This window comes from Sphingomonas faeni (genome assembly GCF_030817315.1).
Lineage (GTDB): Bacteria > Pseudomonadota > Alphaproteobacteria > Sphingomonadales > Sphingomonadaceae > Sphingomonas > Sphingomonas faeni_C.
The window spans coordinates 3,246,410-3,361,752 of the sequence record NZ_JAUSZF010000001.1 but is presented as its reverse complement, the minus strand read 5'-3'; the positions used below and the strand labels follow the sequence as shown (position 1 = coordinate 3,361,752).

Sequence of the window (115,343 nt, the reverse complement as noted above, 5' to 3'; positions counted from 1 at the left end):
CTTGCCCTCCCCGCGTACGCTTTCTGGCAACGAGTTCGTCAATAGAGCTTGTTGCGACCGATCACACGTGATCGGCGGCGCCGGATAGCCCCTCCCCTGAACCGCTATCCGGCGCCTTCTTTTTACCTTCGCGGTTGCAGCTCCGGCCCCACGAAGCGTCAAGCCTGCGTTGCGCGAGGGCTCCGGCGGGATTGATGGATCAGATCCACCATGTGATCCAATGCGACCCCGGCCGCAGACCGAGCCAAAGTACGCGAGTCTGGTCCGATCGACGAAGGTGTCGGCCCGCGCCAGCGTCCAGGTGCCAAGGAAACTAACACTTCGGTCTCGTCCGCACAGGCCGGCAGTGCTGTTCGCATCGGCTTCCACCGGCCAAGTTCACGTGTCACGGTCGCGTCAGCCACGTCCGGTCAACCGCCCCTGGTAATTAACCGCCCCTGGTAGTTAAGGTGCCGTTTCGCGATGCCATACCAGGTTGCGCGCGGGTAGCCTCCCATCCGGTTTCAGCCGAAGAGCATTTGGTTCCAGAATCCGATGAGGATTTTTGGTCGTAGTGCGTCGATCCTATTGCACCCGCCTCGGCGCAAAGGATTAGGAGACCGTCATGGACGAAGCCCCTCACCCGATCGAGAGGCAGCAAGCATTCGGTCAAACACCGACTGCAAGCGCGTCATTCGATCAAATACGCCTTCGAGAGAAGTTGGCAGGCCTGGCTATGGCCGGAGAGGCCTGTCGTAGCTGGCTCGACCGCGACGAGCCCGACCTGGAAGAAGTCAGGCAGCTCGTGAACATGATGTGCGATGTCTCCCGGCAGGAATTCTCGCTGATCGCGCGCTGAACCGTCAGATCGGGCGGCCCGAACCTGAGCTGTCTTGCCAGGCCTGGACCGTCACGCCGGCTGATGCTGCACCCGTCTGAACCTCAAGCATTCTCAGCGACCGTGCGCCTCGTACATGCCCCGTTGGCGGGGAGAGCGTTCGCACGGCGAGTGCAGCCCCGCCCTTTATCGGCCGCCGTATGGCAGGATCAAGCGAACAGTCCTGAGCCGGAATCCTCTCGGCCGTGTCCGTTCAGCGAGCAGGTCTTAGCTCAACCCGCGTAGCGGAACGACGGACGACGCGGAGCGGCAGGACTTTCGAGACCATGCGGCTGAAGCTCAGCCAGTCGCCGGCCCGGAACCGGCCGGATACCCGCATGCGTCCCAGCGCCTCATCCGTAACTGAGAGCTGCACGGCACTGTAACGGTTCATTTCGGCGACCGCGTCGCTCAACATGGCGTCGTCGAACTCGACCTGCCCTTCTTGCCATGCCGTGACTTTGGCGACGTCGAGGTTGGAAACTGACCCGAAAGCCCCGGCTGCCACGAATTTCTCGCCGGGGGCGAGGGTGACCGTCCGCGCAGACGTCCGGCTAGCGACCCGGACGCGCCCTTGCAGCAACGCCACCTGATAGCGCCCGGGATCGTTTCGCACTGTGAACCGGGTACCGAGCGCCGTGACTGTTCGACCATCCGCAAGTACGGTGAAGGGCCGGCTCGCGTCGTGAGCGACGTCGAAGAACACCTGCCCCCTATCGAGCATCACGCGACGCGCTCCTTGGGCATAGGCCACTCTCATCGTCGTCTCGGCGTCGAGTTGAACGTTTGTGCCGTCGCTCAAAACCGCTGACGCGCGCTGCCCTTTGCCCGTGGACAGGACGCGGTCGCTCGATGGCTGGTTCGAGGCTATCTGTGTTCGCGTCGCGGGCGCGTTTGGAAAGACGCGCAACAACATGCCGAACGACAAGGCGATCACTACGGCGGCGGCGACTGCCATCAGCGCGAAGACCCGCCTCCGTCCCCGGGACTCGGCCGTGACCGCCAGTGCATCGCTACGGAGCGAAGCGAGGACGTCGTCGGGCACGTCGTCGAACCGGTCCCACATCCGGCATGCGCGATCCCAGGCGTCACGATTTTCGCTGCTAGCGGCGAGCCACGCGTCGAAAACCGAGACGTCGCCGATGGGTGCGTCGCCCGACCTCCTGACCAGCCATAACGCAGCCGCCTCGTCGGAGGTCAGCCCGTACAGTTCGCGTCGCGTCATGGGCCCGCTCACGTCCGGCGCTCCTCGAATTTGAGAAGATGCAGGGACGCTCGCACCATGTGCTTCTCGACTGCACTGATCGACAGCCCCAGACGGTCCGCGATGTCCCGGTAGCGCATGCCTTCGAGGCGGCGCAGAACGAAGATCGTCCTTGTACGTTCGGGCAAGGCGCTCAATGCCGCCACCACCACGGCCAGCTCCTGACGACTGGCGACGATCCGGTCCGGTCCGATGGCCTGGTCAGCATCGCGCTCCGCGTCGAACTCGACGTGATCATGATGGTGGCGGACGGACCGACGTCTGCTGCGATCGACCAGGACGCTTTCCGCCGTTCGGATGGCATACCCGGCGAGGTTTTCCATTTCGTGCGGCGACCTGCGGCTGGAGAGGCGCAAGAGAACTTCTTGGACGAGGTCGTCGACTTCCTGCGGTGGCTCGCCACGTCTTCGGAAGAAGACCACGAGCATGGTGCGGAGCTCCGCATCACCATGCCCGCGGCCGGCATCGCCGGAATCTGGACGGTCGGACTCTGACATGTATCGCATCTGCGCCATTGCGGGGGAGTTTTCCAGACCCACGCCGCACAGGCTAGGCTCGGAGAACGGTTGCCTAGACGATACAGCTCCATTTCAGGTAAGACGCAGGCGAGCCAATTATCCACATCATCGGCGTTCGAATCCCTCATTGAGATCCGAAACGCAGAGCGGTTGGATCATTCCTGTCATAGGAATGTCGCTTTTAACCAAGATGCGCTTGGCTACCTCGGTTAGGGGTATGAGGCTATCAGAATGGAGCGGTCCGATGAAAAACGCTCCTTGGGCATCAATAGAAGGTTCGAAGCGCCTCGGACTCCTCGAATGAGGAGGTTCCGATCACCGGGGGGTGTCGGGATCGACGTTGCTTCGACCCGTCCTCGAGGGCGGTATCGCGCGTATTCGATGGCTCTCGCGTCGACCATGACCCTTGCGCCCGTCCCGCTTCACGCCCAACCATCTGCTCGGCAGCGCATCTCCCTTCCAGGGCAATTGCTTGCGAGCGCGCTGCAGGCCGTGGCACGACGGTACAAGGTCTACCTGCTGTTCTCGATGGACGTCGTCGGGCAGCGTCAGGCACCGACGATCTCCGGTACGATGAGCGTGGAGCAGGCGCTCAGGACTCTGCTCGAAGGATCGGGTCTTAGCCTGCTGCACCTCGGAGGCCGCAACTTCGTGGTCACCAAGAGCGTCGATCAGGCCACTGCCGCGCCGCCCGCCATTCCCGACATTCTCGTCGTGGGCAAACGCACGCAGAACGCGGACATCCGGCGTGCCGCCAACGATGTGCAGCCTTATCAGGTCGTGACGCGACGCGAGGTGCAGGCCACCCACGCTTCGACGGTCGAGGAGCTGCTCGTCAAACGCATCACACCGAACGCGTTGGGCCGCACGCTTGCGCAAAGCCCTATCTCGGGCGGTGGCGCCGTGCGATCGGCGATCGACCTGCGCGGACTGGGAACCGAGGAGACGCTGGTCCTGATCGATGGCCGACGGATGCCGCGATTGCCGGCCAACGGATTCATGCTGTTGCAGCCCGACGTGAATGGCCTGTCGCCGGAATCGATCGAGCGCGCCGAAATCCTGACGTCGACGGCGGGCGGCATCTTCGGACCGGGCGCGACCGCGGGCGTCGTCAATCTGGTACTTCGCCGCGACTATCGCGGCGGCGAAATAACCGCAACGCGCGGCATCACGGCGCGAGGCGATGCCGGTCAAGGCCGTATCGACGCCCGGGTCGGCTTCACTCCCGATCATGGCACCACCGAAGTCATGCTCGCCTATAGTCGTTCGGTCGTGGACGGACTGCGCAACGGCGACCGCGACTACATCGAGCGCGGTCGAGAGCTGCGCTTCGCCAATGTGAAGACGTACGATTACACCGAACTGCCCGAATCCAGTTCCGTCAACGTCACGAGCAGCAACAATAGTCCGCTGGTCTTGAAGCCGGCGTTCGGCGGAGGCGCTCTGGGAAATGCGCTGACGTCGCTGCCGGCGGCAGGATATGGTTCGCCTGCGGCAGTCGGCGCCGCTTTGCGGGCAAACGCCGGCAAGCTGGATCTTTCGCTCCCGGAGGGACTGATGGGCAGGCAAGAAAGCCTGACCTCGACCCGACGAACCAGCGCGGTGCTGGCCAATGTCAGGCGTCGATTCAGCGACGGCGTCGAGGCCTATGTCGACTATATCCGCCTGAACGATCAGGGCCGCTACGCCTACGCGCTTTCCGGCAGCGTCATGGAACTTGCAGCTACGGACCCGAGGAATCCGTTTCAACAGGCGATCGGGCTGAGCTTCCCGACGCCAGATTTCGGTACCGTCGGCAGAACGCGGACCTTGACCACGCGGTTGAGCGCCGGGACGGTCGTCTCGCTTCCAGCGCACTGGAAGGCCAATTTCGATTATAGCATCGGCATCGGCCGTCAAACACGGGTGCTGACGGGTACGACCTATGACCTCGACGGGTATTTTGCGCTGTACGGCCTGCCAGTGGCAGGAAGACCCGCGCTCGACCCGTTTGGCGACAGCGAAGTCTTTCGCAGCTCGATGGCCAGCTACGCCAAGCCGACGCACTGGCGCTCCGATCAGACGAACCGCTTTCATGACGCCAGCCTTCGGATGGCAGGCTCGGTCCTGCGGCTGCCGGGCGGTCCGCTGTCCGCCACTCTGCTGCTGGAGCAAAGGCGCGAAGCCGTTCGGACCAGCGATGCTGGCGGTATCAGTGATGCCTACGCCACCCCCTACGTCGAGCGTGTGCTGGGCCACAAGGAGCGCGTACGCTCGGCTTATATCGAGATGCGCGCGCCGCTCGTTGCTTCGGACGCGCCCTTCTTTCCCCTACGCAGTCTCGAGTTGCAGGCAGCGGTGCGGGGCGACAGAACTCGGATCGACGTACCGTTCGATCCGGACGAAGGCGCGTTCTACGACCGTTTCACCGTTGCGTCGCGCGCTGCGGTCATGTTCACGCTTGGTGCACGGGCAAGGCCGGTTTCCGGTCTGCTGGTGCGCGCCAGCATCGCGACCGGCGAACTGACGGCGCCACTTTCGACGATCGGCAACGCTCGTGTCATCGGCGAGCACGGTCCCGACCCTAAGCGCGGCAACAGTCGCATCCTTCCGTACGAGTTCATCGTGTTCGGAAACGGCAAGATCACCCCCGAACATACGCAAAGCATCTCCGCGGGCCTCATCGCCACGCCGTTCGGACCAAGAGGTGCGACGTTGACGATCGACTATACGCACATCCGCCGCAGCAAGGTAATCGAATCGCGTTACGTCGGCAGCGCCTACTACTTCCTGCGCAACGAGGCGCTGTACCCCGATAGGATCACGCGCCTGCCGCTTACGCCGGAGGACGCGGCGCGTGGCTATACCGGGGGAGTGATCACGCGCATCGATGCCACCTATCTCAATCTTGGTTCGACCGTCATCGATGCGATCGACGGTCGGTTGGAGATTCCGGTCCGCACCGATCGCGCTGGTGATTTCATGCTGCGCGGTGCCGCGACATGGCAGCCGCGCTATAGGCGGTTCACTCTGCCCGAGAACCCTGTCGACGACCTGGTAAATTATGCAGACGGCGCACTGCGCTGGCGCGGCAATGGTGGACTTAGCTGGGCGAGGAATTCGCTCAGTCTGTCCATCGACGGTCAATATTTCGGAGGGTACCATATTACGAGCGGTGCGTATCCGCAGGTGTCCAATCCAAGGCTCATCCGAAATCAAGGCCGGGACGACACGAGTGCGCAAGTGACGCTGGATCTGGCCGCCTCGTATCGGTTCAAGCTCGATGGGGACGGACCTCGGTCCCGCACGCTGGATCTGAGGTTCGGGATACAGGATCTTCTGGATCGGCATCCGGCGACTGTCCTGTCCGCCGATGGAGCCTATAGCTTCTATGACGAGCCACGGCGGCGGCGCTTCGAGTTTACCGCTGCAACCGGCTTCTAGAGTGATCGGGCTTCCCGACGGACGGAATGCGAAGGGGAAAGCCGAGAGCGGGATCAACGACGGCCAATACCGCTCGGGAAGAACACATCACTCCCGTCCAAGACAGCGCATCGACGCGTCTCTAACATGAGTAGGCATGCATCGTTGGTCGATGCCGGAGCCGTCAACTGACAATGTTCGTCAAACTCGCCTCTCTCGGACGCCGTTTCTGGTTGTCAACGGCCGCCATTGCAGTCGCAGGAGCCCTGTTCCTCTTGGCGCTGACCTATCGACCAGCGATACCGCCAATATCCCCGCCACCCCGCGACAGCTTTTCGCTGGCGACGGTCGAGCGTGGCGCGGCGCTGGCGCGGATCGGCGATTGTACCACCTGCCATACCGCCAACGGCGGGGCTCCGTTCGCTGGCGGAAAGCCCTTGGCGACGCCGTTCGGTACGCTGTTCGTGACGAACATCACGCCCGACGCGAAAACCGGCATCGGCAACTGGTCGAAGGAAGCCTTCCGCCGCGCCATGCGCGACGGCGTAGCTCGGGACGGGAAGCATCTCTATCCCGCCCTTCCCTACGAACATTTCACCCACACGACCGATGCCGATCTGGACGCGCTGTACGCGTTCTTCATGACACGCCGGCCGGTCTCGACCGTGCAGCCGGCGAACCGCCTCTATCCGCCGCTCGGCTTCCGTCCCCTGCTGGCCGGTTGGAAGATGCTGTTCCTGCACAAGGGCATCTGGCAGCCGACGCAGGGCGAATCCGCAGAATGGAACCGCGGCGCCTATCTGGTGGAAAGCCTCGGCCATTGCGGCGGATGCCACACGCCAAGGAACCTGCTGGGTGGCGAGAAGCGATCCAGGGCGTATGACGGAGGCGTTGCCGACGGGTGGGTCGCCCCTGCCATCAATGGCAACAGTCCCGCAGTCCGTGCCTGGACCGCCGACCGGCTCTACACATATCTCCGGACCGGAATCGACATGAACCATGCGGCCGCCGCCGGTCCGATGGGTCCGGTTACGCATAATCTCGCGCGGGCCCCGGAGGCGGACGTACGTGCCATCGCGGTATACGTGGCGTCGATGATGACCCGCGCCCCTGGTGCCAAGGTGCTCAGCGCACCTCCCATCGATCGGGCGGCACAGGCGGCCGCCGCAGAACCGGCGGGCGCCGCGCTGTTCGCAGGCGCGTGCGCGGGGTGCCACGGACCCGGAGCGCCGATGATGCAGCAGGGACGTCCCGACCTGTCGCTCGGCAGCCCGCTGCACGAGGACAATGCGAGAGACGCCATCCAGATCATCATTCAAGGCCTGACGCCGCCGGTCGGCGCGCCGGGCCCGTACATGCCGGCGCTGGCCGACAACTTCTCGGATGCTCAGATCGCTCAGATCGCCGCATACGCCCGAGCTCGTTTTACGGACAAGCCGGCTTGGCCCAATCTGGAGGAGGCGGTCAGGAAGGCACGCAAGGAAGGGCAGCAGCCATGACGATCACGCTCAACGTGAACGGCCGCGACCGTACAGTCGCCTCCAGTCCGGATACGCCGCTGCTGTACGTCCTTCGCGGCGAGTTGCGGATGAACGGAGCGAAATACGGCTGCGGTCTCGGACAGTGCGGTGCCTGCACCGTGCAGGTCGACGGAAAGGCCGTATTCTCCTGCCTGACTCCGATCGCCGCGCTTCCTGGTCGAGCCATCAGAACCGTTGAGGGACTGGGCACGATCGACAAGCCGGGACCACTTCAAAAGGCCTTCGAAACCGAACAGGCGGCGCAATGCGGCTATTGCATTGCCGGCATGATCATGCGCGCCCAGGCGCTGCTCGACGCCAACCCGAACCCGACGGATGCGGAGATCCTCGCTCACATGGACGGCAACTTGTGCAGGTGCGGGACGCAAATGCGTATCCTGCGCGCCATCCGCCGTGCCGCGGGACGCCCGGCATGAGCACGCCTCTCTCCCGCCGACAGCTGCTCGGGGCCGGAAGCCTGGTGGTGGCGTTTTCGATGATGCCGCAGTCGCTGGCGCAGCTGGCGGGGGGCGGAGAAGGCGGCGCGGGTCCGAAGGTCGTAGCACCCGATCTGCCCGGCAGCCTCAAGAGCTATCCCGAACTGGAGTCCTGGATCAGGATCGACGCGCGCGGGCGGGCCACCGTGTTCACCGGCAAGGCGGAGCTGGGACAGGGCATCGCCACCGCTCTCTGGCAGGTCGCCGCCGAGGAGCTGGATCTGCCGCCCTCGCATGTCGAACTGATAACCGCCGACACCTCGCAGACGCCGGATGAAGGCCTGACCGCAGGCAGCCATTCTATGCAGGATAGCGGCACCGCGATCGCCAACGCCGCGGCAAACGTCCGGATGCTGCTGACCAGGAACGCTGCCGAGCGCTGGGGGCTCCCGGCCAGCGATCTGACGACCGACGGAAATGGCAATGTGGTGTCGGCGGACGGCCGACGTATCGGCTACGGAGCTCTTGCAGCCGCCCTCGACCTCCACGTCCGGGCTATCGAAGGCGTACCGCGTCGCGATCCCGCGAGCTATCGAACGATGGCGCACGACGTTCCCCGTCGCGACATACCGGCGAAGGTCACGGGCGGCCAATCCTACGTTCAGGACCTGCGGATGCCGGGCATGCTGCATGCGCGGGTCGTTCGAGGACCAAGCTTCGGTACCGTTTTGCAGGAGGCGGACTTCACCGCCGCCGCCCGCCTGCCCGGGGTCGTCAGGATCGTCAGGAACGGCCGCTTCGCCGCAGTAGTAGCGCTTACCGAATGGCAAGCGATCGCCGCGCTGCGCCGCCTTCAGCAGTCGCCCTGGATCCGGACCGCCCCGCCACTGCCCTCGACCAGCGTCGCGGCGACGCTGAAGGCGCTTCCGTCACGCGATATCACTGTGCTGGACACGGGGGGACCTGCTGGACCAACGGCGCCGGGCGGGCTCTCGGCAAGCTATAGTCGACCTTGGTTGTCGCATGGCTCGATCGGACCCTCATGCTCGGTTGCCCTGTACGACCGTGGCACGATGACCATCTGGTCGCATAGTCAGGGCGTGTTCGACGTCCATCGTGCCGTCGCTCAGCTCGTCGGCCTGCCGCCGGAGAAGGTACGCTGCATCCATACGCAGGGATCAGGCTGCTACGGTCAGAACGGCGCCGACGACGCTTCCGCCGACGTGGCCGTGATCGCCAAAGAGATGCCGGGCGTTCCCATCCGCCTGCAATGGATGCGCGAACAGGAATTCGGTTGGGAACCGCTCGGCCCTGGGATGGCCACGGAACTGGCGGCGCAACTGGGACCCGACGGCAAGATCGCACAATGGCGGCACGTCGTATGGAGCAACCCGCACAATAATCGCCCCGTCGACGCCGGCGGCTACCTGGCGGGACAGGAAGTGGCCAATCCCTTCCCCGCTCCGATTGGAAAGCCGATTCCGATGCCGGAGGGCGACGGAGACCGAAATTCCAATCCGCTTTATGCGCTGCCCAACATGCACGTGCTCTACCATTTCCTCCCCGACATGCCGTTGCGCGTGTCGGCGCTGCGGTCGCTGGGTGCGCATCTCAACGTCTTCTCGATCGAGAGCATGTTCGACGAACTCGCCCGCTCGTCCGGCCAGGACCCGCTCGCGTTCCGACTGAACCATATGGAGGATCCGCGCGCGCGCGCCGTGATGATCGAGGCCACGCGGCGGTTCCGATGGGATTCGCGTCCACGCGGCGACGGGCGCCGAGGCTGCGGGATGGCATTTGCGCGCTACAAGAATCTGGGCGCCTATTGCGCGATCGCGATGGAAGTCGAGGTCGAGCGCGAGACCGGAGTCGTGTCCGTCCGCCGCGTCATCGCCGCGGTGGACGCCGGACAACCGGCCAGTCCGGACGGGATCCGCAATCAGGTAGAAGGCGGGATCGTCCAGTCGCTCAGCTGGACCACGCGCGAGGCCGTCGAGTTCGACACGTCCGGCCGCACCAGCTTCGACTGGAGCGGCTATCCGATATCCCGTTTCAGCGACGTGCCGGACGACGTCCAGGTGCACGTACTCCCGCAAGCCGGCATGCCGTTCCTGGGCGCGGGTGAAACCGCGCAGGGACCGACCGCCGCCGCATTCGCGAACGCGATCGCCGACGCGACGGGCATCCGTATGCGCGACATGCCGCTGACCCCGGACAAGCTGAGGGCTGCGATCGGTCCGATCTGAACCGGCGCGGCTGACATCACCAGCCGCGGTAGCCGCGTAGCGTCTCGAACTGCGCCTCGCTTTGCGGCTTCAGCAGGAACACGACGACGCTTGGATGGGCGGCGCGCACCGCGCGGTCGATCGCCGCAACCGCCACTTCGATCTCCTGTGTGGTCAGTGCCGGTCGGAAGGCGACGCTTAGCGCGACCAGGATCTGATCCGGAGCCAAGTGGACGGTGATCGCGCCGTTTGCCATCTCGACGTCGGGGCAATCGGTGGTGATCTCGAGTATCGAACTCACCGTTGATGGCGCGGCCGTAACCCCGATCAACAGCTTCTTGCTGGTCGCAGCCAGGAATAGCGCCGTCGTTCCCAGGATCATTGCGATCATGACCGAGGCGACGCCGTCCCACATCGAGCTGCCCGTCATCGTCGTCAGGAACGTGCCAATGGCCGCGATCAAGATGCCCAGGATGCCGCTCGCCCCCCCGAAGAGCACTGTGAGCATCGTCGGGTCGCGGCTCATGCGGAGGAAATGCACGAAACCCGTCTTGCCGCGCTTGGTGTGGACGCCTCTGCTGACACTGATCATTGCCGGTATCTCGGCAAGCAGCGCCAGCAGAAGGACTCCGTAGCTGATCAGCGGCGACTCGATCACCGAGGCTCTGAGGATCTGATGGATGCCGTCGAGCAGCGCTACGCCGGCCCCTACCGCGAGGATCGTCATGGCGACGATGAAGTTCCAGAAGAACACTTCCCGGCCGAAGCCCAGCTGATGTTCCGAGGTGGACGGCCGTTTCCCGACCCAAAGGCCGTACAGCAGGAGGATCTCGCTCACCGCGTCGACGGTCGAATGGACGCCCTCGCTGAACAATGCCGAACTTCCGGTAGCTGCAGCCCCGGCGAATTTAACCGCAGCAACCAGCACGTCGCCCGCGAGCGCCAGATGGAGTGCTGAAGACGACCTACCCATGAACGACCTGCGCATCTTCACTCGCCTACATACGTCTTGGATTTTAGCGGAACCGGCGCGCCGGCTCGCAGATATTCCGTGACGGACGATTCTGACTGTGTTCCGGCGATGGCAGACATCGGTTCGATCGCGGTGTGCGGATCGAAGTCCTGGCATCGTCGAGATCGAAGCGTCCGCAACGAGTGGGGTTCCGGCCTAGACGAACCGAGGTATCGGTCCGGGGTGAGGCGTCTGGTCGGGCAGGTCGACTTCGATCTCATCGACATAACACCACCCCCACCCCTCGGGCGGATCATACCCTTCCATGATCGGGTGCTGCGTCGTGTGGAAATGCTTGGTGGCGTGCTTGTTGGGCGACTGGTCGCAACATCCGACATTGCCGCACTCGCGACACAGCCGAAGGTGAACCCACCAGCTCCCGATCTTGAGGCACTCCTCGCATCCGTTCGCGCTGGGCGTGACGTCGTGGATACTCGCCATATGGGTGCAACGGGTCATCATTCGTCCTTCCATTCACGCGGTTTCGGTACGCTGAGCGGATCTGTGCGGCATTCCACACGGAAACCGCGGAACTAACCGGAAACCGAAGACGCGTCTTGGACGTCCTGCACCTAAAATCGATGGTCAAAGGTAGGGCGACGGCGATCGCCAGTCCCAGTCGGGCGGCCGCCTGTCCTACTCTACGATCGACGCGAATGGATCATTTCTAGACCATTCCGGCTCCGATCCGACAATAGTCGGGTTGCCTCATCTGATACCGTCGCCGTGAACGGATGTGCTTACGGGAGCGACGGATGACGACCACGACAGAACGACTTGCTGAGCCAGGAGGTGAGCTGCGGGCCAGCCTCACCTTCGCGATGGCCGTCGCGGCAGGCGTCGCCGTCGCCAACATCTACTACAATCAGCCGATGCTCGGCGTCATGGAGAAGGACTTTCCAGGAAGCCTGACCTCCTTGGTGCCGACTGCGACCCAATTCGGCTATGCCGCCGGCCTGTTCCTTCTCGTACCGCTCGGGGACCTGGTCGAACGCAAGCGGCTCATCATCGTGCAGTTCCTGGTGCTGGCCGGGGCTCTCGTCGCCGCAGCGGTCGCGCCGACGGCCGGACTGGTCGTGGCAGCGTCGCTGCTGCTCGGTGTCGCCGCGACGGTCGCGCAGCAGATCGTGCCCTTTGCAGCGCATCTTTCGGCACCTGAGAAGCGCGGCGCCACCGTCGGCACCGTGATGTCCGGTGTCCTGTGCGGCATCCTTCTCAGTCGAACGCTCGCCGGCTTCGTCGCGACGCATGCTGGCTGGCGCGAGATGTTCTGGCTCGGCGTTCCCATGGCGCTCGCAGCGGGCGCGTGGATGGCGTTCAAACTGCCGCGCAGCCAACCGACGGCCGCTCTGAGCTACCCGCAGTTGATGCGATCGCTGCTAGGCCTATGGAACGAGTTCGGCGAACTCCGCCTCGCGGCCATCACGCAAGCCCTGATCTTCGCAGCATTCACGGCGTTCTGGACCATACTCGCCTTCCGCCTCCAACAGCCGCGGTTTGACCTGGGCGCCGAGGTTGCCGGACTGTTCGGCATCGTCGGAGCCGTTGGAATCCTAGCCGCACCGATCGCGGGCCGCATCGCGGACAAGCAGGGGCCGAAACGCGTCATCATCCTCGGCGCGGTACTCACGCTGGCCTCCTGGGTGCTTTTCGGCGTGTGGACCTCGATCGCCGGGCTGGTCGTCGGTGTGATCCTGCTCGATTTCGCCGTACAGAGCGCCCTCGTCTCGAACCAGCACGTCGTCTACGCGCTTCGTCCGGAAGCGCGGGCGCGGCTCAACACCATATTCATGGGCGCTATGTTTCTTGGCGGCTCCATCGGATCGGCGGGCGCTACCGAAGCCTGGGCGCTCGGTGGCTGGACCGGGGTTGCGGTTCTTGGCGGCGCGTTCTCGGCCGCGGCGGTGCTCATGCAGCTTTTCAGCCACGTCAAGCAGCGTTGAGCATGCGGATCGCCGGCGCCGGCGCCGGCGGTCGATGAAAGTCGTAGAGGACGGCCGCCTCGACAACGACGATCGTCCCGAACAGTGACGGACTGCAGCGCAACGCGGCCCGACCGATCCCACCTTCACGCTTCACGTTCAAAGACCTCATCGCTCAAGGCTAGGAGAGCTGTAAATGATCCCGATCCCCCACGACATCTTTACCGAACCCTCGGACGTTGATCCGAACACCCTCGCGAACCTGGGGCCGCTCCGTGCGCTGGCGGGATCCTGGCGTGCCACGAAGGGCTCGGACGTCGCCCCCAAGCCGGATGGCCCCGAACGTCGGGAGTTCATCGAGACCATCACGTTCGAGCCGATCGATCCGCAGGCCAATGGCCCCCAGCTCTTCTACGGGATGCGCTATCACATCCACATCACGACCGTTGAGGAAGACATCACCTTCCATGAGCAGGTCGGGTACTGGCTGTGGGAACCCGCAACCGGACTCATGCTCCAGACGCTCGCCATACCGCGGGGGCAGACGGCGATGGCCTCGGGTCAGGGCAAGCCGGGCGATGAGAGCATTACGCTGACGGCCAAGAGAGGGCAGACGAACTACGGAATCTGTTCGACCGACTTTCTCGAAGAGGCCTTTCGCACGGACGAATACCGGATCCAGATCACGTTCAATCCGGACGGCAGCTGGTCGTACGACATCCAGACGACGTTATCGGTTCACGGACAGGACACGCCGTTCATTCACCATGACCGGAACACGCTGCAGAGAGTCGGCGACGCGGTGCCCAACCCGTGGGCGCGGATCATAGCTGCGAAAACTGAAGAGGCGGGCAAGCCTGCTGCTGCTGCCCCCGTCACCTCGACCACGTAAGGCGAGACGTCACCCCGAGCGAAATGACAGCCGCCCACAGTGATCGGCTCGCATGTGGAAACGGGCGCGTCCACCGCGGTGCAGATGGACGCGGCCGCTATCCTACCGATCCCTTCAGAGGCGATGGAAGAACGCCTTGATCCGCTGCATCAGCGTTTCCGAAGGCCTGGACCGACACGATTTTACGAGAACCGGAACCAGTCGATCGACGCCACTCACGTCGATCAGATCGACGTCGGGCCGCTTCGCATGGGCATACCCCAACGCGTATGACACCACCTGCGGCTTGAATTCGTCTCGCAACGCGATGAAGTCGCGGCACGTTATGACCTCCGTCGGCTTCGCCTTCTTCGAACCCGCCTGCATGGCCGCATCTGCCGTCGAGGCTCCGGACAGCACGACGATGCTTGCGATCGCAAATCCGGATGCGATTTTCCCAAGTTTCTTGCTTGCCATAGTAAACGCCTTTTCTGTTGTGATATGCCAAAGGAATGCAAATTCAGGTATAGCATTCCGTTCCATACCTGAGTCCGCAGGACTCGGCGCTTCCTTGTCTATATATTGATCGATCTCTTTAATCATACGGAGGTGTTACCGCCGCATTACTAACCTCCCTATCTCTGCACGAAACACATACAAAGATATGATATCACTTCTTTTCCCAGCATCCTAAATGACGATGATCATAACATCAGTGTCACGAAGGATGAAGTCATGAAGCTCTGCATCTTAACAACTGCGTTGATCTTAGCCGCTCCAGCGATGGCACAGGAAGCCGGCTCTTCTTCAGGCACGACGTCGGGCGATCGCTTCTTCACGTCGGTCGACGGGTTCAAGGGCGAGCGGACGCCCGGCGGCTACCAGCCGGCGGGGTCGGCGCTCTCGTCCCCTCCCGCGCCCGGCGACATAGTGGAGTTCCGCGCACAGCCGCTCACGCCCGAACAGGCGTTTCCCAGCCCTGCACCGTTGGCGGACTACCCGCCCTGCGCGGCGAAACAATATGATCGATGCATGCAGCGTAAGTAATCGGGCGTATTGCTTTAGCCTCGTGACACCCCCGGCCGGCTGGTCTGCTTTGCCCAATCGGCGATGCCCAGCCTGTCGGGGAGTTCGCGCAGCATCGCATCGAGCCGCTCCGCTGGTCCGCTCGGACACCGGCTCTGCAGCGTGGCGACGGTCAGCCGCCCGTCCGATCCGCGCCATGTCACCGTGTACGACGAGGTGTCGGAAATCGCTGCGTCGCACGGAATGCGCGCTTCCGTTCCGAGGGTGGGACGAAATGCGGCGAGCTCGCTAGCCAGCATTTTATAGGCGTCTGCGCCGGCCTCTCGGCGGCGCGCTCCCAGAACTGCGGTATGACGCTGTCCGACGAAACTGACGGCGCCGTCCGACGCGATCGTCACGTCGAAAACCGGACAGAACCCGAAGCATGGACCGACCGAGACGGTGACCGTTTCGACCGACGATGGGTTCGGCTCCAACGCCACCGGTGGCGTTCCGGCGGCGCAGGCCCCCAGCGCCAGCAGCACTGATAAACCCGCGTTCTTTACGAAAACGCCCTTCACTTCGCCGCCTTTCGCAAATCCGCCGGCAGCATGCTGGATGGGCAGTAGCGATAGCTGGTACCTGGTCCCCGCGTCTGCAGCTTGAACGTCAACGCGTCGGCGACGGTCACGGTCTGACGTTCGATCGTTCGTGGTGCTGGTCCAGCGCCGGCGTCGATGCACGACTGCGACACGATGTAGCGACTGCCCTTTCGCGACAGGACTTGCGCACGGCACGCGCGGGTATGGGCCGTACTGATACCGCGGCCGTCATATTGCCTGATCGCCGCGTTGGGCGCCGACCCGCACTCCACGCCCTGCTGGACGTAGATGCCCGGCTTGAGCCGATAGACGCCTCCGGGTTTGGCGGAGTGGTCGACGCTGGCCATCGCCGGGAACGCGATGGCCAGTGATCCCAGTCCGAGCATGACCAGATCTCGTGTGGTGTTGCCTGCCATATCATCAATCCTTCTCGTTGCCGCGTCCGGCGCGCGAACGCGCATGAAGGCAAGACGTAGTCGATCGGCTAACGCCTTGCCGGTCAGCATCGGTCATGGCGGCTCCAGATCGGCCGCGTGCGCAGTCGGACGTAGGGATACAAGACAGCAACTGGCGTCATGCTCAAGATGCAACCGCCTCCCGGCAGTCGAAGCCGGCGCAGACCGAAGAGATTGACATCCGTCCGTCCAAATTTGCACCCCGTGTCCAAGACAGGCCGCGGGCGCTCGATAGAATAGCGGAATGACCAGCAAACGGCCCGATGGCATCCGCGAATATGACGAACCAGCCGGCGGCTGGGGCGCTCTCAAGGCGGTCGCCGCCACGCTGAAGCGCCAGCAGATCGAGGCGCAGGGCGTCAAGACGCTGCTCCGGAACAACCAGCCCGAAGGCTTCGACTGTCCCGGTTGTGCCTGGCCCGACCCCAAACACACCTCGGCGTTCGAGTTCTGCGAGAACGGCGCGAAGGCGGTGACGTGGGAGTCGACTGCAAAGCGGGTCGAGCCTGACTTCTTCGCCAAGCACACGGTTTCCGAACTCTGGGAGCAGCCGGACCATTGGCTGGAGGGGCAAGGTCGCCTCACTCACCCGATGCGGTACAATCCCGCCACGGATCACTACGAGGTGGTGGAGTGGCAGGAAGCGCTCGCCGACATCGGGGCACGGCTACGCGCTCTGGACCACCCCGACGAGGCGGAGTTCTATACGTCGGGCCGCGCGTCGAACGAGGCCGCATTCGTCTTTCAGCTTTTCGCACGCGCGTTCGGCACGAACAACTTTCCCGACTGCTCGAACATGTGTCACGAACCCACCTCGATCGGCCTTCCGAGATCGATCGGGGTCGGCAAGGCGACAGTCACGCTCGACGACTTCGACCACTGCGACTTCATATTCTCGATCGGCCACAACCCGGGCACGAACCATCCTCGGATGATGACGTCGTTGCACAACGCCTCGAAGCGTGGCGCGACGATCATAGTCATGAACCCCTTCAAGGAGCGAGCTCTCGAACGCTTCCAGGCGCCGCAAGAGCCGATCGAGATGGCGACCATGACGTCGGTGCCGATCGCCACCACCTATTTCCAGGTCAGGATCGGGGGCGACGCCGCGGCATTGAAGGGGATCTGCAAAGCCGTCGTGGATCTGGACCGCGCAGCCGCGGCTCAGGACTCCGATCCCATCCTCGACCACGACTTCATCGCCGGGCATACGGCCGGCTTCGCAGAGTTCGCCGCCGATCTCGACCTGGCGGAATGGGAGGACATAGAACGTTCGTCGGGCCTGACGCGCACGGATCTGGAAGGCATCGCCCGCGCCTATGTCGCTTCGAAGGCAGCGATCGTCAGTTACGGCATGGGGATCACCCAGCATCGGACGGGAACGTCCAACGTGCAGCAGATCGTCAACTTCCTGCTGTTGAAGGGCAACATCGGTCGCCTGGGCGCCGGCATCTGCCCGTTGCGCGGACACTCCAACGTTCAAGGGAATCGGACGGTCGGCATCACGGAACGGCCATCGGACGCCATGCTGGATCGGTTCCGCGACACGTTCGGCTTCGAACCTCCCCGGAAGTTCGGTCATTCGGTCGTGGAGTCGATCGCATCCATGCGGGACGGGACCTCGAAGGCCATCATCTGCCTGGGCGGGAACCTCGCCATCGCCGCGCCCGACCCTGCGGCATGCTTCGAAGGCTTTCGCAAGCTCGACCTTGCCGTCTCGCTTGCTACCAAACTGAACCGGACCCACCTTCTGACCGGCAAGGCGACGTACATCCTTCCCGTGATCGGACGTACGGAACTGGACTCCCAGGCGTCTGGCTCCCAGTCGATCACCGTCGAGGATTCGATGTCGATGGTGCATGCGTCCCGGGGCTTCCTGACGCCGCCCATGGGAGAAACGCGATCGGAGCCTTGGATCCTGGCGAGCATGGCCCGTGCCACGCTCGGCTCGCGGGTGCCGGTGGACTGGGAAGGTCTGGCAGCTGACTATTCGGTGATCCGGGACAAGATCGAGTCCGTCTATCCCGAGTTCGACGGATTCAACGAACGCATCCGTCATCCAGGCGGGTTTCAGCTTCCTAACGCCGCGCAGCAGCGGATCTGGAACACGGGATCCGGCAAGGCCAACTTCCTGATCTTCAACCACCTCGAAGAGGACGCGCAGACTGAAGACGTCAATGTCCTTCGTCTGGCGACGATGCGGTCGCACGATCAGTACAATACGACGATCTATGGCCTCGACGATCGCTACCGCGGCGTTTTCGGCCGGCGCGACGTACTGATGATGAACGAGGATGACATGGCCCGCCTCGGGCTCGTGGAAGGCGATCTCGTCGACGTCGAGACCGCGCTCGAGCACGCTCATCCCGACCGCGTCGTTCGGGCGTTGACCGTGATCCGCTACAATCTTCCTCCCAACTGCTGCGGTGCCTACTACCCCGAAAGCCAAGCCCTCGTCGCTCTCGAGCATATCGACAAGCAGTGCCTGACACCGTCGTACAAGTCGGTTCCCGTACGCGTGGTGCCAGCCGCCAGTCGATCGCCAGGGGCAACCGCGATCGCGCGCGAAGGCCTCACCGGCGTTCCGCTGGGCGCCGCCGCGGCAGGACCGTCCCCAAGGGAGCCGGTTCCGGGTCAAAGCTGAAAGTGGCGGCCCCCTGCGCCGCCGCGGCACGAGCCGGCTCTGCAAGTTTCAATTCGTAACGAAAGGAATATCATGGCGTACGTTACCACCTCGGATGGCGTAGAGATCTTCTACAAGGATTGGGGTCCGAAGGACGCGCAGCCTATCGTGTTCCATCATGGCTGGCCGCTGTCCGCGGACGACTGGGACGCCCAGATGCTGTTCTTCCTCTCTCACGGGTACCGCGTCGTGGCACATGATCGCCGCGGTCACGGCCGCTCCGAGCAGGTCGGAACCGGGCATGACATGGATCACTACGCCGCAGACGCGTCCGCCGTCGTCGAGCACCTCGATTTGAAGAACGCGGTGCATATCGGACACTCGACGGGTGGCGGCGAGGCCGCACGATACGTGGCGCAGTACGGCCAGCCACAGGGACGGGTCGCCAAGCTGGTGCTCGTCAGCTCGGTCCCGCCGCTGATGCTGAAGACCGAAGCCAATGCCGGCGGCACGCCGATCTCCGTGTTCGACGGCTTCCGCAAGGCGCTGGCCGACAACCGTGCCAACTTCTACCTGGCCGTCGCCTCCGGCCCGTTCTACGGGTTCAACCGGGCGAACGCGACGGTTTTCGAGGCGGTCATCGACAACTGGCGGCGCCAGGGGATGATGGGCGGCGCCCTAGCGCATTACGAGGGCATCAAGGCCTTCTCGGAAACCGACCAGACCGAAGACCTCAAGGCGATCACGGTCCCGACCCTGGTCCTGCAGGGCGATGACGATCAGGTCGTGCCCTACGCCGACGCTTCGCTCCTCCAGGCCAAACTGGTGAAGAACGCCAAGTTGAAGATCTACGAAGGCTATCCTCACGGGATGCTGACCACGCATGCAGACGTGATCAACCCGGACATCCTCGCTTTCGTCGAGGAATGAAGGTTCCGGGTTAACGCCTAGCGGGAGGGGTTGAGGCACCGCCTCTCTCCTCCTCGCGACCAAGCCATGGAGTTGGCCGGCTGAGATGCGACATATTGCGCATCAGGGCCACGGCCTCGCAGGCTCGACCGAGCGCAATCCGATGTTCCGGCGCCTAGGCTTGGTGGAAGGGCTGGTTGAAAGGCCCCTATTCCTCCGTAAGGCAACGCCAAGCGATCTCGGCTGATTCCCTGGCGCACCGCAGCGCTAGTGCCAGCTCCTCATGATCGACCGGATCGCGTGCCCCCCACCGCATCGCGGCATCAAGCGACAGCTGGATACTGTGGAACGAGTTCACGAGCGTGATCGATGGCGTCGGACGCCGATCTACGGCTTCCGACACCTTCGCTTTCGCAACGTCGGTTCCAACATTCGAAAGAGGTCGTTCGCGGCTGGTGGGCGCAGGGGTCGACTCGTCCGGCATGATCGTTCCTCATCGGAGACACACTCATTAGAATGCATCCGAATCCGACCGATAGCCCCAAAGGAGGGGTTTGCGGACATTTCGTGATCGATCGATAAATTAAATTCATGGTCGCCTCGGTACGGCGCTGTCGCAAGACGTACCCGATTGCGGCTCCCGCTTCGACTTAAAGGCTGATGAAGCCGCGGCGCGCCGCGATCGCGACGGCGTTTGCGCGGTCCGATGCCCTGAGCTTGGCGAATATGAGCTTCATGTATCCCTTCACCGTCTCTTCGGCGAGACCGAGGTCGTTTCCAATTTCCCGGTTCGACTTGCCGTCCCTAGCGAGGCTGACGATATCACGTTCTCGCTTCGTCAACTGGTCGCTGCGGAAGACGGCCATGTTCTGAGCGACCTGATGATCGATCGTCTTTGTGCCTTTGTCGGCGTTGCGGATGGCCTCGAACAACTCCTTTCGGAGGTTGGTCTTCAACATGTACCCTACGGCCCCCGCGTTCAAAGCGCGAATGGCGCGGGCATCCCCCGAGTATGTCGTCAGGATCACGATCTTGGCGGATGGATGGTCGGCTATTATCGCTGAAATCACATCGACGCCGTCGAGATGCGGCATCTGCATGTCCAGCAGCATCACATCGGGCATCAACCTTCCGTAGGCCGCCACTGCTTCCAATCCGTCGCTGGCTTCGCCAACGACCTCGAAATCGTCCTGCGTTGCGATGAAGGCCTGCATCCCGGACCGGATCAGCTCATGATCATCAGCCAGAAGGACTCGTATCTTTCGGCTTGAATCGTCGGACGTCGTCCGGCCCGTCCCCGCGGGCTCCTTCGGTGGAATGGCCATCGGTGTTCCGATCATTTCTTCGTCGGTCTGTACGCTCTGGGCGTACCGGCCGTTTACTGTGATAGCGTGTTCTACAAGCCGAGATCATAGTGCCTCGGTGACGGCTCTGCATCAAGTCGTGCCGGTTGGCGTCTAATTGACATGATCGTTCGGTCTGCAAGACTGCGTCTGATCGGCGGTACCAACGCGCTATCGGGCGTACGCACCCGAGCTAGCCTTCGGCGGACCGATCGTTCCCAGATGAACCTTCGGCATGCTGAACGATGGGGACGAAAGCGGATACACGCGGTCCGGTGTGGACCCGGAAAGGTGTATCCGCACCCGTGACTCAGGCCTTCGAAACGCCCGGCTTGGAAACAATTCCCTGAGTTTCACTCGGGAACCGGGCCAACATGGCCGGATCGATGTTCAGATGCTCCGTGACTAGCGATGGCGGAAGGTGGCTGATCCAATTGGCCAAGGACACCTCTTCGTACCGGTCGGAACGGAACACCTCCACGAACTGCAGCACGTCGTCGCCGGTGTTTTCGACGAAATGCCCGAGGTTACGCCGAACTACGCCGACGTCGCCGGCGCGGAAGTCGTTCGTCGTCGCTTTGGGACCGGTGTTGAAGACGGTCATCCGCGCGCTGCCGCGCAGATAATATTGCCATTCGTCTGCGTTGGGGTGCCAATGCATCTCACGCATGCCGCCCGGCTCCACGGTTACGAGCGCGGTCGCCACGGTCGTGGCGATCGGGAAGTTGCTGCTGTCCGCGATCTGGATCGAGCCGCCGCTGTTGCTCTTCACCATCGGCGAACGCGAAAGGCGGAAGATGACGGCCTCGGTACCGCTGGCGACCTTGGCCGCAAGCCGGTCCGCTTCGAGATCGCCCGGTTCCTTGCCCTGGAAGATCCAGAGGTTGTGCAGCGGAATGTCCTTGAACGCTTCGACCGGCACGCCGAAGTTCTTTGCCAGGACATCGGGCGGCGTATGCGCGAACCAGTCCGTGATCAGAAGCGTGTTGCTCTCCGACTGCGACCCGTCGTCGAAGGCGATGACGAACTCGCCGCCGTCCGGACCGAGTCCTTGCAAGGAGTGCGGCAGGCCTGGTGGGAAGTACCACAGATCGCCGGCCTCGACGTCTTCGATACTCGGACGCCCGTGCTTGTCGAGCGTCGTGACGCGGCAGCGGCCGCGGGTCATGATCGCCCATTCCGCCGTCTGGTGCCAGTGCAGCTCGCGGATGCCGCCTGCGGCGAGGTACATGTTGACGCCGGAGATCTCGGTCGAGATCGAGAAGTCGGCTTGGGTCAGTTCACGGGCCCATCCGCCTTTCTGCTGGCGACGCGGCGAGATGTTGAACGACGACCAGAAGAACGGCTGCGTACTGATGTCGGTCGCAGGAGCGTCTCCTTGCGACGGAAACTGGCTTTCCAGCACGGTATTGCGCGGCCCGGTCATGATCCCGCTCTTGGGATCGTCCTTGATATTGATGTTCCCCTCGGCGGGCAGATCAGGGTTGCCGAAGACTGGCGGTTCGTGATTTGGAGCGGGTTGTGGACTGCGCATCTCGGTCATGACGGTTCCTCGACTTGTCGCTGTTTTCTGAAACGGGGGAGGCGTAGCCGTCCGCCCGAATTGCAAATGTGCCATGCCCGGCAGCGAACCTAGTCATACCTAGGTTTCGAGGCTTACAGTGCCTCCGGCGAAATCAGTCGGATGCAAGCGACAGTAGCAATCAACGGTATCAGCGGCGTTACATCAGGCCACGTCCTTGCAACCGCCACCGAAAGAGCAGCTCCTGCTGGCAGCGCGAACAACGAGAGCCAGCGAATACTGCACCAGTTGACCTGCCCATCGACGAGGTCTTTCAAAAGATCGGTCAACGTGCCGGTCGCGTAAGTGGTCGTCGCGCCATGATCGACCCCGTCCCGTTTGGCAGCGACGGTCTGGAACGCCATGGCGGCGGCGGACGCCGCTATGAGGCAGAGCACGACTGGACCCGAGCGCGTGCTGCACCACCACATCAGCACGACAGCGGCATGACATATTGCCGAGACGATCAGAGCCTTGCGCGCCGCGCCGCTGTGCCCGGCCCTCGCAGTGCGAAAACCTACGACAAGGGCGATTGCGAAGGCGGCGATCGCCGTGAGCGCGCCAATCAGGATCGAGGGATAGTCGGGACGGCCGTACATGGTCGCGAGGACCGCATTGCCGGTCATGTTCGCTGTGAATATACCGCCAAGCACGAGGTAGGCGAAGCCGTCTGCAGCGCCTGCCCCGAAGGACAGAAGCGGTAGAGCCACCCTCCAGCGATCAATGCCGAGACCATTCTCTTTTCCGACGGGGGGTGTTGATCCAACTGGAATGGGTGACGTCGACACGGTCCGATCTCCCTTTCGATGTCGCTGTTACGATCGAAGCAACCTTCGAACTGCGAGGACACGTAGGATGGGGAGGGCCGCGCTCCATTCATACGAAGATATGTCACGGGTCACGCTGCGCGGGCCCGATCAGGCGAACTGTAAAGGAGCAATCGATAAGGTTAGCTTGTGGCGGATCGGCAGGTTAATCGGACGCACATGTGTTCGGATCCTGCGTCAATTCTGATCGTGCTGCACGACTTTTCATTAGGCGGGACCGAACGCATCGCGGCGCGTTTGGCCGCGGCTTGGGCAAAAAAGGGTGCTAGGATCACGGTCTTCGCCGGATCCGGCAATGGACCTTTGGGCGTCCTCGCTGGTGACGACGTCGAGGTAGTCATTGCCGATCCCCCGATCCCGAGAGCTATTGGCTCGCGCCGGCGTCTGGCGCGCGCGGCGCGCGCGTTCGTCGCGAAGCGTCGGTTCGACGGCGTGTTCGTACCCGGGAATTTCCATTGGCCTGTCGCGGCCGCCTTGGCCAAGCGCGGTGTACCCGTCGTCGCGCAGGTCAGCGCGGCGCTGGACAAACCTCAGCGTGGCCGGGTGCGGCAATGGGCGTTCGAGATGAGGATGCGGCGGCTGTTGCGGCGGGTGGATGCGATCGTCGCGCTGTCAGACGTGGCGCGGGATCAGGCGAACCGTATCCTGCGGCGCTCCCTCGCGACGACGATCGCGCTGCCCGCGCTCCCCGATGACGTAGCGCCTCCGCAACCGGTTCCCGATACGCAACCGCCGATCGTACTGGCGGCGGGAAGACTGGTGCCCGAAAAGGGGTTTTCGCGATTGATCGAGGCGTTTGCCACACTGCCCGAGTGCGCAGCACGGCTCGTGATCGTTGGTGATGGGCCTGAAGCGGAGGGGCTTCGTCAACAGATCCACGCGCTGGGTATCGCCGATCGCACGGAGTTGGCAGGTTACGTCACGGACATCCGGCCGTGGCTCGACGCCGCGCGGTTGCTCGTGCTCGCCTCGGATTTTGAGGGTTTTCCGGCGGTCGTGATCGAGGCGCTGGCGGCGGGACGGCCAGTGATCGCGACCGACTGCACGCCTGCGACGCGGTTGCTGGATACACCGGGGGCGGGGATGGTCGTCCCGTTGCGTGACGGCGCGGCATTGGCATCGGCCATCGAGACGATACTGGCTCAAACGCCGGCGAACCCGATTACGTTGGCGGCGCTTGTCGCGCATCATCGGATAGGCGCCGTGGCGGTCGCGTATCTGACCCTGTTTGAAGGATTGCAGGGGTGAGCGACCAGCCGGTGCGGATCGCCTATGTGATCAATTCGGTCGAAGGTGGCGGGGCGGCGTCACCGGTGCCGGTCGTACTCGGCGTGCTGCGCGATGGCGGCGCGGAGATCGCGGTCTTCGCCCTCACCGCACGTGATCGGCGGGGCGAGGCGGCGATCCGCGATGCCGGGTTCGACGTGCATGTGCGCGTCGGCGGCGAGACCGATCATGCCGCAGCGCTCCGTTGGCTTGACGCGACCTTGCGCGACTGGAAGCCGACGCATCTGTGGACATCTCTGACCCGGGCCACTCTTCTCGGGCAGATCGTGGGCCTTCGCCGCGGTTGGCCCGTAGTGAGTTGGCAGCATGCGGCGTTCCTGAAGCCGGCCAATCGCGTACTGCTTCGTGCGATGCAGCGGCTGTCGAGGTTGTGGGTCGGCGACTCCTCGGCCGTTACGCGGTTGACGGCGGAGCGACTGCGGGTGCCAACCGACCGCTTGGTGCAATGGTCGATCTTCCGCGCCGAGCCCGACGCGCTTCAGGCCTCTCCGTGGCGCTCGGGGCAGCCGGTTCGGATCGGCAGCCTCGGTCGACTCCACCGCGTGAAGGGCTACGACGTGCTCATCGATGCGCTGGCGCTGGTCGAGACGAGCACGCCATATGAACTGGTCATCGCAGGTGACGGGGCGGAACGCGAAGCGCTCGGCGCCCGCGCGCGGGCTCTTGGGCTGGAGACGTTGCGGTTCGCCGGTTATGAGGCCGACCCGGCAGCGTTCCTCGCCAATTGCCACCTCTACGTACAGCCGTCGCGATCAGAGGGATTGTGCGTCGCCGCGCATGAGGCGATGCAGACTGGGTTGCCGGTGATCGCCTCGGCAGTCGGCGAACTCCCCGCTAGTATCATCGAGGGAGAAACCGGCTTTACCGTCCCTCCCGGCGATCCCGTCGCGCTGGCCGCGGCCCTTTCGAAGGTCCTGGCCGATCCCGCTCAACTGGCAGCATTGGGTCGAGCGGGCCGCGTCCGCGTTCTCGCCACGTTCGGACCGGAGCGGTTCGCCGCGACTGGTCTTGCTATCCTCGAACGGATGCGCGCTTTCGGACTGCACGACCGAGCTTCCTGACCTCGCGCACGGCTTCGATTGAAAGCCCGCGCAACGACAATTCGGTCCGTTTCATATCGACCAGCGTCACAGGCCCCGCCGCTGACAACGTATGGAACCCCTCGACGTACGGCGCACACGAGGTCGGTGGCACGAGCGCAGCCCCCACCTCAGCCTCAAAAAGCTCACTGTTCAAGACGGTGATCGTCAGCGGACGGATCGCACCCCCGTAGGTTCGGCTACAGTCCTGCACCGGCAGCACGATCAGGCCATCGATCACCAACGGCATCCCACCCGGCCGTGCACTCGCGACATCGACGCGTACCGGGTTGGCAGGATGGGGCGTCCAAGGGCCCGACAGCCGCTCGGCGGAGGCGACGTGCAACGCGCTCATCTTGTCCGGCTCGCGGTCGGCCGAGGTGTAGAACAGCCACCACAGCCCGTCATGGAAGACTGGCGTCGCATCGACCGCGACGTGATCGAGTTCGATCACGTGCGCCGGCTCCCACTGGGTCGGGAAGCCCACCGCGCGGTACAGGGTCAGGCGGCTCGAGCGATGCGCCTCCGGGAGCATCCACGTCTCGCCCTCCGCCTCGAACACGAGCGGGTAGGACAGATGCCAAGGCTCGTTCAGGACTGGCTGGCGATCGACCAGACGGAAGTCGCAGTCGTAGACCAGCACTTCGATCGCCCCGATACGGACGCGATAGTCGTAGGTCTCGACGAATACGTACAGCCGTCCGTCGCGCCACAGCCCGAAGGGGTCCGCTAGGAACTGGAAGCTGCGCATTGGCGGCAACCACGCGATCGGAAAGCCCTCGATCGAGCCGCGCTCGAGGATCGCCTCGGCGGCCGCCATCACGATGGCCGGGCGCCAGATGTCCTTGCGTAGAGCCACGGTGGTCGATCGATCCTAAAAGCAGCGCCGGCAGTGGCGCCGCGGGGGCCTTCTCGCGGCGGTTCAGGCGACGCGCAACCCCTGCGTTCCCGCCCCGGTCCCGGGTTCGCGCTGAGGCAGGGCGGTCGGGACCGTGTCGCCGAGCACGCTCATCACCGCGCGCGCCGCACGAACGGCGGACCGTTCCGCGGTCAACTCGAAGCTGCGCTGGAAGAGGGCGCACTGGACCGGCCGATACCGATCATGCCTCGCCACCGCACGGTCGAGGGCGCCGCCAAGTCCTTCGATGCCGGTAACAACCTCGCCCGCCTGCCAGTGGGCGTAGTTCGCGTCGCCTTCCCAATTTGTCGCGTGCGCGTCGAGGAACACGCAGGGCCGCGGCGTGTGGAGGAACTCGTACACCTGGCTGCTAACATCGCCGAGATAGATGTCGGCAGCCCCCGTATAGGTCATGTCGGTCGACGCCGCGCTGCCTAGATCGACATGGATGTTGGGCGCATCGAGGAAGCGCTGATCGATCCGGCCGGCACGATCGATCCGAAGCTTGTCGATCGTCAGCACGAACTTGCGGTGGAACAGCATGACGTGGGGCGCGAAGATGAGGTTGTACCGGTCGTCGTGTAGGAAATGCTCCAGCACCGCGCGGCCCTGGTCATACCAGGACGACAGGTGCGGCGACGGATGCGGGTTGTAGAGCACGGTCGGCTTTCCGTTCGCCTGGAACGGTAGGCGCGGTGCGGGCTCGGGCATGAGGTCGAACTTGGGGTACCCGATCAGGCTCATCCGATCCAATGGCACGCCGGCCTCGCGATGCAGGCGCTGGCGGATCTTGGTGCCCGACACCAGCACGTGATCGAACGTCGCGCTGTGCTTGTTGAAGCCTATCGCCCGGTCGCCAGCGCCGTGACGCGTGTGGATGATCTTGAGATCGTCGAGGCCGTAGCGTGTCTTGAGCAATAGCGAGGTCTTCTCGGCGACGACCAGCGCATCGAGCGAGCGGAAGAAGTCGAGATTGTCGCGGTAGATGCCGATCTTGGTCACCGGCAGCGCCCATTCGAGCGTGGTCGCCAGCGCTCGCGTGAACGCGCGCCGCAGGTCCAGTTCGATCAGCGGAACGGTGACGCCCAGTCGCGCGCACAGCCGCCGCACTTCGTCGGTTAGCCGGGCGTTGGTGGTGGCGACGACGATCTCCGCATCCGGATAGCCCTCCACCATCGCCAAGGCGGTCGGGAGTGCGTGGGCGACCTGATGGACTTGGTCGTGATTGAACAGAAAACCGATCTTCATGCCCGGTAGACGTTCCCGACACGGGCGATCCTCACTAAACCTTTTGGTAACTTGCGGACCCGCGAAACTTTGCGTTCGTCGGGGCAACCTGGAGGGTCTAAGCGCTCGCGATGCGTTCGTTCCTAAACCGTATGACGTGTCGGCCGGCGCATTCCGCGAAACCTGGACCGCCCCGCGATGGGCAGTCGGGCCTCCGGCTGGTGCTTGCCAACCTCGGCCACCTGCTCGGCGGCAAGGCGGCGGCGGGGGTGATGAGTCTCGTCTACCTGGTGCTGGTGACGCATCGGCTTGGCGCGGCGGACTACGGCGTACTGGTGCTCGTCAATGGCTATGCGGTGCTGATCGGCAGCGTCCTGGCATTCTCCGGCTTTCACGGCGTGGTGCGTTATGGCGGGATCGCTCTCCAAGGGGGGGATCACGCCGGATTCGCCCGTATCGTCCGGTTCCTCGCGGTGATCGAACTTGGATGTGGCGCAGTCGCCGTGATCATCGCCGCCCTGCTGGTGCCGCTGATCGGACCGCGCCTCGGCTGGTCGCCGGACACGATACGCGTCGCCGTGCCGTATTCGCTCGCGGTGATCGCGACGGTCCGCGCGACCCCGCAGGGCCTGTTGCAGATCGCCGACCGGTTCGACCTGATCGGTGTCCATCAGGCCGTGTCACCGTTAATCCGCCTCGTCGGTGCGCTCGGGATCTGGTTCGCGGGCGGCGGGCTGACGGGCTTCATCGCGGTCTGGCTGATCGCGGCCATCGCGGAAGGGCTGGCCATGTGGGGCTTCGGCTGGGTGGCATGGCGCAAGCTCGCGGCTGGCGAACGTGTACGCGGACCATGGCGCGGCGCTGCACGTGACACCGAAGGCCTGAACCGCTTCATCCTCATCACCAACTTCGACATCACTGTACGCGAACTCGCACCCAACCTCGCGCCGCTTACGGTGGGCTGGCTGCTCGGGCCTGCGGCGGCGGGGTTGCTCGCGCTGACCCAACGCGCCACGTCGCTGCTCGCCCAGCCGACGGTGTTGCTCAGCCAGGCAAGCTACGCGGTCCTCGCCGCCCAGGTGGCACGCAACGATCTGACCGCGCTGAGGCATACCGTCTGGCGAAGCGCCGGTCTGGCGCTTGCGATCGCACTGCCGATCGTCCTCATCCTGGCGTTTGCAGGTGATCGGCTGCTCAGAACGCTGGGCGGCGCGAGCTTCGGTGGCGGTACGATCCTCCTGATCCTCATCGCAACCGCCCGCGGCGCTGGGCTGGCCAGTGCGCCACTTGCATCGGGATTGACCGCGCTGGGCCTGCCGGCCCGGTCGATGACCGTTGGGCTCGTCACGAGCCTCGCGCTCTACCCGCTCCTGCCCGCTATGCTGTCGGCGTTCGGCACAGACGGGGCGGGATGGCACGCGCTGCTCCAGAACGGCGTCGCGATCGTTGCACTCGCGCTGATGTTCCGCACCAACGCGAAGGCCATGCCAGCATGACGCTCGGCGGCTCCGCACGGCCTTCCTTCCCGAGCGGGCGATGCTCCCGCGGCTGCTCGTCGCCCGCCTCGGCAGCGTCGAGGAGGCCGAAGACGCGTTAAAGGATCTCTGACTGAGGCTTACAACGGTGACCAGCGGTCCGATCGCCGAACCTGTCGGTTAGATCCGCCGATGGCGAACAATATCGCGGTCTTCCGGCGTCGCACCGCGCGGCGGGCGCATCGCTACACGGATTGGATAAGTATAGCCGCCGGTTAGCGTTATTGGACTAAGATCTTTTTTCTCAAATAAGATATTCTGTCGCCGACCTTATTAATCAGATCTCATCTACGCCGACTTGGCCGAAGTTGCCGACATCATACGCTTGTATGATATGATGGGATATCCGCCAATGATTGGATAGTCGGACCGCAGGCACTGCAGCCGCCTGCTTAAGGTCTGATCCAAGAGGGCGGCGATGAGGGTGCACTTCGAATTCCTGTACAGATGTCGGCCGGCGGGTCGCATGCAAGCACCGGCAGGCCGCACGGCCTCCCGCAGTCCGATGCTTAGGTGGCACCAGACCTGCGTTGGCCCGTTGACGTCTGCCTTGGCCCTGGCGGGTTGTTCCGAAGCTTCGAAGACCAGCCCAGTGCCGCCGCCGGTTCAGGTAGGCGTGGTGACACTTACCGCTGGCCCGGTCACCACGACACAGGAACTTTCCGGCAGGACTGTCGCCACGAACTCCTCCGATGTGCGTCCACAGGTTGATGGCATCATCCTCGCGCGCCTGTTCAAGGAGGGCTCGTTCGTCCAAGCGGGACAGCCACTCTATAGGATCGACCCCCGCCCCTACCACGCCAGCCGCGACCAGGCGGCAGCGGCGCTGGAGAGCGCGCAGGCGGCCTACGCCTCGGCTCAATCGCAGGCGGTGCGCTACAGGTCCCTGAGTGATCCGGATGCTATCAGCGGGCAGCAGTTGGACAACACGATCGCTGCCGAGCGGACCGCCCGTGCGGCAGTCCACCAGACGGCCGCCGCGCTTGAGGCCGCCCGCATCAATCTCGGATACACGCTCGTCCGTGCGCCGATCAGCGGGCGCATAAGCCGCTCCTTGGTGACCCCAGGCGCACTGGTGACGGCGAGTCAGGCCACAGCCCTCGCGACCATCCAGCAACTCGATCCGATCTACGTCGACGTGGTCCAGTCGGCCGATTCGCTCCTCGCCCTGCGTCGCGCTCTGGCCAAGGGGAGTGCTCTGCCCGCAAGTGCCGCGGTCAGGCTCAAACTATCCGATGGAAGCGAATATCCGGAAGCCGGTCGGATCGAATTCACCGAGGTTACTGTTGACGAGAACGCCGGGACGGTCGCGTTGCGAGCCCGCTTTCCAAATCGGCACGACATTCTGCTGCCCGGCATGTTCGTGCGCGTGGCCGCACCGCAGAGCGTGATACCGAACGGAGTGCTCGCACCTCAGCAGGGCATCACCCGCGATCCCAAGGGCAACGCGAGCGCGCTCATCGTCGGCAAAGGCAACACCGTGGTGCGGGTCCAGGTGACCGCTATTCAGGCGATCGGCAGTTCCTGGCTGGTGACGAGAGGGCTGAAGAGTGGCGACAGGCTCATCGTCGTCGGCACTCAGAACGCGATTCCCGGCAGCGTGGTGACACCAACGCTCACGCACCTTCCAGAAGAGGTGCGCAGCCAGTGAGTGAGTTCTTCATTCATCGCCCGATCTTCGCCTGGGTGTTGGCCATAGGCGTCATGATGGCGGGCATCCTCGGCATTTCCACCCTGCCGATCGCCCAATACCCCGACATCGCACCTCCATCGATCAGCATCACCGCCGTCTATCCGGGCGCGAGCGCGCAGACGGTGCAGTCGAGCGTGACACAGGTGATCGAGCAGCAACTCACCGGCATCGACGGGTTGCTCTACTTCTCCTCATCATCGAGTTCCGCCGGCACCGCATCGATCACCGTGACGTTCGCAAAAGGGACCGACCCGGACATCGCGCAGGTACAGGTGCAGAACAAGGTGGCTCAGGCGAACTCGCGCCTGCCGAGCGAGGTGCAGCAAGAAGGAGTCACCGTCGCGAAGTCGAACAGCGACTTCCTGCTTATCGTGGGTCTGTACGACACCACCGGCAAATCCGGTCAATCAGACGTGGCGGACTGGATGGTGAACAACCTTCAAGACGACATCTCCCGCATCAATGGCGTCGGCCAAGCGCAACTGTTCGGTTCGGGCTACGCCATGCGGATCTGGCTGGAGCCGCAGAAGCTTGCGGCGGTGCAGCTCATGCCCTCCGACGTCGCCAGTGCGGTGAAGTCGCAGAACGTGGACTTGTCGGCGGGGCAGCTCGGCCAGTTGCCTGCCGTCACCGGGCAGCAGCTCACCGCCATCGTCAACGCCAAGTCGCGGCTTCAAACACCCGAACAGTTCCGCAGGATCGTGGTCAAGACCGAGACGGACGGAACGGTGATCCATCTGTCTGACGTCGCTCGCGTGGAGATGGGCAGCGACAGCTACGCCACGACAGCGCAGTACAACGGTAAACCCGCGGCCGGACTGTCGATCCAACTCGCTCCTGACGCCGACGCGCTCAAGACGGCCGAAGCGATCAAGACCAGGGTCGCGCAGCTAACCACCCATCTCCCGCCCGGATATGCCATCGTCTACCCACGCGACACCACGAGCTTTATCAAACTCTCCGTAAACGACGTCGAGAAGACGCTGCTCGTAGCGATCATCCTGGTCGTGCTGGTGATGTTCGTCTTCCTTCAGGATTGGCGGGCGACGCTCATCCCGGCGATTGCGGTACCTGTCGTTCTTCTCGGCACGTTCGGGATACTTGCCGTGTTCGGCTACTCCATCAACACGCTGACGCTGTTCGGCATGGTGCTAGCTATCGGACTGCTGGTCGACGACGCCATCGTCGTCGTCGAGAACGTCGTGCGGGTCATGGACACTGAGAATCTGACCCCCACGGACGCTACGTCGAAGTCGATGGCCGAGATCGGGTCTGCGCTCGTGGGAATAGCGTTGGTGCTATCCGCCGTGCTGCTGCCCATGGCGTTCTTCGGCGGTTCGACGGGCGTTATCTACCGACAGTTCTCCATCACGATAGTTTCCGCGATGGTGCTCTCAGTGATGGCCGCGCTCATCCTGACGCCGGCTCTTTGCGGAACGCTGCTGAAGCCCTCACGGACCAGCAGGCTTGCGGGGCATGGCCTGGGCGCGCGCTTCAACCGCCGATTTGATAGGGTGACGGAGCGCTACGTGGCGACGGTCGGTGTGGTATTGGGACGTTCGGTGATCCACCTTCTCGTCTACGCAGGCATCATCGTCGTCATTGGTGTCATGTTCGTCCGACTTCCAAGCGGATTCCTGCCTAATGAGGATCAGGGAATCGCTCTGGTTCAGTACACCTTGCCTACCGGTGCCGCCCAATCGCGCACCGACGCCGTGCGCACGCAAGTCGACGATTTCTATCTCGGGCCGGAGCGCCGCAATGTCGTCGGCCTCATGACGATCGACGGCTATAATTTCTCCGGCTCATCCCAGAATGCCGGGTTCGGCTTCATCACGCTCGCACCATTCAGCGATCGCAAGGGATCGGCGAACACCGTCGATGCGATAAACGCGCGTGCTACGAACGCGTTCGCCAGGATCAGCGATGCTCAGGTATTCGCGCTGACCCCGCCACCGATCAGCGGGCTGGGCCAGTCGAACGGCTTTACCTTCGAGTTGCAGAACTCCACCGGGCTCTTGGCCGACAGGTTCGAGACGGAACGCGACCAGCTCATTGCCGCTGCGAACAAGGATCCGCAGCTTACAGGCGTACGCATGAATTCGCTGGCCGACACATCCCAGCTGAAGGTCACGTTGGATGAGGCCAAACTGGCGGTGTTAGGGCTTGCCGAAAGTGACGTGACGGCGACGCTGAGCGCTGCATGGGGTGGTAGTTATATCAACGACTTCATCGACCGCGGCCGCGTCAAGAAGGTCTACATGCAGGCCGACGCACCGTACCGTATGCTCCCTGGAGATCTTGGCGGCTGGTTCGTACGCTCGAGTGCGGCCAGCGGCGGCGCTCCACCGACCATGGTGCCGTTCTCAAGCATCGCCAGCACCACTTGGGAGAAGGGACCAACGGCACTCAGCCGGTTCAACGGCCTGCCCTCATACGAGATACTCGGCAGCCCCGCCCCCGGCATCAGTTCTGGGGCGGCGATGCAGCGAATGGCGGAGCTGTCGCACCAGTATGCACCCGGCACGACCTACGCTTGGAGCGCCCTTTCCTATCAGGAGAACGTCTCGTCCGGCGAAGCTCCTCTGTTGTACGGCCTCTCGCTCCTGGTGGTCTTCCTCTCCCTTGCAGCGCTCTATGAGAGCTGGAGCATTCCGTTCGCAGTCATGATGGTCATACCGCTCGGCGTGATCGGAGCGGTGCTTGCCGTGACGGTGCGGGGGTTGGAAAACAACATCTACTTCCAGATCGGTCTACTCACGACGATGGGCCTGGCTGCGAAGAATGCGATCCTCATCGTCGAGTTCGCAGACGCCGTGCGCAAGCAGGGCAAGGACGCCGGGGCCGCAGCCCTGGAGGCGGCAAGGATGCGCCTACGGCCGATCCTGATGACCTCCGTGGCGTTCGTGGCCGGGGTCTTTCCGCTCGCGATCGCGACGGGCGCTGGAGCCGCCAGCCGCATCGCCATCGGGACCACCGTCATCGGCGGCATGCTGACAGCCACCGCCATCGCCATCTTCTACGTACCCCTCTTCTTCGTCGTCGTCCTGAAGGTGTTCCGCCGCAGCGGTGCCCCCAGTCCGGTAAATGACGTTGTGGAGGGGGTAAGCTGATGCGCCGCCGCCTGACATCTCTCCCGCTCATCTGGATGCTCGCCGGGTGCGACTTGGCTCCGCACTACCTTCGCCCCGAACTACCCGTGCCGTCATCGTGGCCGGCCGGCGATGCCTACCCCGTATCGAAAGGCGAGACAGCTGGGCTTCCGTGGCGATCAGTCGTGACCGACTCGAGGCTGCGATCCATCATAGAGCTCGCTCTCGCCAACAATCAGAACCTTGCCGCGACCGTTGCCAACGTTGCCGCCGCCCGCGCACAGTATCGCGGGCAGCGGGCAGCGCAGTTTCCCGAGTTCGGAGCGAGCGTGAGTTCCACGGTCGATCGACCGAGCACCGCGACTGACCGATCCAATCTATCCGCCGCGAGCATTGGCATCAGCAGCTTCGGAATCGACCTGTTCGACAAGCAGAGGAATCTCAGCAAGGCGGCGTTCCAACAGTATCTCGCGACGTACGCCGGGATGCGGTCAACGCGCATCCTGCTCATTGCCGAGACCGCAAGCGCGTTCGTCACCTATGCGTCCGACCGCGAACTGCTCGCGATCGCGCAATTGACGGTGGCGAGCGGAACACGCGCACTTGAGCTGACCAAGTCGCTGCACCGATCAGGTCTGGTAGCAGGAAGCGATGTCGCCGATGCCGAAACCATCGTAGCCCAGGCGCAGTCTGACGTTGCCCAGTTCACGACGCAGCTCGCAAAGGATCGCAACGCAATCGAGTTGCTGGTCGGCTTTCCGCCTAGCGACCAGCAGCTGGAGGTCTCACTGAAGGCCTTCGACGCGTCGATCGCTTTGGTGCCCCCCGGATTGTCATCGGCGGTACTGCTGCAGCGCCCGGACGTCGTGCAGGCGGAACACGTGTTGCAAGGAACGACCGCGAACATAGGGGTCGCGCGAGCCGCATTCTTCCCGACGATATCTCTGACCGCCGCCCTCGGCTTTGCTAGCGCTACGCTGGGCGCGCTTTTTACCGGCGGCGCATTTGGAATGAACAATTCGGCAGGAGTGTCGATGCCGATCCTAGGCGGTCCGACGCGAGGCAACCTTGAGTACGCCCGAGCACAGCGCGATCAGAGTCTCGCGAACTACCGCCACGTGGTGCAGACCGCGTTCCGCGAGGTGGCCGATGCGCTTGCACGCCGAGGAACGATCTACCGCCAGCGCGAAGCCCAGGCGCGATTGGTGGCGGCCGCTTCAACGAGTTACCGACTGGCGGAGGCTCGGTACCGAACGGGCACGGCGACTTTTCTCAGCGCGCTCGTTGCGCAGCGAACCCTCTACGCTGCCCAGCAGACGCAGTGCGCGACCGTTCTCGCAGATCTGCAGAACCGGATTGATCTCTACCAGTACATCGGAGCGGACGGCGGTGCCTGATGCTGGATTGTTGCGGGTCCGCACCTGTTCTAAATGGAACTCTTGGGCTCAGCGGGTCCGACCAAGTCGATTTCGAAGCCGTTCGCTGCATTCAAGCCATGCCCCACGAGATCGGCGGTTCGGGTCCGTGAACGTGCCTGTGACGAGGTGGCACTTTCTGAAATACTGGAGTTGGGCAGCTCATCCCGAACGCTTTGTTCAGAGCACCGGTCGCGCAGTGCTAAACACATAATTGCCGCATCCCCCTTGGCTCCGAGGAATGTCGGCGTCGTTGAGGTCCTCCGCGACGCCGCAGTCCTGCAAGCAGGACTAGGTCTGCCGCGGAACCAAGCTGGAAACGAAGGATCGATCCTTCGAGCGTTCGCTCTTAACGACCGAGGTCATGTCGTTCGCCTTTGAACGGAGAAGACGGACAGATGATCATCTCCGGCCAAAGCTCCGATGTCAGGGGATGCCGGTGGCCGGCCCATGCCTTTCCCGCATTCAGATTTTGTTCGCGCCAGACCGAGGCGAAGACCGTCATGATCGCTGCGACGCGAAGGAGAACCGTACGGCATCGAACCCGCGGATCGACGAGGATGTCTGGGGCCCCTGATCGGCCGTACCGCGCGGCGTGGAGTCCGACGGTCTCATCTCCGGCATGGCCTTCACAGCCACCGTCGTTTCTGGCCATTACCTCTGATGCATGAGTCAAAGGCGGGGCAGGACCGTTCCTGGTCTAGCACCAGCCCGACGCGGATCCCGCACGTGCACTTGTTCGGCCACCCGTTCTGATTTCTCACCGGCGGACGTCGGCGCTCCGTTGTTCGCCTGCAATCGTGGACGGAAGCCGACGGTGTGAACACCGGCGGCTTCCGTAGGTACTACCACCCGAAGCGATCGAAACCGAAACCTCCGTCCCAGCCGCCCCAAGCACCCCAGCTCCAGTTCGGATCAGAATAATCCTCGGCCGCCATTTCCTGCTCGTCCGCGATGTTCTTCGCCTGCACGGCCTGCTGGTATCGGCCATATGCGGCTTCGGTGCCGACGTAGAGACAGTTGCACGACTTCGGATCCGCATAGACGTAGGTTACTATGTCCCCTTTGGTGCGCCGTGCAAACTTGTCCTTGGGCAGTCGGTTGAGCATGGCGATGCGCGCTGGGGTGTTCGCTGGCTTGACGACGAAACCCGCAGCCGCCAGCGAGTTCTCCTGCTTGGTGATCGACTTCTTCGATTCCGCCGCGGCGGGCGCAAACAGCAACGGCGTAACGGCCATCGACGACATCACGAGCAAAATCGCGCGCACCTTTGAAGGGAACTTTCTCATTGCAATGATCTCCTGAACGAGCCCTTTGATCGGGCATATGTGAGAAGCACAATGCTTCTTGCTTCAAATGGAGGCTGCGCATGCCGAAAGCCATTATACTAAGGTTTGACACTCGTTGCGCTAATAGTAAGAAGATTTGCGCTGAAGTGATTTGCTGATATCTTAAGTCGCGCTCGATTTCTCGAGAACCTATCGTACACTGCCAAAAAAGCTGCGCGTTACATTCCAGTCGGACGGCCTGAGGTCCGACCCGGACGTCCGCTTGTTTTGGCCTCATCTCCCTGCCATCCCCCTCCGAGAGCCTTGAACAGCGTAACGAGAAGATCCGTCTGTTCGGCCGTAGATGCCGCGACCGCGGTTTGCGTGCCGATCAGTGCTTCCTCCGCTGTAAGCAGATCGAGCTGGCTGATGGCTCCGGCGTCCAGTCTGGCGCGCGCGAGCGCAAACGACTCCGCTGCGGAACGCTGCGCCATATCCAGTTCCCGGCTTCGATCCAGAGACGCACTGTAGCGGGCGAGAGCTTGTTCCACTTCCTTCAGCGCCGTCAGCACCGCGCCATCATACCCCGCCACGGCGGCGCGGTCACTTGCACGAGCGGCTTCCAAACGCCCCTTGGCGGCAGCGACGTTTGGAAAGGACCAGGAAATCAGGGGTCCGAGTCCAAAACTCGTCGCGGGCCGAGTACCGAGGCCGTTACCATCGGGTGCAGCCGAGGAAACCGATCCGAACAGACTGATGCGCGGCAGCAGGTCCGCCTTCGCGACGCCGATACGGGCGCTTGCCGCCGCCATTCTACGCTCGGCAAGCCTGACGTCGGGCCGCCGCTCCAGCAATGCCCCGCCATCGCCGACCGGTACTGCCTGTTTCAGCGTCGGCGCAGCCCGGCACCGGGATGCTTCGGGCGGAACGTCCGCGGGAGTGCGCCCCATCATGGCGGCGAGAGCGAACAGCGCTGCGCGCCGCTCGCCGACGGCAATCGGCAAGGTCGCGTTGGTTTGTGCCAGGACAGTCGTGGATCGGGTCAGATCGAACCGTGTGGCGCCCCCTGCAGCAAGCTGCCGGCCTACGATCGTGCGCTGCTGTTCGGCCAAGGCGATCGATCGCTGCGCGACCTCGATCTGGTGGGCGGCCGCGCAAGCGGAAACATAGGCACGGATAGTCTCGCCGGCCACCATCAACCGCACCGCGTCGCGAGACGCTGCCGCGGCTTCCGCATCGGCTCGGGCTGCCTGCAAGGACCGACGGACTCTGCCGAAGAGGTCGACCTCATAAGCCAGCTGGAATCCGCTGCTGTCGATCAGGCGATTCTTAGCCTTGCCGCCCAGCGCGTCGGCGACCTCGGTCTGAGTGGCTGTCCGTCCGTAGACGGCACCCGCGGTAACACCGGTAGCCGGCAGGCGCGCCGAACCAGTGACGCGGAAGGCGGCTTGGGCTGCGTCCAAGTTGGCCTCCGCCACGCGAAGGTCGGTGTTGGCCGTCAAGGCTTTGGAGACAAGGTCGTTCAACACGTGGTCTTCGTAGAGCTCCCACCATCTTGAAGGAGTGTCCGCCGTCGTCGCCCCCGACGGAATGAACACCAGGCTGCCGCGCACCTGCGTAGAGGGTATCGGCGGATGATAATCGGGACCGAGCGTACACCCCCCGAGCAATAGGACGGTTGCCAATAGCCTGCGCGTCATCGACGGAGCCCCCGAAATTGAAACTTGAAGGGACGGTAGGTGGCGGGTCCGGAAGGAACCGGCCTGAGTATGAAGAGAACGATCAACGCCAGCATCGAAACGAAGCCGATCGCGAGGAAGCCGTCGATGCATGACTGGAGGTCGGCAGCCTGCCGGACCGTGCTGGCGAGCAAGCCTACCGACCTGGGTTCCGTCTCGGCCCCGGATCGGGGAGCGAGGATGCGGGCGTATTGGTGGAGCCGCCCTACGACGTCGGGATCGCCCGAAACAACGTTTTGCCCGATGACGTTGGAGGCATGCTGCTCGCGCATGCGGACGAACGTGACCGTGAAGGCAAGTCCGAGTTCGCCGCCCATCAGCCGAGCCGACTGCAGCATCGCGCCGAATGTCGCCTGGATGTCGGTCCGCATCCGCAACACCGAAGTGAAGACGATCCCGCTCAACGCCAGCGTCTGCCCGAGAGCCTGGAGCAGCTGCGTGGCCAGAAACTGCTCCGGCCCCCACGCCGCAGTCATCGTCTGCGATACGATCCAGCAGGCGGTGGCGATCGCCACGAGACCCACGCAGGCCGTCCATCGCGAGTCCATTCTTCGGAGCAGGAGGGCCGCGATCGGCGCCGCGATCAACTGGGGAACCGCGATCCAGATCAGGGCTTGCCCGACTTCGAGCGAACGATAGCCGCGCACCGAGATCAGGAACTGGGGTATGAGAAAGGCGGTCGACAGGATGGTGAGGCGCAACACCAGGACCATCAGCAGAAGCAGAGGGAGCGGCCATTTGACCGCTCCCCTCAGATCGAACCAATCGCTCGGAACCAGAAGAAGGTTGATGACGGCGGCACCCAGTAGAATCAGTCCCGCGGAGAGAAGGCCGACGATCGTACCCGATGCCAGCCAGTTCAGCCGGTTTCCCTGATCGAGCCCTGCATAGATGAGCGCCAGTCCCAGTCCTGCTGTCATCACGCCGAACAGCGCCGGACGCTTCGTGGTCTTCGCCTTGGGTTGCCTGGGGAGGCCGAAGTACAGGCAGGCGATCATCGCGATGGCAAGCGGAACGCTCTGCCAGAAGATGAACCGCCAGCTCAGATTGTCGATGTACCATGCCTCCAGCGAGGCCGAGATGTTGAGTGAAAGCTCCAGGTTGAGCGCGTAGACGACGATGCCGTAGGCCCAGAAGCGCGGCGGTAGCGTCCTTAGTACGACGGGTAGCGTCAATGGGATGAAGGTCCCGGAACCCATGCCAGCCAGGAACTGAAACGTCAGTAGTTGTGCGAGGCTCGTTGAGAACGGGATAGCCGTCGACGCGGCCGCGAAAAGCGTCGCGCCCCATATCAACACCTTTCGGGGACCGTAGACCGTGCCCGCCCAGATGGTCAGCGGGGTCACCAGCATCTGTGCCGTAGTCATCGACGTCGTGATCCACGCCCCTTCGTCATAGCCGGCATGAATCGCGCCGCGTATGTCGGCGAGACCGAAACTGGATAGACGTCCGGTGAGCGTGGATATGAACGCTCCGAGGATGACTGCGGTCAGCCCGACAAGGGCACCGCGCGGAAGCGCAGGGCTTGGATCGCTTTGGTCTGCTGCGGTCGCCATCAACCGCCCTTGGTGTCCACGGTCGAGGTCACGGACATGCCGGGCCGTAGCCGCTGGACCAGATCGCCATGGTCCTCGATCCGGATCTTGACGGCGAGACGCTGAACGATCTTGGTGAAGTTACCCGTAGCGTTGTCCGGAGGCAGGAGCGCGAACTGGGACCCGGTTCCGGGCGCGTATCCGGACACTCGTCCGTGGATGACGTGGCCTGGAAACGCGTCGATCGTCAGCGTTGCGGCTTGCCCTACCCGGATATGAGCCAGCTGCGTTTCCTTGTAGTTGGCGATGACCCAGATGTGAGGCAGCGGAGCAAGCGTGGCCACCTGGCCGCCGACCGCAAGATATTGTCCCGGCTGCACCTGCCTTTGGCCGAGGACTCCGGCTTGCGGCGCCGTGATCCGCGTATGGCCGAGATTGATCCGCGAGATATCGGCGGCCGCGAGAGCGGAAGCGAGCGACGCCCTCGCCTGCCGTATCTGCGACGCCAGGACCACCAACTGCTGCACGGCGGCCTGATGAACGGCATTGTCACGCTCGACTTGCGCGATCGCGGTAGCGTTTGCCGCGTCAGCGGCCTCGTTCTGCTCCTCGGAGCCGGCGCCGGAGGTCAGCAAGGTCCCTTGCCGGCGTGCAGCCTTGCCGGTCTTCACGGCGACTGCGATCGATGCAGCCACCGATGCCGCAGCGGCGCGAATGTTGGCCTTCTGAAGCCCCTGCTGCGCCTCGAGATTGCCAATGGCGGCACGTGCCACCTCGGCGGACGCTACCGCCTGCGCCAGCGACGCCCGGTAATCGTCGTCGTCTATCAGAACGAGCAGCTGCCCCGCCTTGACCCGCTCGAAGTCCTGCGCGGGCACGCTCTTGACGTACCCCGCCACTCGGGCACCAAGGGGCGTCAGATTCGCCGCGAGGTAAGCGTCGTCGGTCTCCTGGTAGCGACGGTCGCTCACCCAGCCATCCCATCGCGTAAGGCATAGATATAGCACGAGGCCGGCGACCAGGAACGCGGCGGTCCCGATGAGGCGGCCCCAATAGGCCCCTCGCCCGCCGACAGGTTCCGACGAGATGGGGGCCGGAGCTGAGGCCGCCGTCTGCGGCGGCGTCGGGGGCGGGGTCGGATCAGCTGTCGCTATGGGCGCCATGACATCGCGCTTCCTCTTCGATTGCAGCCAACTATGACGTGGCTTCTTCGGGTTGTATTGGATCGCGGGACCATGACTTGGATGCTGCGGCTGCAATACCGGTCAGGGGACCGCGTATCGCCGAAGCGGCATGACCCCACCCCGCCGGCCAATGCCGCTGGACGTTGTCGGCTGCTGAAATCGCTGGTCGCACTACCGGGAACGGCGGCTTGCAAGGCATCCCTTCCGCCCGTGCAGATTGCGACCGAATGTCGCGGGAGACTTCTAAACTATTGTATAGTTTTCGCCCTGCCTTACGCGGATAGAACCCGATCGTGGCCATCTTCGGCTCGAAAGAAGGAAGGACGATGACCCCGTTGACGCGCATCGTGGCGATCATCGACGACGACCATCACGTCCGGTCGGCTACCAGCAGCCTGATCCGTTCGCTGGGACTCCACACGTTGACCTTCGCCAGCGCCGAGGACTTTCTCGAAGCTGATTCCGTCGATGTGACATGCATCGTTTCGGACGTCCAGATGGGCGGGATGTCGGGATTGGACCTGCTCGCCAACCTCAGCCGGCACGGCTCGGGTCCGGCTACGATCATCATGACTGCACACGCCACTGACCACATACGGGAGCGGGCGGAGTCCCTCGGCGCGGTCGCCGTGCTGGAGAAACCCTTCCCGGCCGAGACGCTCGTCGAGGCGCTCAGCGGAGTATTCGGCCCGCTGTAGCAAAGAACCCGATCGCGGGAACGGCCTTCCGGAAAAGCGCACTTCGACACTCGCCGGATCAGGACGGAAGATGCAATCTGCTGTCCGTCGTACTTAATAATCAGGTCCTGCTGCGACCGTTCGAAACGCACTCGGTCACCGGAGCACCCGGATGGTCCCGGTCAGTTCCATGTCCTGCGGGAGTCGTGAGGCTGGACGAACCTTGACGGTCTGCGCATCGAAAGTCAGGCAGTTGCCTGGCGTAACCGTTCCCACGTTGCCGTCCCAAGCAACGGAAATCGGGTAAGCCTGCGCATTTGGCCTCCGATCTGTCGACCGGGCTACACAGATAGAGAGATCATGCGGCTGCTTGAAACGGACAAGTTCGACATCGTCCGACGAGTTCAGAAAGAACTCGTTCCGGGGCGCCATCTGTTCAGCATACTGCAGGATGGGATCCATCGGCCCCACGCCTTCGTTGATGAGCTTCTGATTCGCCGCCGCGGGTGCTACGGCGATACAGGCAGTCATCAACCCAACGCACAAGACGCTGCTGGACGGCAGCGACGTTTTGTTACCCATCAACATCACCGGATCTCCTTTTCGAGAATACGAGTATCAACTGAAATTACCGATTTCTGAATAATACGTTGGTATGCTTTGGAACTTGTGCGCGCGACTAACCGGTTGCTGCGGCTGCAGGTGAGTGCCGCCCCACTACTATCCGCATGTAGGCCTCGACCTTCGTCCAGAGCGGTCTGACCAGCCTCGAAAACGCCGTTCCACGGCGAGGGCGGCGAGACGGACCGTTCGCAGCTCCGTCCAGCAACGACTTGATACGGTCGAGTCGAGAACGCAGTCCGTTCTGGTCGATGAATTCCGAAGCGGCCCCGACGATCTGAACCACCATCAGACACTGCCCCCCGGCCGCCGCGCTGAAAGCGACGGTGAGTTGGTACTCCGCAGTCCTATCGTCCCCAAGCGGTCGCGCGACCACCGTCCACAGAAGGTGACTGACCGCAGAGACAACAAGATAGACCTGCTCGACGCCACCGGCATGTCCGCGACCGATCAGCATGTCGCCCTGTTCGCTCGGGCGGTCGATCCGCTTGCCGCGCGCCGGTTCGAGCATTGGGCTCACCGGGATCAATGCGGGCAGACTTTGCCAGCTCGTGAGTCGGGCGAACGCGTCTTCGACGCTTCGCGGTAGGAGCACCTGCTCGACGAGTACCGGCGATGGCTCGAAGCTCGAAATGCGTGGTTGGACGACCGGTTGACGTTCCATCTCAAACCCCTGTCTACTGGTGGCGCATGTCCTTCCATTCGCGGCGTCCCGGCGCCATCATACGTTGGTAGCGGCGAGAGTGGGCTGCCACGTCTTTGAAGGCATGTAGCGGCATCGAATCCCTTCCGCGGGACGTCGAATCGAGACTAGAATGATGCGATTTGTATGATCAGGCGCTATTCTACAGACCGCGAGTTGCAATTCCTCCTCGCCATTCGCAAGGCTAGGTGATGACCAACCTTTCCGACAACGAACTAGACGTACTGGTCTGCGTCATCGATGATGATGATGGATTTCGAAACGCGCTTGCGAGCCTGCTACGATCGGCAGGCTATCGCGTCGAGATCTTCCCTTCGCCTGCCGAGTATGCCGTATCGCCGGGAGCGGATGACTGCGCGTGCCTTCTGCTCGACGTCCATCTCCAGGACGCCAACGGTTTGGAGTTTCAACAGAAACTCCAACATAGCCAGGCGACGGTTCCCGTGATCCTGATGACGGGACAGGCCGACGTCCTGACGTCGGTCAAGGGCATGCGGGCAGGGGCGGTGAACTTTCTTGCGAAACCGTTCTCGGGCGACGATATCCTTGAAGCCGTCGACGAAGCGGTCGGCATCGATCGGGTCCGCAGGGCGGAAAAGCGCGGAGACGAAGCCGCAAAACACGCTTACGCCAGCCTGACCCCGCGAGAACGCGAAGTCATGGCGCTCGTGACGGCGGGGCTGATGAACAAGCAGGTAGCCGGGCGGCTTAACGTCAGCGAGATCACGGTGAAGATACACAGGGGTAACATGATGAAGAAGATGCAGGCCCAATCGCTTGCTGATCTCGTTCGAATGGCAGACGCGCTGGGCGTCCGCGAAGAGGGTACGAGCCGCTTCCCCAGTCAATCGGCGTAGACTAGCAGATTTTGCCCACCAGCCACGGCCGATAAGCAGAACTGGGCAATCATACCAAACCTTAGTTTAATAAAACCTTGGCATAATTTCGCCTGGGACAAGACTATTCCATTCTCCGAAGCGCCACAACAAAACGCTTGAGGAGCGACGACATGATTAAGAACCGAATTTTGACCGCCTGCATTGCAACGGCCGCCGCATCAGTTTGCGCAGTATCCGCACAGGCACAGACGGAGGTTCCGTTCTCGGGTCCTTATGTCGCCGCGATCGGTGGTTGGGATCGAGTGGATGGCGACCATCACGGGGAGACCGGCTTCGACTATGGCGGCATCGTCGGCTACGATGTGGCTGCCGGCAGTGTCCGGGTCGGTCCCGAGGTCGAGTTGACCGGGTCGACCGCCAAGGGATGCGTGGGCACGGCGGCTACCGAGAAATGCATCCGCAGCGGTCGCGATCTCTTTGTCGGCGGCCGTCTGGGCGTCGTCGCGACAAGCCAAGTCCTAGCGTACGTGATGGCAGGCTACACGAACGCCAACTTCGATCGTTATGCCCCCGGCCGTGACAAGGATATTCTGGAAAAGAAGGCGCACAGCGGCGCTCGGATCGGTGTCGGTGTGGAATATGCGCTGTCGAATGCCGCCTTCCTGAAGACCGAATATCGCTATTCGCGATATTCCCACGGCGTCTCGCGCAATCAGATCCTGGGCGGCATCGGTATCCGCTTCTGAGCGCAAACACGACGGGATTGGCGGGAAGCCTATCCCGTCGTGTTGCTGACGCGGTCCAGGCAAAAAGCCCGTTCCGCCAAGCGGCGCTCGTCGGCAGGCATGCCTTGGGACGCCGATGGAAATGATGGTCGACCGTGCCGCCGCAACCGTAAAGCGTGGAAGCGCCGGACGTGACGCCGGCATGTCCTCCTTCCCGACCTTTCGGAACGTTCGCTCCGGCTCTGATCGCCTGGACGGCCGTTCCGAAGACGTTTCAACGGACGGCCGGAACGGCAACGCACAACATCGGAAGGGATGCCGGTGCGGCACGCGCTCGGCAGCGCAGAGCAGTTCGTCCCAGCTCACTACCGCAGCCCGCCTCTGAAGCGGTGCGCCGCCGCGAACAGCCTAAGCGAGATCGGGGCGCTCCAGGGCATTCGGTCCACTGACATCTGGCCCCTGCCGTGGGATGCGCTGACGAAGATTCAGAACAGCTGTGGTGAAGGCATCAGCGGGTATAGGAACGATGATCCGGCGGTCTCGGAGCGCGGCGGCGTTCGCAACCAAGCGTTAGCCCGTATCAGTGGACGCATCAGGTGAGACTGTTGTCCTGGAAGCTTCTCGACGACGCGGGTGCCGTTCTCCGTGTAGTCCGCTCGTGCTTTCGAAAACACGGTCACGCCCGGCCGCGCGGCGTCGTCGCCGATGGCCATTGGAACGCCCCGCTCGCCTTCGACGCCCAGCATGGCGCACACCGCCTCCATCACGAAGAAGCGAAATCCTAGAAGAGCCGCCACCGGATTGCCGGGAAGGCCGAACACGAGTTGCCCGCCCGGGAGTCGCGCGAACAGAACGGGCTTTCCAGGCCTCATGCGCACGCCGTGGAAACCAATGGAGGCGCCGCGGCTCGCAAGCACTTCCGGGATGAGGTCGCGCGTTCCTACGGAGACGCCGCCGGTCGTCAGAATGATGTCCGGGCTGTCTTCCGAGATCATGGCGTCGAACGCGGCATTGATCACATCCACCTCGTCGCCCACCGTCCGCGCTGATTCCATCGCCAGGCCCACGGACCGGCAGGACGCGACCAACATAGGGCCATTGCCGTCCTGCACTCCGGCGCGAGCACCGGCGATGCCGCTTCTCAGCTCATTCCCGGTCGTCAAGATCGAAACGGCAGGCGACCTCCGGACGGGCACATTGGAGATGCCGTAGCACGCGAACGCACCGATCATCGCGGGCGTCACCAGTTCGCCAGCATCGGCGACAAGCTCGTCACGTCGGGCGTCCTCCCCCCGTCGACGAACATTCGTGAACGCCCCTATTGGACCGGGGACGGACAGCATCCTGTGCCCGGCGACCTGGACCGTTACGCATCGCTCGTGCGCGACGACCGCGTCGAAGCCCGTTGGCAGCGGTGCACCCGTGGCTATGCCGAAGACATGATCGTCCCGTGCCTCGCCGGCCCCTTGGTCTCCTGCGAAGATCGACCCTTCTATCCCGAAGCTGACGGGCGCGTCAGTCTCGGCGCCGGCCGTCGTCCACGAACGGAATGCGTATCCGTCCATGGCTGACATATCGAACGCCGGATAGTCGCATGCCGCACGGACCTCGTTCGCCAGAACACGCCCGAGAGCATCGATCAACGGAACGTTCTCGTTCTGCAGAACGTCCACGGAACCGCGTATCATAGCCAACGCGGTTTCGAAGGCGACGGCTTCCCGCTTCTCATGGCGTTGCGTCATCGGCAGTCCCGCAGCATCGCCTGACTGGCTCCCTTACCCAAGTTTCGCATTCGCGAACGGGATTGGGCAAATCCGTTCAGAGTTCGTCGCAGGACCGTAGATCGATCGTTCTCCGAACCTTGCCGTCACAACCCTAGTCCGGGAACGCCGCCGGTAAATGTACGGGGTGAACATTATTTGGTCCGTGTGGATGTAAGAGCTGGTCGGGCCGATTCTTCAGCTCCGAATGTCCGCCGAACCGATATGCCCCGCCCCCCTGAACTCGTATGCCGCGTTACGATAGCAGCCGGGCTGCTGAACGCCGGCAACCCACGAAAGCCCCGATTTTCTGCGCAGAGCGCAGTGGATTTAGATCCCGGCGTACCATTCGTAGTCCACGTTATCTTCCCAATAACCGCCCTTGCCGCCCCCGATCCCTGCGAGGCTGTCGACCACGTCGATCCGCATGATGTATTTCGACTGTTTGTAACCCAACTGCCGCTCGACCCTCAATCTGATCGGCGCGCCGTGGACGACCGACAACGGCTGGTCGTTCATTCCCCAGGCGAGGATGCTCTGCGGATGGAACGCGTCGATCAGATCCACTGAGTCGTAGTAGGTCCCACCCATGTCGGCGCAGGTACACACGACATAGCGCGCCCCCGGTCGAATGTTCGCGGCCTTCAGCACCGTACCGAGCAGCGGACCATGCCATTTGCCGATTGCGCTCCATCCCTCGACGCAATCGTGCCGCGTGATCTGCGTCCGCGCCGGCATGGCCATTATCTGCGACAGCGAGAGCGACAGCGGCGTGCGGACCAGCCCGCCGACCTGCAGCCGGTAATCTGCGAAGTTGTTCGCCAACAAGGCATCATAGTCCGCAGTGTCGGGGTTCTGAGTGCCATTGCCGCGGAAGATCGGCGAAATGTCCGCCGCGGTGAATTCGGGGGCGAGCGCGGCGCGGCCGCCCGCGCGTACCTGCAACAGGCGTTGCGTCGCCAGGTTCAGGCGTTCCCCCGAGAAAAGGATCTTCCGCGCCGCTGGGATCTGCACGACCTGGTCGCACCCTGTCAGCAGCAGTCCAGCGCCGCCACCGATCATCGTCCGCCGGCTGATCATGCCTCATCCTCCCCGGGTACTCGCCATTTGCCGGTGATCATCGACCGCACCTCGTTCACGGCGCCCGCCAGGATCACCAGTACCAGATGGAGCACGACGAACCCGCCGATCAGCATTGCGCAGATGAAGTGGATCGAGCGCGCGGACTGCCGGCCGCCGAATACATCGAGCAGCCACGGCCATGCGGCGTCCATCCCCGGTCCCAACGTCAGCCCGGAGAAGATCATCATTGGGAGCAGGACGAAGATCACCATGGCATAGGCGATCTTCTGAAGGATATTGTACGTGCCTGGTCGGTTCGGGTCGCGAAAGCGGAAGGCGAGATGGGCCTTCGCGTCGGCCCAGATATGGGGCGGCGCCACCTCCCGCGTCGCGATCCGCAGGTCGCGCTGGAAATGCCGGTTGAGAAGGCTGGCGACCATGAAGGCGAGTAAACCGAACGCCAACACGAGAGCGAAGAACAGATGCCAGCGCCTCGACATCGCAAGATCATAGGTCGTCGGGATCGTGATCCACGCCGGCATGTCGGGCAGGTTCGCCCAGGCATGGTCGAAATTCGCGCCGAACATCCCCCAATAGAGCCGTGGATGGGCGTTGGAGATGCCGAGCCCCGACCCCAGCAGGATGAAGATGGCGACTGCGTTCACCCAGTGCCACAGCATGGTGCTGAACCGGTGCCTGGGAACGATGGCGCCGGCGGGCGGCGGAATGATGTCCATGCTCGTCTTTCGCTCGAGGATCCGCTTCGATTAGAAGCGAAGGGATGTTCGGACGCCCCCCACCAGCGCGCTACGGTTTGGGGTCGACGGTGCAGGGCGATCCGGATCGTAGACGTCGATGATCGCCTGGACGTTCGGTTGCAGGTAGAAGTTCGCGCCGAGATGTGCCTGATAGCTCAGTTCTATCGCCTTTTCCGGGGGCGGAGAGCGACCGCCGATAGGCGTGATGAACGCGGCCGCAGCGGCTAGCCCGATGACGTCGCTCGGTCGGGATGCGATTGCGCCGGCGAGCGTGACGCCCGCGTCTGCGTAGCGGCGTATCAGATTCCTGTCAGCGGGCGACGCCGTCACGCGTGCGAAGGCGTGCAGGCTGCGCCCGCCGCGTTGCCACAACCGGCCGTCGACGATTGCATAGACGGCACGGTCGCCGTGCATGGTCGCATTTGCGGGCGTGCGCAGGTCCGCGTACCGATCGAAGCTGACCCAGCCGCCTATTGTGACCGTCCAGGCGGGATCATCTCCGACACCGGCGCGAACGATCTCCGCGATCGCGAGTGGCGGCCGTTCTAACCGCCAGCCGGCTAGACCATGGACATCGCGGCCCGGCGGATTGCCTGTGAAGAGCGCGGCGCGAGCCGTCGTACGGCCGGAATCCGCGGTGGCGGCAAGTCGCAGCCCCGGCACTGCGATGGGATATGCCGGACCGCCACCGGGCAGATCGATCGCGAAACTGCCGGGCCAGCCGAACGTCGAGTTGACGAAGAGACTCGCGGTCGGGCTGATCGCAAACTCCTGCCCTGCCGTAAACTGGCCGGCCCGCAGTGACGCGCTGCCCAGCTTCTGTTCGAACCACAGATTAAACAGCCGCAGCGCCGGCGGCGCCTCGATCCCGCTGACGGTCAACAGATTGCCGACACGGCTTGCCGACAGCCCTTTGCCGACTATGGATTGGATGCTGACATGGGCGGTCGCTCCGCGCCAGCCGACCGCACGCGCCAGATCGGCATCGCCGATGATGCCGACGCGCTGCAGGTACGCCGTCCCCTTCCGCCTGCCCCCGAAGACATCGGCATTGGCGTCGCTGTTGTAGGTGATTGCCAACGTCACGGCTCGCGCGGACGGAGCCGGCCCATTCTCCAGCCGGCTCTGTGCGGCAACGGGCGGTGGACCCTGCGCGGCGACGGGCGGTGCGCCCTGCGCGGCGGCGGGTCCTGACGTGGCAAAGCCGAGCGCGATCAGGACCGCGCCACGCCGCGCCGCGTGGTTCATTCCAAGTCGAACCGATCGAGGTTCATCACTTTGCTCCACGCCGCCACGAACGCGTCGACGAACACCGCCTCTGCATCGTCGGTGGCATAGGCCTCCGAAATCGCGCGCAGCTGCGCGTTCGACCCGAAGATCAGGTCGACGCGCGTACTGCTCCACCGCACGGCGCCGGTAGCGCGATCGCGCGCGATGAACATGTCCTTCTCATCCGCGGAAGGGACCCAGGTCATGTCCAAGCTCGACGCCAGCAAATTGACGAAGAAGTCGTTGGTCAACAGCCCCGGCCGGTCGGTGAACACACCGTGCGGCGACCCGCCGACGTTGACGCCCAGCACGCGCAAGCCCCCGACCAGCACGGTCATTTCCGCCACGGTAAGCTTCAGAAGATCGGCACGGTCCACGAGCATCTCCTCCGCCGACCAAGGCGCGCTTGAGCCGACGAAGTTGCGGAACCCGTCTACCTTCGGTTCCAGGTAGGAGAAGGATTGGACATCGGTCTGCTCCTGCGTGGTGTCGGTTCGCCCGGGCGTGAACGGCACCATGACGGCATGGCCGGCCTTTCGCGCGGCCTCCTCGATCGCCGCGCCTCCGCCGAGCACGATCAGGTCGGCGAGCGAAACCCGCGTGTCGCCGCGCGCGGTGGCATTGAACGCCTGCTGGATGGCTTCGAGCTTGCCCAACGCGACGGCGAGATGCTCCGGTTCGTTGACCGCCCAGTCCTTTTGCGGCGCGAGCCGAATGCGCGCGCCGTTCGCGCCACCGCGCTTGTCAGAATTGCGATAGGTCGAGGCCGACGCCCAGGCCGTGGCGATCAGCCGGGCGGTGGATAGCCCGGATTCGAGGATCTGCGTCTTGAGCGCGGCGATCTGTGCCCGGTCGATCACCGGATGATCGCGGACCGGAACCGGATCCTGCCACAGTCGCGGCTCGGGGGGGACGTCGGGGCCGCGCAGGCGCGTGTGCGGCCCCATGTCGCGGTGCGTGAGCTTGTACCACGCCTCGGCGAACGCCTTCGCGAACTCGCCAGGGTTCTCGTAATATCGCCGCGCGATCTTGGCATAGGATGGATCGTGGAGCAGCGCGATGTCCGTGGTCTGCATGATCGGCGCATGGCGTTTCGTCGGATCGTGCGCGTCGGGCACCGTACCCTGCGCCTCCGGGTTGATCGGCGTCCATTGATGGGCGCCCGCGGGGCTGGTGGTGCGTTCCCACTGATAGCCGAACAGGTTGCTGAAATAGCCATTGTCCCAACGGATCGGATCGCTGGTCCATGCCCCTTCAAGCCCGCCCGTGATCGTCGCCGCGCCGTTGCCTGTGCCGAACGCGTTCTTCCACCCCAAGCCCTGCTGCTCGATCGGCGCGCCTTCCGGTTCGGGCCCGACGTAGTCCTTGGGCGGCGCAGCGCCGTGGTTCTTGCCGAACGTGTGCCCGCCCGCGATCAAGGCGACGGTCTCGGCATCGTCCATCGCCATGCGGGTGAACGTCTCGCGCACGTCGCGGATCGCGGCGACGGGATCAGGCACGCCGTTCGGTCCTTCGGGATTGACGTAGATGAGTCCCATCTGGCTCGACGCGAGCGGCTCTTCGAGATGACGATCGCCGCTGTAGCGCTCGTCGCTACCCAGCCAGACCCGTTCCGGGCCCCAGAAGGTGTCGTTCTGAGGCTCCCAGATGTCGACGCGGCCACCGCCGAAGCCGACGGTCTTCAGCCCCATCGCCTCGATCGCGCAGGTGCCGGTTAGCACCAGCAGGTCGGCCCAGCTGAGCTTGCGGCCGTACTTCCGCTTGATGGGCCACACCAGCAGCCGCGCCTTGTCGAGATTGGCGTTGTCGGGCCAGCTGTTGAGCGGGGCGAAGCGTTGCGCCCCCTGTCCCGCGCCGCCGCGGCCGTCACCGGTGCGATAGGTGCCGGCGCCATGCCACGACATTCGGATGAACAATGGTCCGTAGTGGCCGTAGTCCGCCGGCCACCAGCTCTGCGAGTCGGTCATCAGCGCGACGATGTCACGCTTCACCTCGTCCAGATCGAGCGTCGCGAACTCGGCCGCATAGTCGAAGGCGGCACCTAGCGGGTCCGGCTGCGGCGCGTTCTGACTCAGTACCGATAGATCGAGGCGGTTCGGCCACCAGAGCCGGTCGGTCATGTCGAACAGCACGGCGTTGCCGACGACCCGTCCGTCATTCATCGGGCATTTGCTTTGCGCAGCCATGAGCATTCCTTGGGATTGGATCTGACAGGGAAGTTAGCTGGACCGCATCCGCGGAGAAATCATACGATGGTGTCAGACGAGCTGTCAGCTGGCGGCCAGCGTAACTGCCGCCTCAACCCTCTTTCGGGTCCAGGCCGCGCCAACTCGTAGCGCCCGAGCGATCGCCTACGTTCATACGACGCCGCTGGTCCGGTGCGGAGATCCAGGCGGTGGTCGATAGACAGCCAGCATCGCGGCGGTGGCCTTACGCTGCTCGTGCAGCCTGGCGATCTTCGTCGCCAGCGTATCGGCGCGGTCGGTGCCGACGCGTCCTCGTCGCGATCGATCTCGTCCAACCGGCCGGTTAGCGCTGCAATCGTGCATCTGCAGAAGCGGGATATGTCGCCAGCTTCTCGCAGCTGAAGTTACGCGCGGATGTCACCGCCTTGAGCCGCGAACCGTTCACCGTCACTAGGTCGCCGTAACGGTTCGAGTCTGTGCCACAGGACGACGGACGCTCGGAAGCACACGGCGGACATCCGGTTCAGACCGCGCGCACGGATTGCTCCGCATCTTCCACCAGCCTTGCGAAGCCTCCGAGTGATCATACGCCTCGATTTTCGACGGAAAGCGATGGTCCCATAACAGTTGGGTACAGATCGTCCAATTAACGCAGGCAAATCCAATACCTGATCTTAAAATTCGTCCAGACCCTTGAAGATGAAACAGAAACGCAACCGCGTGAATCTGGAGAACATCATGTCGTTCCCGCGCTCAACGGGCGATCAAAGTGGCGGAGCAAGACAATGGACACTTTGATCCTATCCCGGCTGCAGTTCGCGTTCACGATGGGCTATCACATATTGTGGCCAGCCTTCACGATCGGGCTGGCATGGTTCATCGTGTTTCTAGGTGCGGCGTGGCTGCGCACGAGAAATCCTGTCTGGAAACAGCTTCAGCTGTTCTGGATCAGGGTCTTTTCACTCGCATTCGGCATGGGCGTCGTGACCGGCGTCGTGATCTCGTACCAGCTCGGGCTCAACTGGTCCGCATATGCGCGGGCCACGGCAGACGTCATCGGACCGTTGTTCGTGCTCGAGGTTCTCACCGCCTTCTTCCTCGAAGCGGGCTTCATCGGCATCATGTTGTTCGGCAGGGACAAGGTCGGGGACAAAATCCATTTCGCGGCATGCGTGATCGTCGCCACGGGGACCGTCATATCCGCGTTCTGGATCATCTCGGCCAACAGCTGGATGCAGACGCCGACGGCGTTCACGGCCGCGAGCGACGGACGGTTCGTGGCGACCGACTTCTGGGGCGTGGTCTTCAATCCATCGATGCCTTACCGCTTCGCCCACATGGTGACGGCGAGCTTCGTCACCGGATCCTTCGTCATCGCCGGCGTGGCCGCCTTCTGGCTGCGCCGCGGCCGTCCAGCCGATCAGGGTGCGGCACGCGCTGCCTTTTCGGCCTCGCTTCTCCTGGCGGCGATCCTGGTGCCTTTGCAGATGGAGATCGGCGACCAGCACGGCCTCAACACGCGGCAGCATCAGCCCATGAAACTGGCCGCGATCGAAGGCCGATGGGAGACAGGGAAGCGCGTGCCGCTGACGCTCATCGCCTGGCCCAACCAGAAGGAGGAGCGCAACGATTACGCGCTTGAGATTCCGGTCTTGGGCAGCATCATCCTGACGCATTCGCTCGACGGCGAGGTGAAGGGGCTGAAAAGCGTCCCTGCGGCGGACCGGCCGCCGGTGCCGCCGGTATTCTTCGCGTTCCGAATCATGGTCGGCTGCGGCGTCGCTATGCTGGCGCTCGCCATGACCGGTCTGATACTGCGCTGGCGCGGGCGCCTCTATGACACGAGGTGGTATCAATATGCCTGCATGGCAGGCGTTCCGCTGGGTTTCATCGCGACCTTGGCGGGCTGGATGATCACGGAAGTCGGCCGCCAGCCTTGGGTCGTCTACGGATACATGCGCACTGCTGACGCGGTGTCGCCGATCGCTGGCGGTGCAGTAGCCAGTTCGCTCGGCATAGCGCTGATCCTCTATAATCTACTGCTGCTCGGGTTCCTTTGGTACGCCGGCAGGATGGTATTCCGCGGGCCTGGCGACCTAGCGCCGATCCCACCGGTCGTGCGGCCGGTGGGCGCCCACAACCTGGCCAGCATCATGCCGAGGAATGAGCCATGATAGACTATTCTGTCATCTTCGCCCTGCTCGCAGCCGTTGCGATCGGACTCTACGTCACACTGGATGGCTTCGATCTGGGCGTCGGGATCCTTTTCCCCTTCGCTCCGGCCACATCCACCCGCGACACCATGATGAGATCGCTGGCGCCGATGTGGGACGGCAACGAGACGTGGCTCGTACTCGGCGGCATGGTCCTGCTTGCAGGCTTTCCGGCGGCTTTCTCGATCCTTCTCCCCGCATTCTACGTCCCGTTGGCACTGATGCTGTTCGGACTCGTACTGCGAGGCGTCGCATTTGAATTCCGCTCGCAAGGCGGACCGTTCGAGATCGGCTGGACGATCGCCTTCTCGGGCGGGTCGATGCTCGCCGGGTTCTGCCAGGGGGCGATCCTGGGCTCGTTCATCGGCGGCGACGTGACGGCGGTGGACGGTCGGTATGCAGGCGGTCCGTTCGACTGGCTTCACCTCTTCTCGATCGTGACGGGGCTCGGCGTTCTGAGTTTCTACGCGCTTCTCGGCGCATGCTGGTTGATCTGGCGGACGGAAGACAACGTCAGGATCTTCGCCCGCGAGATCGCCCGCCCCGCGCTCCTTGCCACCGGAGCCGTGATCGCCGTGGTCAGCGTGTGGACACCGTTGTCCCTGCCGACCGTCGCTGCCCGTTGGTTCACCTGGCCGGGCACCTTCTATCTTGCGCCTCTTCCCATCCTGGCCGCCATCGCTTGGACAACCGCATGGTTGTCGCTTTGGAGCCGCCGGGAATGGCTCCCGTTCGCTGCCGCGATAGTCCTTCTCCTGACGGCATTGGCAGGCCTAGCGGCGAGCATCTGGCCCGACGCGATCCCTGGGGTGATGACTATCTGGCAGGCGGCCTCGATGCGTCGGACCCAAGTCATCGTCGCATGGTCCGTTCTGCTGATCCTGCCTGTCGTACTGTCCTACGTGGGGTTCAGCTACTGGATATTCCGCGGCAAGGTCCAGACCGTACGCAAAGCCAATACGGGGTATTGAGCACGGCCGCCGACCGGCGAGGCGAGATCGTTTCGACCATGAACGAAGCCGTTCGGCCGCGGGAATAGCGACTCCCCGCGGCCGACGGATCATCGCACGCGCATGGCCCCGCCGGACCAGCTGATCCGCGAGGGCGTCTGCTCACTCCAGAATGACCGTGGACGCTCGGCAGTCCAGCGAACGGCGAAACGCGCATACGGGCGCAGTTCGCGTGAGGCCTGCGGGACTTGTCCGCATACTCACGTTGTCGCCCGAGCGTCTAGCTGGCCTTCGGGCGGTCATGCCTTGGCACTCGCCATCTCGCCTGCTGGACAAACATCGTGGCCGGTATCCGTCAAGGCCGCTCTGCGATCCTTCGGCGCTGACCGTTCTCCAGGATCCGGCGCGGCCTCAGCACGCAGAAAACGCACAAAGTCATACCTCCGTATGAAAGTCGGAACCAAATCCGCTGTGGTACCCAACCGGTGGCTTCGAAGGGGATCCCCCTTCAGCTTCAGGTTAGATCAGCCAACATTCGGAGATAGCTGACATGCTCGCAAATCCGGTTCTGCAACAGCAAGGCATGGCAGCGGCGACGCTCATTCGTGGCGCCCAGGCCGCTCTGGACTACGACATCGACGAGGCGCGGGAATGCCTGCGGCAGCTCGAAGGGCTGCTTCGCCCTGCGGAGGTCGAGCCCCAGCATCTGCACGCGACGCCTGCGGCGAGGCCACAGGCGGTCCGCGGGGGGCTCGCGGCATGGCAGATCCGGATCATCGCCGATCATATCGAACGAAACTTGAATTCGACGATCGCCATCGCCGACCTCGCCAGGATCGCCCGAGTGAGCAACGGTCACTTCTGCCGCGCATTCAAGGTGAGCATGGGCGAAACCGCACATACCTACATCACGCGCAGGCGCATCGCGCATGCCCAGATGCTCATGATGACCACGACCGATACGCTGAGCACGATCTCGGATGCGTGCGGCCTGACCGACCAGGCTCACCTCACCCGGTTGTTCCGGCGGTTCGTTTCCGAAACGCCGCTCGCTTGGCGCCGGTCCTGGCGGCAGGCGGCTTAAGCCACCCGTCGCCTAACTGTGCTTAACAAAGGTGGCACCAGATGAGCATGCAATCGTTCGGCCATACTGCGCCCTACTCAGCCATGAAGATGAACATTCCGTCTGATTATCCCGCTGGGGCATCAAGCGATGCGCAGCGCATAGCCGACCTCCGGTACCGCCTTGCGGTGTCGCGATCGGCGACGGCTGATCGCAATCGCCTGATGGCGGTCGCAGGCCATGATCTGAAGCAACCTCTCCAGATCATCAGCCGCGCGCTCGAGCGACTGGCGCCGCACGCCAGCGGACCGGATGATCGCATGTGGGCGCGCGCGGCGGAAACGCAGATCGTACGCTTGGCGACCGGCTTGACGGATCTCGCGATGGCGTCCCGCGCAAAGGACGACGAAGTAAGCCGGTCTGGCGTTCGATGCTTTGCGATCTCCGCGGTCCTGAACGAGGTCGAGAGCGGCTGGTGCATGGAGGCATCGGCCCGGGGCCTCGACCTGCGATTCGTTCACTGCTCCGAGATCGTAAGGAGCGACCCTCGGCTATTGGAGACGATCCTCGGCAACCTCGTGGGAAATGCCCTCAAGTACACTCGGTCGGGCCGGGTGGTCGTAGGCTGTCGACGAATCGGTTCATCGATCAGCCTCCAGGTAGCCGACAGCGGTGAGGGCATCGCCGAAGCCGATCGCGACAGGATCTTCCGTCCGTTCGAGCAGCTCGATGCCCAGACCGACGGACTTGGCTTGGGCCTCTATCTCGTGCGCTCGCTGTGCGACTCCCTGAACCACGAGCTATCCCTTGAAAGCCGGTTAGGCGTCGGAACGCGGTTCGCCGTCACTCTTCCAAGGTTTCGCCCCTGATCGCGTGAGCACCACGGTCCTGACACCGGACCGCGGACGGGACGTCCTGGGCCGCATCGGTGGCTTTCCATCATGACCCCAGTTGCTCCGGCAAGAACACAACAGGCACGCCAACGGTCCGTCGACAGGCTCATCCCAGAAGGAAACCCGTTCCATGATGCTCCCCTCGTTCAACGTGAACGACTGCGTACTGGTCCTCGTGGATCATGCTCCTCGGAGAACTCCCGAAGAAGGCATGGCCGGTGAACCGGCCTTTCATGCCAATGCGTTGGCGCTCGCCCGTGCGGCGGAAGATTTCAACGTCCCCGTCGTGCGGTCACCGTTGCTGACGGAGAGCGAGAACTTCGACGCGGACCTGGGGCGCCCCTCCGAGCTTGCGGACCTCTCGGTGATCGAAGAGTACCCCACAAGGTGCTGTGAGAACGAGCGTGTTCGACGGGAGGCTTTCCGTACCAGACGCGGAGCCCTCATATTTGCAGGTGGTCTTTCCGAGGCGCTCATCAGCTATTCCATCCTGTCCGCGTTGGCGGACACCTACGATGTACTGATCGTCGTCGACGCATGCGACGGCCTGGACCCGACCGCTCGGAACTTGGCGCTGCGCCGAATGTCCGCTGCCGGGGCGACGATGACGACATCGAAGGAACTCCTGCTTCGGTTCGAAGTCGAGCGCCAATGGCACGATGGCGGCGGAGCGAACGGTACTCCGCCGACCGGTCTGGCACCTCAAACCGCAACTGCATTCGCGCCGTCGACGCGATTGCGACAGTTCGCTGAAGACTGAGCAGGAGAACCGGAATGACGGATCAGCCTTTCGACAGCGTGCTCGCGATACTGCCGCAGGCAAGTATCGCGTCGGGACGCGCGAACACGCCAGCAGCCGGCGTACTATACCAGACCTCTTTGATGTCTGCGCTGGTTGAGGGTGTCTACGATGGAGACATGACCTACGGAGAACTCCATCGGCATGGCGATTTCGGTTTGGGCACGTTCAACGCCCTCGACGGAGAGATGATCGGCTTCGACGGCGTGTTCTATCAGCTTCGCTCCGACGGTAGCGCAAGAATCGTAACCGACGATCAGCGAACACCGTTCGCCGTAGTCACTTTCTTCAGGCCGGCGCTCAGCTTGCACTTGGCGGGATCTGCCAAGAACGAGGTTGTCGAGGCCCTGACGGCGAAGAGCGAACAGAACATCTTCACGGCGATTCGGCTCGACGGCATTTTCAAACGGGTCGTCACCCGTACCGTGCGGAATCAGCACCGCCCCTATCCTCCGCTGCAGGATGCGGCGAAAGGTGAGAAGGAGACCGTCTTCGAGAACATCGAAGGAACCCTCGCCGGATTTCGGACCCCTGCCTATGCCGGCACTCTGGGGGTGCCGGGCTATCATCTGCATTTCCTCAACGCCGACCGGACGTCCGGTGGCCACGTGCTCGACTTCGTGGTCGACAGCGCCACGGCGGAGCTCTGTCCCGTGTACTCGCTCCATGTCGAACTGCCGCACACGGCGGCATTCGAAAAAGCCGCACTGAACGATCCGGATCTTTCCACGAAGATCTCCGCCGCCGAAGGATGACCGGCGCTCTCCCATCTCAAACGATTGGATACCCCGATGACCAATGCCTCCCCGCAACAGCGAAACGGTGCAGACGTCGTAGTAGAAACCCTGGAACAGCGTGGGACCACCCACGTCTTCGGCGTCCCGGGCGCGAAGATCGACAGGGTATTCGATCGGCTAGTCGATTCGTCGATCCAGACCGTCGTCTGCCGGCACGAGCAGAACGCCGCCTTCATTGCAGGCGGCATCGGCAGGATGACGGGGAAGGCCGGTGTTGCGATCGCCACCTCGGGCCCCGGAGTATCCAACCTGGTCACCGGCCTGGCGACCGCGCACTCGGAGGGAGATCCGATGGTCGCGCTCGGCGGATCGGTCGCGGTCGCCGACCGACTGAAACTGCTCCACCAGTCGCTGGACTCCGTTGACGTATGTCGGCCAGTCACCAAGTTCGCTGCCGAAGTCGATTCCCCTGCGGCAACCGCGGAAATACTGTCCGCGGCGTTTCGAGCGGCCGAGAGCGGGCGTCCCGGCTCGGCGTTCGTTGGCTTGCCGATTGACATCATGAACGGCCCCGCCGCCTGTTCGCCTATACGCCTGCGTTCCGTCATCGAGCAGGGCGCAGGTCCGGACGTCGCGCTGGCGGAAGCCGCCCGGCTCATAAACGACGCGACGAACCCGGTCGTGCTTCTCGGGTTGATGGCCAGCAAACCCAGAGTCGCTCAGGCGATCCGGGCCCTTCTGGCGAAGACCGTCCTGCCGGTGGTCGGTACGTTCCAGGCGGCAGGCGCCCTGTCCGAGCGCGAGTTCGAAGCGTTCGGCGGTCGCGTGGGACAGATCGCCAACCAGCCCGCGGACAAGCTGCTCGAATCCGCGGACGTCGTGATCACCGTGGGATACGACGCGGTGGAGTACTGGCCATCCATCTGGAACAGCGGCTCCGAGCGCCCCATCGTTCATATCGACGTCGTTCCCGCCATGATCGAGAACGATTACAATCCGTCGGTAGAGATCCTTGGTAGCATCGAAGCGAATATCGAACGTCTTAGCCGCCTCATCGTACGCAAGGGGTTGTCCGTCCAGAGCTCCGGTCTGTTGAGGCATATCGCCGAAGACCGGACGAGGCTGATCACGGAGGCGGCAGCGCAGGGCGGCAGCCCGGTTCATCCTCTTCGGATCATCGCCGAACTTCAGAAGGTCCTCACTCCGGACGTGACACTGTGCTCCGACATGGGCTCGTTCAGTCTGTATCTGTCACGCTACCTCACCAGTTTTCGGGCCCGACAGGTGCTGATCTCCAACGGTCAGCAGACGCTGGGCGTCGCGCTCCCATGGGGCATCGCCGCTTGCATCGTGCGACCGGCGGAGAAAGTGCTTTCGGTATCGGGCGACGGCGGATTCCTCTTCTCGGGCATGGAGCTCGAGACTGCAGTCCGGCTGAAACTCAACCTTGTCCACATGGTCTGGATCGACGGAAGCTACAACATGGTGGCAGCGCAGGAGGAGCTCAAATACGGGCGGCATTCCGGGACCGACCTCGGACCTGTCAACATCGTCAAGTACGCCGAGGCGTTCGGCGCGACCGGTTTCCAGGTCAAGGGAGCGGACGACATCGCACCCGTCCTGCGCAAGGCCTTCGAAACGGACGGGCCCGTACTCATCGGCGTGAACGTCGATTATTCGAAGAACGCCGCGCTTTTCGAAATGGTTTACGACGGCAGCCTGGTTTAGGTCGACCCGTCATAACGCCGGGTCACCGCGTGTATGGTCGAGAGGGATGCGGTCAACGAGCCGGGCGCGAGGAACCGGCAGTCGATCGCGCCGGCGGTGAGGCCGCCGTCACATCGGACATCACGCGGAGGATGATCGGCGGCGTCTTGGTCGATCGAGAACGGACGCGAAAAAAAAGGAGCATGACATGATCGACCCGCGACGCTCATCGGACGATCCCTATTCGCGGACCGCTCAGATCTATCCGGTCCTGGATGCCGAGATGATCCTGCGGATCGCACCTTACGGTCCCAAACAGACGTTTACCGAGGGGGCGACCCTGTACAGGCGCGGCGAGCGCCGGGCAGACTTCTTCGTCGTCCTGTCGGGTAGAGTCGGCGTGTTCACGTCCGACGACCTCGGCGCCGAGCATCTGCTGACGGTGCACGAACGCGGCCAGTTCACCGGCGAACTTGATCATCTCAGCGCCCGCGCGCTGCTCGTCACGGCGAGAGCGCTTGGCGAAGTCGAAGTCATCCGGATCGCGGCAGCGGACTTCACCGGCTTCATGTCAGCGGAACCCGACATCGGCGAGGTCGTGATGCGCGCATTCATATTGCGGCGGATGGGCTTCATCCATCACGACCGGGCCGGCATCACGTTGATCGGCCCGGCGAACGACGCCGACACGGTGCGACTTGAACGGTTTGCAGTACGCAACGGCTATCCAGTACGGCTGATCGACACACGTGCCGATCCTACGGCATCGGACCTAGTCGTCGAGTTCGGTCTGGAACCGCGGGACCTGCCGGCAATCGTCACGGCGGAACTCGTCCTGCGTAACCCGTCCACACCCGAATTCGCCGATGCGATCGGTCTGACCGAACGTTTCGATCCCGATGAGATCTGGGACGTGGCGGTAATCGGTGCAGGCCCCGCGGGTCTGGCCGCAGCGACCTACGCCGCTTCGGAGGGTCTGAAGACCGTCGTGATCGAGGGCCTGGCCCCGGGGGGCCAGGCCGGCACGAGTTCCAGGATCGAAAACTATCTCGGCTTCCCGACTGGGATATCCGGCCAGGCACTGGCGGGTCGGGCTCAGGTGCAGGCGCAGAAGTTCGGCGCTCGGATCGCAATCTCGAGGCCTGCGACATCACTCGACTGCAACGTCCGCCCCTACCGCATAGGACTCGAAGGGAACCAGAGCCTGCGTGCGACGGCGATCATCGTCGCCTCGGGAGCCCGTTACAGGAAGCTCTCGGTCCCGGGCTACGACCGCTTCGAAGGCCACGGCGTGCAGTACGCGGCAACGGCCATGGAAGCGATGCTATGCGAAGGTCACGAAGTGGTGGTCGTCGGCGGCGGGAATTCCGCCGGGCAGGCCGCCGTATTCCTGTCCCGCCATGTCAGCCACGTGCACGTTCTCGTACGCGGCGCGGGGTTGGCGGCAACGATGTCGAACTACCTGATACGCAGCATCGCTTCGTCGTCACGGATCACAGTCCATCCCTACAGCGAAGTGACGCAGCTCGCCGGCGACCGAACGTTAGAAGCGATTTACTGGCGCGACGTTCGGACGGGCGACGTCACGAGCGTGGCGTCGGGCAGCCTCTTCGTCATGATCGGCGCGGAGCCGAACACCGATTGGCTGAGGGGCTGCCTTCAGTTGGACGAGAACGGCTTCATCGTCGCCGGTCGTGATGATGATGGCACTCCGCTCGCCTCACCCTACCAGACAGCCAGGCAGGGAATATACGCCGTCGGCGACGTACGGGCGGGATCCGTCAAGCGGGTGGCTGCTGGCGTGGGGGAAGGTTCGGTCGTCGTGCAGGCGGTTCACGCCTATTTGGAGAGCTTGGCCGTCTGATATTCGTTTCGATGATCCTGAATCTCCCAGCCATTCTGCTTGCACCGACCCAGGGACGGCCAACACTCGTCGAGCGGCTTGCTTGCCGTTCCTCCGGCCGTGGGGGCGCAAGTGTAGCAGCGGCGCAGTAGGTCAGTTGATGACGAAGACGCCCGCCCCCCATACTCCCATGTCGCTGTGGACCAGCGGCAAGCGCCGAGTAAGCACGGGCGGTCCTCACGCCCCGCTGCGTCCGCCAATGGCGGACGAGGAGACGAGTTTCGCCGCGCTTCGAAAGCGTATCGCCACGTCCACGTTCATCGAAAGCGTTCCCCGCGTCGCCATCCACAGCAAGGAAGACGCGACGGTCGCCTTTACGACGTCCAGTGGCGGCCAGGATTTAACTAGCGGCAACTACGTCCTGCCCGTCGTGCAGCCCAATTTCCACATCACAACGGCCTATCCACTGTTGCGGATGCTTAGCGTAGCGCAGCGATAGGCGAGATGGATTATATTGTCCGATAGCCATGCTGGCTAAACGCAGTGCGGTACGGCAAGGACGGCAGATGTCGATCGAAAGCTTCATCGTCAGATACGGTCTTGCCGCAATCTTTCTCGGCGCGGCGATTGAGGGGGAAACCAGCGTCGTCACGGGTGGCCTGCTGGCGCACCAGCATTTGTTGCCGTTATGGGGTAGCGCGGCGGCGGCGGTGACGGGATCGTTCGCCGCGGATCAACTCTTCTTTTTCGCGGGCCGCCGGTACCGCGATACCAAGCGCGTCCGCCAGATCGCTGGGAAACCCGCCTTCGCCAAGGCGCTTGATACGCTCGAACGTCATCCGACGGTGTTCATCCTTGGCTTTCGATTTCTCTACGGCTTGCGCACGATCAGTCCCATCGCGATCGGCACCTCGCACGTCCCTGTTCGCACCTTCATGGTGCTCAACGCGATCTCTGCCTTGGTGTGGGGCGTTGGCTTCACTGCGATTGGCTATGTATTTGGGGACGGACTGATCGAGATGGTGGACGGCATTATCCCAAAGCAGAAGCTGGCTGAAGTTGCGATCTTGGTCGTCGTCGCGGCGCTGATGATTAGTGGAGTTCGGTATGGGCGCGTACGGCTCGCGCGTAGGGCCCGTGCGGTTGAAGCTCGCGCGAAGGCCGCTGCTGCATCCAAATTCGATTGATTGGGGCGGATGCCGGTGTAGAGCACAAACTGTTCCGACGCCTGCGACGTCGCGAGCTCGGCTCCCGTAGCAAGTTTCCATTCTCTCGCGCTGCGGCCGGAAATGGCGTTTTGACCGGTAGCGCAACGACGCCAAACGCGACATCGCACCGGCGATCACCGGTGCGGCGAAGGCAAGCGCGTCAGTATCCGGTCCCGCCGTGCCGAGCGTCGGTACATTGACCAGCAAGAGCGTACCCATCGCTTCGGCCCTCGAAATTAAACAATAGCCGTGCGTGTCCGCGCCCCTCGCCTCGTTACGCGCGACGATTGTGCCGGTCGCGAACCCGGCGTCGCGTAGCGTGGTCGCGACCGTCTTCGCCATGCCGTAGGCGCCCGATAATGAGCGGCGACCGTCACAAATTCACCGCGGCTGTGAGTTCCAGGCGACGTCGGCGAGGGTCCGAATAATAGCTGTACCCTGCCGGAGACCCGACAACGGTTGCCGGTGGCCGATCCAGCAGATCCTGCACGCCGAAGCGGAGATCGAGCGTCCGCGGCCGCCGCGCCATCGGCGTCAAGCCAATCCGGTACGCGGTGTACAGATCCATGGTGAACTGGGCCCCGATCGTTCTGGCACCTTGCCGCCGGCTGTCGGTATCGTTTGCAACGAAGCTTACGGGGCTCACGCTGTACGAACCATGATATTGCCCACTCGTCCCAAGGGTGATCGGCCCTTTAGACCACGTGGCACCGACGTTGCCGCGCCATTCGAGTATTCCCTGAGCCATGTTTACATAGTTGAGGATCGGATATTGAGGCAGCACGAAGCTTCTATAGCGGGGCTGCCAGCTCGCCGAGGCGATCAGAGAAAGATCACCTTTCGCGGCTCGGATCGGGAGCGCCATACTGACATCGACCGCATCGAGCTCGGTATGGCCGATCCTCAGGTAGCTCGCGTCCAGCTTGGTGACGATGCCACCGGTAAATCCCTTGGCGGCATCATCGGGTGAGAGCTGTAGACGCGTAACGCGATCGGGAAAAAGCGCTTCGTTGGTGAGGAAGAACGACGCATTGCCGATATTGCTGCCGTTCACCTCCCGTGATCGCCGGATACGGGTGTAATCGAACGACAACGAAGGCCCTCGCGTACCAAAGGGCGTCAGGATGAACCCAGCGGACAAGCTCTGTGCACGTTCGGGACGGATGTCGTCGCGAAATACAACGAATTCGTACGGCGCATCGGCTCCGACCAGCTGGCTGCCCCGTTTCGGGTCGTTAGCAACGCCAAACACGATAGCGTTGGCAACCGCACTGATCGGGGGGGCATTTTCCCCGGAGGCAACGCTCGCCCGCATCGTCAAACCTTGTAGCGGCTTGATCTTGAACCCGGCGGTGAAAACCATTGCGCCATGCTTTGCAGCCGTGAAGCGCCTATACGCGATCGTCGGGTTATCGAACGGATCATCACCGATGCTCGCCCGCGTATCATCGCGTCTTGCCGCCAGTTGGAGTTCAAGCCCACGCAACGGTCCCGACCGCGCATCTTCGGAGAAGATGGGCGCACGCAATTCGATGTAAGCCGATCGGACCCGTTCGCCGAAGGCGCGACGCGGTTGAAGATACACACGATTGAAAAGTTCGGCACGGTCGACACTCGGGCCGACGCGCTCACGGCGTTGTTCGAGCAACATCGTGGCAACGAGCGCTCCCCCGGGTAGCGTCACCACCGGGCCGGCGAAGCGTGCCGTAGCGTCACTGAAGAGGTTGGTCTGCTCGAACATCCCCGTCGCCGGCGCCGCCAGTTGACCTAATGCATCCTGGAAGGCCGTGGTATCGCCGAACGGGTCAAGTTGAACGGTTCCCCGCGCTGACGATCCGGTCAGCATGAGGTAGCCGGTGGCGCTGTAGGAGAGGCCGCTGGTCGCCAATGTCTGTTTTGCGCTACCGAAACTCAGGTCGAAATTGGCTGTCCACGTTGCGGGCAGGTCGATAATCGCACCGAGGCTTTGTCGAGCCGTAGCGATGCGCTGACCACCATGAGTGCCGTATGCCGGAACCGGGAAACTCACGTCGATCGGCTGAAGGAAGGGGTTTCGAGGATCATCCGCGGAGAGCCGAAGGGTCGGCGAGAAGCCCCCCAACGCAACCTGACCACGATCGAGCAGATAGACGAGATCGGCATACAGCTGGACTCCGCCAAAGCGATGCCGGACATTGGCTAGAATTGCCGTCGTCCGCTGCGCAACGGTCAGTGACTGGCGCCCCCCGCCGACCGTGCTCGCCGGGAGGTAATCGAGACGACCGGCGTTGTTCAGCAGTTCGGCCCCGATGACAGTGGGGGTTCGGCTGCCGCCTGGCGCCAATGTGGTCAGTCGGCTACCGAGCACGGCTCCGCCGTAATCCTGTTTGAGCACGAGGGGTGCGGCGCCCAGCACGTTGATCGAGTTCGATATCGGTAGATCGCTGCCGAAAAAAGCCCCCGCCGGTTGCGCGAACAGCCGTTCGCTCGCTCGAGCACGGTAATCGCGCTCCGCCACACTAAGCCCGGCGCTGACTGACGCACTGTACGCCAGCATCACGTCCGTCGCTCCGTGATCCGGCGTGAAGCCGACCCGTGCATCGAGCCGACCATAGGGCGCATCGCCGCGCTGAGTTATTCCGCGTGTAGCGGTGACCTCTATGCCGCGATAGTCGCGCCGAAGCACGAGATTGACGACACCAGAAATCGCTCCAGGACCGTAGATTCCGCCAGCGGTGGAGGTAATGACTTCGGCACGTTCAATCGATTCTACGGACAGCGCGTTGACGTCGGACTGGATGAATCGCACTTGCAGCGAGGGCAGTCGAGGCAGGCGGCGCCCATCGAGCAGAACCAACGTCTGATCTCCGCCCAAACCACGCAGGTTGATCGACGACTGTGGAGTACCCTGGCCGCCGACCGGCGCTTGAGAGAACGACACGCCGCGCTGGTCGGCCGACATGCGTTTGCTGAGCAGCTCTTCAATCGTCGCGGCGTGCGCGTTCCGTACGTCTCGGCGGGTTATTACCTGATAGGGCTGGATGTCGCTGGCACGACGGCGGATGTCCACATTCTGCGTCTTTCGCCCGATCACGACGATCTCCGGCATCGGTGGATCGATCGTCGTCGTAGTCGCCTTGCTGCGTTCGCCGGTCACGATATATCTGCCAACGCCGACCCGTTGCATCGTTAATCCGGTGCCGGCAAGTGCTGCTGCCATAGCCTGTTCGAAGCGATAGGTTCCGGAGACTGCTGGCGCACGTACCGTGCCGATCATCATGTTTGAGAAAGCCAGATCAACACGGAAGCGTCGCGCCAAGTCAAGCAACGTAATCCGCAGCGGCTGCGCTGGCAGACTTATGCGCTGCGACCGCTCTGGCGATGCGCTAGCTGCCACCGGTATCGCCATTGCGAGGCAGATACCGATGGGTCCAGTCAGCTCGAGACGTCTCACTTTCTCTTCTTAGCCGAGGCAAAGCGCGAACGACCGTATACTGATCTGTCGCCAGACGCAGGGTTCCGTCGCATAGAAGGATTAGGTGAGTTCACCAAAGTTCGAATCCCGTTAGTGGATCGATCGCGGGACGGTACCTAGACAGCCCCCGTTCGACCTGGGCGAGCGGACGGATCATCATTGTGAGTACGTCGCATCGACCGTGATTTCTGTCTCGACGACCGAGCCCCCGCCGCGTCGATCCGTCTCGCGCGTTGTGAGCCTCAACCCGTCTGTATCGCCGTTCCGGGAATCGTCACTGCTCGCCGCAACGACTAACCGCTCCTCAGGACAACTCGTCTGATCCGCTTTGCCGATTCCAGGACGTAGACCGGTCACCGCGGTATCGCGAACTCGAAGACGGTTCCGCCGGTCTCGACATGCGTCGCGGTCAACGTGCCGCCGTGCGCCTCGATGATGGAATTGCAGATTGCCAGCCCCATGCCCATTCCCTTCGTCTTGGTGGTGAACAGGGGCGTCAGTATCTCCTTCAACTTCTCCGGAGGTATGCCGCAACCGTTGTCCTCGACGCGAACAGCTATGGCAGTGCCACTGTCGAATGTGGAAACAGCGACGTGCCGACTGGTGGCGGAACGATTCTCTACGGCGTCAATCGCATTGGTGAGGAGATTATGCAGGACCTGCTGCAGCTGAACACGGTCGCCAGGTACCGTCACGTCCTCACCAGCATCGAACCGGCATGCCAGCTGGATTTGGTGCGCATCCATCTCCGGCCCGATCAGCTCGATCCCGTGCCGGACGACGGCATTCAGCGAGACGGGAAGTAGCGCGGGGCTTTCCTGTTTCGCGAGTGAACGAAGCGAGCGAACGATTTCAGAGGCTCTGACGCCCGCGCCGTGAATGCCATCGACGCATGCAAGCGTTTCCGTCAGGTCGGGCTCCTTGCGGCGCAGCCAGCGACGAGCAGCGTCGCTGAGGGCGAGGACGCTCGCCAGAGGTTGATTGATCTCGTGCGCGATCGAAGCCGCGAGCCCGCCCATGACGGAAAGATGGGACGTCCGCGCGAGTTCGGACCGGGCGACCCGGAGCGACGCGGCCGCGTCGGAATGATACTTCAGGGAATTGGCGACGTCGGTGTAGGTTCGCGCAGACTCCAAAGAGATTGCGGCTTGGGCGGCAAGGAGTTCGAGACCGTCGATGTCACACCCGCCGAAGCCTTGCCCCCCTGCACGCCGGAACAGCAGGATCGCACCGATCCGCAAGTCCCCTTTCACCAAGGGCAGACAGAGGGTTGCATGCACCGCCTTTTCCCGAACCGGCTCCTGAAAGCCGGCGCTGTCCTGCAGGAGGCAGACCGTCCGAGCTTCAAGAGCCTCCTTTAGGACGGCCGAAGGCAACCTGTCTGCAGTGGGGATCGTGGTATCGACGACGACACTCATCTCGTCGCCTTCGAGGTACCCTGAGGCCGCGACCACGGGATCGCCATCGCGAAGCAGAATGAGCATCGCGCTGTCCGCCGAGGCCTGCTTGGCAGTCGAGCGTATCAGCTTTTCGACCAGCGGCACGAAGCGCAACTCCTGGGAGAAGTCGCGCGCGATCGCCACCAGGGCCGCTGGCACGAATACGTCAGGCTCGTCAGTACGATCCCGACGACGAGCTGCCAGACCAGGATGACGGCGTTCGACCCACTGTGCCTTTTCGAATGCTCCCCAAGTGCGATAGTCGGCGCAAGCGTCCGCCAGATAGCTTGCTGCCGCCCCGTCGAGTTCGAGGTCCGCTGCATGGCGGCCTGCCAATTCGCGCGCGAGCGCACGCTCATGGACGAACGCGGAGGATTGATCGACAGCTCGATCGAATGTCCGCATGGCGCTGAGTTCATCACCTCGAAGACGCGCGATCTCCGCATCGACGAGCGAAAGCTTGTTCGCGAACGTCGCGGGGTTGCGGGCTGCCCAACCGGCAAGCCGAGCACGATGCGGTCTCATTGCGGCCAAGGCGTCTTCGGCCGGGTGGAACCGTGCGGCGTTCAACGCCGCGAACAACTCGAAGTACGCCAAATCGATGTTGGCGGGGACAGCCCATGTGAGCTGAGCTGCCTCGCCGAAGACCGCCGCGGCGCGCGGAGTGTCCTCGAACATGTATGCAGCGATCCCGTCATACAGCCGGACCCAGAATCGCGTCGAGGCGGACGTGATTTCGCCGAGTTCTTCGTATCGCTCAGCGACCTCGCCGACCGAAAGTCGACGCACGAACGACCGCTGCGCGGCGATAAGTATCTCGATGTCGCGGAAGTCGATCCGGCGGGTGAGTGCCAGACCGCGGTCCGCCTCATCCTCTACGACAGCAAGGCGTTCCCCGCTGAGAATGAGATCCGACACCAGATGGTTTCTAGCGTAGCAGGTCATGCCCAGATCGCCCGCAGCGCTGCCGGCAGCGATCGCGTCCCGCGCCGTGGCCAAAGCGTAGTCGAGAGGTTGGGTCCACGGGCTCAACTGGTCGACCGCGATGAGCACGGCCGTACGCTGACCTTCGAAACCATGCAGATCGACCAGCGCAAGCGCCGCTTGGGCAAAGGCGAAGCCATCCTCGTACCGGTCGTACATGTCTGCGATGAAGACGCCGAACCAAGCCAGCCCGTGGGCTGAATCGGCGGTAACCCCGTCCTTCAGCGTTAGCTCGATGATGGCGGCTGCATGCAGAATCCGCAGCCCATCGTCCGAGAAGATCGCGGCGAACAGTCCGGACAGAAGCGACGTTATCAGACCGGTGGTTGGATCCTCCGCGAGGCGTAGCTTCAGAATGTCGGCGGTCGGCCGATTTCCCATGAGCGACTGCACACGTTCGCAAGCCTCGCGGCACTGATCCAACGAAGGATAGCGGGATAGAGGATGCCCCAGAAGCGCCAAGCCTTCCAACGCGGCGTCGATTGCCCCGTTGTAGTCCGACTGGACGGTGCGAAGGCCGGCGCGCAAGCGATAGCAGCCCGCCCGATCATATTCGTTCGATGCGCGTTCTATCAGCATGTCTATTTCGCGGTCAGCGACGTCGATCTGTCCACGAAGCAGCATCTGCTCGCAGCGCGCGAAATGCAGAGAGAACATGAGAGGATAGCACGCCTCCCACCAGTCGCTCGACGCGAGGCTTAGTGCGGAGTTCACGTATTCCACGACCTGATCCACAGCGGCTGCCTTTTCCGCAAACGCGACGGCAGCGTGCAGGAGCATCGCAAAGGCTTTTCGGTCTTCGCTCGACAACCATCCGACATCGATTGAACAATCGGTGGGTTGCTTGCCGATCGCCTGAACTATGTGACCTGCGACTTCAAAGGCCTGCTCGGGCGATGATGTACAGTCGCTTTTCAACAAAAGCGTCGCGATCCAGGCGTGCTTTGCCGCACGTTCCTCATAAGGCGTAAGAGACAGAGCCGTTGCATGGATATGATCGTGTGCGAAGGCGTATCCTCCACCGACCTCGACGACGAACCCGGCCTTGATCAGGCTCTCCATCCGTTCGCGGGCGGATGAGACATCCATTCCCGTGATCGTCGCGAGGAGGGGTACCTCACTCCGCCCGTCGAGCAGCGCAAGCGCGCCGAGAAGATCGATTTCACCTTGTTCGAGGCGGCCGATCCGTATGGCCATGAAGTCGAGAACGTCACCGACCTCGCGACGTCGAGCAAACCGTCCGCGGCTCCAGTCCCATCGGCTTTCATCCAAGCCATTGTTCGAGGTTCGCTCCTCTCGCAGCGTTTGTAGAACCTGTTGCACGAAGAAGGGATTGCCGTCCGTTTGATCATGAACGGCCTGGGCCAGGCCCGCGGCGTCGTTGACCTCTCCGAAAGCCGCGCTCAGCAACGCCTCGGTGTCTTCGACGTTGAGAGCGCGCAACGAAAGATCGGAGACCGTCATGTCGCCGGTTCGGATCTGCTCGAGCAAGCCGCCGGGCTCGGCGAGAGATGCGGATTCGCTGTCCCGAAGCGCGATGATCAGAAGCACGTGGCGTGGGGGTTCCTCTGCCAACGCTACAAGCAGCGCCAGAGTGGATGGGTCCGCCCATTGGAGGTCGTCGAGAAAGAGTATGAGCGGTGAAGTAGGCGTCGCCAACGCTCCCAGCAGCGCCACCACGCCTCGACGAATTCGAGCCTGCGCGAGGGTAGGCGGTAGCTCCGGCAATATGGCGCCTCGTCCGAGCAGCGCCTGGGCTTCCGGAACAAGGTCTACGACCGACCACGCCTCTCGTCCGATCATCTGCCGCATCTGGTTACGCAGCCTGTCCAGCTCAGCGTCGCTTTCCCCAAGCGCGCTATCGATCAACGGCCGCAGCAGCTGCATCAACGGAGCAAACGCCACGTTCCGCTGGAGCAGATCGCTCTTTCCCGCTCCAAAGCGATGCCCGTCGCTGCCGAGCAGAAAGCGGAAGCGATGTACCAGAGCCGACTTACCGATGCCGGGAGGACCCGAGATCAGTACGATTTCCGATCGGCCCGTCGATTTTACGCGCGCATAGCTCTGGGTGATCGAGGCGACCTCGACAGTTCGTCCGAATAGGCGCCCTGTCGCTGGGACGGAGGTTTGCGATCGTCCGTCCGGACCAGGTTTATCCGCAGGCGCTACACTCATCGCTACACTCTCGCCTTGGTTAAGCCGGGTACAGCACTACGGATCAGGAAGACCGGCCTCCACCCCCAAATGGGGGGCCGAAGTGGCACGACTCCGTTGACCATTCGCTCACTGTCGGCCAGCCGTCGGGATGGTTTTGACAACTCAGGCAGACCGGAAGCCGCCAGCGAATGAGCTAGGAACGACATCAGATCGGCGTCCTGATCGGATAGACCGGTAGCAGGCTGCAACGATGCCTGCCGATCCAACGAAACGTCGCTGCGACATGGTTCGCCTTTGGCATGAACAGTCGACGCCCATCACCGGTATTACTGAGGGATCAGCCGTGTATCGGCCCTCGCCGGCTAACAATCATACGAAGGTTTGGAGTGGGCCCAAGGACGAGTGGTCCGTCGAATGATCGTCCCGGCATCGTCGGCCAGCCGCTTGCGCCACCGATCAGTCCACCGCCACGCCAATCTCACGCGGTCGAGCGAATAGGGTCCAAGGTCGGAGAATGCCGGTCCATTCGGCTTACCCCCTTGAGGCGCCCTGTACGGGGAGACGGGATCGGCCTGTTGCGTGCGATCTTATCGCAACACGAGGCCCTGACGGGTCGAGCGACGTCATGCCGACGCTGCGGCCTGCGTAGCAGCCATCTGTGAGGCCTCGGCCGGTTGTACCTCAAGTCGAGATCTCGGGCGCGACGCGGCCCGCGGCATACAAACCAAGGTATAGTATCGCGTGTGGCGAATAGGTTAGATACAGAACCGGCGGGCAATCCGACGTCAGGCGAGATATCGATGAACTTGAAAGTACCGCTCGTCGCTATCGTCGAGGATGACGAGCTACTGCTCTCCGCGACGGCCAGCCTGATCAGATCCCTCGGCCTGATGTCCGCCCCCTTCCGTTCCGCCTTGGATTTCCTCGAGGCGCCGCAGGAGGCGGTCGGCTGCATAATCTCGGATCTCCACATGCCCGGCATGACCGGGTTGGAACTCCAGGAAACGCTGAACGCGCAGGGAAGCCAAATTCCATTCATCCTGGTGACGGCTTATGCCACCGAACAGACGCGAAGCCGCGCACTCGCGAACGGCGCACACTGCTTCCTCGAGAAGCCTTGCACGGCTGATGCCCTCGTCGAGTGTCTGGAGCGGATATTTGGTCCGCTCGATGGCTGAACTCGATCACGACCAGCAGTCATGTCGGGGGTGTCCGGTCGATGTCCGTACTACGTTGATCAGTTACTGAATCCCGCTTCCCGAGCGGGACCGATTCTGCGGTTCCGTCATTCTGCAGGCCGGCAGTCGGTCATCGAACGGGGAGGCGTGAAACCATTCGGGTGCGGTGAAAGTGTTTGCGTGAGTATGGAGGCGCGCCCGATCGCGGGCGGCTTTCCAGGCGGATGCCGCCTCCGTCTGCAAGGACGGTTCGATCGCAGCGTTCACGCTCCAAGCAAGGCGCGGCTGACGCTCATCCGGCGGGATCCCGCGGGCCACTGCACTGGTCGGAAAAGGCTCCCCGCCGCCGGAGCTGGCGGGGGCACTCGGTGTGACGTGAACGGGAGCGACCAGCCTGCGCAGGGCCGATAGGCTGCGGGACGAAGGAGCGAAGGCCTCAGTTGTGTCGTATGCTCAGGCCTTCAAACCCGACGGAGCTTCCTCCTCCGGTGTCCTGGGTGTAGTTCCCCGCCTTGAAGTACAGCTTGCTGCTGTCAAAGCTCGCGTCGAGGTACGTCGTCTTGGAACTGCCGTTGACGGTGACCTTCAGCAGGCCGCCCTTGTCGAGCGTTATGGAATAGCTGAACCATTGCTTCAGGGGGATGCCGGTGACGATCGTCAGGCGCGTTCGCGGGCTGCCGGACGCCGTGGTGTTCTGCTTCATGACGTCCGCATGGATCGTACCGTTCGTATAATGCAGTTCGACCGGCGGTCGCGGTGTCGTCGCCTCCTGGTGGATCTGACCTATGACGATGTCCCCGCTTGCCGGAAGGTCGTAGATGTTCACGCGCGCAGCTTGGGCGGCGCAGCCGTCGTTCACGTTCCAAGTGCGGTTCTCCTTCAGTTCCGATCGCGGATACTTGGAGTTCGGCGTGGTAGCCAAGCCGCTCGTCGGAACCCTCATCACGACCCTGGCCCCTGTCTGTCGCTCGAAGTACTGACTCGAATAGCCTGACAGCTGACTGCCGGAAACCGTGTCGGGCTTGCCATCGCCGTTCGCGTCGATCGGGAGCTGAAGCGTTCCATACGAAGACGTGCTCGTCGACGTGGGGATCGGTATCGAACATTGCGCGAATGCCGGCACTCCGACAACAGCGCCCGACAGGAACAAGGCGAAGCTGCCCATGCGGTGTGTCGATCTCGTCATGATTTTCCCTCCTGTTGGCCGTGACCTGCCGCTGACGGACCGATCCGCCTTCCGGCACGCATGCGGCGTTGGCATCCTCTCGTGGGCCGGGCGGCGGACGGTTGAATGCCGCGCTCCGTCTGCTCGACCCGACTCGGCGGCGTTCGTTGACGCCGCCGGCAGTGGACCATGCCCCGTGCGTCTAGTCAATTAGTTGTATGACAACATGTCCAGCGAGTGTGGGTTGTTTGCGCCGTACACCAGGAACACCCGGAATGTGCGGTGGGAAGCCTGTGGACTGGGCTCAAGTCATACGCGGACATGGGCCAACCGAGGCGAGAGCAGGTGAATGACCAGCAGCCCTATGACGTACACGCTGCCTGCGACCGCGAAGATGACGGCATAGCTTCCGGTCGTCTGCAGCATGTAGCCGACGAACTTGGCCATCAACATGCCGCCGATGGCGCCGGCGGTTCCGCCGATGCCGACGACCGATCCCACGGCCCCCTTGGGAAACATGTCCGATGGAATGGTATAGAGGTTAGCGGACCACGCCTGATGCGCCGCGGTAGCTAGACCCAGGATGGCGACCGCGCCCCACAGACTGGCGACGTACTGCACGAAGAAGATCGGCATCACCGCGATGGCGCACGCCAGCATCGTCAGCTTTCGGGCACGGTTCGCGGTCATCCCGCGCTTCATCAAGGTCGACGAGGTCCAGCCTCCCGCAACGCTTCCGAAATCCGAGATCAGGTAGATCACGACGAGCGGCGGACCGAAGCTGACCAGGTCGAGTCCGTACCTCTTCTGAAGGAAGTCGGGAGTCCAGAACAGGAAGAGCCACCAGATCGGATCGGTCAGGAACTTGCCGAGCGCGAAGGCCCATGTCTCGCGGTAACGCAGCAACCGCCCCCAGCCGATCTTCTCGACGGGATGCACGGGGTCGCTTTCGATGTGCGCCAATTCCGCGGGCGAAAGCGTCTTCACTTCGCGGGGACGGCGATAGATGGCGATCCATGCGACCAGCCAGATGAGACTGGCGGCGCCCGTGACGATGAAGGCCATGCGCCAGCCATAGGCAAGGGTGATCGCCGGAACGACGAGCGGCGTCACGACCGCCCCGATGTTCGCGCCGGCGTTGAACACGCCCGTGGCGAACGCGCGCTCCCGGGCCGGAAACCATTCCGACACCGCCTTGATACCGGAAGGGAAGTTGCCGCTTTCGCCGACACCCAGGATGGCACGCGCGATCGAGAACTGCGTCGCCGTGTTCACGAACCCGCACAGCGTATGGCCCACGGTCCAGATCACGAAGGCGATCGAATAGCCGATGCGGGCACCGGCGACGTCGACGATCCGGCCGAAGCTGAGGTATCCAACCGCGTAGGCCGCCTGAAACCAGAATATGACGTCCGCATAGGTCGTCTCGGACCAGCCGAGATCGGCCGAGATGGTCGACTTCAGGACCCCGATCATCTGCCGGTCGACATAGTTGATCGCAGTCGCTGCGAAAAGAAGGCTGCAGATCAGCCACCGGTACCGGCCCATGCGCGCGGCGGCGTCCTCGGGTCTGATGATGTCGGTCATGATCTACGGTCCCGGTCCGTCGACGTCGCCGCGACGATCCGGCATCTCAGCCGATCAGGGCCGAACGTCGCCTCCACGCTGTCACCGACGGACACCTGATGGACGCCGGTGACCGCGCCGGTCGAAATCCACTGCCCCTTCGAAAGGGGGACCCTTCGCGAAGCGGCGAGCGAGGCGAGGAACCGCACTGCGCCCCACGGCCCGTCGAGCATGGTCGCAGTGGTCGCCGAGCCGATCTCCTGTCCGTTCACGAGCATAGTCACGGAGATCGTGTCGAGGTCGATCGAGCGCCAGCTTGCCAGTTCTGGACCGACGAGGAGGCCATGGTTGTTGCCGAAGTCCGAAGCCGTGACCGCGGGCCCGAGCCCGTTGATCGCGGTCAGGGGCGAACTCGCGATCTCGATACCGATCGCGACGCGATCGACGAGTTCTCTCGCCTCCTCCATCGTCCAGTCGCGCTTGTCCGGATCCGGCGATGATCCCAACCGCAGCAGGAACTCGGCCTCCACGGCGGCGAAGCCCTGGCCGATCACGGGCATCGCCGCGATGGAGCCGTCTAACGCCTCGACGATGGAGGAGGCGAAGATCGGCCCGGCAAGCCGGTCGGCACCGAACTGGCTGTCGAAGGGGGCGTTGATGCGCCCCAGCTTCCAGCCCCCGATCGGCTGCCCCTGCAAGGCGATCGCGCGATCCTGGATCCGATAGGCGTCCTCGAGCGAGGTCGGCACCTCGCCGGGATACGCATCGAAGCCCCTCGCCTGCCGTCTTGCCTCGACGAAGCTGCCTGCGATGCGCTCTTGCCGAGCTGCGACGTCTTCCGCTTCCACTGCACTCTCCTTGATCATGACGTTGCGTTCGCCGCGCGCGGCACGGCGGCCGACACGGGTTTCGACGGCGTTTGCGGATGTAGTCCGAGCTGGAGCAGTTCAGCGGACATGGTATCCGCTGCCGCTCGTCCAGAGGATGGGTTGCCGAACCGGGAAGTTCCGCACGATCTCCGGGTCCGTTGGATCGGGCTCGAGCGTTCGCCACAGCGCGATCCAATCAGCGCGGTCTAGGGCGAGCCCGCCGAATAGCAGACTGGGTTGGCGCACCGGCAGCGCGCCGAAATGCTCGACGTCGGGGGGATAAGGCCAGAGACCCTTGTCCCGGATGAAGGGCGCCATGAAGCCTATCGCGTCGGCGACCGAGCCACCGCCCCGTCCGGCGGCGGTCCACAGGGTGCTCGAAGCCGGTGAAAGTATCTGGCAGGCGGCCGCGAGGACATCGAGGTTGAAGAGCGAGTAGCTGTATGGCTTCGTGCGGGACAATTCGCGCGGCTGTCGCCCTCCGGCGGCGATCTGGTCGGGAACGATCACCGTCCGGAGACGGGTTCTCAGATCGGCGAGCGTGTCTGCGTCGGCGAGCAGGGTGGCGAACGCGGCGCACTGCAGCAACCAGCACGTGCCGTGATTGTTCTTCTGATCACGTTCCTCGATGCCGGCAGGGGACGTCGTGAGCCACGAGAGATAACCGCGGAACCAGGTGGCGACGCCTGCGATCGTCCGTGCATCGTAGCCCGGCGCCTGCATCTGCGCGAGCATCGTCGCCGCCCGCGCCACCTCGACGATCTGAAGCGTATCGATGATGCCGATGGCCCGGCCCGTGTCCCGTCCGATGATCGCCTGCGCATGGGCCAGATCAGGCGTCATCCGGGTCTCGGGGTCGACGAACCACGCGCGCAGATGCTCCGCGGCGGCGCGCGCGTACCGCGCCTGGCCGGTCAGCCGCCACGCCGTCGCAAGCGCCGGCATGCGGACGCCGAATGCGATGAGCGCGTTCCGGTGCCCGTCGAACTTGGCAGGGTTGGAGAAGCCGTCCCGCCTCACGTAGGGGCCGCCCGGATTAGCGGGATCGGGCCACCAATAGTCCGCCTCGGAATAATAGTCGTGCACGCCGCCCGGACTGCGGAGCGCCGGTATCGAGGTGAGCGTGCGGGGGGCCTCATGCAGGTAGGCGCTGGCCGCGCGAACCACCCGCGCATGCTCGATGCGTTGCAGATCCAGTCGTTCGGCGAACGCCGAGATCGGCGTGATCAACGCCGCGGATGCCGCGATCATGAGCGAGCGGCGATCGATCATGGCTCGGCGGCGAGGTTTGAAACTATCGCCGAACCCTGCTGGCTCCGATCATCCAAAGGATCAACGGACAATTGGGGCATGAGACCGGTATTCCAGCGCGGCCGGATAGTCGTCGACGGTGCGCGGATAGCTTTCAGGGCCCCAAGCCCAGGAAGCTCTCGTAAGAAGCCCGTCCAGTTCCTTCGGTTCGAGCCGGATCTCCTTGTAGGGCCATTTCTCCAGCTGACCGCGGTAGGACGCCAGGTAGTCGGTCGCCTTCCGCAGACCGCGTCCTTCGGCGTCCTTGTACCCCCACAGGTCCTTTCCGAGACATGCGGCCATCTCCGCCACGTCGTACGCGGGCGTCAGGGCGTAGATCGAATAATGGAAGCTTCGCGTCCTGGCGGTTTCCGCCGGCAGGCGTCCATCGACGTCCATCTGGGCTGAAATACGACGGGCGGCGAATTGATCGACGACCTTGCGTGCCACGTCGGGGCGGCGGGCGAACAACGCATACTGGGTTATCTGGCTGTCGAACCAGATCCCGTGGTTGTTCTTGGCCGCCTGCTCCGCCCGCCCGTTGGGGCTGGTGAGCATCCAGTCGACGTAGCGACCGAACCATCGTTCGAGTGCCTTCTGCTCGTCCGTCGTGATCGCCTTGGACGGGGCGAGCAGGCCGACGGCATCGACGACGGACTGGAACGCGCTCGTATCGAGGACGCCTTCGGCTCTTCCATCCTCCCGACCGCGCACCGCCTGGGCGAAGTTGGCGTTCGGGTTCATCGCGGTGGCCGGATCGAGAAACCATGTGCGGATCAACAGCGCCGCCTTCTTCGCGTATCGGATGTCGTCGCTGTAGTAGTAGGCCAAGGCGAGCACCCGGACGTCGCCGCTCAGGAGCCCGATCGCGGTCCGATCATAGCTGTTGGTATCGCGCGCCGGGTTGATCACGCCGTCGCGGCGGACGTAGGGGCCTTGCGGGTTCGTCGGATCCGGCCACCAATAGGGGGCGATGCTCAGATAGTCGTGCCGGTCCCCGGACGGCGGAAGGGTCGTCTTGTCGGTGACGGCGCCGGGACGACGGAGCAACGCGGCGTCGGCCTGCTTCAGCAGTTGCCGGTAGGCCGCGGATACCGATGGGTCGGTATCCCGGACCGCCTTGATCGCGATCAGTTGGTCGGGCTTCAGGAAGAAGGTCCGACGGCCGCCGAACGCGGGTGCGTAGCCTTCCACGCCGCTGCAGATCGGCCGGGACGGCCGAGGCGTCGGCGAAAAAGCCGCCGCCGCGCACGAGAGCGCAGCGGCGATAGACGCCAGAACCGAGGGGAGAACGGTCCGGACAATTCGCATCACATGCGAACCCTGAAGCCGACGAAATACTGGGTCCCGCTGTTGGAGACTTCCGCAATGCTGTCTCCACCACCCTTGTAGAAGATGTCCTTCGTGCCCGTCAGATTGAGGGCCTGCGCCTTCAGCTGCACGCTGTCGGTCAGGTTGTACTGGGCCGACAGGTTCACGAAGTCGGATCCGCGAACCGAACGGTTCGTCCCGCCGTTCGGTTTGTAGTAGTCGGACCGATACCGGTACGAGGCACGGATCGAGAAGCCGTACTTCTCGTAGTAGACGGAACCGCTCGCCGTCCATTTCGAAAGACCGATGAGGTTGGCCGGGTCCAGATACGGCGCGAGCGTGGACGTGTCGGGATATTCGAAGTTCGCAAACGCGCGGTTGGCGGACGCTTGGATGCCGAACCCGTCAAGCGGCGACGGCAGCCAGGTGAAGGCGTGGCTACCCTGCACTTCGACGCCGTACAGGTTGCGCGTCTTCGGATCGTTCGCGGGCGCTGTCGGATTGATCGTAAGATCGACTGTCTGGCGTGGACCACCGTTCGTGATGGTCGTGACCGTGATGGGCGTCGGGATCGACTGGTTGGCGCCAATCACGGCCCCCTCTACCCATTTGTAGTAGCCCGCGACCGCCAGCAGCGTATCCTTGGAGGCATAGAGCTCCAGCGAGACGTCGGCGTTCCACGCGCGCAGCGGCTTCAGGTTGGGATTGCCGGTAGTCGAATTGAAGATGATGTTGTTAACGCCCGTGCCGGTCGACGGATTGAGGTTGATGCCCGCACCGAAGCTTTCGATTCCGGAGCGGGATATCGCTCGATATCCGGCCAGCCGGAGCTTGAGCTCGTTCGACAGTTCGAACGCGAGGTTCGAACTAGGCAGGAAGTAGTTGTACTTGCCCTTGGCCGTGTTCGACGTGAGTGCGCCAGTCGGATCCACCGCGACGGTGTAGTTGTCGGATCCGGTATCGACGGTGACCAGATAGGCCTGACGGAACCCCTTCGAAACGATATCGGTCTTGATCCACCGGAGCCCGAGATTGCCGCTGAACGGAATGGACCCCAGATCGGACTTGAAGCTGGTCATCGCATACGCTGCGTAGATCCGCTCACGGACATCGATGTCGCTCGGATCGCGGCCGTCGGCCGGGTACGGCAGCGCGTCATCGCTTCCGGTGAATGTCCGGAAGAGGCATTCGTTGTCGAACGTCGCCCACTGGTTCAGGTTGGTCTCGCCGCTGAAATAGGAGCGGGTGGTGAACGGAGCCCTGCAGTTCTGGTTCGCGGCCGTGATGAGCTGCGCCGGCGTCTGCCCGTTGATCGGGACCAACGTCGCGAGATCGCTGTTGCGGGCGTTGTCGTTGGTGCGCTGGTGGTTGGAGATGCGCCCGCCGACCTTGATCTGATTGAAGAAACCGTCGAAGTCGCGTGAGACGTCCGCCCGACCCGCCCAGATCTTGTCGCGCCGGTCGGTGACGAACCGGTTTCGGGCATAGACCGACGTGGCGGTCGCGGAGAGGAAGCTGGCGGGATCCGTCACGTCGAAGCCGTTTCCGAAGGTCACGTCCGGCACGATGTTATCGCCGACGTACGTCAGGGTGTAGGGAACGCGTGTCGTCGAGCGCATTCTGGTCTGCCGCTGCGTCTCCGTGCGTTGGGAGTCGGAATAGGATCCATCGACGGAGAAGGTCCAACGGTCCGGACGCCATATCAGGTTGAGGCCACCACCATAGTACTTCTCGGTCCGTTCCCGACGCTCGAGCTGGTCCTCGATGTTCGAGTTGCCGCTGTAGCTGATCAAAGCGCCCTTCGAGTAGCCGTTCGTTCCGTCGCCGATGATCAACGGCTTCACGCCGCGCAGACCCTCCGCGATCGCAAGGACGTTGCGCTTCTCCAAGCTTGCGCGGTTTGAGAACTGTCCGTCGATCGCGACCTCGAACGTCGAGGACGGCCGCCACTGCAAGGCGCCGATGACGGCGTCGCGGACCTCGGCGGTCTGCTGCGTCCGAAAGCTTCGCGACGAGTTAGCGTAGTATACGGGTCCTATAGTCTCTCCCGCCAGGACCGGTGTCTGCCCGGTCGCAGGCGCGATCGACCGCGGACCGGTCGCCAGCGTGCAGTTCGCGCCAGCCCCCGCCGTGATCAGCGCACCGGCCGTTCCCGTGATAAGGGAAGAGTTGTTCGCCGAGGTGTTGCACGCCTGGAACGTGGCGTTCGCGTTGTAGTAGTCCTCCGGCGCGGTCGTGTCCTGCCGCTGGTAGCCGATGCTGATGCCGATGTCGCCGATGCCGGTCTTGAACTGGTCGGTGTACGAGATGTTCGCACGGTAGCCGAGGCCGTCATCCTGGTAGACGTCGTCGGACTTCGGCTGGAAGTCCGCTCGGACCTCGGCCTGCAAGCGACGCTTGCCGTAGTCGAGCGGCTTCAGCGAGCGAAGTTCGATGATGCCGCCGACGCCGCCTTCGAGGAAGTCCGCCTGCTGGGTCTTGTAGACGAGGACGCCGTTGACGAGTTCGGACGGGAACTGCTGGAATGCGACGGAACGGTCGCCGCCCGCGGTCGAGACTTCGCGTCCGTTGAAGGTCGCGAAGCTTAGCGTGGGGCCGAGACCCCGAACGGAGATCTCGTTGGCGTTGCCCTTGAAGCGGTCGGCCGACACGCCTGCGAGCCGCTCGAGGGTGTCGCCCACGGAATTGTCCGGCGTGGAGCCGATCTCGTCGCTGACGAGCCCATCGACGACAACGCTCGAATTCCGCTTCAACTCGATCGAGGTCCTCTGCGTCGCCCGCGCGCCCGTCACGACGATGTCACCGGTCGTTGCGCCGACCTCGGCCGCCGCCTGCGCGATGGGGTCCGTTGCGGGGCTGGCGATATCCGTCGTCTGCGCGCGGGTGGGGTCGAGCGCACCACCCTCCGGCTGAACGGGGTTGCTCTGGACGGAGGGGGACGCCGCACTGCTCCCGGCGGGCGACGACTGCGCCGCCGCCGGGTCCTGCGCGGACGCGTTCTGGACAGCTCCGAGGGCAGCACTGGAGAGGACCGACCATGCGGTCGTCATCAGCAGCGCGGAGTAGGCGCACCGGTGAATACGTGATTGCTTCATTCAAGCTTCCTCCCTGTTTCCGCCGCACCTCATCGAGGTTGCGTGGCCCGGTTGTTACCGGTGTCATGCGACTCACCTAACACAACAAAGCAGCCTGTCAATAGTTGTATGACAACGCCCAGCTCAGGTCCGTGGAGGCGCTGGGTACCGCCATGACGACGCCGCACTCGACGAGCGATCGGAAGGCGCCGGTCGTGGATCGGTAGGGCTGTTTCGCCACGTCGCGGGTCTCGCATTTGCCGTAGCCTCGCGTGTCCATGCGCTTAACCTCGCCCGTGCCGAAGGTGACCGCCTCGGCGGATCGGGCGACCGCACCCGAGGAGAAGCTCGCGAAAGCCATGTCGATTCTAGCGATCTTCGTGGCACCCTTCACTGAGAGGGAGTCGGTGCGCGTGATGCTCCCGGGGGCGAGGCGGTACTTCGTGACGATCGTGGCACGAGGGTCCGCAATCGCGTCATTCCCGCCCATCCTGTCGAGGGCGTCCTGCCGCCACGTCACTTCGGTCACGGGCCCGCGCGTCGTCACCCGCACGTCCTTGAACCAGGCCAACGGCATGAGCACGCTGCCGTCGGTCAGGGTGATCCGGGGCAGCAGGAGCGGATAGTCGGCGTCCGCCGACCCCTGCAGCATGCCCGGAGAGAACGGCACCGGAAAGTACGGGTTGTGCATGTGCTGTCCTTCCGCTCCGTTGATTATCGGCAGGCCGATCACCGTGCTCCCGTCGCGGATGGTCACGACCGCGCGGTCGTGGTCACCGCGGGCGAACCAGGTGGTCGTCGACTTCGGAAGGGTCTTGAGCCAGCTTTCGTAGCCAGCGTCGGGCGCGCGTCCGCGGTACCCCAGATCGCTCCAGATCGCGTCGGTGTAGATGTACTGTCGCGCAAGACTGAGGTTCTCGCCGAATATGCGGTGCTTTCCGCGGTACGCATCCGTCCTCCGGCCCTGATCCCACAGATCGACAGACCCGGTGGCCGGATCGACCCAGAAGTCCATGTACCTGGCAGCGATCCGCGAGGAGAACGCGTAGGCCATCCGCTCCTCGGTCGGCGTCAGCACCTTCAACCGCGCCGCAGCGGTGAGGACCTCGAGGAACGCGGTCTCGCCGTACGTGCCGATGCTGCGGCCGTATTCCCAGCCCTCCCCCCGCATGTTGAACCGGGGCAGCATGAGGTCGACGGAACGGCGCAGCCACCCCTTCACTTCCGGGGTGGGCTCCATCCCGGTCTCGACCAGGCGTTGCGCGATTTCGCCGATCAGAAGGACGCTGTACCGGTCGAAACGTCCCTTGCCTGCGGTCTCGTCCGCGAAGCCGTACTTGCCCGAGTAGCGGCGATAGTGGTCGAGCGTGCGCTCGAGCAGCCTTTCGCTTCCCTTCTCGTCCTCCCAGCCCATCAGGAAGCGGAGTCGTGCTATAGAGAACGCCACCCCGTAGTAGTTGTTGGGAAGGTCGACCAACGAGAGGTCGGACCTGACGAACCTGTGCCAGTCCAGTCTCGCCTTGACGAGCGCGAGCGTCGCAGGCGACACCGCGTCCTCCAGCAGTCCAGCCTGCTTCAGACGGTACAGCGCCGACACGTAGTAGTAGATGCCCCACGTGTCGTTCGGGTCGCCGACGGTGAGGTCCGCGATCGTCGCGAAGTCCTTGAGACGCTGAGGAAGGCGAGGGTCGCCTTTGGGCAGGTCCAGCACCCGGTACGACATGGCCGCCGCGATCTTGCCCGGCAGGAACTTGTCGCCGCTCTTGAAGACCTCGACGCCGCCCAGCTTCATGCTCCGCTTGTCGCGAAGCAATTGGGTCAGCAGCCGCTCCATCTGCGGCATCAGCCGTCGCTCGACCGTATCGTGCATCGCGGGGGCCGTGGCGTACATCGGTCCGTGCGGGCGCCAGGTCCAGTCCGACGCCACGGCGCCTGGCTCGGGTGCGGCGGAAGCGAGCAGCGGAAGAACGAGTGCGACGCGGAGGTTGCGTAGGGTCATCTTGCGGCTCCATGCCTGGAAAGATCGTATAGGGCCGTTCCTGCGAGAATGTAGGCGCCGGCGCCGTAGAACTGGGTGTCGGACGCCGCGACGCTGTCGGGTCGGTCGCTGACCTGCTGCACCCAGCCCAGCATGCCGTCACGCTGGACGCTGCGTTCGAGCGCGCCCCAGCCGCGGATCGCCGCCTGCCTGTAGGTCTTGGCGTCGAGGATTCCGACGTCGACACCCCAGGCGAACGCGTAGGTGAAGAACGCGGTGCCGCTCGTCTCGGGCGGCGTGTCCGCCCCGTTGTCGAGCAGCGAAGGTGCCCAGTATCCGTCGGGCTTCTGCAGTCCGACGATCCGCGAGGCCATGTCACGGAACAGGCCGACGTAGTACGCTCTTTGCGGATCGGTTTCCGGAAGTTCGCCTATTATGCGGACGAGACCCGCCATGACCCATCCGTTCCCGCGGCTCCAGAAGAGCTTGTGACCCTTCGCATCGCGCCGCTCGAAGAAGCGGCTGTCACGGAAGAACAGGCGTTCCCTACGGTCGTAGAGGTAGTCGGTGGTCGCGCGGAACTCCTCGTGTGCGAACCGGGCGTACCGTCGGTCCCCGGTTACGCGGGAGAACCGCAACAGCGTCGGCGGCGCCATGAACAGGGCGTCGGCCCAGCACCACCGCTGCGTGCAGACCGGATCGCCGCGTCCGCTCGGATTAGGGCGGAACTCCAACTCGCCGACCGGCCGGTTGGCAAGGACCGCGTCGAAATAGGCCTTCGTCGGAACGAGCGCGCCGCCCCCGGCGCCATGCGCCGCCGCCCAGATCCAAGCCTGCGCGATCAGCTGGTCGTCGGCGTGGAAGGGCTTGTCGCCGAGCCGCCAGCGCTGAGCGCGTCCCAGTTCGACGATCGCCCGGGCATACGCGGGATCGCGGGACCGATCCGCCAGTTCCGTCAGCGCGACCCAGAAGGTCGCCTGCTGCCAGTCCCGGGGATCGCGTACGCTGCGCGACGCCGCCGGCATGTGCTCGAACGTATCTTTGTGATCGAGCTGCCACGTCGCCACCCGCTCGGTCGACTTCAGGATGGCGGCAGGATCGGGCATCTGCGGCGAGGGCGTCGCTGGGACCGTCATGACGAAGGCGGCGGATAGGAGCACGTTCAGGAGCATGGTTCGCCTTGGCTGGGCTGGAGTGATATCGAGGAGATGGACAGACGCATCTCGCCGCTGGTCGTCATCGCGAACGGCGCTGTGGCCTTGTGCAGATCAGCCCCGATCAAGCACGAGAGAGGCATGGAGAAGGTCGTCCAGCCGCGCCCGGCAAGCCGCGTCAGCGCCGCGGTGACGTCGCGCTTGCCGACGCAGCCCTGCCCGCACCGCATTTCCAAGGACGTCGGAGCAGTCGGAGCTCGGTCTACTCGAAGAGTCAACGTGACGGTCGGCGACTGTGGTCCAAGGTCCTGGGGCCGTAGGTTTGCTACCAGGAGCGTCCCCCGTGATCTGCCGCTCCAGACGATCTCCCTGGCGTCCTCCTGCCGCTCGCGATCAACTGGCCGCACCGCGACGGAACCGTTGTTCCCCGAGCCGGTCACGGTCTGCGGGCTGTCGTTCGCGCCGTCGATCTGCAGGAGGCGTCCGCCAGTCGCGCGGCCGTCTGCAAAGAGCGGACCGACCGCCACGGGCGGACTCTCGTCCACGCCTGATCGCTCGGAAAGAACCTTCCAGGCATGCCGACCCGGCTTCAGCCCGAAGCCGAAGGGAAATAGTGGTGCATAGCCGGTGTCGCCGGAATTGAGCGGCGCCCCGCCGGCCTGCGCCGGCCAGGAGAAGGAAAGTCGACCGGTGAGCATACGGCGGCCGTAAAGGACGTCCGCGATGCCGCCGCCCTCCGATCCGGGCAGCCAGCCGGCCACGAAGGCATCTGCGGCGTTGAGGTGCCGGTTCACCCATAGCGGCCTTCCGGAGAGGAACACCGCTACGACGGGCACGCCCTCGGACTTGAGGCGGCGCATCGTCGCGAGAGCGCCGTGCGCGTCGTCGAACAACAGGTCGGCACGATCCCCCTGGAACTCCGCATAGGGGTCTTCACCGAACACGACGATCGCGACGTCCGGTTTGATGGCGTATTCGCCCGTTCGAGACAGTTCGGCGTCACCGCCCCCGTAACGCGCTACTTCGCGGATGCCCGCGAAGATCGATTGGGCGTGGGGGAAGTGCTCCGGGTGGGTGCCGGTACCCTGCCATGTCAGCGTCCAGCCGCCCGACTGCTTCGCTACGCTGTCCGCGCCATCGCCTGTGACCAGCACCCGTCCGCCGCGCCGGATCGGCAGAACCCCGGTATCCTTCAGCAGGACCATGGACTTGGCGACCGCTTCTCGCGCCAGCGCGCGGTGCGCGGCGCCGCCGAGAAGTTCGTAATGGCCTGCCAGCGGGCGCGAGGATGGCGCACCCGCTTCGAAGAGGCCTGCCCGCATCTTGACGCGAAGGATGCGACGGACGGCGTCGTCGAGACGCGTCATCGGAATCGCTCCTGAGCGCGCGGCGTCCAGCGTGGAATTGAAGAGTGCCTTCCAGCCCGTCGGGGCCATGAACATGTCGAGCCCCGCGCTCATGGATTGGGGGCACTTCACCGCTGTGCAACCCGCGACTTTCGCATGTCCGTCCCAGTCGCCGACTACGAACCCGTCGAACCCCCAGTGCCGCTTCAGCACGCCGGTCAGAAGGTCGTGGCTGCCGTGCATCTTCGTGCCGCGCCAGCTCGAGAAGCTGGCCATCACCGATTGGACGCCGGCGTTGATCGCGGCCACGTAGGCCGGCGCGTGGATACGGATGAGAGACGCCTCATCGGCATCAGCATCCCCTCGGTCGCGCCCGCCGGCGGTCCCTCCGTCGGCGATGAAATGCTTTGCCGTGGCGATGACGTGGCCGTTGCGCAGCCAATCCCGCGCCCCGCGCCTGCCCTGAAGTCCCGTGACGTAGCTCTTGGCGTAGGAGGCGACGACGGACGGGTCTTCCGAGAAGCTCTCGTACGTCCGCCCCAGCGATCGTCCCGGGCCACGGCGATCGTCGGTGCGAATGTCCAGTCGAGCCCGGTGACGCGCAACTCCTGGGCGGTGGCCGCGCCGATCCGTTCGATCAGCGCGGGGTCCCGCGCAGCGCCGAGACCGATGTTGTGGGGAAAGAGGGTGGCGCCGACGATGTTGTTGTGACCGTGCACGGCGTCGCTGCCCCACATGACCGGTATGCGCGGCAGTTTGCCGTTCGGCCGCATGGACGCGGCATAGTAGGCGTCGGCCGCGGCGAGCCAACTCGATGCGGGGCCGAACTCGTCACCTCCCGGCGACGAGCTTCCCCCATTCAGGATCGATCCCAGATGATACGTCGCGACGTCTTCCGGGGTCGTGCTCGCGATGTCGCCCTGAATGGTCTGCCCGACCTTCTGCTCCAGTGACATTCGTTCGAGCATAAGCGCGACACGCATCTCTATCGCCGCTTCCGACTGCCGGAGAGTCGTTTCCGGCCAGAGTTCGGCATGTACGCGCCCAACTTCGTCAGCGCCGGGAGTCGCCATCGCGACGGCGGCCGCGCACGTCATGGCGCATGCAGCGGTGGCGACGAAACTGCCCCTCAAATCCTTCTCCTTCGATCAGGCCATTGCCTTGACACCGGTGGCATACCTCTTTCCTTTCTAGGGGGATGTCAATAAGGTTGTCACACAACTAGGGCGTCCGGGGAGAAGGTGAATTGTCGGAGATCGCAAGTTTATGGGGGATCCCGACGTCTCACGACCGCAATTTCGTGACGTTACCGGTCGAGCCCACAGCATATCTGCGTGTGAACCGGCTGGAGGGCGGGTTGCTTTGGAGCTGGTGAGCACCGAGCGGCCGGTGAGGCTCGCGGACGCAAGGACGAGCGCCGCGCTTGCGGCTGCCAACCCGACGATCAGCGATGTCGCGCGTCTTGCCGGCGTATCGAAGAAGACCGTCAGCCGGGTCATCAACGACTCGCCGCAACTCAGGATCGAGACGCGCAAGCGGATCGAACTCGTCATCGCCGAACTTGGATACGTTCCGAATCTGCAGGCTCGGAGTTTGGCAACGGGCCGCAATTCTCTCATCGGTCTCATCCACGACAATCCGAACTCGCAGATGATTCTGGGGGTGCAGCAGGGCATACTGGAGGCGATCCGGGAAACGGACTTCGCCTTGGTGATCCGCCCGGTCGACCGGGGATCGCCCGGAATGATGGACGACGTCCGGCGGTTTCTCGATCGGCAGCGGCTCTATGGCGTGATGCTCCTACCGCCCATCTCGGAGAACGACGAACTGGCCCAACACTGCGCGGAACTGGGTTGCCGCTACGTGCGGATGGGATCGGCCCCTCTCGACGATGACGCGCACTCGGTATCCTCGAACGATGCCGAGGCGGTCGCGGAGGCTACGCGCCACCTGATCGGGCTCGGCCATCGGCGCATAGGGCTCATCGCAGGTCCGCACGGCTTCCGCTCGGCGGCGGAGCGCCGCGTTGGCTTTCTCGCAGCGTTGGCGGAAGCGGGGGTGACGCTCCCGCCCGGTATGACCGTCCGAGGCGACTACCGGTTCGATTCGGGGATCGCGGCGGCAAGTCGGCTGCTGGACCAGATGCCGCCGCCCACAGCCATTTTGGCCTGCAACGACGAGATGGCGGCCGGCGCGCTCCATGCTGCGCGTCAGCGGAACCTCACGGTGCCGCGAGATCTGTCCATAGTTGGATTCGACGACACGTCGACCGCGGCGCACGTGTGGCCCCCGCTCACCACGGTGCGATGGCCCATACAGGCGATGGGCCGTTCCGCAGCGAGGAAGCTTCTCGCTGGCAGCGAACCGCGGATGGACGGGGTGACTCAGCCCTCAGTCCTGCCGTCGGAACTCGTCATGCGCGCCTCCGTCGGACCTCCCGCCATGTCTTGATCGCGATCCTGCAGGTCCGGTCCGCAAGTCGTCCTGCGGGTCGGCTACGCGAGGACGACGTCCCATTCCCGCCGCCCCGCGGCAGATCATCGGAGCCTTTCATGTACGAACGCACCTACTACGCCACGCACCCTGACATGATGGAGTGCGTCTCCAACGACGAGCTGCGCGACCGCTATTTGATCCAGGACCTGTTCCGCGACGGCGAGTGCGTGCTGAACTACACGCATGCCGAACGCTTCGTGATCGGCGGCGTCGCGGTCGCCAGCGGTAGCGTCAAGCTGCCCGACCAGACCGAGCCGGCATCGGCGGCGGGTCACCCGTTCCTCGAACGTCGCGAGCTCGCGGTCGTCAACGTCGGCAAGGTCGGCGGCACCGTGACGGTCGATGGCGAGACGTTCGCGCTCGGCAACAAGGACTGCCTGTACGTGACGATGGGCGCGAAGGACGTGCAGTTCTCCGGCGACGGCGCACGCTTCTATCTGGCGTCGTGCCCGGCGCACAAGGCGTTCACGACGCGCGTGATCTCGGTCGGCGATGCGACCACGCTGGAGCGCGGCAGCCTCGAGGAGTCGAACGAGCGGACGATCTATCAGATGGTCATCCCTGGTATCTGCGACAGCGCGCAGCTCGTCATGGGGCTTACGGTGCTGAAGCCGGGCTCGGTCTGGAACACGATGCCGCCGCACATCCATGAGCGTCGCAGCGAGATCTATTTCTATTTCGAGCTCGACGATCTCGAGAAGGACCGCGTGTTTCACTACATGGGCGAAGGCGAGGCGACCCGCCACATCGTCATGGCGAACGAGGAAGCGGTGATCAGCCCACCCTGGTCGATCCACATGGGCTCGGGGACCAAGGCGTACGCGTTCATCTGGGCGATGGCCGGCGAGAACCAGGATTATACCGACATGAACGTCCTCGACATTTGTCAGCTGGCATGATGTTCGACCTATCCGGCAAGGTGGCCATCGTGACCGGGGCGAACACGGGCATTGGGCAGGCGATCGCCTTCGCGCTGGCGGAGGCCGGTGCCGATATCGCCGCGGTCGGTCGCACGCCGGCGGTGGAGACGGTGGAGAAGGTCCGCGCGCTCGGCCGAAGGGCGGAGGTCGTGTCAGCCGACCTCTCGACGATCGAGCCGGTCCAGCGGGTCGTCGACGAGACCGTCGGAAAACTCGGCGGACTCGATATCCTGATTAACAACGCCGGCATCATCCGCCGCGCCGACGCTGTCGACTTCACCGAGCAGGACTGGGATGCCGTGGTGGACACCAATCTCAAGTCCGTGTTCTTTCTCTGCCAGGCGGCGGGGCGACACATGATCGGACAGGGATCGGGCAAGATCGTCAACATCGCCTCGATGCTCACGTTCCAAGGCGGCATCCGTGTGCCGAGCTACACGGCGTCGAAGTCCGGCATCGGTGGCCTCACCAAGCTTCTGGCGAACGAGTGGGCCGCGAAGGGTGTCAACGTCAACGCGATCGCGCCGGGATACATCGCGACCAACAATACCGCTGCGTTGCAGGCCGACGAAGTGCGCAACAAGTCGATCATGGACCGGATTCCAACGGGCAAATGGGGCGATGCGTCTGACCTCGGTGGCGCCGCCGTATTCCTGTCCTCGGCGGCTGCGAACTATGTCCAAGGACATATCCTCGCCGTCGACGGCGGCTGGCTGGCCCGCTGATGGCTTGGCGTCCCGCGCGGCTTGCGCTGGTCATGCCCAACCCTCCGCGATCCGTTCCGGTCGACGGATCCCCCCGAGCCAATCGGGTGCCCCGGTTCGGCAGCCGACTTCGATGTCCGGCGCTAAAGGAGAGACAAGCATGCAATTCAAACAGGCATTCGCCCTCGCCCTGTCCCTGCTTCCCGTCGCCGTCCTCGCGCGCGATGAGAAATCGGAGAAGCGAGGTACGCTTGCGCCGGTTCTCGACCGGACGAGGCGAGCGGCAGTGGTCTTCGCTCCCTATCGATACGGCGACATCCTGTGGGAGAACGATCGGACTGCCCATCGGATCTATGGCCGACCGCTCGAAAAGGCCGAACCGCCCTCGAGTTCGGGGATCGACGCGTGGGGGAAGAACGTCCGGTGGCCATTCATGGACCGCCAGCTTCGGACCGGCGACCAGCACTCCGACCACGGCGAAGGGGTCGACTTCTACAACGTCCACAGCTTCCGCGGCGCTGGCGGCCTGGGCATCTGGTACGACAACAAGCTCTGGGTCTCCCGGAACTACGCCAGGTACCGGATAATCGATGACGGTCCCGTTACGGCTTCCTTTAGCGTCGATTACGATCGCTGGCCCGTGGACGTGGTGCGAAACGTATGGGAGACGCGCCGCTTCACGCTTCCAGCCGGCACGAACTTCACGCGAATGGTCTCGACGCTCAAGTCCGACAAGCCGGGCGACCTCGTCGTCGGCATCGGGATCTCGAAGCACCCGACCGACGAGACGAAGCGCGGCACCTTCACCGTGGACCGGGCCGCCGGACGCCTGACCTGGTGGGGGCCTACCAATCCGACGAAGGGGACGATGGGCGTCGCCCTGCTGGTCGATCCCACGGCGATCGTCGACGTGACGGCCGACGCGGACAACTATCTCGTACTGCTCCGCGCAAGTCCCGGCAAACCGTTCGTCTACTACATGGGCGCAGCGTGGGATCGCGGTCTGGACGTCCACTCCCAACAGGACTGGCTGGCGATGGTCCGAGCTGCGAAGACGGACTTCCGCCCCTAGATCAGAAGTTGTATTACAACCATTGACATCCTTTGGGGAAGGAGGATGATCCACCCGTTACCTTCGCCAACCTGCGAGGGACACGACCCGGGTAACCCGGGCGTAATGGGAGGATGCGATGAAGAAGCCTAGCTTGCTGGCGTGCGCCGCCGTGTACGCCGTTGCCTGCACGCAACTGGCGCAAGCCCAGCAGTCAGGTACTCCGGCGGACGCTGCGTCGGGCGACGCCGGGTCCCCCTCCCCAAGCGCTCCGAGCGCTGCGTTGGAAGACATCGTAGTCACTGCGAACAAGCGGTCGCAGAGCATCCAGGACGTACCCGCCTCCGTGCTCGCGATCACGTCGGCGGGACTTGAACGGGCGAACGTACGGGATTTCGATGATCTCGTCCGGACGGCACCGTCGCTGACCATCACGAAGACGAGCCAGCCGGCCAACAACAGCATCAACATCCGCGGCATCGGGACCTATGCGTACAGCATCTCCACGCAGCCCAGTGTCGTCGTGGTAGTAGACGACATCCCCCAGGCCTTCCAGGCCGCGGCGTTCACTGCGCTCGCCGACGTCGCGCAGATCGAGGTTCTGCGAGGACCTCAGAGCACCTTGTTCGGAAAGGCGGCGTCGGCGGGGGCAATCAACATCACGACGCTGGCTCCGACCGACCGGCTTTCGGCGCGAGCCGAGACGTTCTTCACCGACGACGGCGAACAGCGGTATCAGGGCAGCATCTCCGGTCCGCTGACCTCCACGTTGAAGGCGCGCCTTTCCGGCAGCTACAGCAAGTATCGAGGGACCATTTTCAACACGTTCACCGGCAACTGGCTCAACGGCCAGTCGGACGTTCTGCTTCGCGGCAAGCTACTTTGGGAACCGGAATCGAACGCCTCGATCATCGCATCGCCCTACTATGTCCGCACGAAATCGACCTGTTGTGCGCCGGCGCAGTATCAGCTCAGCCCGGGCGTCACCTTCGCTCGCGGACGCATCGACCAGAACGTCATCCTCGCAGGGATCGTGCCATCCTCTCAGAACCGCCTCACACGGCTCGACATCGATTCGAAGGGGAGTTCCACAGACTACGGCACCGGCGTGAAGGCCGCGTATTCGTTCGATGGCGGCCCGACGATCGCGTCGATCAGTTCGATCGACCGCTACAAGCTGGTCGATCTTCAGGATACGGACTCCAGCGCCTTCGACTTCCGTACGGTTGCCCCGGCTGCACCGGCGGGCGGATCGGCGAACGGCGGGTTCTTCAAGGTTACGACTTTCACCGAGGAGCTTCGCCTCACGTCGCCCGACCGGGGCCGCCTGCGCTACGTCGCGGGATTGTTCTACAGCGACACGCGGTCGCTCCGCGACTACGTGCGCGGATCCAACTCCTTGGGCGACTTCAACGGATTGCCGTCGCTGCCCTCGACGAACAGCATCGCCTATTCGAGCTATCTCGCGAGGTCGGCGCAGCAGACCTATGCCGCGTTCGGGCAAGCCACGTACGACCTGACGCGACGGCTTTCGCTGACCGGCGGTCTTCGGGTCCATCGGGAGGACGTCCGATACAGCTTCGTCGATCGAGGAACCGGCGTGCGCTACGGATACCCGCGGTGTTCGACGACGAGCGGGACCGCCGGTCTCGCGATCTCGACGTGTGACCAGGACACGGTCGTGACCGGCAAGGCCGCGATCCAATTCCGGCCGACCGAGAGCGTGATGGTGTTCGCGGACTATGCGCGCGGCTACAAGGGCTTGGCATACGACCTGACGAGCACCTACACCGTGCGTACGCCGTTGGCGTCGGGCCCGTTGAAGGGCGTACCGGTCGCCGACGCCGTTGCGGCTAGGCAACCGGTGCCAGCAGAACACGGCGACAGCTTCGAAGTCGGCCTGAAATCCACGTTCCTCGACAATCGGCTGACGTTCAACCTCACGGGGTTCTACGAGGCGTTCTACGGTTTCCAAGCGCAGAGTCGCGACGACACGACAGGCCAGAACATATTGAACAGCCTTGGCAAGGTGACGTCGCACGGCATCGAGGTGGAGGCAGCCGCCAGACCGTCAACCGCGCTGACGGTGAACCTCTACGGCGCATACACCGTGGCGAAAATGGACCGCTTCATCAACGCGACATGCTTCCCGCAGCAGACCGTAGCGCAAGGATGCCTCGGAGGCGTACAGGACCTGTCGGGACGGACGCTACCGAACTCACCCCGGTGGAATCTCTCGGGCAATGCGCAGTATGATCGGCCTCTAACGGACGACATCACCGGGTTTCTTCAGTCCAGCGTCCACTATCAGTCAGGCGTCGTGTTCAGCCTGCTTCAGGATCCGGATTCCAAACAGCGCGGGTACACGCTGGTGAACATCGGTGCAGGCGTCCGAAGCGGTCCTTTCAAGGTGACGCTGTTCGTCAACAACGTATTCGACCGCGATTACGTTCTGACCAAGGGACGGGACGGTGTCTGGAACTACGGTGTAACCGCCTCTCCCTCCACTCTCGCCGTCAGCTACAAGCCTGGAAGAGATAGCCAGCGCTACTTCGGCATACGAAGCGGATTTACGTTCTGAGCGCAACGTTGGCGACGGCCCGAACTCAGCGGGCCGATTGCGTCGCCCCCCCCCGAAAGAGGTGGCTGGCGCCCCCCCTTTCGGGTGGTAAGGTAGTTGAATGAAAGTGACGAAAGCCGCCACGCTCGCGGACGATCTAGTTCGGCAGTTCGAGAGTCAGATCGAGTCTGGCGCGTTGCTGCCTGGCGGGCGCTTCCCCACCGAGAAGCAGATAACCGAGGATTTCGGCGTCAGCCGGACGGTGGTTCGCGAGGCGTTCGCACGCTTGGCCGCCCGCGGCTTGCTGGAATCTCGCCGCGGCTCCGGAGCGTTCGTGGCGGACGCCGCGAACTATCGCGCCTTCCAGGTGACGCCCGAGGAGGTCGAGGCGATCGAGGACGTGCTCAAGCTGCTTGAAATGCGGATGGGCTTCGAAAGCGAGATGGCGGAACTCGCCGCCAAGCGGCGGTCGGACAGCCACCTGGCCGCGATGCGCGACGCCCTTTCCGCCATGGAGCAGAGTTCGGATGTTGATGGTTCGGTTCTGGCCGACGCGGCGTTCCACGCCGCGATAGCCCATGCGACGGGCAACGATTATTTCGCGCGCTTCACTTCGTTCCTCGGCGTACGCCTGATCCCCTCACGCAGACTGTACCTCCAGGCTGACGATCCCCTTGCCCACAAGGCCTACGCCCGGACGATCAACAAGGACCACGAGGCGATCTACGCGGCCATCGAGGCCGGCGACCCGTCGCGGGCGCGCCGAGCGGCACGTATGCACATGCAGAAGAGTTTTGAGCGCTACGACGCCCTATCCAAGAGGGCGTGACGAACGCCAGGGTGTGCCCCACCCGTCGGCGAGTGCTGAGCCATGCCGGCAAGGACGCTGCTTGAGCGGGTGGCGGCCCCGGTAGACAAGAGCCGGCACCTCCCGGCAGCGCGACAGGCCCGCTCGCGTTCGCTGTCCTTCGCCGCAAGCGTAAGATACCTGCAACCTCAACCGGCATTCGATCACGCGCTGTGCAGGCCGGGCCCTCTTTCCGAGGTAAAGCTGGCATGGGCGAGAGGGCCCCGCCGCGTGTCCAGTATTGTGTCCGGTATCAGGAGATCCCGCCATAACGCACGGCCGACGTCGCACAGGACATAGCCGCGTCGGTCGGTCATGGCTTTCAGTTTTGGATCCTGGGCACGTGACGAGCGGGTGCCGCCGACGTCCCGGCCGAGCGCGGGCCTGGTCGATCTCGATCACGTCGGTGGCTTCGGGCAGGCTGTCGATCACCCAGCCAAGTGCCATCGCACTCTGCGGCCGACAGATACGGCCTAGCCAATCTCCTTGCGCCCTCAGCGTGTCAGACAACTCCGGCGCCTGTCTAAACGGGCGCGATCGGCTTCGAGCGCGAACTCACGACGAGTGCGGGGATGATCAAGCGGACCTCGGTTCCCTTCCAGACCCCCGAACGGATCCAGAGCCTGGCACCGAGTTGCTTCGCCCGCTCCCGCATTCCTATCAGACCAAAGTGGCCTGATCGACCTCCGGCCTTCAGGACGTCCTCCGGTATTCCGACGCCATCGTCCCGGATCGAGAGCGTCATGCTGAACCGATTGAACGTGAGAGCGACCGTGACGGCCGAAGCGCTCGCGTGACGACGGATGTTGAAGAGCGCCTCGCCGACGATGCCGCCTACCTCGGCGACGACATCGTGTTCCACGGACCGGACCCTACCCTTGATCGTGAAGTTGATCCTGACGTCGGGCGGGAAGTCCTGCCGTTCTATGAGAGCGAGGACGATTCCTTCCAAATCGCTGGAGTCGACCGCCCGGAGAGCGCTAACCCGGTCACGACCATCGATCAGCACGTCGTCCGCAAGATTCATGGCATCTTCAAGTTCACGTCTGACACGGTCGTCGCCCACCGACTGCGCGGCGATATGAAACCGCAGCATCAGGCCGTGGATGCCTTGCAGAAGCGTGTCGTGCAGCTCCCGCGCGATCCGCTCCCGTTCATTGGTACGCTCGGCCACCCGGATGCGCATTCGGCGCGTGAGGTTGCGAACCCGCAAATCCAGCAAGAACCAGAGTAGAAGGGCGGCGAGGATGAAGCACAAGACCTGGAACAGGGCGGACTGCAGGAAGGTAGGCGGGATCATTATCCTGAGTTCGACGCCCTGCCTGTTCCAGATGCCCTTGTCGTTCGAGGCGATCACCCTGAACCGGTAGCTGCCCGGACCTAGATTCGTGTAGAATGCCTCTCTTCGGGAACCGGGATCCACCCAATCGGCATCGACTCCCGCCAACTTGTAACGGAAACGGACGCGGCTCGGCACGGACAGGCTCAAAGCCGTATAGCTGATCGACAGGTTCCGGGTTCCCGCGGGCAGATCGACCGATCGCGGATCCGGATATCGGCGGCCGTTTGCGGTCAGGCCGCGGATGAGGACGCTGGGTGGCCGCGGATTCGAGATCAATCTCCGCGGGTCGACGCGAACGGCGTTCTGCCGGGTCATGAACCAGATCCTCCCATCCTCGGCGACGGCGGCCTGAGCGCCCTCCTCGCCCGTCGGGTGGCTGGACAGACCGTCCTCTGGTCCGAGGGTGAGGTGCGGCAGGGCGGTATGGGGGTGATCGAACGCCGCTTCGAACCGAGCCGAAGCGACACGATGGACGCCCTTGTTGTTGAGCATCCAGGTTTCGCCGTCCTTGGTCTGCACGAGTCCTCGCACGCCGCGCAGCCAAGGGTATTCGTCTATCGACAGTCGCCGGAACTCGTGGCCGTTCCAGAGGGCCATCCCCGTACCGCCCGCGACCAGCAGACCGAAATCCATCGGGAACACGCCGGTCAGTCCGCTCACGCCGATGGTGTCACCGTCCAGATACCGGGCGGCACCGTCGGCGGAGACGAGCAGCAGGGCACGGTTGCTGAACATCACGACCGGGTTTCCCGCACGGTCGATGATGATGTCCTTCGGACGTTGCCCCATCCGAGGAAGCGCAAAGCGCCGCCACGTGCCGCGATCGAGAACGAGAACTCCGGCATTCGGTTGCGCGAGCCAGAGCCGGCCTGAGCGATCGACGCCACACCCCGTGACGGGCTCGGGTCCCGGAACGACCTCGTTGACTATCATACGCCCGCCGCGAAACCTTATCATACGACGGGCCACGGCCATCCAGATCCCGCCGGAAGGGTCTGAGCAGAGTGCACTCGGCTGCTTCGCGGCCGTCACGGCAACGGGGTCCCCGCCCGCATCGGTGCGGTAGAGCGTCTTCCCGCTGGCGACGTAGATCGCGCCGCTCGGGTCGACGGCCATCTTGTAGCCGCGCGGAGACGTCTGCGGCGGCAGCCTGACCTGTTCGACATCGGCCTTACGGAATTGATCGAGGCCGTTCTCCGTGGCCGCCCAGATGTTGTTCTCGCGGTCCTGCAGGATCGCGACGGCCTGGTTGGACGTCATGCCGTCGTTGGTACGAAAACGTTGGATCGCCGCGCGCCCCGGCTGTGTGCGCCCCGGTGAGTCGATCCGGAACAGCCCATCGGTGTAGGTCGATCCCCACAGGGCTCCGTCGCGAGCGAACAGCAAGGCGACGCGGCTGACCGGAGCCAGCGCGGAATAGAAGACCGGCTTGCGTGGACGGCGATGTCCATGCGGATAGTCGGCGACCATGCGGGTTCCGAAGGGGCCTGAAATCCAGATGTCGCCCCGGCGGTCCTGGGCGAACCCCGCCCCGTCCGTCAGTTTCTCGCCGGTATCTTCGAACCGGAACGCGCCTGATCTCAGGAAGAAGAGGTGCTTCGCGGTGGCGACCCAGACGGTGCCATCCTTAGCCACGAACACGGACCAGATCGTTTCGGAAGGAAGTCCCCAGTTCTGTCCCAGACGCTGCCAGCTGCCTCGCCAGAGACGATACAGCGCACCGGGCTCTCGGCCGCCGATGGCGAATATCGCGCCGTCGCCGTCTTCGGCGAAGCTGGTGACCTCGCCCGGGGCGCTGGGCATTGAGGCACGTATCAAGTGTCCGTTCCTATAGACCTCGACGCCACCTCGGCCAGCATATCCTACGAACAGTTTGCCATTACGGGTAACGAAGACCGCCGTGACGGGGATCGCCCCCGAAGGATGACCGGTCGCAGGAGGTATCCTTTCGAAGGTGACGCCATCGAAACGGTAGAGGCCTTCATATGTGCCGAGCCACAGATACCCGTCCGGTGTCTGAGCCAGAGCGGATACCATGCCGGGAACTCCGTCGGCCGTGGTCCAACTGCTGTGGGTGATTTGCGGTTGCGCATCGGCCTTGGTAACCGTCGAGTACCCACCGAGCAGGAAGATGAGCGCGAAGACCATAGAACAGGACACGTTCGCTACCGAACGCCACTGCCGGCTTTGATCTGTCCCTTCGTTCATCGACGTCCGCTAATGTTCGAAAATGCCGTTGGCCGGGTTCCATCGTAGAGGAATGGCATCGGTCACCGTTCCAACTCTATCAGTCGACACGATAAATCGGAAACTCGAATGCATAACTTTCTCGTTGGTGCGGAATGCGGCAAAGCGTTCGCTTTGACATAAACTCTCTACCGCATCCGAACAGTTGAACCCAGGCGGTTCACAAGCTTTCGACGCAGACTAATAGGCGAATGCAGACCGTCGATGCCGCGGTCTAAAGGAGCCCGGCGGCACCGATGCATCCCATCACGGCAACTTTGAAACATCATCAAGGGTTCTTCGTGTTTCTTCCTGCTTATATCCGAACCGTGTCAGCATCACCGCGCCGATGCAGGAGATCGCCGAAGCGGTCAGGACCAATGATCCATCCGCCCGTACGATCGCGTCGATGAATGGTCCCAGAGCGAGCGTGCCGATCGCAACCGAGACCTGCGAGCAGGCGGTGACTGCACCGAGACCATGCTGTACTTCCGTTCGCTTCCGGACGCCGTCAGGCTCGCGGCGCGGTTCCACAGCAAGGTGCCCACCATGCCCAATGCCAAGCCGTGCAATAGCGCACCAACGACCATAGCGGTCAAAGCATCGCTTATTATCGCGGCACCCAGGATGAGCGCCGAGAGGGATCCCGCGGCGGCAACTACCATCATCGGATCGTAGTTCTTCAACGCACGTCTCGTCGGGGTCAGCGCGACTGGCCCGATCACGGAACCGACGGAGAAGGCGCACAGCAGTAGGGCACCGTCGGGCGTTTCTCCGTCGATACCGACGTACACTAGGAGTCTGCTGAGCGTAGGCACGATAGCCACAGCGACGAGAAAGGCTACGAGAAGCGGCATCAGCCTTCCGGACGGCAGGGCCCCCTCCAGCGCATCGGAACGGTATCGGGGCACGTCGTGCAATTCCGGCGTCATCCCCCTCACCTTCAAACGCAAGGTCCCGGCGCACAGTATCATGGCGATGCACAGCATTCCGAGACCCGCCATTCCGAAGGTTGCAAAGCTCTCAGTGGACCAGAAGGCGAGATAGGCGTTCAACCCCGTGATCAGCAGACGGCTGAAGGCGCTCGCCGCCATGCGGACGCGGACATAGCGTTCTCTTTCCGCTTCGCTGCAAGGAAGGAGCGACGTGAGCGTGGTCAGCGGAACATCGAACGCGGCATAGGCAATCCGGAATGACACCGCCACACCGACGAGGCACAGTGGCCGTTCGATCGAGACGATGAATTGCATGAGCAGAAGCGCGCTCGTCGCCACCGCCCCCGTAAGCTGCATCGCAGCCACCGTCTTCAAGTTCATTCCACCGCGCGAGCAGGAAGCCGACGAGGAGATCGGCTCCGGCTCCGACAAGCAGCAGTGCGCACAGGACGAGGGCGATGGTCGGACCGTTCAAATCCGTGAAGCGGCGCAGTAATGCACCCAACAGAAGATCGGTAAGCGCCCATATGGCGCTCTTGGCCGCGGTCGTGGCACCAAAGATCCGCAGCAGCCCGCGGCTACCACGTAATCTCCGTTCAGGTTCTACCGCACCGACTGGTCGCACGATGACTTTTCCTTGCTCAATGGCGACGGTGTGGCACTGCGATGTGAAAGGGTCATGGCGGTACCGGAAGCAGAGTTCCGGCGCGGAAACCCGGAGATCGTAGCGGGAATACCGCATTTTTTTCCAGCGCAACGCCCTTGGCAAGAAGGGGCCGAACGAGAACGACCTGAAGCCCTTTGGCTCCGTCGCATCATGGATACCATGTCTGACATAAAGCGGTGCCATCGCGAAGCCGTCGCGGTCACTCGACGAACGGAAGTTTGGTTTCGTTACCCGCGCTCGCTAAGGTGCCCCTTCAATTCCAAGGAGCACGACCGCAATGAACATCGCTGAACTGGTTAAGGGCGTGGCAGGCGTCACAGGTACTAGCGAGACGGACGCGAAGGCTGCGGTTTCCGCGGTATTCGCGCAGATTGCGGAAGCCGTCGCGAAAGGCGACGAAGTGGCCGTTCCGGGATTTGGGAAGTTCACGGTCAAGGACCGTCCCGAGCGTGAAGGCCGCAACCCGGGAACCGGCGAGGCAATCACTATTGCGGCATCCAAGAAGGTCACGTTCACGCCCGCAAAGGGTCTGAAGGACAAGCTGTAGGATGCAGACGCCGGCGGCGAAATTCGCCGGCGTCGACCATCTGTAGGCCGAACCACGACTTCGGTTTGCGTAGCGCGATCGCCCCCTCCTATATCATCGGGCGGTGGCAGCGAAGCTCGCTCCATGCTGGTAGGCCCCTATCCGTGCCGCCCCACCGTCGAGATACCGAGAGGGGTCGAGAGTCCGGCAATTCCGCCAGGTCGCCGGACGCGCATGGGTCCCTGGTCATTAACCTTTCCGTCCGCTGAACGTGTTAAACGGGTGGATGCGGCATTTTAGACGAGGCGAACCTGAGCCGACCGCGGTCTACGTGGAACTGGTCGCTGCTTCGTTCACGACGCTGGTACCTGCAGCCATCATGTCCTCGATCTTCGCCGCCGTTGGCATCTACTGCGCGCTGGAAATCGGCGGATATTTGCCCTGGATGGCGGTGGCGGCCGGAATGGCTTCATCCGTTGGCCGGCTCGGCGTCATCGTCGCCTACCGTCGGCAGACTGAGCTACGCCGTGAAGACCGCGACGTCAGCGCCGCGTGGCAGTTCAGACTAGGCATTTCGACTCTGTCGTTCGCTGGAGCGCTGGCCTTGCTCGGCGCAATCTGCTTCGCACAGTCGGCGCCGATTCCGCAGATGCTCGCGACGAGCATGCTGTTCGGCTTCTGCTCCGGTGCTGTCGCAAGGGGGTATGTCCGACCACGGATCTGTAGCGCAGCTGTAACGCTTGCTGCGGCACCGATTGCGCTGACCGCGGCGCTGGACGGCGGCGTCGGCCGCCTGATGCTCGCCGCAATGTTTCTGGCGTTTCTCGCCGGCAGCTTGGAAACCATTCGGTACGCTTATCGACGAGAGCGAGAGCAAATTGCGTTGCGCAACGAGATGACGCTCGTCGCGCGGCACGACCCGCTGACAAGTCTGGCGAACCGCTTTGGCCTTCGAGAGGCATTCGACGAGGTGGTTCGTAACCATGGCGAAGTGCCCATGGTTGCCGTCCACTGCCTTGATTTGGATCGGTTCAAGCCCGTCAACGATCGCTTCGGCCATCCCGTCGGCGACGCCCTGTTGCGTCAGCTCGCAGCGCGTATTGCAGCGACCGTCCGCGACGGAGATATCGCTGCTCGCATTGGCGGAGACGAGTTCATCGTCGTGCAAGCAGGCATTGCTCGCGCAGAGGAGGCGCAGATCTTCGCACGCCGCCTGGTCCGCGTTATCTCCGCGCCCTATTCGATCGACGGCAGATCCATCGAGGTCGGTGTCAGCCTCGGCTACGCCACGTCTCCCCCCATGAGCGTATCGCTAGACACGCTCATCAAGGCCGCCGATGCGACGCTGTACCACGTCAAGCGTGCCGGGGGCGGAATCGGTTCAAGCGCGCCAGCACCGGCGCCGGCTTCGACGATTTCGAAGGCCGTGGGCTGGTAGTCTCCTCGATGTGCACCTTGGTGGGACAGCTCGCTGATTGGGCCGTGGTGATCCCATGGGCGACGGTGGCTCGGCGATAAGGTTCGCCAAAGATCCACGGAGCACGGTGGATGCGTGCAAGTGAGTCGCCAGCACTACACGTCGGTCCGCTTCCTGCCCTGCAGAAGGTTCTTTATGGATATGCTGAGGGCTACGACCGAGTTGCGCTTCGAGGTAAGCCACCCTTCTGCAAAGGGGTCGGGTTTGCGCGCGGCGGCGATTAACCCTTCCTTGAGCTGATCGAAACCAGCGATGATGGTCCGCGGCTCGAGGTCGCCGATACCGGTCCCGAGCTCGTCGAAGAGTTCCTCCATGGCAAGCAGATTGATCATCATCAGCTTGTTGTCGCAGCATGCTAACGCCATGCCTTCGGAGTTGAACATCGTACTCGCCTGCATCGCAACCGGGTCCACGTTCGCGTAGGCCGCGAAGCGTTTGATCCGGTCGTAATGGATCCTTGCATTGCCGGCTTCCAGATTGGCATACGTCCGCGCGGGCATGTCCAAGGCCTCGGCCACCTGCGCGACGCTTAGCCTCCGATGCAGTCTTAGACGGCGGAAGACGCGTCCCAGGAGTGCGGTATCGGGTTCGTCGTTCGTGCCGATAGTCATGTCCGACCCTTCCGCAGCCAATCCGCGTAGCTGTCCGTACGCCGTCTAAGACCACGTCGTGGTTGGCATATCCCCGATCTGCGAGCGCTTCCATGCGAATCGGGAGAACGCCGTATTCTGGCCGACATGTCCCGAGACACGACGAGGGTCAGCCAGAATCCGGCGACCAATCCGTCACGATCCGGCGAGACGTCGCCAAGATCTGGCGGAAGGCCCATGTTGGCCTAGTTCGTCGCCGTCTATCCTCGCTAGAGGAGAAGATGACGGTCAATCTTCAGTTGCCGCAAGGACGCGGCAACATCGAAGAAGGACTGACAAATGGATACGAAAAAGCGCCCGCTGCTCGTCTATCTGGGCAAGGTCTCCAAGGAGACGAAGGCCGTCGTCATTATGGGCCTGCCGGAGCTCGGCAATCCGATCCTGGGCTACCGCTGATCTTGCGCTACCGCGCTTGACGGCTGCGGACGGGGAAGCGCGCAATCGCTTCCCCGTTTTCGTCGACGTAGATCGAGATAGGAGGGTTCGATGATTACGATTGTCGATGTCGCAGGCGATATCGTGATGATGGACGCCGAAACGGATGCGTATCTCTGCATCGGACGGAACAGCCTGCCGCAAAATGGGGCAAACGGTCGTGCTGCGCCAGACCGGGGGCAACAAGTCTCGGACGTGCTCGCTGCAGCAGGTTTAGCACGGGATCGGTGGCGGTGGGCGGACCCGGCGCCCCTGTGGGTTCGGCAAGACTTGGATCGGCTCGACGTCAGTGCGCGCCGGACACTCGCCGCCGTTCCGCGGATGATCATTGCCGGTCTCGCCACGTGGCTACGACTACGGGGGCCGGTCTCAAGCTATCGCCGCTGGACTGTCCGCAGTCGAGAGTGCGATCCCGCACTCGTCGCAAGTATCGTGTCGGCGTTCGACGCTTTGCGCCCTTTCGTCCCACGGCTTGGACGATGTCTTCCGAACAGCCTGTTCATGCGCGACTTCTTGGCCTTGTACGGCATTCCGTCGACTTTGATCTTCGGCGTTCGAACGCATCCGTTCGAAGCACATTGCTGGATAGAGCATGACGGGGCCGTGCTGAACGACACGGCTGACCACGTTGCTTGGTTTACACCGATATACTCATGCTGAACGCATCGGCACTCCGCTTCCTCGCATTCATTCCGAAGTGTAACCGTCAGGGGTTCGACGGCGGCACCCGCGAAGACGAGGTGCAACGGTTGGCGCGAAAAGTCGCGCGCCATGATCCGCAACTCGTCCCCGTACGTGACGCCATCGGACTGTCGCTATGGACGGCCGCGGCGCCAGTGGACATCCCAGTCGATGCCGCGCCCGATGGTTCGTCGTACTCCGTCGGCTGGCGCTTCCGAAATTCACGCACCACATCGATTGACCGAAATTGGGGCGGCTTCGTCACCCTGACAAAGCATTCCGAATGCCGCTGGTCCATATCGCGAAGCGTCGACGGATTGATGCCGGCGTCCGTCTTCCGGACGGACGCCGGCTTGGTCGTCGCCTCGCAAGTACCTGAATGGTTGCTCAGGACTTTCGGCTTGAAGCCGAAGGTCGATTGGAGCGTCATCGCCGCGCTGCTTCACGATCCCACGGTCACGGCCTACCGTTCAGCACTGAGCGGCATCGTTACAATTCCCCCGGGGTGCAGCTTCGAACCGGTCACGCCGTACGCCGTTGCGGTGGACGGGGATGTACGGGCAGATCCACCGATCGAAACGAGATGGAACCCGTGCGACCTCGCGCGAGCGGCACATGGCACGTCTGCAGCCGCGGCAGAGCAGCGCCTGCGGGAAGCTGTCGACGAGACCGTCGGGGCATGGGCCGGCGTAGGGGACCGAGCGGCGCTCGAACTGTCGGGCGGACTCGACTCCGCGATCCTGTCCGGTACGCTGTCGCGCATCGAGCCGCGCCACCCGATGACGCTGGTCAACGCGAGTACGATACAGGCGGGCGGTGACGAGCGGCGATATGCCCGCGACGTCTCACGTCTATGCGACATCCCGCTCATTGAGATCGCAGCCGACGAGCGTGTCCTCGACATCGTCTCTCTTCGAAATATGGTTCATCCGTCCGAGCCGATCCTTTACGGGCTCGACGTCGGCCACGACGCGCAGATGTCGCTGCATGCCCGAGAGGTCGGTGCAGACACTATTTTCACTGGCCAAGGCGGAGACGCCGTCTTCTACCAGATGCCCGACGTCGAGATCGCGGCGGATTCCTTCAGGCTGAACGGACCGAGGGCGATCTGGTCGGGTCACACGCGGGACATCGCACGCCGCGCACAGCGGTCGGTCTGGTCGGCATGGGGCGCCATTCTCGCGGATCGACTGGGGCGGCCCGCCATGCCGGCACGCTTTCCGGGGTCGATGGCGACGCCGGAATCAATCGAACGATCCGCGAACTGCGTGCATCCCTGGCTCGCGGATGTAGCTGGCCTGCCACCGGCCAAAGTCCGGCAGATCCAGGCCATCGCAAACTCACAGATATTCTACGGCCCGACCCTCAGGGGAAAATCCACGTTGTTTGTCCATCCGCTGATGTCCCAGCCGGTAGTGGAGGCCTGCCTGTCGATACCTATTCCCATTCTGACCGGCGGCCGGCTCGACCGCCAGTTGGCCCGGGCGGCGTTTGCCGACCGGCTGCCGACATCGGTCGCGCAACGTCGTTCGAAGGGGGAGGCCACGAGCTACTACAATCTAGCCGTGACCGCGGCCGTTTCCGATTTGCGAGCGCTTCTTCTCGATGGTCGGTTGGTCGAACGGGGTCTCCTCGACCGTAGGATCTTGGAACAAGCGCTGGACGCAGACACCCTGCTATGGAGCGACGTGTCCCGGCCTTTGATGCTGTATGCCTCGATCGAGGCTTGGATAGGGTATTGGGAGCGTCTGTGAAGAAAGCCGTTCGGAGGGCAGGCCTGCATGAGATACGGCTGCCGGTCGATCCATTTGCCCAAGCCATGCGAAGATCCGTTTCCATTCGTCCCTGATGTTGCCGGGGCTACGGATCACGTGGCCCTCGGCAGCGTAGCGCAGAAGAACTGCCGTCTTGTTCTGACGATACAGCGCCATGAAGAGCTGTTCCGCGCCTGCGACCGGGACATAGTCGAACTCGCCGTGAATAAGCAGCAGCGGCGCGTTCATTGCGCCCGCTCGGAAAAGCGGACTGTTTTTGACGTAACGCTCGGGCGATGCCCACGGGGTTGCTCCGAGCGTGCCTTGCCCGGACTCGAACCATCCGAAGGCTGCCGTGGTGAAGATACCTGCGTCCTGGGTCTTCTGGCGAGGGTCGATGGCGCCGTAGCCGGCGGCGAGGTTGGCCGGCGCGGCCGATGCGATGACGCACCTTACGACGTCGCCATGCGTCGCCATCGCCAGCGCGGCGTAACCCCCGTAGCTGTGCCCGTACACCGCAACCCGGGTCCGGTCGATCCGCCCGGTAGCTACGGCATCGCCGATCGCCTCTGTTATTTGGTTGGCGATCCGATCGAGGGGGCTCCACCGTTCATTCACGGGCGCGTTCGTCGGCGCCGGCATGCTGGGTTCGAGGACCGCATAGCCCTGCGCGACGAGCAACTGGATGTTGGTGGTGGGGTTGAACGTTGCTACGTTGGGGGTAGAGGCCGCTGCCGAGAGGACGACCCCCGGGTAGGGCATGACGACCAGGGGGGCGGCACCCGTCCCTCCGGCGGGGAGATAGAGATGATGGCTCACGGCAGCCCCGTCCGCACCGCGACCTTTCAGGACCACCGGCGTCACGGCCGCCACGTCGGCGAGGTTGCGATTGATTGCGTCGAGGGTGACGACGCGATCGGCTGAACGCAGTCTCAACGTAGCCGCGCTCCCCCCGAGCGGCGCGAGCTGCAATACCGCGTTCTGTGCAGGGAGACCGGCCACGATCCTTACGTCCGACATGACGTCCTGATAGCGATGCAGGACGTCGCCAGTCCTCGCCAGATCGATCGGCGTCGAAGTTCCAGCGTGCCGCACGAGGACAAGCGTGCTTTCTGGATCAGGATTGAGCGCAGACCTCGCTCCATCGAGAAGAGGATCAAGCGGTGCGGTAGCGGTCTCGACCTTACCGTCAGTGACAAGCTCGGTAGGTGGACCATCGAACGTGGCGCGCAGCAGGCGACCGTTCGTCAGGTACGTCAGACTCCCGGCGCTACTACCCACGATGCGTGCGGTGGGCCCCGCCCCCGATGCGACCGGACCCCGCCCGTCCCGCCCCCGAAGGTACCAGTCCGCCACCGGAGGCGACGAGGCCGCTGTCACCGAAGGGCTACCAAGCAGAACGGGCTGTTCTCCCATCCAACGGGCATGGACCGTGATCGCGCCCGCGCTCGCTGTATCGAGAGACGCGACGAAGTTGGGGAACGGCGTCTCGGGATGGTCGCCCAAGCGACCGCTGGCGACGAGCAGCTTGCCGTTCGTCCACGGGGCGTTCGACGTACGGGCGTAGAAGATGAGCTTCCCGCTCGAGGGCGACCAAGCAAGAAGGTTCGGCAGCACGTCGCACCGTTTACAGGCAGGTGTTGCGCGTCCGGTACTCAGGTCGACGATGTCGAGCCGGCGGGCGCGAGTCAGATCCGCGGGATCGGCTGTACGCGTCTGGTCAACGCCGAGATCGGCATCCTCGCGCACGATCGCCACGCGACGGCGGTCGGGTGACACGAGGACATCCACGATGTCGCCGTCCAGCAGCCGTCGGACGGCTCCTGTCCGGATGTCGTAGATCGTCAGATAGCGTGCGGGGGCTCGGTCGCGTTTGCCCAACATGCTACCACTGCCGAGAACCGACACCGCAGCCTGAAGGCCCTGCGCCGTAAGGGCCCAGGATGCAGGTGCCCGACGGGCAGGCTCGAAACCGAAGGCGAGCATTGCGGGCAGGCTACCGTCCGGACGGGTGACGAGCAGCAGATGATCGTCGTCGAGCCAGCTTGGGTTCGGGTTCGAATACGGCATGTCGGGCGCCGTCTTCAGCCAACGGACGCTGCCTCGGGCAAGATCGAGGATGCCAAGGGCGAGCCGATCTTCGCGTAGCCGGAAGACGGCGAGACGCCGACCGCTAGGGGATAGGCCAGCAGCCCAGTAACCCGTGCCGACCTCGCCGCCGAGCACGCGGACGAGACGGGATGGTTCTGCAGACGAGAAGGTCCACAGTTCTGAAAGTACGCGGCGCGTGAACCAATCATAACGGTAGTTGCCGGCCTCCTTGTACGGACGGGTCCGACCGATCACGACCACGCCCGCGCGAGGCGCTGGAAGAACCTGGGTGTACTCCTCGTTGGCCAGCACGTCTTCGACGGAGAGCCCACGGGCCTGTACAGGCGGGGAAAGCAGGCAGGCGAGCGGCAACAGCCACGCTTGGCGCATGGTATACTCCTGATCGTTCGTTGATGGCGGGTGGGAAAAGCCGGAATTACCAGCGCTTGACGATCTGCAGCGCGGCCTGCCGTCCGAGGGCGCTGCCATTGGTCGCGTCGTAGCCGACCCCGTTGGCGGCGTTCACGAACGGTGGATCCGTCGCGAGCAGGTTGGTGAAAGCGAGACCGATCGAGAGGCCGTTCAGCGTACCCGTCTCCGGACCGAACATCCGTGCGAACTGCAGGTCCAGCGTCGTCCAGCTTCCGATCCGCTGCGACGAAGAAGATGTCCGGTAGCGGGAGCGCGAGACGTAGTTCGCCGCGAGGGACGCGTTCCACGTCTTGCCGGCCCATCCGACGGTCGAGCGCAGTCGGAGTCTGGGCGGGTAACCATAGGTCCCGGCGCGCTGCACGGCTTGCGCCTCCGTCGTGGTCTTGTCGTCGAAGCCGAGGAGATAGGAGGCGTTGGCCGACAGTTCCGCACGGCCGGCCCCCAGGGAGAACCCGCTACGGGCACCGACGTCCAAGCCCCTCACGTTCACGGACGAAGCATTGACGTAACGCCCGTCGACCACCGCACCGAAGACCGCGGCGGGCAGATTCGACGGTACGAGGGAGTTCGGGTCGGCCAGCAGGCCCTCGATCAGGGCGCGGTCTGAAGCGCTCGAAAGCGGTGAGACGACCTGGACGAACGGCGCCAGCGAAGCGTCCGTCAGTGCTTGTAGAATGTTCTGGTAAGCCGGCTGGGATATCCGTTGGGCGAAGCGCGTCGAGAACAGGTTGGCCTCGATGCCGACGCCGCCCAGGCGGCTTGGCGCTATGGTCACGCCGATCGTCTTGGATACCGCCCGCTCAGGGTCGAGGTCCGGGTTTCCGCCCGAAAGGAACAGCACGAGCGCGTTCGTCCCCGCGGTGGTCGGCAGCTGGGTCGCACCGATCCGTATCGGGTCGCCGGTCTCGCGTAGCGAAGGCGCCCTGAACGATCTGCCGTAACTTGCGCGGAAGGCGATCCCGCCAGCGGGTTCGTAGCGGACGCCGACCTTGGGATTGGTAGTCGTGCCGAAATCGCTGTACCTTTCGTGCCGGACTGCGAGTGAGAGTCCGAGACGCGAGACCCCTGCAATGGCGTTGCCATCCCCGATCAGCGGAACCGCCAGTTCGGCGAACAGCGCGTCGATGCGGCGGTTTCCCGCTATTCTGGGCAAGGGCGCGGGTACGTTGGAAGAGTAGAAGTTCGTGCCGGATCTGCGCAGCCCTTCCTCACGGCGTTGCGCGCCGACCGCCAGACGCAGCGACCCGCCCGGCAACGCCGCCAACGAACCGTCCCCCTGCAGGTTCAACGTCGAGATCCGGCTGCGCACAGCTTCTCCGCTGTAGCCTCCGCCGATGAACGAGAGAACTCCGGCGCTGTTTGCAATGCCATCTCCGTAGGGATTGAAGTAACCGTCGCGTTCGGCGGCGTAGCCGGTGTCGGGGTCGTCCGCGCCTCCGAGGGCCTCGGCGAGATGCAGTTGGTTGGCGAGACCGGACGTCCTGTTCGTAGAGCGTTCCTCAGCGCGGCTGTAGTAGCCGTCGAGATGCCAGTCCGCACCGATGTCAGCCGTCGCACCGGCTGTAAGACTGTAGGATTTGACCACGCCGCCGGTGCGGGTAGCGCCCAGCTCGTGCGCGAACGAATAGGCGATCAGTGAGTATGGCGATCCGTCCGGGCTGACGAAATACGGATTACCTGCGTCAATCGAGATGAAGCCGATGTCCGACGATCCAGAATAGGAGAAGCGGCGCCGGGCCGCCCTTCCCTCGACGTAGGCCGTGATGCCGTGACCGAGTTGCTGCTCCGCCGTAACGTAGAGGGCGTGACGCTTCTGATCGGGTAGCAGGTCAGAGCCTTCGCGCTGATTCTGCAGATTGGCGGAACCGGGCAGGAAGTCTTCGGGAGCGAGCGCCGCCCCGGACGGACCGGCGGGTATCGCATAGGTCGGGACGTACCCGTTGCTGACAGGGTCGTAGCCGAGGACGTTACCCGGATGGGCGAAGTAGGATCGCCAATCTGATCCGCCCAACGCCCGCAGATCGGTCGTCCGGGTGTATGCCCGCGCGGCACTGGGAAGGCGCTCGCGCCGCTCGAACTCGTAGGCCCCGAGGACCCGACCCGTCGACCAGACGGTCCCTGCGACCTGGCCGAACTGATATTCCTGCATGCCGCCGCTGGTCGTCGTCCCGGCGCGCAACCGCGTCTCTGCCCCGCGATAGGTCTTGCGAAGGATGATGTTGACCACGCCCGCCACGGCATCGGAACCGTAGAGCGCCGAAGCACCGTCGGTGAGTACTTCTATCCGATCGACGGCGGCGATGGGGATCGTCGAAAGATCGCTGAAATCGCCTTTGCCGCCGGACCCAGCGGTACGGCGCCCGTTCACCAAAGTGAGCGTCGCGTCACTGCCGAGACCGCGCAGGTTGGCACTGGACGCGAGCCCCGTGTTGTCGATGGTGCGGTCGGTGCCGGTGAGGCTGGTTTCTTCGTTTCCGGTCCCTCCGAAGTTCTGCGGAAGCGTCGACAGGACGCCGGCGATCGTCCCTCGTCCGCTGCGATCGATGGCGGCCCGGTCGATCGTGATAACGGGCGATGTTCCGGCCCCCTCGCCCCGGATGTTCGAACCTGTGACCACGATGTCGGCCGCGGCTGAATCGCTTGCTTCACCAGGCGCGACTTCGCGTTGCGATGGCCGCCGCCGGGGGCCTGACGGCGCTTCGGTTCGAGGTTGGACACGAACACCGGCGTCGACCTGCCCTGCCCCACCGCCCACGAGGACGACGTAGCTGTTCGGACCCGTTTGCCGTGCTGAGAGTCCGGTTCCCCTCAGCACGCGGCGTAGGGCGTCTTCACGCGAGAAGCGGCCGCGCACCGGAGCGTTGCGGCGTCCTTCGACGGCGCCGCTGGCGAACAGGATCTGCAGACCCGTCTGGCGTCCAAGCTGAACGAGCGCCGCCTCCACCGATCCAGCCGGTACTTCGACGGGAATGGCGGCGTTCTGCGCCGAAGCCGGTGCCGAGACCGTGATGGCCAGCGCCATGGCGGATGCCACGAGCCCTCGTGTCGAAAAAGCGTTCATCTGATCCCCCTTTCAACCGACCGTCAGAGCTCGCGGCTCCGACATTGCCGATCATGTAGGAGAAACGCTTGATGGGGGGCCGACCCTAACGCGGCTTCGTCGATTTGATCGTGGGCGAGCCGATTTTTCTCGTGTTCGCCCTCTTTGCGTTATCGGACGAGGGCGATTGAGTCCGCAGAGGGCTTCTCGTGCAGATCGAACATCACGGCAACTGTATCGGCGAAGGCCTTTCCCTCCCGAGCCGTGAAGGTACCGCTGATCGGCTCGGTGAGAAGCGCCGGATCGGTCACCACCACCTTTCGCGCCGAGTAGCGGTTGATCTCCGCAAGCGCGGTTCCCAGCGGCGTTCGGAAGAATACGATCCGCCCCTCGCTCCAGTCCGAAGCGCCCGGGCGGATTATGGTGGCCTCGCCGGGGATGCCCGCGGCGACAGATACGGCCTGTCCCGCCACGAGGTCACGATAAGCATCGGGGATGTTCTTCGACTGGACGCGGACGGTGCCATCGAGAAGGGCCACGGAGGTTCCGATCGGGTCTGCACGGACGTCGAAGCGGGTGCCGGTTGCCACTACCCGCGCACCGCCGAAATCCACCGTGAAGGGGCGCGGATCGCCATGATGAACTGTGAAGCGGGCACGCCCGCGTTCGAGCGAGACATGCCGAGCATCGGCTGCATACCGTACTAGCAAGTCGGTGTCCGCATCGATCAGAATGCGCGATCCGTCCTCGAGCGACACTATGCGCTGCTCGCCGACCCGAGTTACGAGATGGTCCGGCTGCACGAGAAACATCCATAGCGCCAAGGCCGCGGCGAGCACGAGGGCGCCGATGGCCCACGGGGTGGCGAAGACGGAACGGCGATGCGAATTGCCGCTCGCCGATACCGCTTCCGCCACCGCGGCTCGGATCTCCGGGTCGTCGCGGAGGTCGCCGCTCCTATGCCAGACCGCTTCCGCATGCACATAGGCCCGGGCGTTCGCCGGATCGCGCCTCCAGGCATAGAAGGCCGTGATCCGATCGGTCGATACGGTCGGCTTGTCGAGCGCGACCAGCCATTCCGCCGCTTCACGCGACGCCGCGCCTTCGCTTCCCTCTTCGCTAGGCCCGCTCACCGGTCTTCACCCTCCTGAAGGACATGCGCTGCGCAGATCTCGACGGCCCTGCTGATACGCCATTCGACCGTTTTGACAGAGATGTTTAGACGCGCGCCGATCTCCTTGTTGGTAAGAGGCGTGAAGCGGCTCATCAGGAAAGCGTCCCGGTACAGGGGCGGCAGTGATAGGATCGCGTCGCGCAAAGCCAGATCCGATTCCTGAGATGCTTCTGTACGGGCGAATCCGTGTCCAGCGTTCCGTTCGACGAAGCTCTGCCGGTGCCCGGCTCGCCGCACGTAGTCCCGCGAGAGGTTCAAGCCGACCGTTCCCAGCAAAGCTCGGGGATGCCGCCCGGCCTCGTCCGCGGCATAGCGCGCGATGCGCAGATAGGCGTCATGGGCGATGTCCTCGGCAGCGTCGGCGTGTCGACCGAGCACTCTCCTGAGCCTGCGTACCAGCCATGCGGAGTGCTCGCGGTAGAGCGCGTCCAGTGCAGTGCCGTCCGCGTGGTCGCGTCCGCCTGTCTTGCTGCTCATCTCGACCCGCTCCATCACGTGGACGTGAAGAGGCGCGCCCCGCACGTCGCGGGACTGGAAACACGCTGACGAGCGCACGGCTCGTCCAGATCCGATCCCGGACCGAGCACAGGCCCATGTCGAGAGCGAACAAGGTCAAAGCCTCCCGTAGGAAGCCTGCACGACCCATACACAGAGGTTTCCACGCCTCTATCGTCGCTCTTGCGACGACCCGGCAATGATGACGGAGGCGCGGACGTAGCGCAAGGGCATGCTTGGCGGCCGCGATCGGTCGTCTTCATCGCATGGGATACTGCCCGGAAGCGCTAATGGGGCCGGGTGTTGGAACCTCTGTGCAAAGGCCCGTTATTTGGATCAGTTCCTCGCGCCGGGTCCCAGGCGCATGGAGGAGATGCCCTATGTCACGGCACCCGGCCGGCCGACGATAGTCGTGGACGGGGCGTACGGCAACGTGCCGATGGATCCGAGACCACGACAGCGACGGCGTGTACTTCGGATCGCGGCTAGCGCCCGCTCAAACACGAGATGTTACGCTACCTGCCCTGTCACGTTGAGCGAACCCGGTCGCGTTGTCTTGGCCGCAGGCTCGGGGCCACCGGTGGTTTCCCCCTGGGGAGGTCGTCTCATGCCACGGTTCTGGCGACCGCCGGCCTGCTGATAGGAACGACGCGGAAGCCGGCGTCGCCGCCGGGTCCTCAATGCGTCCTGCCGAAGCTCGGGTTCATTGCCCGATCGCCGAATGTCGTGGCGCGAGCAGAATGATTCTTGGCTTGCCGCCGGGACCGGAGTAGCAAGGTCCCGCCCACCTCGCGGTGGGCCGAGGCTTGATAACCTCGCCTGTTAGATTTCGGTCGCAAGACCGCCGGTTGCTCCTTTGTGACCGGGTGGCGGACGCGCATGTCCAGGCCTCCCGGCTAAAGGTGTTCGCGCGCGTCTAACAGCGTGTTATCAACGCCCGGTCTCCAGGACCGGCGTCGCCTCGATAAAGAAGGCGACGCCGCCGGAGCGGTGTTCGCCCCGCATGGGGAGCGAAACATGAGGACTTCCGTATCGAGACCGAGTGCATGCGGTCGCTGCCGTATGGCAGCCCCCTTGAGAGCTGCCGCCGTCACCTGACCGTCTGAACCACCGGCGCGTCGCGCCGAACCCTCGCATTCGCGTCGCGCCGCCGGACCATGGGTTTCGGCGAACGCCGCCGCACGTCCATGAAACAGGAGCCCTACGTGAAAATCAGAAACATCGGCGCGATGATGCCGATCGCGCTTTTAGTAATGTCATGCGGGCCGGCTGATGCCGGATCGGAACGAGCAGCGGTCCGGACTTCCGCCCCTCGGGTCCTGGACGTGTCCGGAGTGACCTCCGGAATGCCCCTAGTCGAAGCCAAGCGACGTCTGGAGGCGAAAGGCTTCTCGATCTCTACCAATCCCGGTCCGTCTTGGACGGCGGTGCTTCGTTCGGCAGTCGATCAGTTGAAGACGGGTGCATCGCCCAAGGCCTATGATCAGAAGGGCGTCACCGACATGTACGCTCGCAAGGGCGGAGAGATGATAACGCTGGGCTGGGTGACGCCGACCCCGGCGGGTGGTGAAGTGAACACCATCGTATACTCGGTTCCCCTGCAAGGTCGCTCGCGCGATGAGCTGCGCGCCGCCATGCGCGTTAAGTACGGCGCACCGACACGCGATAGCGGCAATGGCACCATAGCCTGGTGCGCTGCCGGCGATGTCTGCGTCTCCGGTGAAAGCCGGCAGCCGATGATGAGTTACGAGGAGAGCGACCGCGCAAACCTGCGTCTTGATCCGGGTCTCCAGTACGCCGCCGCGGCGAAGTCGAGGATGGAGGCGGCGGTCAGAGCCGTGGTCGGCAAGCCCGCCACGTCGTTCTGAGCGAGACGGCAAGGCCTATCATAGTCTTGCCGTTACCTCGTACCATCCAGATCATAGCTAACATTGAGGTGCTGCTACTTTTCCCGAAAAGGATCCAGAGCGTGTGAAAACGCGGCCTGAGGATTCCCGTAGATCGCGGCGCATGGTATGTTTGTGGCATGGCGCATCTGTCTGGAACGGACCGCTCTCAGCTCCTGCTGCTGCCCGAAGCGGCGGATGAAGGATCGCGGCCATGCAGGGCAAGCGCGACCGTCACAACTAGATGCTCGCCGAACTGGATCGCACGGGCGCCGACCAGATCTCGCCTACCGATCCGGATGCCCGCGCGATGGCGCACATGATCAAAGTGGGGGTCGGCTACAACATCCAGCTCGCCGTCGACGTGAAGCACAAGCTGATCGCCTAGCAGGCAGTGAGCAACCAGGTTCTCGACCTGGGCCTGCTTGCCCAGACCGCGGCAGCGGCCATGGCAGTCGCCGACCGCGGCTACTTCAAGATCGAGGACATCGAGGCCTGCGGAGCGGTCGGGGTGACCGCCTATGTTCCCAAGCCAATCCGCGGCCCCGGCGTTCGCGAGGGCTTCTTCGGCAAGGACGTGTTCCGCTACGAGCCTGACCGGATGTCTTCGTTTGCCCGGCTGGGACAGCGCTCCCGCCGCGCTACAGGGGCAAGTCGCGCGACAATGTGAAG

87 protein-coding genes and 1 pseudogene (1 of these 88 cut by a window edge) are annotated in these 115,343 nt (G+C 63.7%); 45 read left to right on the top strand and 43 right to left on the bottom strand.

What is annotated here, in order from left to right; all coding sequences use genetic code 11:
• The first annotated feature begins 604 nt into the window (after window positions 1-604).
• Window positions 605-838 (top strand): hypothetical protein, encoded by a 234-nt coding sequence (locus QFZ54_RS15625; RefSeq protein WP_307088600.1) that lies wholly within the window; start codon window positions 605-607, stop codon window positions 836-838.
• 232 nt (window positions 839-1,070) lie between these two features.
• On the opposite strand, the gene QFZ54_RS15620 is transcribed toward QFZ54_RS15625, so the two are convergent.
• Complete coding sequence (locus tag QFZ54_RS15620) at window positions 1,071-2,093, bottom strand: FecR family protein (RefSeq protein WP_307088597.1); 1,023 nt, start codon at window positions 2,091-2,093, stop codon at window positions 1,071-1,073.
• Window positions 2,090-2,617 (bottom strand): RNA polymerase sigma factor, encoded by a 528-nt coding sequence (locus QFZ54_RS15615; protein ID WP_307088596.1) that lies wholly within the window; start codon window positions 2,615-2,617, stop codon window positions 2,090-2,092. Before QFZ54_RS15615 ends, QFZ54_RS15620 begins: the two co-directional genes overlap by 4 nt.
• Before the next feature lie 420 nt (window positions 2,618-3,037).
• Here QFZ54_RS15615 and QFZ54_RS15610 point away from each other — a divergent pair, with 420 nt between their 5' ends.
• From QFZ54_RS15610 to QFZ54_RS15595, 4 genes are all read left to right on the top strand, one after another.
• Window positions 3,038-6,061 (top strand): TonB-dependent receptor plug domain-containing protein, encoded by a 3,024-nt coding sequence (locus QFZ54_RS15610; RefSeq protein WP_307088594.1) that lies wholly within the window; start codon window positions 3,038-3,040, stop codon window positions 6,059-6,061.
• Between the two features lie 254 nt (window positions 6,062-6,315).
• A complete protein-coding gene (locus QFZ54_RS15605) occupies window positions 6,316-7,539 on the top strand; it encodes a c-type cytochrome (protein WP_307088592.1) in 1,224 nt (407 codons plus the stop codon).
• Entirely contained in the window at window positions 7,536-7,997 is a 462-nt protein-coding gene (locus tag QFZ54_RS15600; RefSeq protein WP_307088590.1) for a (2Fe-2S)-binding protein, read from the top strand. Before QFZ54_RS15605 ends, QFZ54_RS15600 begins: the two co-directional genes overlap by 4 nt.
• Entirely contained in the window at window positions 7,994-10,243 is a 2,250-nt protein-coding gene (locus tag QFZ54_RS15595) for a xanthine dehydrogenase family protein molybdopterin-binding subunit (protein ID WP_307088589.1), read from the top strand. Before QFZ54_RS15600 ends, QFZ54_RS15595 begins: the two co-directional genes overlap by 4 nt.
• A 16-nt stretch (window positions 10,244-10,259) precedes the next feature.
• Here the strand turns inward: QFZ54_RS15595 and QFZ54_RS15590 are convergent, their stop codons facing one another.
• Together QFZ54_RS15590 and QFZ54_RS15585 are read right to left on the bottom strand one after the other, a co-directional pair.
• Window positions 10,260-11,210: a cation diffusion facilitator family transporter gene (locus tag QFZ54_RS15590; RefSeq protein WP_307088587.1), complete on the bottom strand. Its 951-nt coding sequence runs from the start codon at window positions 11,208-11,210 to the stop codon at window positions 10,260-10,262.
• 180 nt (window positions 11,211-11,390) lie between these two features.
• Entirely contained in the window at window positions 11,391-11,693 is a 303-nt protein-coding gene (locus tag QFZ54_RS15585; RefSeq protein WP_307088586.1) for a UBP-type zinc finger domain-containing protein, read from the bottom strand.
• Window positions 11,694-11,989: 296 nt separating this feature from the next.
• On the opposite strand from QFZ54_RS15585, the gene QFZ54_RS15580 reads away from it, so the two are divergent.
• Window positions 11,990-13,177, top strand: a complete 1,188-nt coding sequence (locus QFZ54_RS15580; RefSeq protein ID WP_307088584.1) for an MFS transporter — start codon at window positions 11,990-11,992, stop codon at window positions 13,175-13,177.
• Here QFZ54_RS15580 and QFZ54_RS15575 read toward each other — a convergent pair.
• Complete coding sequence (locus QFZ54_RS15575; protein WP_307088582.1) at window positions 13,164-13,328, bottom strand: hypothetical protein; 165 nt, start codon at window positions 13,326-13,328, stop codon at window positions 13,164-13,166. The genes QFZ54_RS15580 and QFZ54_RS15575 overlap by 14 nt on opposite strands.
• Before the next feature lie 24 nt (window positions 13,329-13,352).
• On the opposite strand from QFZ54_RS15575, the gene QFZ54_RS15570 reads away from it, so the two are divergent.
• Window positions 13,353-14,048, top strand: a complete 696-nt coding sequence (locus QFZ54_RS15570) for an FABP family protein (RefSeq protein ID WP_307088580.1) — start codon at window positions 13,353-13,355, stop codon at window positions 14,046-14,048.
• Window positions 14,049-14,162: 114 nt separating this feature from the next.
• Here the strand turns inward: QFZ54_RS15570 and QFZ54_RS15565 are convergent, their stop codons facing one another.
• Window positions 14,163-14,630 (bottom strand): HdeA/HdeB family chaperone, encoded by a 468-nt coding sequence (locus tag QFZ54_RS15565; protein ID WP_307088578.1) that lies wholly within the window; start codon window positions 14,628-14,630, stop codon window positions 14,163-14,165.
• 132 nt (window positions 14,631-14,762) lie between these two features.
• On the opposite strand from QFZ54_RS15565, the gene QFZ54_RS15560 reads away from it, so the two are divergent.
• Window positions 14,763-15,074, top strand: coding sequence for a hypothetical protein (locus tag QFZ54_RS15560; RefSeq protein WP_307088576.1), 312 nt, complete (start codon window positions 14,763-14,765; stop codon window positions 15,072-15,074).
• Between the two features lie 14 nt (window positions 15,075-15,088).
• On the opposite strand, the gene QFZ54_RS15555 is transcribed toward QFZ54_RS15560, so the two are convergent.
• Together QFZ54_RS15555 and QFZ54_RS15550 are read right to left on the bottom strand one after the other, a co-directional pair.
• Window positions 15,089-15,613: a DUF6438 domain-containing protein gene (locus QFZ54_RS15555; protein WP_307088574.1), complete on the bottom strand. Its 525-nt coding sequence runs from the start codon at window positions 15,611-15,613 to the stop codon at window positions 15,089-15,091.
• Window positions 15,610-16,050: a hypothetical protein gene (locus tag QFZ54_RS15550; protein ID WP_307088572.1), complete on the bottom strand. Its 441-nt coding sequence runs from the start codon at window positions 16,048-16,050 to the stop codon at window positions 15,610-15,612. The genes QFZ54_RS15555 and QFZ54_RS15550 overlap by 4 nt, the downstream gene beginning before the upstream one ends.
• Window positions 16,051-16,333: 283 nt before the next feature.
• Here QFZ54_RS15550 and QFZ54_RS15545 point away from each other — a divergent pair, with 283 nt between their 5' ends.
• Entirely contained in the window at window positions 16,334-18,733 is a 2,400-nt protein-coding gene (locus tag QFZ54_RS15545) for an FdhF/YdeP family oxidoreductase (protein WP_307088571.1), read from the top strand.
• Window positions 18,734-18,805: 72 nt separating this feature from the next.
• Window positions 18,806-19,642, top strand: a complete 837-nt coding sequence (locus QFZ54_RS15540; RefSeq protein ID WP_307088569.1) for an alpha/beta fold hydrolase — start codon at window positions 18,806-18,808, stop codon at window positions 19,640-19,642.
• Window positions 19,643-20,271: 629 nt separating this feature from the next.
• On the opposite strand, the gene QFZ54_RS15535 is transcribed toward QFZ54_RS15540, so the two are convergent.
• From QFZ54_RS15535 to QFZ54_RS15525, 3 genes are all read right to left on the bottom strand, one after another.
• Entirely contained in the window at window positions 20,272-20,946 is a 675-nt protein-coding gene (locus QFZ54_RS15535; RefSeq protein WP_307088567.1) for a response regulator transcription factor, read from the bottom strand.
• A gap of 328 nt (window positions 20,947-21,274) precedes the next feature.
• Window positions 21,275-22,507 (bottom strand): cupin domain-containing protein, encoded by a 1,233-nt coding sequence (locus tag QFZ54_RS15530; protein ID WP_307088565.1) that lies wholly within the window; start codon window positions 22,505-22,507, stop codon window positions 21,275-21,277.
• A 113-nt stretch (window positions 22,508-22,620) separates the two neighbouring features.
• Window positions 22,621-23,235: a DUF1275 family protein gene (locus tag QFZ54_RS15525; RefSeq protein WP_307088563.1), complete on the bottom strand. Its 615-nt coding sequence runs from the start codon at window positions 23,233-23,235 to the stop codon at window positions 22,621-22,623.
• Between the two features lie 276 nt (window positions 23,236-23,511).
• On the opposite strand from QFZ54_RS15525, the gene QFZ54_RS15520 reads away from it, so the two are divergent.
• Window positions 23,512-24,600 (top strand): glycosyltransferase, encoded by a 1,089-nt coding sequence (locus QFZ54_RS15520; RefSeq protein WP_307088561.1) that lies wholly within the window; start codon window positions 23,512-23,514, stop codon window positions 24,598-24,600.
• Window positions 24,597-25,700, top strand: a complete 1,104-nt coding sequence (locus QFZ54_RS15515; protein ID WP_307088559.1) for a glycosyltransferase — start codon at window positions 24,597-24,599, stop codon at window positions 25,698-25,700. The genes QFZ54_RS15520 and QFZ54_RS15515 overlap by 4 nt, the downstream gene beginning before the upstream one ends.
• Here the strand turns inward: QFZ54_RS15515 and QFZ54_RS15510 are convergent.
• Both QFZ54_RS15510 and QFZ54_RS15505 read right to left on the bottom strand, forming a co-directional pair.
• Window positions 25,651-26,577 (bottom strand): glucosamine inositolphosphorylceramide transferase family protein, encoded by a 927-nt coding sequence (locus tag QFZ54_RS15510; RefSeq protein WP_307088558.1) that lies wholly within the window; start codon window positions 26,575-26,577, stop codon window positions 25,651-25,653. The two genes, QFZ54_RS15515 and QFZ54_RS15510, sit on opposite strands and share 50 nt — an antisense overlap.
• Before the next feature lie 63 nt (window positions 26,578-26,640).
• Entirely contained in the window at window positions 26,641-27,864 is a 1,224-nt protein-coding gene (locus tag QFZ54_RS15505) for a hypothetical protein (RefSeq protein ID WP_307088556.1), read from the bottom strand.
• A 110-nt stretch (window positions 27,865-27,974) separates the two neighbouring features.
• Here QFZ54_RS15505 and QFZ54_RS15500 point away from each other — a divergent pair, with 110 nt between their 5' ends.
• From QFZ54_RS15500 to QFZ54_RS15485, 4 genes are all read left to right on the top strand, one after another.
• Entirely contained in the window at window positions 27,975-29,339 is a 1,365-nt protein-coding gene (locus tag QFZ54_RS15500) for a lipopolysaccharide biosynthesis protein (protein WP_307088554.1), read from the top strand.
• A 505-nt stretch (window positions 29,340-29,844) separates the two neighbouring features.
• Complete coding sequence (locus QFZ54_RS15495; protein ID WP_444965521.1) at window positions 29,845-31,029, top strand: efflux RND transporter periplasmic adaptor subunit; 1,185 nt, start codon at window positions 29,845-29,847, stop codon at window positions 31,027-31,029.
• Window positions 31,026-34,184, top strand: a complete 3,159-nt coding sequence (locus tag QFZ54_RS15490) for an efflux RND transporter permease subunit (protein WP_307088550.1) — start codon at window positions 31,026-31,028, stop codon at window positions 34,182-34,184. The genes QFZ54_RS15495 and QFZ54_RS15490 overlap by 4 nt, the downstream gene beginning before the upstream one ends.
• A complete protein-coding gene (locus tag QFZ54_RS15485; protein ID WP_307088548.1) occupies window positions 34,184-35,560 on the top strand; it encodes an efflux transporter outer membrane subunit in 1,377 nt (458 codons plus the stop codon). Before QFZ54_RS15490 ends, QFZ54_RS15485 begins: the two co-directional genes overlap by 1 nt.
• Before the next feature lie 863 nt (window positions 35,561-36,423).
• Here QFZ54_RS15485 and QFZ54_RS15480 read toward each other — a convergent pair.
• The 4 genes from QFZ54_RS15480 to QFZ54_RS15465 all read right to left on the bottom strand — a co-directional run bounded on the left by QFZ54_RS15480 (window position 36,424) and on the right by QFZ54_RS15465 (window position 41,091).
• Entirely contained in the window at window positions 36,424-36,867 is a 444-nt protein-coding gene (locus QFZ54_RS15480) for a hypothetical protein (protein ID WP_307088546.1), read from the bottom strand.
• Window positions 36,868-37,085: 218 nt separating this feature from the next.
• The gene (locus QFZ54_RS15475; RefSeq protein ID WP_307088543.1) at window positions 37,086-38,546 is read right to left on the bottom strand and encodes an efflux transporter outer membrane subunit; all 1,461 of its coding nucleotides are present in this window, start codon (window positions 38,544-38,546) and stop codon (window positions 37,086-37,088) included.
• Window positions 38,543-40,141, bottom strand: coding sequence for an MFS transporter (locus tag QFZ54_RS15470; protein ID WP_307088542.1), 1,599 nt, complete (start codon window positions 40,139-40,141; stop codon window positions 38,543-38,545). Before QFZ54_RS15470 ends, QFZ54_RS15475 begins: the two co-directional genes overlap by 4 nt.
• On the bottom strand, window positions 40,141-41,091 hold the full coding sequence (locus tag QFZ54_RS15465; RefSeq protein WP_307088540.1) for an HlyD family secretion protein: 951 nt from the start codon (window positions 41,089-41,091) through the stop codon (window positions 40,141-40,143). The genes QFZ54_RS15470 and QFZ54_RS15465 overlap by 1 nt, the downstream gene beginning before the upstream one ends.
• Before the next feature lie 539 nt (window positions 41,092-41,630).
• Here QFZ54_RS15465 and QFZ54_RS15460 point away from each other — a divergent pair.
• A complete protein-coding gene (locus QFZ54_RS15460) occupies window positions 41,631-42,002 on the top strand; it encodes a response regulator transcription factor (RefSeq protein WP_307088538.1) in 372 nt (123 codons plus the stop codon).
• Window positions 42,003-42,137: 135 nt separating this feature from the next.
• Here the strand turns inward: QFZ54_RS15460 and QFZ54_RS15455 are convergent, their stop codons facing one another.
• Both QFZ54_RS15455 and QFZ54_RS15450 read right to left on the bottom strand, forming a co-directional pair.
• Complete coding sequence (locus QFZ54_RS15455) at window positions 42,138-42,569, bottom strand: hypothetical protein (RefSeq protein WP_307088536.1); 432 nt, start codon at window positions 42,567-42,569, stop codon at window positions 42,138-42,140.
• A 91-nt stretch (window positions 42,570-42,660) separates the two neighbouring features.
• Entirely contained in the window at window positions 42,661-43,266 is a 606-nt protein-coding gene (locus QFZ54_RS15450) for a hypothetical protein (protein ID WP_307088534.1), read from the bottom strand.
• 230 nt (window positions 43,267-43,496) lie between these two features.
• On the opposite strand from QFZ54_RS15450, the gene QFZ54_RS15445 reads away from it, so the two are divergent.
• The gene (locus QFZ54_RS15445; protein ID WP_307088532.1) at window positions 43,497-44,162 is read left to right on the top strand and encodes a response regulator transcription factor; all 666 of its coding nucleotides are present in this window, start codon (window positions 43,497-43,499) and stop codon (window positions 44,160-44,162) included.
• A gap of 152 nt (window positions 44,163-44,314) precedes the next feature.
• Window positions 44,315-44,890, top strand: a complete 576-nt coding sequence (locus tag QFZ54_RS15440) for an outer membrane protein (RefSeq protein ID WP_307088530.1) — start codon at window positions 44,315-44,317, stop codon at window positions 44,888-44,890.
• A gap of 464 nt (window positions 44,891-45,354) precedes the next feature.
• Here QFZ54_RS15440 and QFZ54_RS15435 read toward each other — a convergent pair whose 3' ends face one another.
• The 5 genes from QFZ54_RS15435 to katG all read right to left on the bottom strand — a co-directional run bounded on the left by QFZ54_RS15435 (window position 45,355) and on the right by katG (window position 51,904).
• Window positions 45,355-46,611, bottom strand: coding sequence for a molybdopterin molybdotransferase MoeA (locus QFZ54_RS15435; RefSeq protein ID WP_307088528.1), 1,257 nt, complete (start codon window positions 46,609-46,611; stop codon window positions 45,355-45,357).
• Between the two features lie 348 nt (window positions 46,612-46,959).
• On the bottom strand, window positions 46,960-47,709 hold the full coding sequence (locus tag QFZ54_RS15430; RefSeq protein ID WP_307088527.1) for a molybdopterin-dependent oxidoreductase: 750 nt from the start codon (window positions 47,707-47,709) through the stop codon (window positions 46,960-46,962).
• Window positions 47,706-48,428, bottom strand: a complete 723-nt coding sequence (locus tag QFZ54_RS15425) for a cytochrome b/b6 domain-containing protein (protein WP_307088526.1) — start codon at window positions 48,426-48,428, stop codon at window positions 47,706-47,708. Before QFZ54_RS15425 ends, QFZ54_RS15430 begins: the two co-directional genes overlap by 4 nt.
• Window positions 48,429-48,458: 30 nt before the next feature.
• On the bottom strand, window positions 48,459-49,697 hold the full coding sequence (locus QFZ54_RS15420) for a carbohydrate porin (protein WP_307088525.1): 1,239 nt from the start codon (window positions 49,695-49,697) through the stop codon (window positions 48,459-48,461).
• Entirely contained in the window at window positions 49,694-51,904 is a 2,211-nt protein-coding gene (gene katG / locus QFZ54_RS15415; RefSeq protein WP_307088524.1) for a catalase/peroxidase HPI, read from the bottom strand. The genes QFZ54_RS15420 and katG overlap by 4 nt, the downstream gene beginning before the upstream one ends.
• A 785-nt stretch (window positions 51,905-52,689) precedes the next feature.
• Here katG and QFZ54_RS15410 point away from each other — a divergent pair.
• From QFZ54_RS15410 to QFZ54_RS15365, 10 genes are all read left to right on the top strand, one after another.
• Window positions 52,690-54,078 (top strand): cytochrome ubiquinol oxidase subunit I, encoded by a 1,389-nt coding sequence (locus QFZ54_RS15410; RefSeq protein ID WP_307088522.1) that lies wholly within the window; start codon window positions 52,690-52,692, stop codon window positions 54,076-54,078.
• On the top strand, window positions 54,075-55,088 hold the full coding sequence (locus QFZ54_RS15405) for a cytochrome d ubiquinol oxidase subunit II (RefSeq protein ID WP_307088520.1): 1,014 nt from the start codon (window positions 54,075-54,077) through the stop codon (window positions 55,086-55,088). Before QFZ54_RS15410 ends, QFZ54_RS15405 begins: the two co-directional genes overlap by 4 nt.
• Window positions 55,089-55,650: 562 nt before the next feature.
• A complete protein-coding gene (locus QFZ54_RS15400) occupies window positions 55,651-56,151 on the top strand; it encodes a helix-turn-helix domain-containing protein (RefSeq protein WP_307088518.1) in 501 nt (166 codons plus the stop codon).
• Window positions 56,152-56,192: 41 nt separating this feature from the next.
• A complete protein-coding gene (locus tag QFZ54_RS15395) occupies window positions 56,193-56,999 on the top strand; it encodes a sensor histidine kinase (RefSeq protein WP_307088517.1) in 807 nt (268 codons plus the stop codon).
• 154 nt (window positions 57,000-57,153) lie between these two features.
• Entirely contained in the window at window positions 57,154-57,783 is a 630-nt protein-coding gene (locus QFZ54_RS15390) for an isochorismatase family protein (RefSeq protein ID WP_307088515.1), read from the top strand.
• 14 nt (window positions 57,784-57,797) lie between these two features.
• On the top strand, window positions 57,798-58,577 hold the full coding sequence (gene budA / locus QFZ54_RS15385) for an acetolactate decarboxylase (RefSeq protein WP_307088513.1): 780 nt from the start codon (window positions 57,798-57,800) through the stop codon (window positions 58,575-58,577).
• Window positions 58,578-58,613: 36 nt separating this feature from the next.
• Window positions 58,614-60,287 (top strand): acetolactate synthase AlsS, encoded by a 1,674-nt coding sequence (alsS, locus tag QFZ54_RS15380; protein ID WP_307088511.1) that lies wholly within the window; start codon window positions 58,614-58,616, stop codon window positions 60,285-60,287.
• 187 nt (window positions 60,288-60,474) lie between these two features.
• Window positions 60,475-62,130, top strand: a complete 1,656-nt coding sequence (locus QFZ54_RS15375; protein WP_307088509.1) for an FAD-dependent oxidoreductase — start codon at window positions 60,475-60,477, stop codon at window positions 62,128-62,130.
• 139 nt (window positions 62,131-62,269) lie between these two features.
• Complete coding sequence (locus QFZ54_RS15370) at window positions 62,270-62,608, top strand: DUF1993 family protein (protein ID WP_307088507.1); 339 nt, start codon at window positions 62,270-62,272, stop codon at window positions 62,606-62,608.
• Between the two features lie 67 nt (window positions 62,609-62,675).
• Window positions 62,676-63,296 (top strand): DedA family protein, encoded by a 621-nt coding sequence (locus QFZ54_RS15365; protein WP_307088505.1) that lies wholly within the window; start codon window positions 62,676-62,678, stop codon window positions 63,294-63,296.
• Between the two features lie 394 nt (window positions 63,297-63,690).
• Here the strand turns inward: QFZ54_RS15365 and QFZ54_RS15360 are convergent, their stop codons facing one another.
• Both QFZ54_RS15360 and QFZ54_RS15355 read right to left on the bottom strand, forming a co-directional pair.
• Window positions 63,691-66,615, bottom strand: coding sequence for a TonB-dependent receptor (locus tag QFZ54_RS15360; RefSeq protein WP_307088504.1), 2,925 nt, complete (start codon window positions 66,613-66,615; stop codon window positions 63,691-63,693).
• Window positions 66,616-67,124: 509 nt separating this feature from the next.
• Window positions 67,125-71,369: a trifunctional serine/threonine-protein kinase/ATP-binding protein/sensor histidine kinase gene (locus QFZ54_RS15355; RefSeq protein WP_307088502.1), complete on the bottom strand. Its 4,245-nt coding sequence runs from the start codon at window positions 71,367-71,369 to the stop codon at window positions 67,125-67,127.
• Between the two features lie 788 nt (window positions 71,370-72,157).
• Here QFZ54_RS15355 and QFZ54_RS15350 point away from each other — a divergent pair.
• On the top strand, window positions 72,158-72,529 hold the full coding sequence (locus tag QFZ54_RS15350; protein WP_307088499.1) for a response regulator transcription factor: 372 nt from the start codon (window positions 72,158-72,160) through the stop codon (window positions 72,527-72,529).
• A gap of 436 nt (window positions 72,530-72,965) precedes the next feature.
• On the opposite strand, the gene QFZ54_RS15345 is transcribed toward QFZ54_RS15350, so the two are convergent.
• From QFZ54_RS15345 to QFZ54_RS15300, 10 genes and pseudogenes are all read right to left on the bottom strand, one after another.
• Entirely contained in the window at window positions 72,966-73,715 is a 750-nt protein-coding gene (locus tag QFZ54_RS15345; RefSeq protein WP_307088498.1) for a polysaccharide lyase family 7 protein, read from the bottom strand.
• A gap of 288 nt (window positions 73,716-74,003) precedes the next feature.
• Window positions 74,004-75,281, bottom strand: coding sequence for an MFS transporter (locus QFZ54_RS15340; protein ID WP_307088495.1), 1,278 nt, complete (start codon window positions 75,279-75,281; stop codon window positions 74,004-74,006).
• A complete protein-coding gene (locus QFZ54_RS15335) occupies window positions 75,278-76,108 on the bottom strand; it encodes a 2-keto-4-pentenoate hydratase (protein ID WP_307088493.1) in 831 nt (276 codons plus the stop codon). Before QFZ54_RS15335 ends, QFZ54_RS15340 begins: the two co-directional genes overlap by 4 nt.
• Window positions 76,109-76,207: 99 nt before the next feature.
• Window positions 76,208-77,401, bottom strand: a complete 1,194-nt coding sequence (locus tag QFZ54_RS15330; RefSeq protein ID WP_307088491.1) for an alginate lyase family protein — start codon at window positions 77,399-77,401, stop codon at window positions 76,208-76,210.
• A 60-nt stretch (window positions 77,402-77,461) separates the two neighbouring features.
• On the bottom strand, window positions 77,462-78,730 hold the full coding sequence (locus QFZ54_RS15325) for an alginate lyase family protein (RefSeq protein WP_307089503.1): 1,269 nt from the start codon (window positions 78,728-78,730) through the stop codon (window positions 77,462-77,464).
• Entirely contained in the window at window positions 78,730-81,825 is a 3,096-nt protein-coding gene (locus tag QFZ54_RS15320) for a TonB-dependent receptor (protein WP_307088489.1), read from the bottom strand. The genes QFZ54_RS15325 and QFZ54_RS15320 overlap by 1 nt, the downstream gene beginning before the upstream one ends.
• Window positions 81,826-81,922: 97 nt before the next feature.
• The gene (locus QFZ54_RS15315; RefSeq protein ID WP_307088487.1) at window positions 81,923-83,803 is read right to left on the bottom strand and encodes a hypothetical protein; all 1,881 of its coding nucleotides are present in this window, start codon (window positions 83,801-83,803) and stop codon (window positions 81,923-81,925) included.
• Window positions 83,800-84,954, bottom strand: coding sequence for a glycoside hydrolase family 88/105 protein (locus QFZ54_RS15310; protein WP_307088485.1), 1,155 nt, complete (start codon window positions 84,952-84,954; stop codon window positions 83,800-83,802). The genes QFZ54_RS15315 and QFZ54_RS15310 overlap by 4 nt, the downstream gene beginning before the upstream one ends.
• Window positions 84,945-86,141 carry a glycoside hydrolase family 3 C-terminal domain-containing protein gene (locus QFZ54_RS15305; protein WP_307089501.1) on the bottom strand — a complete coding sequence of 399 codons (1,197 nt, stop codon included), beginning with the start codon at window positions 86,139-86,141 and terminating at the stop codon, window positions 84,945-84,947. The genes QFZ54_RS15310 and QFZ54_RS15305 overlap by 10 nt, the downstream gene beginning before the upstream one ends.
• A gap of 180 nt (window positions 86,142-86,321) precedes the next feature.
• Window positions 86,322-87,238: pseudogene (locus QFZ54_RS15300) on the bottom strand (glycoside hydrolase family 3 protein); the annotation flags it as partial.
• Between the two features lie 433 nt (window positions 87,239-87,671).
• Between QFZ54_RS15300 and QFZ54_RS15295 the strand changes: the two are divergent.
• The 6 genes from QFZ54_RS15295 (at window position 87,672) to QFZ54_RS15270 (ending at window position 94,842) form a co-directional block, all read left to right on the top strand.
• A complete protein-coding gene (locus QFZ54_RS15295; RefSeq protein WP_307089500.1) occupies window positions 87,672-88,733 on the top strand; it encodes a LacI family DNA-binding transcriptional regulator in 1,062 nt (353 codons plus the stop codon).
• 101 nt (window positions 88,734-88,834) lie between these two features.
• The gene (gene kduI, locus QFZ54_RS15290) at window positions 88,835-89,677 is read left to right on the top strand and encodes a 5-dehydro-4-deoxy-D-glucuronate isomerase (RefSeq protein ID WP_307088484.1); all 843 of its coding nucleotides are present in this window, start codon (window positions 88,835-88,837) and stop codon (window positions 89,675-89,677) included.
• Window positions 89,677-90,423, top strand: coding sequence for a 2-dehydro-3-deoxy-D-gluconate 5-dehydrogenase KduD (gene kduD, locus QFZ54_RS15285; RefSeq protein ID WP_307089497.1), 747 nt, complete (start codon window positions 89,677-89,679; stop codon window positions 90,421-90,423). The genes kduI and kduD overlap by 1 nt, the downstream gene beginning before the upstream one ends.
• Window positions 90,424-90,562: 139 nt before the next feature.
• Window positions 90,563-91,474 carry a DUF4861 family protein gene (locus tag QFZ54_RS15280; protein ID WP_307088482.1) on the top strand — a complete coding sequence of 304 codons (912 nt, stop codon included), beginning with the start codon at window positions 90,563-90,565 and terminating at the stop codon, window positions 91,472-91,474.
• A 118-nt stretch (window positions 91,475-91,592) separates the two neighbouring features.
• On the top strand, window positions 91,593-94,034 hold the full coding sequence (locus tag QFZ54_RS15275; protein WP_307088480.1) for a TonB-dependent receptor: 2,442 nt from the start codon (window positions 91,593-91,595) through the stop codon (window positions 94,032-94,034).
• Between the two features lie 100 nt (window positions 94,035-94,134).
• A complete protein-coding gene (locus QFZ54_RS15270) occupies window positions 94,135-94,842 on the top strand; it encodes a FadR/GntR family transcriptional regulator (RefSeq protein WP_307088477.1) in 708 nt (235 codons plus the stop codon).
• 541 nt (window positions 94,843-95,383) lie between these two features.
• Here the strand turns inward: QFZ54_RS15270 and QFZ54_RS15265 are convergent.
• Window positions 95,384-98,350, bottom strand: a complete 2,967-nt coding sequence (locus QFZ54_RS15265) for a sensor histidine kinase (protein WP_307088474.1) — start codon at window positions 98,348-98,350, stop codon at window positions 95,384-95,386.
• A 449-nt stretch (window positions 98,351-98,799) separates the two neighbouring features.
• Window positions 98,800-99,678 carry an MFS transporter gene (locus QFZ54_RS15260; RefSeq protein ID WP_307088472.1) on the bottom strand — a complete coding sequence of 293 codons (879 nt, stop codon included), beginning with the start codon at window positions 99,676-99,678 and terminating at the stop codon, window positions 98,800-98,802.
• Between QFZ54_RS15260 and QFZ54_RS15255 the strand changes: the two genes are divergently transcribed.
• The 3 genes from QFZ54_RS15255 to QFZ54_RS15245 all read left to right on the top strand — a co-directional run bounded on the left by QFZ54_RS15255 (window position 99,677) and on the right by QFZ54_RS15245 (window position 101,994).
• On the top strand, window positions 99,677-99,859 hold the full coding sequence (locus QFZ54_RS15255; RefSeq protein WP_307088470.1) for a hypothetical protein: 183 nt from the start codon (window positions 99,677-99,679) through the stop codon (window positions 99,857-99,859). The two genes, QFZ54_RS15260 and QFZ54_RS15255, sit on opposite strands and share 2 nt — an antisense overlap.
• Window positions 99,860-100,307: 448 nt before the next feature.
• Window positions 100,308-100,577, top strand: a complete 270-nt coding sequence (locus QFZ54_RS15250; RefSeq protein ID WP_307088468.1) for an HU family DNA-binding protein — start codon at window positions 100,308-100,310, stop codon at window positions 100,575-100,577.
• 310 nt (window positions 100,578-100,887) lie between these two features.
• A complete protein-coding gene (locus QFZ54_RS15245) occupies window positions 100,888-101,994 on the top strand; it encodes a GGDEF domain-containing protein (RefSeq protein WP_307088466.1) in 1,107 nt (368 codons plus the stop codon).
• Between the two features lie 134 nt (window positions 101,995-102,128).
• Here the strand turns inward: QFZ54_RS15245 and QFZ54_RS15240 are convergent, their stop codons facing one another.
• Window positions 102,129-102,644, bottom strand: coding sequence for a helix-turn-helix domain-containing protein (locus QFZ54_RS15240; protein ID WP_307088464.1), 516 nt, complete (start codon window positions 102,642-102,644; stop codon window positions 102,129-102,131).
• A gap of 525 nt (window positions 102,645-103,169) precedes the next feature.
• Here QFZ54_RS15240 and QFZ54_RS20455 point away from each other — a divergent pair.
• The gene (locus QFZ54_RS20455; RefSeq protein WP_373458548.1) at window positions 103,170-103,778 is read left to right on the top strand and encodes a lasso peptide biosynthesis B2 protein; all 609 of its coding nucleotides are present in this window, start codon (window positions 103,170-103,172) and stop codon (window positions 103,776-103,778) included.
• Window positions 103,772-105,553 (top strand): asparagine synthase-related protein, encoded by a 1,782-nt coding sequence (locus QFZ54_RS15235; protein ID WP_307088462.1) that lies wholly within the window; start codon window positions 103,772-103,774, stop codon window positions 105,551-105,553. The genes QFZ54_RS20455 and QFZ54_RS15235 overlap by 7 nt, the downstream gene beginning before the upstream one ends.
• Here the strand turns inward: QFZ54_RS15235 and QFZ54_RS15230 are convergent.
• The 4 genes from QFZ54_RS15230 to QFZ54_RS15215 form a co-directional block, all read right to left on the bottom strand.
• Complete coding sequence (locus QFZ54_RS15230; RefSeq protein ID WP_307088460.1) at window positions 105,476-108,034, bottom strand: alpha/beta hydrolase family protein; 2,559 nt, start codon at window positions 108,032-108,034, stop codon at window positions 105,476-105,478. The genes QFZ54_RS15235 and QFZ54_RS15230 overlap by 78 nt on opposite strands.
• 46 nt (window positions 108,035-108,080) lie before the next feature.
• A complete protein-coding gene (locus QFZ54_RS15225; protein WP_307088458.1) occupies window positions 108,081-111,137 on the bottom strand; it encodes a TonB-dependent receptor in 3,057 nt (1,018 codons plus the stop codon).
• Between the two features lie 149 nt (window positions 111,138-111,286).
• Window positions 111,287-112,249, bottom strand: a complete 963-nt coding sequence (locus QFZ54_RS15220) for a FecR family protein (protein WP_307088457.1) — start codon at window positions 112,247-112,249, stop codon at window positions 111,287-111,289.
• Window positions 112,246-112,767, bottom strand: a complete 522-nt coding sequence (locus tag QFZ54_RS15215) for an RNA polymerase sigma factor (protein WP_307088456.1) — start codon at window positions 112,765-112,767, stop codon at window positions 112,246-112,248. The genes QFZ54_RS15220 and QFZ54_RS15215 overlap by 4 nt, the downstream gene beginning before the upstream one ends.
• 1,175 nt (window positions 112,768-113,942) lie before the next feature.
• On the opposite strand from QFZ54_RS15215, the gene QFZ54_RS15210 reads away from it, so the two are divergent.
• From QFZ54_RS15210 to QFZ54_RS15195, 4 genes are all read left to right on the top strand, one after another.
• Window positions 113,943-114,653 carry a hypothetical protein gene (locus QFZ54_RS15210; RefSeq protein ID WP_307088454.1) on the top strand — a complete coding sequence of 237 codons (711 nt, stop codon included), beginning with the start codon at window positions 113,943-113,945 and terminating at the stop codon, window positions 114,651-114,653.
• A gap of 262 nt (window positions 114,654-114,915) precedes the next feature.
• The gene (locus tag QFZ54_RS15205) at window positions 114,916-115,059 is read left to right on the top strand and encodes a hypothetical protein (RefSeq protein ID WP_307088452.1); all 144 of its coding nucleotides are present in this window, start codon (window positions 114,916-114,918) and stop codon (window positions 115,057-115,059) included.
• Window positions 115,060-115,065: 6 nt separating this feature from the next.
• A complete protein-coding gene (locus QFZ54_RS15200) occupies window positions 115,066-115,341 on the top strand; it encodes a hypothetical protein (protein WP_307088450.1) in 276 nt (91 codons plus the stop codon).
• On the top strand, window positions 115,338-115,343 hold the beginning of the coding sequence (locus QFZ54_RS15195; protein ID WP_307088449.1) for a transposase. 333 nt of this gene lie beyond the right edge of the window; the window shows 6 of its 339 coding nt (coding positions 1-6); it begins with the start codon at window positions 115,338-115,340; its stop codon lies off the right edge, out of view. Before QFZ54_RS15200 ends, QFZ54_RS15195 begins: the two co-directional genes overlap by 4 nt.

Bases quoted from the DNA above. Each gene is read 5' to 3' on its own strand.
- QFZ54_RS15480 (WP_307088546.1), bottom strand. From the start codon at position 36,867: ATGAGAAAGTTCCCTTCAAAGGTGCGCGCGATTTTGCTCGTGATGTCG.
- QFZ54_RS15475 (WP_307088543.1), bottom strand. From the start codon at position 38,546: ATGACGCGCAGGCTATTGGCAACCGTCCTATTGCTCGGGGGGTGTACG.
- QFZ54_RS15330 (WP_307088491.1), bottom strand. From the start codon at position 77,401: ATGATCGATCGCCGCTCGCTCATGATCGCGGCATCCGCGGCGTTGATC.
- QFZ54_RS15425 (WP_307088526.1), bottom strand. From the start codon at position 48,428: ATGGACATCATTCCGCCGCCCGCCGGCGCCATCGTTCCCAGGCACCGG.
- QFZ54_RS15280 (WP_307088482.1), top strand. From the start codon at position 90,563: ATGCAATTCAAACAGGCATTCGCCCTCGCCCTGTCCCTGCTTCCCGTC.
- kduD (WP_307089497.1), top strand. From the start codon at position 89,677: ATGTTCGACCTATCCGGCAAGGTGGCCATCGTGACCGGGGCGAACACG.
- QFZ54_RS15320 (WP_307088489.1), bottom strand. From the start codon at position 81,825: ATGAAGCAATCACGTATTCACCGGTGCGCCTACTCCGCGCTGCTGATG.
- QFZ54_RS15420 (WP_307088525.1), bottom strand. From the start codon at position 49,697: ATGAACCACGCGGCGCGGCGTGGCGCGGTCCTGATCGCGCTCGGCTTT.
- QFZ54_RS15615 (WP_307088596.1), bottom strand. From the start codon at position 2,617: ATGTCAGAGTCCGACCGTCCAGATTCCGGCGATGCCGGCCGCGGGCAT.
- QFZ54_RS15495 (WP_444965521.1), top strand. From the start codon at position 29,845: ATGCAAGCACCGGCAGGCCGCACGGCCTCCCGCAGTCCGATGCTTAGG.
- QFZ54_RS15450 (WP_307088534.1), bottom strand. From the start codon at position 43,266: ATGGAACGTCAACCGGTCGTCCAACCACGCATTTCGAGCTTCGAGCCA.
- QFZ54_RS15600 (WP_307088590.1), top strand. From the start codon at position 7,536: ATGACGATCACGCTCAACGTGAACGGCCGCGACCGTACAGTCGCCTCC.
- QFZ54_RS15470 (WP_307088542.1), bottom strand. From the start codon at position 40,141: ATGGCGACCGCAGCAGACCAAAGCGATCCAAGCCCTGCGCTTCCGCGC.
- katG (WP_307088524.1), bottom strand. From the start codon at position 51,904: ATGGCTGCGCAAAGCAAATGCCCGATGAATGACGGACGGGTCGTCGGC.
- alsS (WP_307088511.1), top strand. From the start codon at position 58,614: ATGACCAATGCCTCCCCGCAACAGCGAAACGGTGCAGACGTCGTAGTA.
- QFZ54_RS15305 (WP_307089501.1), bottom strand. From the start codon at position 86,141: ATGGTCCTGCTGAAGGATACCGGGGTTCTGCCGATCCGGCGCGGCGGA.
- QFZ54_RS15345 (WP_307088498.1), bottom strand. From the start codon at position 73,715: ATGACGAGATCGACACACCGCATGGGCAGCTTCGCCTTGTTCCTGTCG.
- QFZ54_RS15365 (WP_307088505.1), top strand. From the start codon at position 62,676: ATGTCGATCGAAAGCTTCATCGTCAGATACGGTCTTGCCGCAATCTTT.
- QFZ54_RS15560 (WP_307088576.1), top strand. From the start codon at position 14,763: ATGAAGCTCTGCATCTTAACAACTGCGTTGATCTTAGCCGCTCCAGCG.
- QFZ54_RS15550 (WP_307088572.1), bottom strand. From the start codon at position 16,050: ATGGCAGGCAACACCACACGAGATCTGGTCATGCTCGGACTGGGATCA.
- QFZ54_RS15205 (WP_307088452.1), top strand. From the start codon at position 114,916: ATGCTCGCCGAACTGGATCGCACGGGCGCCGACCAGATCTCGCCTACC.
- QFZ54_RS15540 (WP_307088569.1), top strand. From the start codon at position 18,806: ATGGCGTACGTTACCACCTCGGATGGCGTAGAGATCTTCTACAAGGAT.
- QFZ54_RS15455 (WP_307088536.1), bottom strand. From the start codon at position 42,569: ATGTTGATGGGTAACAAAACGTCGCTGCCGTCCAGCAGCGTCTTGTGC.
- QFZ54_RS15355 (WP_307088502.1), bottom strand. From the start codon at position 71,369: ATGAGTGTAGCGCCTGCGGATAAACCTGGTCCGGACGGACGATCGCAA.
- QFZ54_RS15570 (WP_307088580.1), top strand. From the start codon at position 13,353: ATGATCCCGATCCCCCACGACATCTTTACCGAACCCTCGGACGTTGAT.
- QFZ54_RS15260 (WP_307088472.1), bottom strand. From the start codon at position 99,678: ATGCAATTCATCGTCTCGATCGAACGGCCACTGTGCCTCGTCGGTGTG.
- QFZ54_RS15315 (WP_307088487.1), bottom strand. From the start codon at position 83,803: ATGACCCTACGCAACCTCCGCGTCGCACTCGTTCTTCCGCTGCTCGCT.
- QFZ54_RS15310 (WP_307088485.1), bottom strand. From the start codon at position 84,954: ATGCTCCTGAACGTGCTCCTATCCGCCGCCTTCGTCATGACGGTCCCA.
- QFZ54_RS15585 (WP_307088586.1), bottom strand. From the start codon at position 11,693: ATGACCCGTTGCACCCATATGGCGAGTATCCACGACGTCACGCCCAGC.
- QFZ54_RS15535 (WP_307088567.1), bottom strand. From the start codon at position 20,946: ATGGCCATTCCACCGAAGGAGCCCGCGGGGACGGGCCGGACGACGTCC.
- QFZ54_RS15395 (WP_307088517.1), top strand. From the start codon at position 56,193: ATGAGCATGCAATCGTTCGGCCATACTGCGCCCTACTCAGCCATGAAG.
- QFZ54_RS15565 (WP_307088578.1), bottom strand. From the start codon at position 14,630: ATGATTAAAGAGATCGATCAATATATAGACAAGGAAGCGCCGAGTCCT.
- QFZ54_RS15430 (WP_307088527.1), bottom strand. From the start codon at position 47,709: ATGATCAGCCGGCGGACGATGATCGGTGGCGGCGCTGGACTGCTGCTG.
- QFZ54_RS15240 (WP_307088464.1), bottom strand. From the start codon at position 102,644: ATGACTATCGGCACGAACGACGAACCCGATACCGCACTCCTGGGACGC.
- QFZ54_RS15375 (WP_307088509.1), top strand. From the start codon at position 60,475: ATGATCGACCCGCGACGCTCATCGGACGATCCCTATTCGCGGACCGCT.
- kduI (WP_307088484.1), top strand. From the start codon at position 88,835: ATGTACGAACGCACCTACTACGCCACGCACCCTGACATGATGGAGTGC.
- budA (WP_307088513.1), top strand. From the start codon at position 57,798: ATGACGGATCAGCCTTTCGACAGCGTGCTCGCGATACTGCCGCAGGCA.
- QFZ54_RS15410 (WP_307088522.1), top strand. From the start codon at position 52,690: ATGGACACTTTGATCCTATCCCGGCTGCAGTTCGCGTTCACGATGGGC.
- QFZ54_RS15390 (WP_307088515.1), top strand. From the start codon at position 57,154: ATGATGCTCCCCTCGTTCAACGTGAACGACTGCGTACTGGTCCTCGTG.
- QFZ54_RS15500 (WP_307088554.1), top strand. From the start codon at position 27,975: ATGCGTTCGTTCCTAAACCGTATGACGTGTCGGCCGGCGCATTCCGCG.
- QFZ54_RS15580 (WP_307088584.1), top strand. From the start codon at position 11,990: ATGACGACCACGACAGAACGACTTGCTGAGCCAGGAGGTGAGCTGCGG.
- QFZ54_RS15405 (WP_307088520.1), top strand. From the start codon at position 54,075: ATGATAGACTATTCTGTCATCTTCGCCCTGCTCGCAGCCGTTGCGATC.
- QFZ54_RS15545 (WP_307088571.1), top strand. From the start codon at position 16,334: ATGACCAGCAAACGGCCCGATGGCATCCGCGAATATGACGAACCAGCC.
- QFZ54_RS15370 (WP_307088507.1), top strand. From the start codon at position 62,270: ATGACGAAGACGCCCGCCCCCCATACTCCCATGTCGCTGTGGACCAGC.
- QFZ54_RS15400 (WP_307088518.1), top strand. From the start codon at position 55,651: ATGGCAGCGGCGACGCTCATTCGTGGCGCCCAGGCCGCTCTGGACTAC.
- QFZ54_RS15530 (WP_307088565.1), bottom strand. From the start codon at position 22,507: ATGACCGAGATGCGCAGTCCACAACCCGCTCCAAATCACGAACCGCCA.
- QFZ54_RS15215 (WP_307088456.1), bottom strand. From the start codon at position 112,767: ATGAGCAGCAAGACAGGCGGACGCGACCACGCGGACGGCACTGCACTG.
- QFZ54_RS15255 (WP_307088470.1), top strand. From the start codon at position 99,677: ATGAGCAGAAGCGCGCTCGTCGCCACCGCCCCCGTAAGCTGCATCGCA.
- QFZ54_RS15435 (WP_307088528.1), bottom strand. From the start codon at position 46,611: ATGACGCAACGCCATGAGAAGCGGGAAGCCGTCGCCTTCGAAACCGCG.
- QFZ54_RS15225 (WP_307088458.1), bottom strand. From the start codon at position 111,137: ATGAACGCTTTTTCGACACGAGGGCTCGTGGCATCCGCCATGGCGCTG.
- QFZ54_RS15265 (WP_307088474.1), bottom strand. From the start codon at position 98,350: ATGGTCTTCGCGCTCATCTTCCTGCTCGGTGGGTACTCGACGGTTACC.
- QFZ54_RS15275 (WP_307088480.1), top strand. From the start codon at position 91,593: ATGAAGAAGCCTAGCTTGCTGGCGTGCGCCGCCGTGTACGCCGTTGCC.
- QFZ54_RS15235 (WP_307088462.1), top strand. From the start codon at position 103,772: ATGCTGAACGCATCGGCACTCCGCTTCCTCGCATTCATTCCGAAGTGT.
- QFZ54_RS15590 (WP_307088587.1), bottom strand. From the start codon at position 11,210: ATGCGCAGGTCGTTCATGGGTAGGTCGTCTTCAGCACTCCATCTGGCG.
- QFZ54_RS20455 (WP_373458548.1), top strand. From the start codon at position 103,170: ATGATTACGATTGTCGATGTCGCAGGCGATATCGTGATGATGGACGCC.
- QFZ54_RS15625 (WP_307088600.1), top strand. From the start codon at position 605: ATGGACGAAGCCCCTCACCCGATCGAGAGGCAGCAAGCATTCGGTCAA.
- QFZ54_RS15340 (WP_307088495.1), bottom strand. From the start codon at position 75,281: ATGACCGACATCATCAGACCCGAGGACGCCGCCGCGCGCATGGGCCGG.
- QFZ54_RS15575 (WP_307088582.1), bottom strand. From the start codon at position 13,328: ATGAGGTCTTTGAACGTGAAGCGTGAAGGTGGGATCGGTCGGGCCGCG.
- QFZ54_RS15460 (WP_307088538.1), top strand. From the start codon at position 41,631: ATGACCCCGTTGACGCGCATCGTGGCGATCATCGACGACGACCATCAC.
- QFZ54_RS15210 (WP_307088454.1), top strand. From the start codon at position 113,943: ATGGGTTTCGGCGAACGCCGCCGCACGTCCATGAAACAGGAGCCCTAC.
- QFZ54_RS15230 (WP_307088460.1), bottom strand. From the start codon at position 108,034: ATGCGCCAAGCGTGGCTGTTGCCGCTCGCCTGCCTGCTTTCCCCGCCT.
- QFZ54_RS15440 (WP_307088530.1), top strand. From the start codon at position 44,315: ATGATTAAGAACCGAATTTTGACCGCCTGCATTGCAACGGCCGCCGCA.
- QFZ54_RS15325 (WP_307089503.1), bottom strand. From the start codon at position 78,730: ATGCGAATTGTCCGGACCGTTCTCCCCTCGGTTCTGGCGTCTATCGCC.
- QFZ54_RS15505 (WP_307088556.1), bottom strand. From the start codon at position 27,864: ATGAAGATCGGTTTTCTGTTCAATCACGACCAAGTCCATCAGGTCGCC.
- QFZ54_RS15270 (WP_307088477.1), top strand. From the start codon at position 94,135: ATGAAAGTGACGAAAGCCGCCACGCTCGCGGACGATCTAGTTCGGCAG.
- QFZ54_RS15250 (WP_307088468.1), top strand. From the start codon at position 100,308: ATGAACATCGCTGAACTGGTTAAGGGCGTGGCAGGCGTCACAGGTACT.
- QFZ54_RS15445 (WP_307088532.1), top strand. From the start codon at position 43,497: ATGACCAACCTTTCCGACAACGAACTAGACGTACTGGTCTGCGTCATC.
- QFZ54_RS15520 (WP_307088561.1), top strand. From the start codon at position 23,512: ATGTGTTCGGATCCTGCGTCAATTCTGATCGTGCTGCACGACTTTTCA.
- QFZ54_RS15595 (WP_307088589.1), top strand. From the start codon at position 7,994: ATGAGCACGCCTCTCTCCCGCCGACAGCTGCTCGGGGCCGGAAGCCTG.
- QFZ54_RS15610 (WP_307088594.1), top strand. From the start codon at position 3,038: ATGACCCTTGCGCCCGTCCCGCTTCACGCCCAACCATCTGCTCGGCAG.
- QFZ54_RS15485 (WP_307088548.1), top strand. From the start codon at position 34,184: ATGCGCCGCCGCCTGACATCTCTCCCGCTCATCTGGATGCTCGCCGGG.